General features: G+C 60.8%; 112 protein-coding genes, 5 tRNA genes and 5 pseudogenes (2 of these 122 cut by a window edge). 41 read left to right on the forward strand and 81 right to left on the reverse strand.

Annotated elements, in window-relative coordinates:
* Together ACS4RS_RS19235 and ACS4RS_RS19240 are read left to right on the forward strand one after the other, a co-directional pair.
* A protein-coding gene (locus tag ACS4RS_RS19235) for an MBL fold metallo-hydrolase (RefSeq protein ID WP_439009681.1) crosses the window boundary here: on the forward strand, window positions 1-143 show its end. 766 nt of this gene lie to the left of the window's left edge; only the last 143 of its 909 coding nucleotides appear in the window; its start codon lies off the left edge, out of view; its stop codon occupies window positions 141-143.
* Between the two features lie 176 nt (window positions 144-319).
* Entirely contained in the window at window positions 320-1,282 is a 963-nt protein-coding gene (locus ACS4RS_RS19240; RefSeq protein WP_439009680.1) for an AEC family transporter, read from the forward strand.
* Here ACS4RS_RS19240 and ACS4RS_RS19245 read toward each other — a convergent pair.
* Genes ACS4RS_RS19245 through ACS4RS_RS19270 form a run of 6 tightly spaced genes read right to left on the reverse strand, consistent with a single transcriptional unit; the run spans window position 1,250 to window position 6,740 of the window.
* Window positions 1,250-2,461 carry a UbiH/UbiF family hydroxylase gene (locus ACS4RS_RS19245; RefSeq protein WP_439009679.1) on the reverse strand — a complete coding sequence of 404 codons (1,212 nt, stop codon included), beginning with the start codon at window positions 2,459-2,461 and terminating at the stop codon, window positions 1,250-1,252. The genes ACS4RS_RS19240 and ACS4RS_RS19245 overlap by 33 nt on opposite strands.
* 39 nt (window positions 2,462-2,500) lie before the next feature.
* Window positions 2,501-3,013 (reverse strand): DUF934 domain-containing protein, encoded by a 513-nt coding sequence (locus ACS4RS_RS19250; protein WP_179610914.1) that lies wholly within the window; start codon window positions 3,011-3,013, stop codon window positions 2,501-2,503.
* Window positions 3,014-3,023: 10 nt separating this feature from the next.
* Window positions 3,024-4,694, reverse strand: a complete 1,671-nt coding sequence (locus tag ACS4RS_RS19255; RefSeq protein ID WP_439009678.1) for a nitrite/sulfite reductase — start codon at window positions 4,692-4,694, stop codon at window positions 3,024-3,026.
* An 8-nt stretch (window positions 4,695-4,702) separates the two neighbouring features.
* Window positions 4,703-5,017 (reverse strand): DUF2849 domain-containing protein, encoded by a 315-nt coding sequence (locus ACS4RS_RS19260; protein WP_049735587.1) that lies wholly within the window; start codon window positions 5,015-5,017, stop codon window positions 4,703-4,705.
* 2 nt (window positions 5,018-5,019) lie between these two features.
* Complete coding sequence (gene cysG / locus ACS4RS_RS19265; RefSeq protein WP_439009677.1) at window positions 5,020-6,456, reverse strand: siroheme synthase CysG; 1,437 nt, start codon at window positions 6,454-6,456, stop codon at window positions 5,020-5,022.
* A gap of 2 nt (window positions 6,457-6,458) precedes the next feature.
* On the reverse strand, window positions 6,459-6,740 hold the full coding sequence (locus ACS4RS_RS19270) for a hypothetical protein (RefSeq protein ID WP_449313787.1): 282 nt from the start codon (window positions 6,738-6,740) through the stop codon (window positions 6,459-6,461).
* Between ACS4RS_RS19270 and ACS4RS_RS19275 the strand changes: the two genes are divergently transcribed.
* Entirely contained in the window at window positions 6,724-7,311 is a 588-nt protein-coding gene (locus ACS4RS_RS19275; protein WP_439009676.1) for a deaminase, read from the forward strand. The genes ACS4RS_RS19270 and ACS4RS_RS19275 overlap by 17 nt on opposite strands.
* A 6-nt stretch (window positions 7,312-7,317) precedes the next feature.
* Window positions 7,318-8,164: pseudogene (gene mazG, locus ACS4RS_RS19280) on the forward strand (nucleoside triphosphate pyrophosphohydrolase).
* 416 nt (window positions 8,165-8,580) lie between these two features.
* Here the strand turns inward: mazG and hflX are convergent.
* The 9 genes from hflX to dusB form a co-directional block, all read right to left on the reverse strand.
* Window positions 8,581-9,906 (reverse strand): GTPase HflX, encoded by a 1,326-nt coding sequence (gene hflX, locus ACS4RS_RS19285; RefSeq protein WP_439009675.1) that lies wholly within the window; start codon window positions 9,904-9,906, stop codon window positions 8,581-8,583.
* A gap of 77 nt (window positions 9,907-9,983) precedes the next feature.
* Window positions 9,984-10,226: an RNA chaperone Hfq gene (gene hfq, locus ACS4RS_RS19290; RefSeq protein ID WP_003539403.1), complete on the reverse strand. Its 243-nt coding sequence runs from the start codon at window positions 10,224-10,226 to the stop codon at window positions 9,984-9,986.
* Between the two features lie 112 nt (window positions 10,227-10,338).
* Entirely contained in the window at window positions 10,339-11,202 is an 864-nt protein-coding gene (locus tag ACS4RS_RS19295) for a D-amino-acid transaminase (protein WP_439009674.1), read from the reverse strand.
* Between the two features lie 120 nt (window positions 11,203-11,322).
* Window positions 11,323-12,687, reverse strand: coding sequence for a nitrogen assimilation response regulator NtrX (gene ntrX / locus ACS4RS_RS19300; RefSeq protein ID WP_003573313.1), 1,365 nt, complete (start codon window positions 12,685-12,687; stop codon window positions 11,323-11,325).
* On the reverse strand, window positions 12,677-14,947 hold the full coding sequence (locus ACS4RS_RS19305) for an ATP-binding protein (protein WP_449313788.1): 2,271 nt from the start codon (window positions 14,945-14,947) through the stop codon (window positions 12,677-12,679). Before ACS4RS_RS19305 ends, ntrX begins: the two co-directional genes overlap by 11 nt.
* Window positions 14,948-15,865: 918 nt before the next feature.
* The gene (locus ACS4RS_RS19310; RefSeq protein ID WP_439009673.1) at window positions 15,866-16,855 is read right to left on the reverse strand and encodes a voltage-dependent potassium channel subunit beta; all 990 of its coding nucleotides are present in this window, start codon (window positions 16,853-16,855) and stop codon (window positions 15,866-15,868) included.
* A gap of 538 nt (window positions 16,856-17,393) precedes the next feature.
* Entirely contained in the window at window positions 17,394-18,845 is a 1,452-nt protein-coding gene (ntrC, locus tag ACS4RS_RS19315) for a nitrogen regulation protein NR(I) (RefSeq protein ID WP_449313789.1), read from the reverse strand.
* Complete coding sequence (locus ACS4RS_RS19320; RefSeq protein WP_439009672.1) at window positions 18,842-19,996, reverse strand: ATP-binding protein; 1,155 nt, start codon at window positions 19,994-19,996, stop codon at window positions 18,842-18,844. Before ACS4RS_RS19320 ends, ntrC begins: the two co-directional genes overlap by 4 nt.
* Window positions 19,993-21,009, reverse strand: a complete 1,017-nt coding sequence (gene dusB / locus ACS4RS_RS19325; protein ID WP_439009671.1) for a tRNA dihydrouridine synthase DusB — start codon at window positions 21,007-21,009, stop codon at window positions 19,993-19,995. The genes ACS4RS_RS19320 and dusB overlap by 4 nt, the downstream gene beginning before the upstream one ends.
* Before the next feature lie 145 nt (window positions 21,010-21,154).
* On the opposite strand from dusB, the gene ACS4RS_RS19330 reads away from it, so the two are divergent.
* Complete coding sequence (locus ACS4RS_RS19330) at window positions 21,155-22,375, forward strand: bifunctional 2-C-methyl-D-erythritol 4-phosphate cytidylyltransferase/2-C-methyl-D-erythritol 2,4-cyclodiphosphate synthase (RefSeq protein WP_449313790.1); 1,221 nt, start codon at window positions 21,155-21,157, stop codon at window positions 22,373-22,375.
* Window positions 22,372-22,872, forward strand: coding sequence for a CinA family protein (locus ACS4RS_RS19335; protein ID WP_439009669.1), 501 nt, complete (start codon window positions 22,372-22,374; stop codon window positions 22,870-22,872). Before ACS4RS_RS19330 ends, ACS4RS_RS19335 begins: the two co-directional genes overlap by 4 nt.
* A gap of 21 nt (window positions 22,873-22,893) precedes the next feature.
* Here ACS4RS_RS19335 and ACS4RS_RS19340 read toward each other — a convergent pair whose 3' ends face one another.
* The 15 genes and pseudogenes from ACS4RS_RS19340 to ACS4RS_RS19410 form a co-directional block, all read right to left on the reverse strand.
* Window positions 22,894-23,346: a type II toxin-antitoxin system RatA family toxin gene (locus ACS4RS_RS19340; RefSeq protein ID WP_003586640.1), complete on the reverse strand. Its 453-nt coding sequence runs from the start codon at window positions 23,344-23,346 to the stop codon at window positions 22,894-22,896.
* 14 nt (window positions 23,347-23,360) lie between these two features.
* Window positions 23,361-23,933 (reverse strand): annotated as a pseudogene (locus ACS4RS_RS19345) (AAA family ATPase); the annotation flags it as partial.
* A gap of 282 nt (window positions 23,934-24,215) precedes the next feature.
* The gene (gene lipA / locus ACS4RS_RS19350) at window positions 24,216-25,187 is read right to left on the reverse strand and encodes a lipoyl synthase (protein WP_439009668.1); all 972 of its coding nucleotides are present in this window, start codon (window positions 25,185-25,187) and stop codon (window positions 24,216-24,218) included.
* Window positions 25,188-25,234: 47 nt separating this feature from the next.
* Window positions 25,235-25,483: a GlsB/YeaQ/YmgE family stress response membrane protein gene (locus tag ACS4RS_RS19355; RefSeq protein ID WP_439009667.1), complete on the reverse strand. Its 249-nt coding sequence runs from the start codon at window positions 25,481-25,483 to the stop codon at window positions 25,235-25,237.
* A 14-nt stretch (window positions 25,484-25,497) separates the two neighbouring features.
* Window positions 25,498-25,752: a GlsB/YeaQ/YmgE family stress response membrane protein gene (locus tag ACS4RS_RS19360; protein ID WP_003539329.1), complete on the reverse strand. Its 255-nt coding sequence runs from the start codon at window positions 25,750-25,752 to the stop codon at window positions 25,498-25,500.
* A 99-nt stretch (window positions 25,753-25,851) separates the two neighbouring features.
* Window positions 25,852-27,297 (reverse strand): dihydrolipoyl dehydrogenase, encoded by a 1,446-nt coding sequence (gene lpdA, locus ACS4RS_RS19365; RefSeq protein ID WP_439009666.1) that lies wholly within the window; start codon window positions 27,295-27,297, stop codon window positions 25,852-25,854.
* Between the two features lie 16 nt (window positions 27,298-27,313).
* Window positions 27,314-27,895: a GNAT family N-acetyltransferase gene (locus ACS4RS_RS19370; RefSeq protein WP_439009665.1), complete on the reverse strand. Its 582-nt coding sequence runs from the start codon at window positions 27,893-27,895 to the stop codon at window positions 27,314-27,316.
* A gap of 2 nt (window positions 27,896-27,897) precedes the next feature.
* Window positions 27,898-28,539 (reverse strand): SGNH/GDSL hydrolase family protein, encoded by a 642-nt coding sequence (locus tag ACS4RS_RS19375; protein ID WP_439009664.1) that lies wholly within the window; start codon window positions 28,537-28,539, stop codon window positions 27,898-27,900.
* Window positions 28,540-28,558: 19 nt separating this feature from the next.
* Window positions 28,559-29,897, reverse strand: a pseudogene (locus tag ACS4RS_RS19380) (pyruvate dehydrogenase complex dihydrolipoamide acetyltransferase).
* Between the two features lie 15 nt (window positions 29,898-29,912).
* Complete coding sequence (locus ACS4RS_RS19385) at window positions 29,913-31,298, reverse strand: pyruvate dehydrogenase complex E1 component subunit beta (protein WP_439009662.1); 1,386 nt, start codon at window positions 31,296-31,298, stop codon at window positions 29,913-29,915.
* A 15-nt stretch (window positions 31,299-31,313) separates the two neighbouring features.
* Window positions 31,314-32,360, reverse strand: a complete 1,047-nt coding sequence (gene pdhA / locus ACS4RS_RS19390; protein ID WP_439009661.1) for a pyruvate dehydrogenase (acetyl-transferring) E1 component subunit alpha — start codon at window positions 32,358-32,360, stop codon at window positions 31,314-31,316.
* A 145-nt stretch (window positions 32,361-32,505) separates the two neighbouring features.
* A complete protein-coding gene (locus tag ACS4RS_RS19395; RefSeq protein ID WP_439009660.1) occupies window positions 32,506-32,826 on the reverse strand; it encodes a septum formation initiator family protein in 321 nt (106 codons plus the stop codon).
* Between the two features lie 135 nt (window positions 32,827-32,961).
* The gene (eno, locus tag ACS4RS_RS19400; protein ID WP_449313791.1) at window positions 32,962-34,236 is read right to left on the reverse strand and encodes a phosphopyruvate hydratase; all 1,275 of its coding nucleotides are present in this window, start codon (window positions 34,234-34,236) and stop codon (window positions 32,962-32,964) included.
* Window positions 34,237-34,377: 141 nt separating this feature from the next.
* The gene (gene kdsA, locus ACS4RS_RS19405; RefSeq protein ID WP_439009658.1) at window positions 34,378-35,223 is read right to left on the reverse strand and encodes a 3-deoxy-8-phosphooctulonate synthase; all 846 of its coding nucleotides are present in this window, start codon (window positions 35,221-35,223) and stop codon (window positions 34,378-34,380) included.
* On the reverse strand, window positions 35,220-36,116 hold the full coding sequence (locus tag ACS4RS_RS19410) for a VOC family protein (protein WP_449313792.1): 897 nt from the start codon (window positions 36,114-36,116) through the stop codon (window positions 35,220-35,222). The genes kdsA and ACS4RS_RS19410 overlap by 4 nt, the downstream gene beginning before the upstream one ends.
* 196 nt (window positions 36,117-36,312) lie before the next feature.
* On the opposite strand from ACS4RS_RS19410, the pseudogene lexA reads away from it, so the two are divergent.
* Window positions 36,313-37,031 (forward strand): annotated as a pseudogene (lexA, locus tag ACS4RS_RS19415) (transcriptional repressor LexA).
* Here lexA and ACS4RS_RS19420 read toward each other — a convergent pair.
* Window positions 37,012-39,444, reverse strand: a complete 2,433-nt coding sequence (locus tag ACS4RS_RS19420) for a ComEC/Rec2 family competence protein (RefSeq protein WP_439011802.1) — start codon at window positions 39,442-39,444, stop codon at window positions 37,012-37,014. The pseudogene lexA and the gene ACS4RS_RS19420 overlap by 20 nt on opposite strands.
* A gap of 290 nt (window positions 39,445-39,734) precedes the next feature.
* Here ACS4RS_RS19420 and gltA point away from each other — a divergent pair, with 290 nt between their 5' ends.
* Window positions 39,735-41,024, forward strand: a complete 1,290-nt coding sequence (gene gltA, locus ACS4RS_RS19425) for a citrate synthase (protein ID WP_116273259.1) — start codon at window positions 39,735-39,737, stop codon at window positions 41,022-41,024.
* Window positions 41,025-41,066: 42 nt separating this feature from the next.
* On the opposite strand, the gene lpxB is transcribed toward gltA, so the two are convergent.
* From lpxB to ACS4RS_RS19495, 14 genes are all read right to left on the reverse strand, one after another.
* The gene (lpxB, locus tag ACS4RS_RS19430) at window positions 41,067-42,236 is read right to left on the reverse strand and encodes a lipid-A-disaccharide synthase (protein WP_439009656.1); all 1,170 of its coding nucleotides are present in this window, start codon (window positions 42,234-42,236) and stop codon (window positions 41,067-41,069) included.
* Entirely contained in the window at window positions 42,233-43,114 is an 882-nt protein-coding gene (locus tag ACS4RS_RS19435; RefSeq protein ID WP_439009655.1) for an LpxI family protein, read from the reverse strand. The genes lpxB and ACS4RS_RS19435 overlap by 4 nt, the downstream gene beginning before the upstream one ends.
* A 3-nt stretch (window positions 43,115-43,117) precedes the next feature.
* Window positions 43,118-43,936 (reverse strand): acyl-ACP--UDP-N-acetylglucosamine O-acyltransferase, encoded by an 819-nt coding sequence (gene lpxA / locus ACS4RS_RS19440; protein WP_439009654.1) that lies wholly within the window; start codon window positions 43,934-43,936, stop codon window positions 43,118-43,120.
* On the reverse strand, window positions 43,933-44,400 hold the full coding sequence (fabZ, locus tag ACS4RS_RS19445) for a 3-hydroxyacyl-ACP dehydratase FabZ (protein ID WP_003586669.1): 468 nt from the start codon (window positions 44,398-44,400) through the stop codon (window positions 43,933-43,935). The genes lpxA and fabZ overlap by 4 nt, the downstream gene beginning before the upstream one ends.
* Entirely contained in the window at window positions 44,393-45,457 is a 1,065-nt protein-coding gene (gene lpxD / locus ACS4RS_RS19450) for a UDP-3-O-(3-hydroxymyristoyl)glucosamine N-acyltransferase (protein ID WP_449313793.1), read from the reverse strand. Before lpxD ends, fabZ begins: the two co-directional genes overlap by 8 nt.
* Window positions 45,458-45,507: 50 nt before the next feature.
* On the reverse strand, window positions 45,508-47,847 hold the full coding sequence (gene bamA / locus ACS4RS_RS19455; RefSeq protein WP_439009653.1) for an outer membrane protein assembly factor BamA: 2,340 nt from the start codon (window positions 47,845-47,847) through the stop codon (window positions 45,508-45,510).
* Between the two features lie 202 nt (window positions 47,848-48,049).
* The gene (rseP, locus tag ACS4RS_RS19460; protein WP_439009652.1) at window positions 48,050-49,168 is read right to left on the reverse strand and encodes an RIP metalloprotease RseP; all 1,119 of its coding nucleotides are present in this window, start codon (window positions 49,166-49,168) and stop codon (window positions 48,050-48,052) included.
* A 37-nt stretch (window positions 49,169-49,205) separates the two neighbouring features.
* On the reverse strand, window positions 49,206-50,036 hold the full coding sequence (locus ACS4RS_RS19465; protein ID WP_439009651.1) for a CDP-archaeol synthase: 831 nt from the start codon (window positions 50,034-50,036) through the stop codon (window positions 49,206-49,208).
* A complete protein-coding gene (locus ACS4RS_RS19470) occupies window positions 50,036-50,779 on the reverse strand; it encodes an isoprenyl transferase (RefSeq protein ID WP_003586675.1) in 744 nt (247 codons plus the stop codon). Before ACS4RS_RS19470 ends, ACS4RS_RS19465 begins: the two co-directional genes overlap by 1 nt.
* Before the next feature lie 37 nt (window positions 50,780-50,816).
* On the reverse strand, window positions 50,817-51,377 hold the full coding sequence (gene frr, locus ACS4RS_RS19475) for a ribosome recycling factor (RefSeq protein WP_003586677.1): 561 nt from the start codon (window positions 51,375-51,377) through the stop codon (window positions 50,817-50,819).
* Window positions 51,378-51,439: 62 nt separating this feature from the next.
* Window positions 51,440-52,162 carry a UMP kinase gene (gene pyrH, locus ACS4RS_RS19480; RefSeq protein WP_003573378.1) on the reverse strand — a complete coding sequence of 241 codons (723 nt, stop codon included), beginning with the start codon at window positions 52,160-52,162 and terminating at the stop codon, window positions 51,440-51,442.
* A 96-nt stretch (window positions 52,163-52,258) separates the two neighbouring features.
* Window positions 52,259-53,185: a translation elongation factor Ts gene (gene tsf, locus ACS4RS_RS19485; protein ID WP_439009650.1), complete on the reverse strand. Its 927-nt coding sequence runs from the start codon at window positions 53,183-53,185 to the stop codon at window positions 52,259-52,261.
* 239 nt (window positions 53,186-53,424) lie between these two features.
* Entirely contained in the window at window positions 53,425-54,192 is a 768-nt protein-coding gene (rpsB, locus tag ACS4RS_RS19490; RefSeq protein WP_003573382.1) for a 30S ribosomal protein S2, read from the reverse strand.
* 271 nt (window positions 54,193-54,463) lie between these two features.
* A complete protein-coding gene (locus tag ACS4RS_RS19495; RefSeq protein WP_439009649.1) occupies window positions 54,464-55,300 on the reverse strand; it encodes a cell envelope integrity EipB family protein in 837 nt (278 codons plus the stop codon).
* 136 nt (window positions 55,301-55,436) lie between these two features.
* Here ACS4RS_RS19495 and ACS4RS_RS19500 point away from each other — a divergent pair, with 136 nt between their 5' ends.
* The 4 genes from ACS4RS_RS19500 to ACS4RS_RS19515 all read left to right on the forward strand — a co-directional run bounded on the left by ACS4RS_RS19500 (window position 55,437) and on the right by ACS4RS_RS19515 (window position 58,371).
* Entirely contained in the window at window positions 55,437-55,907 is a 471-nt protein-coding gene (locus tag ACS4RS_RS19500) for a RidA family protein (RefSeq protein WP_439009648.1), read from the forward strand.
* Window positions 55,904-56,623 carry a glycerophosphodiester phosphodiesterase gene (locus tag ACS4RS_RS19505; RefSeq protein WP_439009647.1) on the forward strand — a complete coding sequence of 240 codons (720 nt, stop codon included), beginning with the start codon at window positions 55,904-55,906 and terminating at the stop codon, window positions 56,621-56,623. The genes ACS4RS_RS19500 and ACS4RS_RS19505 overlap by 4 nt, the downstream gene beginning before the upstream one ends.
* 78 nt (window positions 56,624-56,701) lie before the next feature.
* On the forward strand, window positions 56,702-57,892 hold the full coding sequence (locus ACS4RS_RS19510; protein WP_439009646.1) for a GNAT family N-acetyltransferase: 1,191 nt from the start codon (window positions 56,702-56,704) through the stop codon (window positions 57,890-57,892).
* Between the two features lie 53 nt (window positions 57,893-57,945).
* On the forward strand, window positions 57,946-58,371 hold the full coding sequence (locus tag ACS4RS_RS19515) for an HIT domain-containing protein (RefSeq protein WP_439009645.1): 426 nt from the start codon (window positions 57,946-57,948) through the stop codon (window positions 58,369-58,371).
* Window positions 58,372-58,448: 77 nt separating this feature from the next.
* Here the strand turns inward: ACS4RS_RS19515 and clpA are convergent, their stop codons facing one another.
* The 6 genes from clpA to ACS4RS_RS19545 all read right to left on the reverse strand — a co-directional run bounded on the left by clpA (window position 58,449) and on the right by ACS4RS_RS19545 (window position 64,312).
* A complete protein-coding gene (clpA, locus tag ACS4RS_RS19520; RefSeq protein WP_449313794.1) occupies window positions 58,449-60,941 on the reverse strand; it encodes an ATP-dependent Clp protease ATP-binding subunit ClpA in 2,493 nt (830 codons plus the stop codon).
* A gap of 10 nt (window positions 60,942-60,951) precedes the next feature.
* Entirely contained in the window at window positions 60,952-61,302 is a 351-nt protein-coding gene (clpS, locus tag ACS4RS_RS19525; protein ID WP_003586692.1) for an ATP-dependent Clp protease adapter ClpS, read from the reverse strand.
* A gap of 276 nt (window positions 61,303-61,578) precedes the next feature.
* Entirely contained in the window at window positions 61,579-61,950 is a 372-nt protein-coding gene (locus tag ACS4RS_RS19530) for a phasin family protein (RefSeq protein ID WP_439009644.1), read from the reverse strand.
* 272 nt (window positions 61,951-62,222) lie between these two features.
* Complete coding sequence (locus tag ACS4RS_RS19535) at window positions 62,223-62,426, reverse strand: DUF3126 family protein (protein ID WP_012557538.1); 204 nt, start codon at window positions 62,424-62,426, stop codon at window positions 62,223-62,225.
* Between the two features lie 138 nt (window positions 62,427-62,564).
* Complete coding sequence (gene cysE, locus ACS4RS_RS19540; protein ID WP_439009643.1) at window positions 62,565-63,398, reverse strand: serine O-acetyltransferase; 834 nt, start codon at window positions 63,396-63,398, stop codon at window positions 62,565-62,567.
* A 128-nt stretch (window positions 63,399-63,526) separates the two neighbouring features.
* Window positions 63,527-64,312, reverse strand: a complete 786-nt coding sequence (locus ACS4RS_RS19545) for an alpha/beta fold hydrolase (protein WP_439009642.1) — start codon at window positions 64,310-64,312, stop codon at window positions 63,527-63,529.
* A 156-nt stretch (window positions 64,313-64,468) separates the two neighbouring features.
* Between ACS4RS_RS19545 and ACS4RS_RS19550 the strand changes: the two genes are divergently transcribed.
* Together ACS4RS_RS19550 and ACS4RS_RS19555 are read left to right on the forward strand one after the other, a co-directional pair.
* On the forward strand, window positions 64,469-64,714 hold the full coding sequence (locus ACS4RS_RS19550; RefSeq protein WP_003539274.1) for a zinc-finger domain-containing protein: 246 nt from the start codon (window positions 64,469-64,471) through the stop codon (window positions 64,712-64,714).
* A gap of 28 nt (window positions 64,715-64,742) precedes the next feature.
* Window positions 64,743-65,897, forward strand: a complete 1,155-nt coding sequence (locus ACS4RS_RS19555; RefSeq protein WP_439009641.1) for an FAD-dependent monooxygenase — start codon at window positions 64,743-64,745, stop codon at window positions 65,895-65,897.
* Here ACS4RS_RS19555 and ACS4RS_RS19560 read toward each other — a convergent pair.
* Complete coding sequence (locus ACS4RS_RS19560) at window positions 65,894-67,099, reverse strand: cystathionine beta-lyase (protein ID WP_439009640.1); 1,206 nt, start codon at window positions 67,097-67,099, stop codon at window positions 65,894-65,896. The genes ACS4RS_RS19555 and ACS4RS_RS19560 overlap by 4 nt on opposite strands.
* Window positions 67,100-67,458: 359 nt before the next feature.
* Between ACS4RS_RS19560 and ACS4RS_RS19565 the strand changes: the two genes are divergently transcribed.
* The 4 genes and pseudogenes from ACS4RS_RS19565 (at window position 67,459) to ACS4RS_RS19580 (ending at window position 71,738) form a co-directional block, all read left to right on the forward strand.
* Window positions 67,459-68,484, forward strand: coding sequence for a lysine/arginine/ornithine ABC transporter substrate-binding protein (locus tag ACS4RS_RS19565; protein WP_439009639.1), 1,026 nt, complete (start codon window positions 67,459-67,461; stop codon window positions 68,482-68,484).
* Window positions 68,485-68,586: 102 nt separating this feature from the next.
* Window positions 68,587-69,789 carry an ABC transporter permease subunit gene (locus ACS4RS_RS19570; RefSeq protein ID WP_439009638.1) on the forward strand — a complete coding sequence of 401 codons (1,203 nt, stop codon included), beginning with the start codon at window positions 68,587-68,589 and terminating at the stop codon, window positions 69,787-69,789.
* 1 nt (window position 69,790) lies between these two features.
* Window positions 69,791-70,946: pseudogene (locus ACS4RS_RS19575) on the forward strand (amino acid ABC transporter permease).
* An 18-nt stretch (window positions 70,947-70,964) separates the two neighbouring features.
* Window positions 70,965-71,738, forward strand: a complete 774-nt coding sequence (locus tag ACS4RS_RS19580) for an ATP-binding cassette domain-containing protein (RefSeq protein ID WP_439009636.1) — start codon at window positions 70,965-70,967, stop codon at window positions 71,736-71,738.
* A 77-nt stretch (window positions 71,739-71,815) separates the two neighbouring features.
* Here the strand turns inward: ACS4RS_RS19580 and ACS4RS_RS19585 are convergent, their stop codons facing one another.
* Window positions 71,816-72,385, reverse strand: coding sequence for a hypothetical protein (locus ACS4RS_RS19585; RefSeq protein ID WP_439009635.1), 570 nt, complete (start codon window positions 72,383-72,385; stop codon window positions 71,816-71,818).
* A 500-nt stretch (window positions 72,386-72,885) separates the two neighbouring features.
* Here ACS4RS_RS19585 and ACS4RS_RS19590 point away from each other — a divergent pair, with 500 nt between their 5' ends.
* On the forward strand, window positions 72,886-73,326 hold the full coding sequence (locus ACS4RS_RS19590) for a DUF3597 domain-containing protein (RefSeq protein ID WP_439009634.1): 441 nt from the start codon (window positions 72,886-72,888) through the stop codon (window positions 73,324-73,326).
* A gap of 169 nt (window positions 73,327-73,495) precedes the next feature.
* Window positions 73,496-73,807: a hypothetical protein gene (locus tag ACS4RS_RS19595; RefSeq protein ID WP_439009633.1), complete on the forward strand. Its 312-nt coding sequence runs from the start codon at window positions 73,496-73,498 to the stop codon at window positions 73,805-73,807.
* A gap of 147 nt (window positions 73,808-73,954) precedes the next feature.
* Here ACS4RS_RS19595 and ACS4RS_RS19600 read toward each other — a convergent pair whose 3' ends face one another.
* Window positions 73,955-74,104, reverse strand: coding sequence for a hypothetical protein (locus ACS4RS_RS19600; RefSeq protein ID WP_439009632.1), 150 nt, complete (start codon window positions 74,102-74,104; stop codon window positions 73,955-73,957).
* Window positions 74,101-74,250: a hypothetical protein gene (locus ACS4RS_RS19605; protein ID WP_439009631.1), complete on the reverse strand. Its 150-nt coding sequence runs from the start codon at window positions 74,248-74,250 to the stop codon at window positions 74,101-74,103. The genes ACS4RS_RS19600 and ACS4RS_RS19605 overlap by 4 nt, the downstream gene beginning before the upstream one ends.
* Before the next feature lie 320 nt (window positions 74,251-74,570).
* On the opposite strand from ACS4RS_RS19605, the gene ACS4RS_RS19610 reads away from it, so the two are divergent.
* Window positions 74,571-74,903, forward strand: coding sequence for a hypothetical protein (locus ACS4RS_RS19610; RefSeq protein WP_439009630.1), 333 nt, complete (start codon window positions 74,571-74,573; stop codon window positions 74,901-74,903).
* A gap of 68 nt (window positions 74,904-74,971) precedes the next feature.
* Here ACS4RS_RS19610 and ACS4RS_RS19615 read toward each other — a convergent pair whose 3' ends face one another.
* Window positions 74,972-75,196 (reverse strand): hypothetical protein, encoded by a 225-nt coding sequence (locus ACS4RS_RS19615; protein ID WP_439009629.1) that lies wholly within the window; start codon window positions 75,194-75,196, stop codon window positions 74,972-74,974.
* A gap of 475 nt (window positions 75,197-75,671) precedes the next feature.
* On the opposite strand from ACS4RS_RS19615, the gene ACS4RS_RS19620 reads away from it, so the two are divergent.
* On the forward strand, window positions 75,672-77,948 hold the full coding sequence (locus ACS4RS_RS19620) for a choice-of-anchor Q domain-containing protein (RefSeq protein ID WP_439009628.1): 2,277 nt from the start codon (window positions 75,672-75,674) through the stop codon (window positions 77,946-77,948).
* A gap of 278 nt (window positions 77,949-78,226) precedes the next feature.
* Here the strand turns inward: ACS4RS_RS19620 and ACS4RS_RS19625 are convergent.
* Together ACS4RS_RS19625 and ACS4RS_RS19630 are read right to left on the reverse strand one after the other, a co-directional pair.
* Window positions 78,227-78,303: transfer RNA gene (locus ACS4RS_RS19625), tRNA-Pro, on the reverse strand.
* A 157-nt stretch (window positions 78,304-78,460) separates the two neighbouring features.
* Window positions 78,461-78,712, reverse strand: a complete 252-nt coding sequence (locus ACS4RS_RS19630) for a hypothetical protein (protein WP_439011889.1) — start codon at window positions 78,710-78,712, stop codon at window positions 78,461-78,463.
* 186 nt (window positions 78,713-78,898) lie between these two features.
* Here ACS4RS_RS19630 and ACS4RS_RS19635 point away from each other — a divergent pair, with 186 nt between their 5' ends.
* Window positions 78,899-79,204, forward strand: a complete 306-nt coding sequence (locus tag ACS4RS_RS19635; RefSeq protein WP_310805415.1) for an ETC complex I subunit — start codon at window positions 78,899-78,901, stop codon at window positions 79,202-79,204.
* A gap of 57 nt (window positions 79,205-79,261) precedes the next feature.
* Window positions 79,262-79,338: transfer RNA gene (locus tag ACS4RS_RS19640), tRNA-Arg, on the forward strand.
* A gap of 284 nt (window positions 79,339-79,622) precedes the next feature.
* Here the strand turns inward: ACS4RS_RS19640 and ACS4RS_RS19645 are convergent.
* The 3 genes from ACS4RS_RS19645 to ACS4RS_RS19655 all read right to left on the reverse strand — a co-directional run bounded on the left by ACS4RS_RS19645 (window position 79,623) and on the right by ACS4RS_RS19655 (window position 81,199).
* A complete protein-coding gene (locus tag ACS4RS_RS19645; RefSeq protein ID WP_439009627.1) occupies window positions 79,623-79,949 on the reverse strand; it encodes a hypothetical protein in 327 nt (108 codons plus the stop codon).
* 181 nt (window positions 79,950-80,130) lie between these two features.
* Complete coding sequence (locus ACS4RS_RS19650) at window positions 80,131-80,619, reverse strand: DUF192 domain-containing protein (RefSeq protein ID WP_439009626.1); 489 nt, start codon at window positions 80,617-80,619, stop codon at window positions 80,131-80,133.
* Between the two features lies 1 nt (window position 80,620).
* Window positions 80,621-81,199 (reverse strand): cold-shock protein, encoded by a 579-nt coding sequence (locus ACS4RS_RS19655; protein WP_003573434.1) that lies wholly within the window; start codon window positions 81,197-81,199, stop codon window positions 80,621-80,623.
* Window positions 81,200-81,393: 194 nt separating this feature from the next.
* On the opposite strand from ACS4RS_RS19655, the gene gloA reads away from it, so the two are divergent.
* The 5 genes from gloA to ACS4RS_RS19680 all read left to right on the forward strand — a co-directional run bounded on the left by gloA (window position 81,394) and on the right by ACS4RS_RS19680 (window position 83,752).
* A complete protein-coding gene (gene gloA / locus ACS4RS_RS19660) occupies window positions 81,394-81,834 on the forward strand; it encodes a lactoylglutathione lyase (RefSeq protein ID WP_097625338.1) in 441 nt (146 codons plus the stop codon).
* A 165-nt stretch (window positions 81,835-81,999) separates the two neighbouring features.
* Window positions 82,000-83,064, forward strand: coding sequence for a D-Ala-D-Ala carboxypeptidase family metallohydrolase (locus ACS4RS_RS19665; RefSeq protein WP_439009625.1), 1,065 nt, complete (start codon window positions 82,000-82,002; stop codon window positions 83,062-83,064).
* 198 nt (window positions 83,065-83,262) lie between these two features.
* Window positions 83,263-83,337, forward strand: a tRNA-Glu gene (locus ACS4RS_RS19670).
* Window positions 83,338-83,412: 75 nt separating this feature from the next.
* Window positions 83,413-83,487 (forward strand) — tRNA-Glu (locus ACS4RS_RS19675).
* 190 nt (window positions 83,488-83,677) lie between these two features.
* Window positions 83,678-83,752, forward strand: a tRNA-Glu gene (locus tag ACS4RS_RS19680).
* A 48-nt stretch (window positions 83,753-83,800) separates the two neighbouring features.
* On the opposite strand, the gene recJ is transcribed toward ACS4RS_RS19680, so the two are convergent.
* The 5 genes from recJ to ACS4RS_RS19705 all read right to left on the reverse strand — a co-directional run bounded on the left by recJ (window position 83,801) and on the right by ACS4RS_RS19705 (window position 89,344).
* Window positions 83,801-85,603, reverse strand: a complete 1,803-nt coding sequence (gene recJ / locus ACS4RS_RS19685) for a single-stranded-DNA-specific exonuclease RecJ (protein ID WP_439009624.1) — start codon at window positions 85,601-85,603, stop codon at window positions 83,801-83,803.
* Window positions 85,604-85,683: 80 nt separating this feature from the next.
* Window positions 85,684-85,929: a hypothetical protein gene (locus ACS4RS_RS19690; RefSeq protein ID WP_439009623.1), complete on the reverse strand. Its 246-nt coding sequence runs from the start codon at window positions 85,927-85,929 to the stop codon at window positions 85,684-85,686.
* A 176-nt stretch (window positions 85,930-86,105) separates the two neighbouring features.
* The gene (locus tag ACS4RS_RS19695; RefSeq protein WP_439009622.1) at window positions 86,106-87,431 is read right to left on the reverse strand and encodes a homoserine dehydrogenase; all 1,326 of its coding nucleotides are present in this window, start codon (window positions 87,429-87,431) and stop codon (window positions 86,106-86,108) included.
* Window positions 87,432-87,492: 61 nt separating this feature from the next.
* Window positions 87,493-88,710: an LL-diaminopimelate aminotransferase gene (locus ACS4RS_RS19700; protein WP_003586883.1), complete on the reverse strand. Its 1,218-nt coding sequence runs from the start codon at window positions 88,708-88,710 to the stop codon at window positions 87,493-87,495.
* Window positions 88,711-88,930: 220 nt separating this feature from the next.
* Complete coding sequence (locus ACS4RS_RS19705; protein WP_439009621.1) at window positions 88,931-89,344, reverse strand: hypothetical protein; 414 nt, start codon at window positions 89,342-89,344, stop codon at window positions 88,931-88,933.
* Window positions 89,345-89,490: 146 nt separating this feature from the next.
* On the opposite strand from ACS4RS_RS19705, the gene ACS4RS_RS19710 reads away from it, so the two are divergent.
* Entirely contained in the window at window positions 89,491-91,359 is a 1,869-nt protein-coding gene (locus ACS4RS_RS19710) for a class I poly(R)-hydroxyalkanoic acid synthase (RefSeq protein ID WP_439011801.1), read from the forward strand.
* 206 nt (window positions 91,360-91,565) lie between these two features.
* Entirely contained in the window at window positions 91,566-92,906 is a 1,341-nt protein-coding gene (locus ACS4RS_RS19715; RefSeq protein ID WP_439009620.1) for a DUF2778 domain-containing protein, read from the forward strand.
* A 51-nt stretch (window positions 92,907-92,957) separates the two neighbouring features.
* Here the strand turns inward: ACS4RS_RS19715 and ACS4RS_RS19720 are convergent, their stop codons facing one another.
* On the reverse strand, window positions 92,958-93,488 hold the full coding sequence (locus ACS4RS_RS19720; protein WP_439009619.1) for a hypothetical protein: 531 nt from the start codon (window positions 93,486-93,488) through the stop codon (window positions 92,958-92,960).
* A 134-nt stretch (window positions 93,489-93,622) separates the two neighbouring features.
* Window positions 93,623-94,780 carry an aminotransferase class I/II-fold pyridoxal phosphate-dependent enzyme gene (locus ACS4RS_RS19725; protein WP_439009618.1) on the reverse strand — a complete coding sequence of 386 codons (1,158 nt, stop codon included), beginning with the start codon at window positions 94,778-94,780 and terminating at the stop codon, window positions 93,623-93,625.
* A gap of 210 nt (window positions 94,781-94,990) precedes the next feature.
* Between ACS4RS_RS19725 and ACS4RS_RS19730 the strand changes: the two genes are divergently transcribed.
* The 6 genes from ACS4RS_RS19730 to ACS4RS_RS19755 all read left to right on the forward strand — a co-directional run bounded on the left by ACS4RS_RS19730 (window position 94,991) and on the right by ACS4RS_RS19755 (window position 99,829).
* Window positions 94,991-95,749: a DsbA family protein gene (locus tag ACS4RS_RS19730; protein WP_439009617.1), complete on the forward strand. Its 759-nt coding sequence runs from the start codon at window positions 94,991-94,993 to the stop codon at window positions 95,747-95,749.
* A 161-nt stretch (window positions 95,750-95,910) separates the two neighbouring features.
* Window positions 95,911-96,348 carry a type II 3-dehydroquinate dehydratase gene (gene aroQ, locus ACS4RS_RS19735; protein WP_439009616.1) on the forward strand — a complete coding sequence of 146 codons (438 nt, stop codon included), beginning with the start codon at window positions 95,911-95,913 and terminating at the stop codon, window positions 96,346-96,348.
* Between the two features lie 20 nt (window positions 96,349-96,368).
* Window positions 96,369-96,842, forward strand: a complete 474-nt coding sequence (gene accB, locus ACS4RS_RS19740; protein ID WP_439009615.1) for an acetyl-CoA carboxylase biotin carboxyl carrier protein — start codon at window positions 96,369-96,371, stop codon at window positions 96,840-96,842.
* A gap of 4 nt (window positions 96,843-96,846) precedes the next feature.
* Window positions 96,847-98,202: an acetyl-CoA carboxylase biotin carboxylase subunit gene (accC, locus tag ACS4RS_RS19745; protein ID WP_172643239.1), complete on the forward strand. Its 1,356-nt coding sequence runs from the start codon at window positions 96,847-96,849 to the stop codon at window positions 98,200-98,202.
* Between the two features lie 7 nt (window positions 98,203-98,209).
* Complete coding sequence (gene aat, locus ACS4RS_RS19750) at window positions 98,210-98,824, forward strand: leucyl/phenylalanyl-tRNA--protein transferase (RefSeq protein ID WP_439009614.1); 615 nt, start codon at window positions 98,210-98,212, stop codon at window positions 98,822-98,824.
* A gap of 75 nt (window positions 98,825-98,899) precedes the next feature.
* Window positions 98,900-99,829 carry a DUF2167 domain-containing protein gene (locus ACS4RS_RS19755; RefSeq protein WP_439011800.1) on the forward strand — a complete coding sequence of 310 codons (930 nt, stop codon included), beginning with the start codon at window positions 98,900-98,902 and terminating at the stop codon, window positions 99,827-99,829.
* 37 nt (window positions 99,830-99,866) lie between these two features.
* Here the strand turns inward: ACS4RS_RS19755 and ACS4RS_RS19760 are convergent, their stop codons facing one another.
* The 5 genes from ACS4RS_RS19760 to gatB form a co-directional block, all read right to left on the reverse strand.
* The gene (locus ACS4RS_RS19760) at window positions 99,867-100,307 is read right to left on the reverse strand and encodes a DUF2155 domain-containing protein (protein ID WP_439009613.1); all 441 of its coding nucleotides are present in this window, start codon (window positions 100,305-100,307) and stop codon (window positions 99,867-99,869) included.
* Window positions 100,308-100,422: 115 nt separating this feature from the next.
* Window positions 100,423-100,821, reverse strand: coding sequence for an NADH:ubiquinone oxidoreductase subunit NDUFA12 (locus tag ACS4RS_RS19765; RefSeq protein WP_003539071.1), 399 nt, complete (start codon window positions 100,819-100,821; stop codon window positions 100,423-100,425).
* Between the two features lie 103 nt (window positions 100,822-100,924).
* Window positions 100,925-101,398, reverse strand: a complete 474-nt coding sequence (locus tag ACS4RS_RS19770; RefSeq protein WP_439009612.1) for a GNAT family N-acetyltransferase — start codon at window positions 101,396-101,398, stop codon at window positions 100,925-100,927.
* Between the two features lie 3 nt (window positions 101,399-101,401).
* Complete coding sequence (locus ACS4RS_RS19775; protein ID WP_439009611.1) at window positions 101,402-101,905, reverse strand: GNAT family N-acetyltransferase; 504 nt, start codon at window positions 101,903-101,905, stop codon at window positions 101,402-101,404.
* Window positions 101,906-101,908: 3 nt separating this feature from the next.
* Window positions 101,909-103,411, reverse strand: coding sequence for an Asp-tRNA(Asn)/Glu-tRNA(Gln) amidotransferase subunit GatB (gatB, locus tag ACS4RS_RS19780; protein ID WP_439009610.1), 1,503 nt, complete (start codon window positions 103,409-103,411; stop codon window positions 101,909-101,911).
* Window positions 103,412-103,559: 148 nt separating this feature from the next.
* Between gatB and ACS4RS_RS19785 the strand changes: the two genes are divergently transcribed.
* Entirely contained in the window at window positions 103,560-103,871 is a 312-nt protein-coding gene (locus ACS4RS_RS19785) for a DUF1294 domain-containing protein (RefSeq protein ID WP_439009609.1), read from the forward strand.
* 4 nt (window positions 103,872-103,875) lie between these two features.
* Here ACS4RS_RS19785 and ACS4RS_RS19790 read toward each other — a convergent pair whose 3' ends face one another.
* Window positions 103,876-104,385 carry a GNAT family N-acetyltransferase gene (locus tag ACS4RS_RS19790; RefSeq protein ID WP_439009608.1) on the reverse strand — a complete coding sequence of 170 codons (510 nt, stop codon included), beginning with the start codon at window positions 104,383-104,385 and terminating at the stop codon, window positions 103,876-103,878.
* A gap of 298 nt (window positions 104,386-104,683) precedes the next feature.
* Between ACS4RS_RS19790 and ACS4RS_RS19795 the strand changes: the two genes are divergently transcribed.
* Complete coding sequence (locus ACS4RS_RS19795; protein ID WP_439009607.1) at window positions 104,684-104,941, forward strand: YjhX family toxin; 258 nt, start codon at window positions 104,684-104,686, stop codon at window positions 104,939-104,941.
* Between the two features lie 50 nt (window positions 104,942-104,991).
* Here ACS4RS_RS19795 and ACS4RS_RS19800 read toward each other — a convergent pair whose 3' ends face one another.
* The 4 genes from ACS4RS_RS19800 to ACS4RS_RS19815 form a co-directional block, all read right to left on the reverse strand.
* A complete protein-coding gene (locus ACS4RS_RS19800) occupies window positions 104,992-105,267 on the reverse strand; it encodes a hypothetical protein (RefSeq protein ID WP_439009606.1) in 276 nt (91 codons plus the stop codon).
* A 102-nt stretch (window positions 105,268-105,369) separates the two neighbouring features.
* Window positions 105,370-106,851: an Asp-tRNA(Asn)/Glu-tRNA(Gln) amidotransferase subunit GatA gene (gene gatA, locus ACS4RS_RS19805; protein ID WP_439009605.1), complete on the reverse strand. Its 1,482-nt coding sequence runs from the start codon at window positions 106,849-106,851 to the stop codon at window positions 105,370-105,372.
* A 57-nt stretch (window positions 106,852-106,908) separates the two neighbouring features.
* The gene (gene gatC / locus ACS4RS_RS19810) at window positions 106,909-107,196 is read right to left on the reverse strand and encodes an Asp-tRNA(Asn)/Glu-tRNA(Gln) amidotransferase subunit GatC (protein WP_003586910.1); all 288 of its coding nucleotides are present in this window, start codon (window positions 107,194-107,196) and stop codon (window positions 106,909-106,911) included.
* Between the two features lie 69 nt (window positions 107,197-107,265).
* Window positions 107,266-107,970 (reverse strand): metal-dependent hydrolase, encoded by a 705-nt coding sequence (locus ACS4RS_RS19815; RefSeq protein WP_439009604.1) that lies wholly within the window; start codon window positions 107,968-107,970, stop codon window positions 107,266-107,268.
* 227 nt (window positions 107,971-108,197) lie between these two features.
* Here ACS4RS_RS19815 and ruvX point away from each other — a divergent pair, with 227 nt between their 5' ends.
* Window positions 108,198-108,689 carry a Holliday junction resolvase RuvX gene (gene ruvX / locus ACS4RS_RS19820; protein ID WP_012557506.1) on the forward strand — a complete coding sequence of 164 codons (492 nt, stop codon included), beginning with the start codon at window positions 108,198-108,200 and terminating at the stop codon, window positions 108,687-108,689.
* Here ruvX and ACS4RS_RS19825 read toward each other — a convergent pair.
* The 3 genes from ACS4RS_RS19825 to ACS4RS_RS19835 all read right to left on the reverse strand — a co-directional run bounded on the left by ACS4RS_RS19825 (window position 108,629) and on the right by ACS4RS_RS19835 (window position 109,920).
* Window positions 108,629-108,958 (reverse strand): DUF6105 family protein, encoded by a 330-nt coding sequence (locus ACS4RS_RS19825; protein WP_003586915.1) that lies wholly within the window; start codon window positions 108,956-108,958, stop codon window positions 108,629-108,631. The genes ruvX and ACS4RS_RS19825 overlap by 61 nt on opposite strands.
* A complete protein-coding gene (locus ACS4RS_RS19830) occupies window positions 108,955-109,128 on the reverse strand; it encodes a hypothetical protein (protein WP_003586917.1) in 174 nt (57 codons plus the stop codon). Before ACS4RS_RS19830 ends, ACS4RS_RS19825 begins: the two co-directional genes overlap by 4 nt.
* A gap of 132 nt (window positions 109,129-109,260) precedes the next feature.
* Entirely contained in the window at window positions 109,261-109,920 is a 660-nt protein-coding gene (locus ACS4RS_RS19835; protein ID WP_439011799.1) for a TetR family transcriptional regulator, read from the reverse strand.
* A 248-nt stretch (window positions 109,921-110,168) separates the two neighbouring features.
* Here ACS4RS_RS19835 and map point away from each other — a divergent pair, with 248 nt between their 5' ends.
* Window positions 110,169-110,522 carry the 5' portion of a type I methionyl aminopeptidase gene (gene map, locus ACS4RS_RS19840; RefSeq protein ID WP_449313795.1) on the forward strand. 483 nt of this gene lie beyond the right edge of the window, so the window shows 354 of its 837 coding nt (coding positions 1-354); the start codon lies at window positions 110,169-110,171; its stop codon lies off the right edge, out of view.

The following is a 110,522-nucleotide window of genomic DNA, read 5'->3' on the forward strand; positions in this document are numbered from 1 at the left end:
CTCGCGTTCGAGTCCGTCTTTTACGAGAACTGGCGGAAACCGGCGAGCAACTGGTGGCCACACACCTGCCGTTCCCGTCCGTCGGCCGGGTGGCGGTCGACGGCGACGCCTTTCGCTGGGTACCGGCTTTCTGGGACTACTGACCGCTTGTCGGGTTAGGCCTCAATAAAATTAGAGCGTTTCCGTCTTTCTTCGAACGACGAAAACGCTCTATCTCTTTGTTTTCACGCAACTCCAGCAAAACCGCTGTGCACTTTGGCTGGAATTGCTTTAAATCGGATCCCTACCCGCCTGTAATCCCCGTGCACTGGAAGACCTCTTGGCCGATATCGTCAGCCTCCTCCTGCCGTTCTTCGGCCTGATCCTGATCGGTTACGCCGCCGCCAAGGCGACGAAGCAGCCCGCCGAAGCCCTCGGCTGGCTGAACACCTTCATCATCTATGCCGCCCTGCCCGCGCTGTTCTTCAAGCTCGTCTCGCGCACGCCGATCGAAGAACTGACGCGCGTCGATTTCATCGTCACCGATATCGCCGCGACCTATGCGGTCTTCATCCTGCTTCTCGTCATCGGCCGACTCGTGCGCGGCAATTCGTTGGCCGACTGCACGATCCAGTCTCTTGCCGGTGCCTATGGCAATATTGGCTATATGGGGCCGGGCCTGGCGCTCTTAGCGCTTGGCGAAGGTGCGGCCGTGCCGGTGGCGCTGATCATCTGCTTCGAGAACGCGCTGCATTTCATCGTCGCGCCGGCGCTGATGGCGGCGGCCGGCGACGATAAACGTTCGGCCGGGCGGCTTGCCGCCGATATCGCCCGGAAGGTGGCGCTGCATCCCTTCATCCTGTCGACGGCATCAGGCTTTGCCGTCGCCGCCCTGCACATCGATCAGCCGCTGGCGTTCCAGCGCCTCGTCGACTATCTTTCCCAGGCGGCTGCTCCCTGCGCCCTCTTTGCCATGGGCGTGACGCTGGCGCTCCGGCCGCTGAAGCGAATTCCGGCAGAGATCGGCTATATCGTGCCGGCGAAGCTGATCCTGCATCCGATCGCGGTTTTCCTGGCGCTGACTGTTGTCGGTGGTTTCGAGCCGGTGTGGATCCAGGCCGCCGTGCTGCTTGCCTCGCTGCCGACGGCGACCAACGTCTTCGTCATCGGCCAGCAATATGGCGTGTGGCAGGAGCGCGCCTCGGCGACGATCCTGATCACGACGGTGCTTTCGGTGGTCAGCGTTTCGCTCTGGCTGATCGCTATTCGCTCAGGCTTTCTTCCGCTTCAGCTTTTCTCTTAAAGAATCCGGAATATCGCGGAAGCCGCGGCCGGGCTCGATGCCCTCGCGCATGACGATGTTGCGCAGCGGTGGAATAGCCGAGAGGATATGCAGGCCGGCAGCCCGCAGCATCTGCACCGGCAGGAAATCCGAAAGCAGCGAGCGGTTGAGAAGATCGACACTTGCCGTGCGCGTCAATATATCGGCGCGGCGCTTGCGGTCGAAGCTTTCGCCGGCATCTGCCGGCACCGGCAATTCGGCCCGGTCGCAGAGGATATCGGCCAGCGCCATGATATCGCGCAGGCTAAGGTTCAGTCCCTGCGCCCCGATCGGCGGGAAGACATGGGCAGCCTCACCGATCAGCGCGATGCGCCCTTTGCCGAAACGATGCGCCATCATGCCGGACAGCGGCCAGACCTGGACGCCCTCCTCCACATTGACCTTGCCGAGCATGGACTGCATACGCGCCTCGACGAGAAGCCCAAGTTCGGTCAGAGGCAATTTTATACGGCATGCGGCCTCAGCGGGCTCCTGCACCCAGACGAGGCTGGAGCGGCCCTGCGGCAGCGGCACCTGGGTGAAAGGGCCGTGTTTGGTGTGGAATTCCGTCGAGATATTCTGGTGCGGCAGCGAATGGGCGAAATTCAGCACCATCGCCGATTGCGGATAGGACCAGTTGCGAACGCCGATACCGGCCGTCTCGCGCAGCTTCGAGCCGCGGCCATCGGCCCCGACGGCAAAATCGGCGGTCAGCGTCTCACCGCCGGCAAGCGTGATCGACACGGACTCGGCTGATATCGCGATCGATTCGGCCATGTCGGTGAAGCGGGTGATATTGCCCTCGCCGGCGACGGCTGTTTCGAGGACCTCGATCAGCGCCTTGTTGGGGAAATTATAGCCGAAGGCGTCAAGGCCGACCTCGGCCGCGCGGAAGGTGGTCGTCGGCGCGCGCAACAGCCGGTCGGTGCCGTCGACGATGCGCATGCTGGAGAGAGGCGTGGCTGCCGGGCGCAGTTTTTCCCAGAGCGCCAGCCGGTCGAGGAAGCGGATCGACTGATCCATCAGCGCCGTGGTGCGCCGATCTTCCTTTGCGGCAACGGGCGCCACCAGCGCCACGCTGCGGCCGCCGCGGGCGAGCGCGATTGCAGCGATCATGCCGGCGAGACCGCCACCGATCACCCCCACTTCGAATGTCTTCATGCTACCGTTCCGCCATCCTGAAAAGACGGAGCGGTCCGCTTATGCGGCCGGCTTCGCCTGACGGCGCCAACTATAGCCCTTGCCGGCTTCGGCGTCACGCACCGCCGGCTGATAATGATGGGGAATGGCGGGAAGACGATTTTCGGCAAGCCGCTTCAGCGCCGTGGCATTGCTGACGGCAAAACTGTCGATGCCGACGCGCTGCATGAGCGGCACTTGATCGATCAGCACGTCGCCGACGGCGCGCAGTTCGTTGGTGTAGCCCAAGCGCTGGCGCAGCAGCGAGGCATGGCTGAAGGCCCGCCCGTCATTGAAGGCCGGAAAGGCGACGGCAACGATTTCAAGGCGATAGAGATAAGGCTCCAGCCGGCGCACGTCGTCGGCCGGCTTGATCAGCACGCCGAGACCGACATCATTGCTTTCGTCGGCCTTGGCAATCAGTTCGTCGAGGCTGAGCAGCGGCTTCTGCTCGCCTGAAGCCTTCACCTCGTCGGTCTCGATCACCCAGGGATCGTTGTCGACAAAACCGGTTTCTCTCCAGATCTTCGTCATCATCGCCTCCTTATGCCGCTTCCGCAGCAGCGCCGTAGAGCGCAGTCTTGAAGGGCTGCGGCCCCACGCGGCGATAGGCAGCAAGAAAGATCTCCGACGGATCAAGGCGCAGGCCGAGATAGGTGTCGACGATCGTCTCGATCGCGTCCGTCACCCGGTCCGGCTCGAAGCCGCGGCCGATGATTTCGCCGATCGAGGTATGCTCGTCGCCGGAGCCGCCGAGCGTGATCTGATAGAGTTCGGCGCCCTTCTTCTCCACACCGAGCAGGCCGATATGACCGACATGATGGTGGCCGCAGGCATTGATGCAGCCGGAGATCTTGATCTTCAGCTCGCCGATCTCGGCCTGACGTTCGGCGCTGCCGAAGCGGCGGGAGATTTCCTGCGCCAGCGGGATGGAGCGCGCATTGGCGAGCGCGCAGTAGTCGAGCCCGGGACAGGCAATGATATCGGTAATCAGGCCAGCATTGGCTTCCGCCAGATCGATGGCGACGAGGCCACGATAGACGGCTTCGAGATCGGCCAGCGCCACATGCGGCAGGATCAGATTCTGCTCATGGCTGACGCGGATTTCATCGAAGGCATATTCTTCGGCGAGATCGGCGATTGCATCCATCTGCGCGTCGGTGGCGTCGCCCGGAATGCCGCCGATCGGCTTCAGCGAGATCGTCACCATGCCGTAATCGGGGTTCTTGTGTGGCTGCACATTCTGCTGGACCCAGCGGGCGAAAGCCGGATCGGCCTTCTTCCAGCGGGCGAGGTTTTCCCAGCCCTCGGCGCGCTGAGGCAGAGCCGGCGGCGCGAAATAGGCGGCGATCGCCTCGACGTCCGTTTCCGGCAGCTTGAGCTCACTATCCCTAAGCGAGGCGAATTCGGCCTCGACCTGGCGCGTCAGTTCCTCGGCGCCGGTCTCATGGACGAGGATCTTGATGCGGGCCTTGTACTTGTTGTCACGGCGGCCGTGCAGATTGTACACGCGCACGATGGCCGTGGTGTAGGAGAGCAGATCCTCCTCGGGCAGGAAGTCGCGGATCAGCTTGGCGATCATCGGCGTACGGCCCTGGCCGCCGCCGACATAGACGGCAAAGCCGATCTCACCCTTATCGTTCTTCTTCAGATGCAGACCGATATCATGGACCTGGATCGCAGCACGGTCGCGCTCGGCGCCGGTGACGGCGATCTTGAACTTGCGCGGCAGGAAGGAGAATTCCGGGTGGACCGAAGACCACTGGCGCAGGATTTCCGCATAGGGACGCGGATCGGCGATCTCGTCGGCGGCGGCACCGGCAAAATGATCGGCGGTCACGTTTCTGATGCAATTGCCCGACGTCTGCAGGGCATGCATCTCGACGCTTGCGAGATCGGCGAGCGCATCGGGGATTTCCGACAGCTTCGGCCAGTTGAACTGCAGGTTCTGGCGCGTGGTGAAGTGGCCATAACCACGGTCATAGGTACGGGCGATATGAGCGAGCATGCGCATCTGACGAGCGCTGAGCGTCCCGTAGGGAATGGCGATGCGCAGCATATAGGCATGAAGCTGCAGGTAGACGCCATTCATCAGGCGCAGTGGCTTGAACGCATCCTCGGCAAGCTCGCCGGCAAGACGGCGCTGGACCTGGTCGCGGAACTGCTCGACGCGCTCGCTGACAAAGGCATGGTCAAATTCGTCGTAACGGTACATCGTCTTCCTCAGACTGCAATGAATTCGGGATCGGCCGGAGCGTAGCCCGGTGCATATTCCATGGTCGGCCCTTGCGCGCGGATGCGCTCACGCAGGCGAAGCGGCCAGAGAATGCCGTTGGTTTCCTGGACTTCGACGACGGCAACGTCAACCACCTCGTTGTCGGCATAGGATTTCTTGCCGATCGCCTCAAGCGCTTCGACGGCTTCGTTATGGCGGGCGACAAGCGCTTCCTGCAGCGAAGTGGACCACTTCCCGTTCGCATCCAGCCAGACGGCAATGCCATCCGTCAGCCGGTTGGCCGTCAGAACCTTGTCTACCATATTCAGCTCCTTGCAAGTTCCTCGAGCCGGGCGTTCGCACGCACCAGTGGCTCGGACAGTTCGAAATTGGCGCCAGCGACCGCATCGCCGATAATGACCATGACCGGGCCGGTCAACTCGTCGCGGTGCTGCAGATCGGGCAGATCGGCAAGCGTGCCATGCAGCAGGCGGCGCTCCGCGCGGCTGGCATTTTCGATGACGGCGACTGTCGTCTCGGAGGGAATGCCGGCCTGCATCAGCCGCTCGGCGACCGAGGCGGCAACCGTGCGGCCCATATAGACGGCGATCGTCGCGCCGGAGACGGCAAGGCTTGCCCAATCGGGCAGCACGTCGCCGGTGAGATCATGGCCTGTGGTGAAAACAAGCGAGGAGGCGACGCCGCGCAGTGTCAGCGGCAGCTCGAAATCGGCAGCGGCGGCGAAAGCCGAGGTGATGCCGGGCACGACCTCATAGGTGATGCCGGCAGCGCGCAACGCGGCCATCTCTTCCCCTGCCCGGCCATAGACCAACGGATCGCCTGATTTCAGGCGGACGACGCGTTTGCCCTGGCGGCCGAGATCGACCAGGAGGTCGTTGATCTCTTCCTGCGATTTCGAATGGCAGCCTTTGCGCTTGCCGACCGAAAGCCGCTCGGCGTCGCGGCGGCCCATATCGACGATCGCCTGCGGCACGAGCGCGTCATAGACGATGACATCGGCTTCCATCATCACGCGCTGGGCGCGTAGCGTCAACAGATCCTCGGCGCCCGGGCCGGCGCCGACCAGCCAGATATGGCCGGCGACCTTGTCCATCGCCTCCAGCAGCCGGTCGGCGGCGTGGCGGGCCTGCGGCAGGTTGCCGTTGGCGACCGCATCGGCAACCGCGCCTGAGAAGAATCGGCGCCAGAAGACGCGGCGAGAAACGCCACGGGGCACCATCTGCTCGACTGATTTGCGATAGCTCGTCGCCAGGCCGGCAAGCCGCCCGAGCGACGGGGAAAGAAGCTGATCAATCTGCGCGCGGATCATCTGCGCCAGAACCGGCCCTGCCCCTTCAGTGCCGATCGCCACGGCGACGGGGGCGCGATTGACGAGCGCCGGGGTAAAGAAATCGCAGTAATCGGGCTGATCGACGGCATTGGCCGGAATTCGGGCGGCGCGGGCGGCATCGACGATCTCGCGATCATCGGCTTCATCGCCGGTGGCGGCGAAAACCAGTGCCGAACCCGCGACCTGCTCGGCGGAAAAGCCGGCGCGCACGGTCTCGATGCGGTTGGCAATCAGGAAAGCGTGATAATCGGCTTCGGGCCTGTCGGCATAGGCGATGATCCGCGCCCGCGTGTTGAGCAGCAGCCGCACCTTGGCGAAAGCCTCGTCGCCATTGCCGAAGACAGCCGTCTTCTGACCTTCCACGCGAAAGAAGGCTGGAAATACCGAAAGCTGCTCAGTCTTGGAAGACATCATCAATCCACTTCGAAGTTGCCAGAATATGCCCGTGATCGACAAGGGATTGAAGGAACAGAAATTCGAAAGCCCCAGCAAGCGCGTATTCTTTTGCTCGCGTCATCGGCGATTTGAGAAAAGTCAACCGTGCTGACGAAAACCACCTGATCCCATTCTCTTTGTTGCAGCGCAGTATAAAGCTTGTGACAAACGGCGTCCACCGGCGTTTGGCGCATTTCGCTCGCGCCGCCAAGACGATAGACTGAGGAAAAATCGGAGACGCCAATGCCTGACAAGACCATCGCCGCCCGCCTGCTTTCGGTGATCGAGGAGGATATCCTGCCGCTGACCGAGCGCGGCGTTTCCTTGGGCAACAAGGTGTTCGGCGCGGCGATCCTGCGCAAATCCGATCTTTCGCTCGTCGTCGCCGAGACCAATAACGAGCTGGAGAATCCGCTCTGGCACGGTGAGGTGCATACGCTGAAGCGCTTCTACGAACTTGGCGAGAAGCCGGGGACCAAGGATCTGATCTTCCTTTCGACGCACGAACCCTGCACCATGTGCATGTCGGCGATCACCTGGGCGGGCTTCGACAATTTCTACTATTTCTTCAGCCATGAGGATTCCCGCGACGCCTTCGCCATTCCGCACGACCTGAAGATCCTCAAGGAGGTCTTCGGGCTTGAACCCGGCGGCTATCGCAGGCAAAACGCCTTCTGGAACAGTTTTGCCATCGCCGATCTCGTTGGGACAGAAGAGGCTCAGCAAAAGACCGCGCTCACGGCGCAGACCGCCCGCATCAAGGCCCGCTACGACGCGCTGTCTTCCACCTACCAGTCGTCGAAGGGCGCCAACGATATTCCCCTTAACTGAGGCACCATGGAACCTTCCAAAGATATTTCCCGGCTGATCGAGATCATGGCGGCGCTGCGCCACCCCGAAACCGGCTGCCCTTGGGACATCGAGCAGAGCTTCGAGACGATCAAGCCCTATACGATCGAGGAGGCCTATGAGGTCTCCGACGCGATCGAGCGCGGCGATATGGATGACCTTTGCGACGAACTCGGCGACCTGCTGCTGCAGGTGGTCTTCCATGCCCGCATGGCCGAGGAGGCCGGCGAGTTCTCCTTCGGCGACGTGGTCAACGCCATCACCACCAAGATGATCCGCCGCCACCCGCACGTCTTTGCCCGCTCGGAGGCCGACACGCCCGACGCGGTGAAGATCCAGTGGGACGAGATCAAGCAGGCCGAAAAACGCGAGCGCGCCGAGCGCCGGGCAAGGCGGCGGGATCACCGAGGATTTCAAGGGCGGGTTCCTCGGCTCGGTGCAGCGCAGTTTCCCGGCCTTGACGGAAGCGCTGAAACTGCAGGAACGTGCCGCCAAGGTCGGCTTCGACTGGTCTGCCCTGGAACCGATCCTCGACAAGATCGAGGAGGAGATCGACGAATTGCGGGTGGCATTACGCGAAGGCGACCGGGGGAAGGTCAGCGACGAGCTGGGGGATCTGATCTTTGCGGTCGTCAATATTGGCCGGCATGTGAAGACCGATCCGGAACAGGCGCTGCGCGGGACGAATACGAAGTTTCGGCGTCGTTTCAGTCACATCGAGCAGGTTCTTGATCAAGAAGGCGAGACGCTGGAAGCGGCGACGCTGGAGCGTATGGAGGAAATCTGGCAGGCGGCGAAGGCAATTGAGCGGGCGGTGACGGCTGGAGCTGAGTGAGTTGGCGTGGGGTTCAGCCGCACCCTCCGTCATGCTCGGCCATGAGCCGAGCATCCACACGACACCCACCAGCAGCCGCGGCACGGATCCTCGGCTCAAGGCCGAGGATGACGGAGGATGGGGCTAAAGTTGTCGGAGATACCCCGTCGGAGACTGAATGCGTCTGCTCCCAATCCTCGCGCGGCGGCTTTGACCCGTTGCCGATGCGGCTGGGTAGATCGGCCGAGTTTGGCGAGAAGCCAACCCCACTCTCCGTCGTCCTCGGCCTTGAGCCGAGGACCCATGCCACGACTGTCGGTGGATGCGGCGTGGATGCTCGGCTCAAGGCCGAGGACGACGGAGGGTGGGTTAAAGTCGCCGGAGATAGCTCATCCTGAGCGCAAGCGAAGGGCAGAATGAAGGGCGTGCCGAGTGCTTTACCGCTCCCAATCTTCCTTCGAAGACTTCGGGCCGTTGCCGATGCGGCGTTCGAGTTCGGTGGCTTCGGTTTCGGAAAGGCGCAGATCGAGCGTGATCGATCCGTCTTCATTGTCCTCGCGGCCGTCGACGATCGCGTGGTCGTAGAGCCAGGGCAGTAGCGCCAGCTTGTCGACGGGAAGGCGGACGGTCGTTTCGGTCATTACGCCGGAAAGCCTGCGGCTGATCTCGTCCATCAGCGTATCGACGCCCTCGCCGCTGACGGCTGAGACGGCGACGACGTTGCTGACGCCGGCCGACTTCTGCACCATGGTGTCGTGCACCTCGGGCTCCAGCCGGTCGATCTTGTTCCAGACCTCGATCAGCCGCTTCGCGGCTTCAGCCTCGTCGATGCCGAGATCACCAAGGATGCGCATCACATCGGAGCTTTGGGCCTGGTTGTCGGGATCAGACATATCCCGGACATGCAGGATCAGATCGGCTTCCAAAACCTCTTCCAGCGTCGCCCGGAAAGCGGCGACCAGATGGGTCGGCAGATCGGAGATGAAGCCGACGGTGTCGGACAGGATAACGGTGCGGCCGTGCGGCAGCTTCATGCGGCGCAGCGTCGGGTCGAGCGTGGCAAAGAGCATGTCTTCGGCCAGCACGCCGGCGCCGGTGATGCGGTTGAACAGCGTCGATTTGCCGGCATTGGTATAGCCGACCAGCGCCACGATCGGGTGCGGCACCTTGCGGCGCTTGGCGCGGTGGAGCTGGCGGGTGCGCACGACCTGCTCCAGCTCGCGTTCGAGCTTGATGATGCGGTCCTGCAGCAGCCGCCGGTCGGCTTCGATCTGGGTTTCGCCCGGGCCGCCCATGAAACCGCCGCCGCCCCGCTGGCGTTCAAGGTGGGTCCAGCTTCTGACCAGCCGGCCCTTCTGATAGTTCAGATGGGCGAGATCGACCTGCAGCGTGCCTTCCTTGGTGGAGGCGCGGCGGCCGAAGATTTCGAGGATGAGGCCCGTCCGGTCGATGACCTTGGCGTTCCATTCCTTTTCGAGATTGCGCTGCTGCACCGGGGTCAGTGGATGATCGACGATGACGAGACCGGAATCGCGTTCATCGAGCAACGCCTTGATCTCCTCAATCTTGCCGGTGCCGAGCAATGTCGCCGGTCTCGGATCGTTGACCGGGACGATCGAGCCGCTGACGACGTCGAGGTCAATCGCCTGGGCAAGGCCCGTCGCCTCTTCCAGACGGCTTTCCGGCGTGCGGGTCGAGGCCGATCTGCTCTGGCCGCCGCGGCTGCGCGATTTCAAAACCGGCACGACGACGGTCGCGCGCATATCGTCCCTGTGCTTGGCGGCCTCAGGGATGATCGAATCGTTCTTGGTATCGCGTGTCGAAATGACGGCTGATCCTGTTAGGACGCTGCTTCTTCGCTCTCGAACATCTGCATGGGCTGGCCCGGCATGATCGTCGAGATCGCATGCTTATACACGAGCTGCGAATGGCCGTCACGGCGAAGAAGAACACAGAAATTGTCAAAAGACGTAACAACGCCCGTGAGTTTCACGCCGTTGATCAAAAAGATTGTCAGGGAAATCTTTTGCTTGCGAACAGTATTAAGAAATAGATCCTGAAGATTCTGAGAACGTTCCGCCATCGCGCCGCTTCTTTCTTTATTGCCGACCTGAGCTGGCCGGTGGAGTATCAATCAACCTCACCATGCAAAGACCGGTGGCACCCTCATTCCACCCGTCCAGCAAATCTTGGTATCAAATCGCAATCTTTTCCGCAACGTCGAAAAAGGCTTCGCGGACTTTCTGCGAAACGCTGCCTGGATGAGCGTTGGCGATCGTCTGGCCATCGACGGAAACGACCGGAAAACAAATACTTGTGGCTGCGGTGAGGAAGACCTCGCGGGCTGCGAGCATCTCGGAAACCGAGAAATTCCGCTCGGCAATCTGCAAACCCAGCTTGGCTGCGACATCCATCAAGGTGGTGCGGGTAATGCCGCGCAGGATGCCGTGTTCGGCCGGCCGAGTCACCAGCATTCCATCGCGATCGACAATCCAGACATTGGTCGCCGCCCCTTCCTTCACCATGCCGTCGCCGTCGACATAGATCGCCTCCTGGGCGCCGGCCTCCTTGGCCTGCTGGCGGGCCATGGCATTCGGCAGCAGGCCAACGGATTTGATGTCGACGCGGTCCCAGCGATTGTCGACCACGGTGATCGCCCTGATGCCATTGGCATTCTTGGCGGCGATGATTTTGGGATCGGTGCTCTTGGCGGTGATGACCAGCGATGGCGGCGTTCCCTCGGCCGGAAAGACATGATCGCGCCGGGCGACGCCGCGTGTTACCTGCATATAGAAAAGCCCGTTGCGGACATGGTTGCGCCGCAGCGTCTCGCGGATCACCTGCGTCAGCGCGGCGCGGCCCATCGGCCAGGCAATGCGCAGCTCACCGAGTGAACGATCGAGACGGTTCAGATGGCGGGTGAGATCGACGATATAGCCGTGACGCACCTCGCAGACCTCATAAACGCCGTCGGCGAACTGGTAACCGCGGTCTTCGATATGCACGCTGGCATCGGAATGCTTGACGTAGCGGCCATTCACATAGGCAATTCTCGGCATGGGAAACTGGTCTTCCGGAAGGCGATAAGAGAATGCGGCGCGGTTATCGCCGCGCCTGCTAGATCAAAAAGTGGAGCATGATGTTGCCCGAAAACCGCTGTCACGTTTCGGCATCATGCTCTAGACGCCGAGCGACTTCAGCTTGCGGTGCAGCGCCGAACGCTCCATACCGACGAATTCGGCGGTGCGCGAGATATTGCCGCCGAAGCGGTTGATCTGGGCGATCAGATAATCCTTCTCGAACATCTCGCGGGCTTCGCGCAGCGGCAGCGTCATGATGTGATAGTCGTTCTTGGCGGAAACTTTCGGCAGCATGTCGCCGAGATCGGTCGGCAGCATATCCGCGGTGATCGGCGCATCCGGCCCGTCGGTGCGGGCAAGGATCATCAGCCGCTCGATATTGTTGCGCAGCTGGCGGATATTGCCCGGCCAATCATGCGCCTGCAGCACCGCCATGGCGTCGTCGCCGATGCGGCGCGGACGAATGCCGGCCTGCTCGGAAATCTGGCGCATCAGCTGATCGACGAGGAAGGGAATATCCTCGCGCCGTTCGGCGAGCGCCGGCACACGTACCGGCACGACGGCGAGGCGATGGTAGAGATCCTCGCGGAACCATCCCTCGGTGATCCGGCTTTCGAGATTATAGGCTGTGGAGGAGATGATGCGGACGTCGACCTTGACGCGCTTGGAGCCGCCGACGCGCTCGAATTGCTGATCGACCAGCACGCGCAGGATCTTGTTCTGCGTCTCGCGCGGCATCTCGCCGACTTCGTCGAGATAGAGGATGCCGCGATGGGCTTCCTCGAGCGCGCCGATCTTGCGCGCCTGGCCGGGCGTGCCCTCGGTGCCGAACAGCGCCACCTCCATGCGATCGGGCGTGATGTTGGCAGCGTTGATCGCCACGAAGGGACCGTTGGCGCGGGCCGACTTCTTGTGGATCATCCGCGCCACCAGCTCCTTGCCGGAGCCGGATGCGCCAAGGATCATGATGCGGCTGTTGGTCGGCGAGACCTTCTCGATCGTCTGGCGCAGCTGCGACACGGCAACCGAGGTGCCAATCAGCTCCAGAGCATCGCCGGTGCGGCGCTTCAGCTCGGAGACCTCGCGCTTCAGCTTGGAATTCTCCAGCGCCCGTTCGGCGATCAGGATCAGCCGGTCGGCCTTGAAAGGCTTTTCGATGAAATCGAAGGCGCCGCGCTTGATGGCCGAGACGGCGGTCTCGATATTGCCGTGGCCCGAGATCATCACGACGGGCAGATCCGGATGGCGGGTCTTGATCTCGTCGAGCAGCGACAGACCATCGAGTTTGCTGCCCTGCATCCAGATATCGAGGAAGATCAGCCGCGGCACACGATCTGATATCGCCGCCAGCGCGCTGTCGCTGTCATGGGCCGTGCGCGTTTCGTGTCCCTCGTCGGAGAGAATGCCGGAAACGATCTCGCGAATATCGTGCTCGTCGTCGACGACGAGAATATCAGAGGCCATAAACGCTTTCCTTGTCATTGGCTGCGGGAGAGGCGGGCGTCGAATCCCGGCGTGGCAGATGCACGCGGATCATGGCCCCTCTTCCCCGGTCAAAATCGGCTGGCGCATCATGCAGCTCGAGCTGCCCGCCATGTTCTTCGATGATCTTCTTGACGATGGCGAGACCGAGGCCGGTGCCCTTCTCGCGCATCGTCATATAGGGTTCCAGAATACTGTGGCGGTTCTCCACCGGCAGGCCGCGGCCATTGTCGATGACATCGACGGTGAAGCGGTCACGGGCGGCATCGAGGGCGGCGCGAACGAGAATCTTGCGTTCATCCCGTTCGTCGCTAGGAACGGCCTCGATCGCCTCCACGGCATTCTTGATCAGATTTCCAAAAGCCTGACCGAGCATGCGGCTGTCGAACAGGCCCTCCAGCGGCTGGTCGCCGAAATCCTGCTCGAAGGTGACGTGACTGTTGCCCATCTCGCGCAGGAAGATCGCGTCGCGCAGGATCTCGCGCAGGTCGCTCGGCTCCTTGGTCGGCTTCGGCATACGGGCGAAGGCGGAGAATTCGTCGACCATGCGGCCGATATCGCCGACCTGGCGGATGATCGTATCCGTGCACTGGTCGAAGACGGTCCGGTCGCCTGGGTCGATCTGTTTGCCGTAGCGGCGCTGGATGCGCTCGGCGGAAAGCTGGATCGGGGTCAGCGGGTTCTTGATTTCATGGGCGATGCGCCGTGCGACGTCGCCCCAGGCGGTCGAGCGTTGGGCGATGACGAGGTCGGTGATGTCGTCGAGCGTGATCACGTAGGATCTGCTCATATCGCGCACCTCCTCGCGGGTGACCTGCACGCTCAGCGTCCGCACGGTGCCGCCGCGCACGAGCGCGATCTGCTTGCGGAAATCGCCGCGATGACGCGACGCCGCCTCGGTCAGCACGTGATCGACCTCCGGCGCGATGTCGGCCAGCTGCTTGCCGAGCATTTTATCGGCCGGCAGCGACATCAGCGTCTCGGCCGAACTGTTGACGATGGCGATGCGGCGGTCATGCTCGACGCCCATGACGGCGGCGGTGACGCCCGACAGCACCGCTTCGATGAAGCGGCGCCGGTCGTCGACCTCGTCCTTGGCTTCGAGAATCTCGTCGCGCTGGGTGCGGATTTCCGAGATCATCTTGTTGAAGGTGCGCGAAAGATTGGCGACGTCGCCATCGACGGCGTGCACCGGCACGACGATATCCATATTGCCCGATGCGACGCTGTCGGCCGCGGTGATCAAGAGCCGGATCGGCCGGACGATGCGGTCGGCTACCGCTATCGCCGTCCAGATCGCCGCGAGCAACACGATCAGCGCGAAGCCGATATAGAGCACGGCGAAGGCGATCTGCAGCGAGAAGCGATTGGCTTCCATCGACCGATATTCGGTGGCGTTCTCCTCCATCATGCGCATGGCGCCCATGACCTTGGGATCGACGGCGCGCACCGTATAGAGGAAGGTGCCCGGGATGGCATCGAGCTTGATGATGGCGCCGACAAGGTTGGTGACGCCTGGCGGAATGAGCGTCGGCTGGCCGGCCGCGGCCTTCTCCAGCGCGTCTTGCGGGATTGCCGGCAACGGCTTTTCGGTGGTGATGTCGGCCTGGACGATGACCGAGCCGTCGCGTTCGACGAGGAAGGAGCCGAGCAGGCCGCGGCCCCTCGCCTGACGCGTCATCAAGTCGGCAAAGCCCGTCCTGTCGAGGTTGTAGAGCGCGCGGTTGCGCTCCAGATCGTTGGCCATGGAAACCGTCTGCCCCTGCAGGTAGCTGGCGTTTTCCATCATATAGGCCTGGCCGATATTGCGCGACGAGCTGACGATCGACTGGGTGCGCAGCGCAAACCAGCGGTCGAGGCCGGCATTCAGCGTGATGCTGGCAAAGATGGCGACGAGGATCGCCGGCGTGATCGCGACGATCGAGAAGAGCACGACGATGCGGATGTGCAGGCGTGCGGCCGCCCGGCCGCGGGTGCGCGCCTTGAGCAGCCTTGCCACCTCGCGGGCGATCAGCGCCAGCAGCGTCAGGACGAAGAAGGAGTTGACGATGACCGAGGTGATGACGACATGCGACGTCGGCGCGATCGGTGTGAAGCCGAGCAGAACGAAAAGCGTCGCCGTGGCGCAGAGAAGCGCGCCGCCGGCAAGCACTAGGCCGGGCACGGCGAAAAGGGCGCGGCGATCGGTCACCGTGGTCACCGCCTCGCCCGCCGCCGCCGGCGATACCCCATCCTGCGTCATTCGGCCTCTCTTCAGACGGCACCCGCCGCCCGCGCCATCCGATCGAAACCAAAGAACGCCGGCTCAAAAAAGCCAGCGCTGGAACGACTCGATCGGGAGCGAATGTCCAAAACCCTGCGTGACCTTTAAGCAACGCATTGTGGCGAAAATGCAACGCACTCCGTGACATTGTCAAGCCGTCTTAACCCTTGCCGTCGCCCACGACGATTGGTCGAGTTGGCCTCCGTTGTCGACGTCTGTGGTTGTCACGCCGCCATTTTACGCCCTAATCGAGTTGATTTGCGCACGGATCGAGCTTCACATAGTGGGACGTGAGCCTCCCGACGTATGCTCCGTTAGAAATATCCTCCTTCATGAAGTTTATTTTTACGACCTTCGCAAACGTCCTCGTCATGTACTGCTCGAACGTCTCAGGAGCAAAGTAATCGTTTGGGAATCCGCGATAAATACTGCAGCAATCCGGGTGCTTCATAAGGAATTCTGCTGCAAACCTGTAGTTAGACGTCATCCGCGATGACTGGAGAAAGTAAGGTGAATTTTCAGATGCTCGAATGGATTGACCTACAGCGGCGGTTATGAACTCGCTGTCGCTGATCGACCCACGGTTTCCGCAATCGTGCGAGACCTCCCAGACGTGGCCTGCCGTTTTGAACCTGATGAACGTCCATGCACTGGTAAAGAGCACGATTGCTGCCAGCAAAATCAAGAAAATTCTCAATATCTCGATCTCTCAAAATGTCTCAACGGGCCGTCTCGACAAAAGACGGCATTGAGAACTTTTGGCCCAGACGCTCGCCGTATCCTGCGACCAGGAGAATACCACTTGGCCCGCTGCGCGTGCCATCGCGCTGGAACGGCTGGCTAGCGGCTTTCCCTCGACGGGGCCTTAATTCGACCGTCGAGGGAGGTCTGCTTCCTCTAGAAGCGACGCGGGCCTTCCGGCTTGTTTCCAACGATCGTGTCGATCCGGTGCATCACGTCAGGCGTCATCTTCTGCCTGTGCGAAAGAGCCGCGAGATTGTCCTGCAGCTGGCTGGCGCGCGATGCGCCGAGAATGACGGTGGAGACGTTGCGATTGGCGAGGCACCACAACAAAGCGAGATGGGTGATCGACAGGCCGATCTCGTCCGCGAGCTTTGCGAGCTCACCCACCTGCTTGAGCTGGGCGCGGCCGGCGTCGCTGGACCATTTCTCCTTCAGCCATTCGTAGCCCGGCAGGTTCATACGGCTGTCAGCCGGCACACCGTTATTATATTTGCCGGTCAAGACGCCCGATGCGAGCGGCGACCAGATGGTGGTGCCGAGGCCGATCAGGTCGTAGAGCGGGAGATAGTCGGATTCGACCTTCTGGCGTTCGAAGATGTTGTACTGGGGCTGCTCCATGGTCGGTGGCGTGATGCGCAGGTCGCGCGCCACGGCGTAGGCTTCCGTCAATTGCTGCGCGGACCATTCCGACGTCCCCCAGTAGAGCACCTTGCCCTGGGCAACGAGATCGTGCATCGCCCGGACCGTTTCCTCGATCGGCGTGTCGATATCCGGCCGGTGGCAGAAATAGAGGTCGAGGTAGTCGATCTGGAGTCTCTTCAGCGCGGCATGGCAAGCATCGGTCACGTGCTTGCGCGACAGGCCGCGCTGCGTCGGCTTCTGGCCGCCCCAGAAGACCTTGCTCGAGACGACGAAGCTGTCGCGGCTCCAGCCAAGCGACTTCAGCGCTTCGCCCATGACGATCTCGGACTTGCCGCTTTCGTATCCTTCGGCATTGTCGAAGAAGTTCACCCCGTTGTCATAGGCAAGTTTCATGAGGTCGACGGCGTCGCCACCATTGACCTGCTTGCCGAATGTCACCCATGAGCCGAACGAAAACTCGCTCACTTGCAGACCCGACTTTCCCAGACGACGATATTCCATCATGCAGCTCCTGAAAAATGTGCCGGCCGGTCACCGGCGTTGCGCGATCGATCGACGACCGACTCGCGTAATCTATGGCATGCACGACGATATGCGAGGAGCGGAAAGAAAAAGGGCGCTCCACGACATCAGCCGGAGCGCCCGTAGCATGCAATCGACGACGTTTGCGGCGGAGGTCGACAGCAGCAAAGGCAGATGACGAGATTCGGAACGGATTGGCAACATGCAAGTGGAGTTGCGGACGTTATCGCCCGCCGATAGCCCGGGTCATCCACCTGTTATCCACAGCCTATCCACAGGCACGGCGGCTACGACCGCAGCAACTTCAATGACATTCGCCCGGCGGCAAACCGCACGTCGCAAATGCTCTGTGACCGTTGAATGACACTGGGCTTTTGTTTGTCCGCTCGGATATAAACCCCGACCCAGCTCGGCTAGAGTCAAGTCTCTTCCCGACCGTGGCGGCGGACGCCGGGACGAAGTGGGCGGTGGGCAACATGAGGGCCCGCCGCCCTCTTTTCGTTCAGCCAGTTTTCATTCAGGCAGTGCGTGAGCTTCTATAGACCGAGACACCGAGCTCCCTGATCTTCTTGCGCAGAGTGTTGCGGTTGAGGCCGAGCAGATCGGCTGCCTTGATCTGATTGCCGCGTGTCGCTGTGAGCGCAGCTAGGATCAGCGGATATTCCATTTCCGTCAGCACGCGGTCATAGAGGCCGGGCGGCGGCAGGTTTTCGCCGAAGCCCGAGAAATAGGTGCGCATGTTCTCCTCGACGGCCTGGGCGATCGTCATCGAGCCGCTGCGCATCGGACCCTTGTCGATCGGGCTGTCAGGCACGTCGGAGCGAAGTTCCGCGTCGATGATTTCGCGGGTGATGATATCCTGCGGATAAAGCGCCATCAGGCGGCGGATGAGGTTTTCCAGCTCTCGGACGTTGCCCGGCCAGGCATAGGCCTTCATCAGTTCCAGGGCTTCCTGATCGAAGCGCTTGGAGCCGAGGCCTTCCTTCTCCGCCTGCTGGATGAAATGGCGCACGAGATCGGGAATGTCCTCGGCACGGTCGCGCAGCGGCGGCAGCCGCAGCGGCACGACATTGAGGCGATAATAGAGATCCTCGCGGAAGAGGCCCTGGTTGATCGCCTGTTTCAGATCCTTGTTGGTGGCGGCGACGATGCGCACGTCGGTGCGGATCGGCGTGCGGCCGCCAACGGTGGTGTATTCACCCTGCTGCAGCACGCGCAGAAGCCGGGTCTGGGCATCCATCGGCATGTCGCCGATCTCGTCGAGGAACAGCGTGCCGCCTTCGGCCTGCTCGAAGCGGCCGGTCGAGCGGGTCTGCGCGCCGGTGAAGGCGCCTTTCTCATGGCCGAAGAGTTCCGATTCGATCAGGTCGCGCGGGATCGCCGCCATGTTGATCGCCACGAAGGGGCCGTTGCGGCGCTTGCCGTAATCATGCAGCGCGCGGGCGACAAGCTCCTTGCCCGTGCCGGATTCGCCGGTGATCATCAGCGTCAGGTCCGTCTGCATCAGCCGGGCGAGCACACGATAGATTTCCTGCATCGCCGCCGACCGGCCGACGAGCGGCATGCCGTCCTGCATGTCCTCTTCGAGTTTGGCCGGCTTGCGCTTCGGTTCGGCGAGCGCGCGGCCGATGATGCCGATCAGCTCGGTGAGATCGAAGGGTTTCGGCAGATAGTCGTAGGCGCCCTTCTCCGAGGCCTTGATGGCGGTCATGAAGGTGTTCTGCGCGCTCATGACGAGGACGGGCAGGTCGGGACGCGCCTTCTTGATGCGCGGCAGCAGATCGAAGGCGTTTTCGTCAGGCATCACCACGTCGGTAACGACCAGATCGCCCTCACCCGCCGAAATCCAACGCCAGAGGGTAGCGGCGTTGGAGGTGATGCGAACCTCATAGCCGGCGCGGCTCAAAGCCTGGTTGAGCACGGTGCGGATGGCCGCATCATCATCTGCAACGAGGATCGTAGCTGTCATCGAGAAGGTCCTGTCGAGCTTGCGGAAGAGGCGTCTTCGAGCGAGGCGTCCTTCGACGCCGGCATGAGGACGCGGAATGTCGTGCGGCTGTTCTGGCTGTCGCATTCGATGATGCCGCCGTGATCGCCGATGATCTTGGCGACCAGCGCCAGGCCGAGGCCGCTGCCGTTGGTCTTGGTGGTGATGAACGGATCGAAAAGATGCGGCAGCAGATCGGCGGGAACGCCGGGGCCATTGTCATGGACGCAGAATTCGAGCGGCAGCGAGATTTTCTCGCGCGTGCCGGCGACCGAGAGACGGATGCCGGGGCGATAGGCCGTCGTCAGCAGGATCTCGCCATCCGGCCGATCGCCGACCGCTTCGGCAGCATTTTTCACCAGATTGAGGAAGACCTGCACGAGCTGGTCGCGATTGGCATAGACGGCCGGCAGCGACGGGTCGTAACTCTCGGTCACGCGGATGTTGCGGGCAAAACCCGCCCTGGCGACGGCCTTCACGTGATCGAGCACGGAATGAATGTTGACGGGCATGCGGTCGACCGGGCGTTCGTCAGAAAAAACTTCCATGCGGTCGACCAGCGAGACGATACGGTCGGTTTCGTCGCAGATCAGCCGTGTCAGCGCCCGGTCATCATCGACCGCGGATTGTTCGAGCAGCTGGGCGGCGCCGCGGATGCCGGAGAGCGGGTTCTTGATCTCGTGGGCCAGCATCGAAGCGAGACCGGTCACTGAGCGGGCGGCGGCGCGATGCGTCAGCTGCCGGTCGATCTTGTCGGCCATCGAACGCTCCTGGAAGACGATGACGACGGCGCCGGGTTCGCTGAGCACCGGGGCGACGTAGAGATCAACGAGCTTGTCCTGGCCGAGACGCGGCGAACTCAGGTCGACACGGTATTCGTTGACCGGGGCCTTACGCTCACGCACCTGGTCGATCAGGGCGAGCAGCGGGCTGCCGAAGGGAATGAAGGTCGAGATGCGGTAGCGCGCCAGATGCGAGGCGCTGGCGCCGAAGAAGGCTTCCGCCTCCCAATTGGCGAAAACGACGAAGCCGGATTCGTCGACCATGACGACTGGGTTCTGGATGGCGTTGAGCACGGCCATGGCGACGGTTCCGCCGGCCTGATCGGGCGGAGAAGTCATATCCTTCGTCATGCCGCCTCCCGGCTGTCGATAACACCCGATGCCAATGCCTCATAAAGGCGCGCGGCCACCTCTCGCGGATCGCGCGAGGTCATGATTGCAGCCTTGTCGCCGCCAGCGAGATCAGGCGCGAAACGCTCGATATACCAGCCGAGATGCTTGCGGGCGTGGCGGATCGCCACCGCTTCACCGTAGAAATCGAGCATCATGCGGTAATGTTCGACGGCAATATCGGCAATGTCTTCGCGTCGCGGCTCAGCTGCACCGGCGAGCACCCCGGCATGCCACGGCCTGCCCTGGCAGCCTCGCCCAATCATGACGGCATCAGCGCCGGAGCGGCGCAATATTTCCTGCGCATCCACGGCGTTTTCGACATCGCCATTGGCAATCAGCGGAATCGAGATTGCCTCGCGGACGGGACCGATCGCGTCCCAATCGGCGCGGCCTTCATAGAATTGCATGCGGGTGCGCCCGTGAATGGTCACGAGCTGGATACCGGCCGCCTCGGCGCGGCGCGCGATCTCAGGCGCGTTGATGGAATTCTCATCCCAGCCGAGGCGCATCTTCAGCGTCACAGGAATATCGACGGCCTTGACCGTCGCCTCGATGAGGCCGAGCGCATGATCGGGATCACGCATTAGCGCCGAGCCGGAATAACCGCCGATCACCTTCTTTGCCGGGCAGCCCATATTGATGTCGATGATATCGGCGCCGTGATCGGCAGCGATCTTCGCCGCCTCCGCCATCCAGTGCGCCTCCCGGCCGGCGAGCTGCACCATGTGCGGCCGGAAGCCCGCCGCCCTGAGCCGCGACCAGGATTCGGTCGTGTCGTTGACCAGTTCGCGGCTCGCCACCATTTCGGTAACGACGAGGCCGGCGCCGAAGCGCCAGGCAAGCTCGCGGAAGGGCATGTCGGTGACGCCGGACATCGGCGCCAGCACAACGCGGTTCCGCACCGATACGGGTCCTATTCGGAAAGGCGCTGCGAGGTCCTTGGAAATCAAATGATTATCTTTCGGGCACACTGTGGAAGTGCATGATTTTTAGCCATTGTTCCTCGGCTTGCCAAGGGGGCTCTGATCGAAATCGATATTTTTTGGGCAGATGCTGGAAAAGGCCAAAGCAAGACGTTAGAGCACTCGGGTCAATTCCGCATATTTTAGGGGATTTATGCTGCAAATGCCTTCCAAGCAACCGATATCGGCTGGAATTGTCATCGTTGCCGCCGGCCGCGGTGAACGTGCAGGCTCCTCCAAGGAAGGCCCCAAGCAGTATCGCATGATCGGCGGCAAGCCGGTTATCGTGCATACGCTTGAAAACTTCATGACATGGGAGCCGGCAACTGAGATCGTCGTCGTCATTCATCCCGATGACGAGGCGCTGTTTGCGAGAGCATTGCGCCATATCATCTCGGCAACGCCGATCGAAATGGTGCATGGCGGGCCGACCCGACAGCAATCGGTGCTGGCCGGCCTTAGGCACCTAAAGGACAAGCGTATCAGCCATGTGCTGATCCACGACGCTGTGCGGCCGTTCTTCGACCATGTGCTTCTCGACCGCATTGCCGAAAGCCTCGACAATGGCGCGCAGGCGGTGCTGCCGGCGATCCCGGTCACCGACACGCTGAAACGCGCCGACAGCGCCGGCACCGTGCTGACGACGGTTTCGCGCGAGCATCTCTATGCGGCGCAGACACCGCAATCCTTCGCTTTCGAATCGATCCTCGATGCGCACGAGAAGGCGGCGGCAAGCGGGCGAAGCGATTTCACCGACGACGCTTCGATCGCCGAATGGCTGGGCATTCCGGTGACGATCGTCGCGGGCACGCCTGATAACGTCAAGCTGACGGTCAAGAAGGACATCGCCATGGCTGACGACAAGCTATCGGCCTCGCAGCTTCCGGACGTGCGCACCGGCAACGGTTACGACGTGCATCAGCTCGAAGCAGGCAATGGCGTCACACTCTGCGGCGTGTTCATTCCGCACGACCAGAAGCTCAAAGGCCATTCGGATGCCGACGTCGCGCTACACGCGCTGACGGACGCGCTGCTTGCCACCTGCGGCGCCGGCGATATCGGCGATCATTTCCCGCCCTCCGACCCGCAATGGAAGGGGGCGGCCTCGCGCATCTTCATCGAGCACGCCGCCCGGATCGTGCGCGAGCACGGCGGCACGATCATGAATGCCGATGTCTCGCTGATCGCCGAGGCGCCGAAGGTCGGGCCGCATCGCCAGAGCATGCGGGCGAAATTGTCGGAGTATCTCGGCATCGATATCGAGCGCTGCTCGGTCAAGGCGACGACCAACGAGACCATCGGCTTCGTCGGCCGGCGCGAAGGCATCGCGGCGATCGCCACGGCGACGGTCGTTTATCGCGGGGGGAAACGGTGAGCCTTTTTCCCGAGGATATCCTTTCGGCGGCGCAGACGGTCATCCGTGACTTCACGGCCGCCGGGCTGATGATCTCGAGCGCCGAATCCTGCACCGGCGGGCTGATCGCCGGCGCGCTGACGGAGATATCCGGCTCATCGGCCGTCGTCGACCGCGGCTTCGTCACCTACACGAATACGGCAAAGATCGAGCTGCTTGGCGTGCAAGCGGCAACGCTGTTGCGCTTCGGGGCGGTCTCCGAGGAAACGGCGCGGCAGATGGTGCATGGCGCCCTCTTCCGCTCGCGCGCCGACATCGCCGTCGCCGTCACCGGCATTGCCGGCCCCGGCGGCGGATCGGCGGAGAAACCGGTCGGCCTCGTGCATCTCGCCGCCAAGTCACGCAGCGGCATACTCATTCACCAAAAGATGTTTTACGGCGATATCGGCCGCAGCGAGGTTCGGCTGGCAACGATCCGGACGGCGCTGGAGATGGTGCGTTCGCTCCTCGCCGGCTGACCGACGCCGGCAATCGCCGCGTTAGGCCGGCGCGTAGATCCTGCTTGCCCTGGTCTCGAAGGCTTCCGTGAACATGCGGAAGGCGCGGTCGAACATCGAGCCCATCAATGCCCCGAGAATGCGGCTCTTGAACTCGTAGTCGATGAAGAAATCGACGGTGCAGCCGCCGGTCGGCGTCTCGGCGAAATGCCAGCGATTGTCGAGGTATCTGAACGGGCCGTCGATATATTTGACCTCGATGACGTGCTCGGCGCGGTTCAGCAGCACCTGGGTCGTAAAGGTCTCGCGGATCGCCTTGTAACCGACCGTCATATCGGCGACGAGCAGGATCTTGCCGTCGCGCTCCTTGCGGCTCCTGATGGCAAGGGCTTCGCAGAGCGGCAGGAATTCCGGATAGCGCTCGACGTCGGCAACGAGGTCGAACATCTGGTCGGGCGTGTGCGGGACGGGACGATGGGTTTCGAATTGCGGCATAGGCGGCAATTAAGCGGGCCGGGGAGAAGATCAAGAAGCTCATGCATCTGACGGCGGGATTTTAGCTGGAGAATTGGCACGTCGTCGCCGTGTTGGGCGATCCCGGCGGCATAGTCCCGGAGTGCCGCCTCGATCAAGGGGACGGCGTCCCGCTCGAAATTCCAGATATCGGCAAACGCTTCCTGGGAGAGGCGTTCAGGGCAACCGACAGGCAGTTCGGGACGGTTGCGACCGAAATAGCGGAAGGCTCGCGAGATCGCACCGTACAGGCACACATATCTTGGCGGACGAAGCCAAATGACGACGTCAGCCCGTGGCAGGCGCAGATGGAAGGAACTGAGGCCGGTCCCATCCATGATCCAGCGCTCTCCCGCCACGGCCTTGGCGACAAGGCGGTCGATCTCATCGCGCGGCCTCTTTCTCCAGCCCGGCAGCCAGTAGAAGTCGCGGTCCATGGAGATGTGGCGAAGGTCCAGCGATCGCGACAGCTGTTTTGCGAGCGTGCTCTTGCCGCTGCCGGGGCAGCCGATCACCAGGATACGATCGGCTTCGGCCAGCATCGCTTTCAAACTGGATGTGCCTTTCATCGGCTCCCTCAAATGCGACACCTCGGTCATGGAGATTGCCGCGGTTGCCCCTCATCTGCCTGCCGGCACCTTCTCCCCGCTTGCGGGGCGAAGAGGATATGCCGCAACCTTTCGGTTCCCATTCTACCTCTTGCAGGGCATGTCCCCTCTCCCCGTTTTTACGGGGAGAGGGTTAGGGTGAGGGGCGGCCATCGGCGCGAACCGGCCAGCGGTGGGAAGAGCCCGAGCAGCCGAAAGCGTGGTTGGCCGTTCTAACAACGGGCTGATAAAAGGCGCGAAACCTTACTCAGCCGCCATCAGCAGCTTCTTTTCGCGGGCCGCTCTCAGCCGGGCGAAGTCGTCGCCGGCATGGTGGGAGGAGCGGGTCAGCGGGCTGGAGGCGACCATCAGGAAGCCCTTGCTGTAGGCGACCGTCTCGTAGGACTTGAACTCGTCCGGCGTGACGAAGCTTTCGACCTTGTGATGCTTGCGGGTCGGCTGCAGGTACTGGCCGATCGTCAGGAAGTCGACATCGGCGGTCCGCAGATCGTCCATCAGCTGCAGCACCTCGTTGCGCTCCTCGCCAAGGCCGACCATGATGCCCGATTTGGTGAACATGGTGGGATCGAGTTCCTTCACCCGCTGCAGCAGCCGGATGGAATGGAAATAGCGGGCACCGGGGCGGACCGTCAGGTAGTTGCCGGGAACCGTTTCCATATTGTGGTTGAAAACGTCGGGCTTGGCGGCGACGACGCGCTCCAAAGCGCCCGGCTTCTTCAGGAAGTCGGGCGTCAGGATTTCGATCGTCGTTGCCGGCGAAGCCGCGCGGATCGCCCAGATCACCTTTTCGAAGTGTTCGGCGCCGCCGTCCTCCAGGTCGTCGCGGTCGACCGAAGTGATGACGACGTGGGATAGGCCCATCTCCTTGACCGCCTTGGCGACGTTTTCCGGCTCGGCCATATCGAGCGCGTTCGGCTTGCCGGTGGCGACGTTGCAGAAGGCGCAGGCGCGCGTACAGACCTCGCCCATGATCATGAAGGTGGCGTGCTTCTTGTCCCAGCACTCGCCGATATTCGGGCAGCCCGCCTCCTCGCAGACGGTGACGAGCTTGTGCTCCTTCACGATCGCCCGGGTCTCGGCATAACCCTTGGAGGTCGGCGCCTTGACGCGGATCCAGTCCGGCTTGCGCATGACCTCGGTATCAGGCCGATGCGCCTTCTCGGGATGGCGCACGCGCTTGGCGTCGGGATTGATCGTATCGAGAATGGTCACCATTGCAGTATCAGCCTTCCGCCGCCCCTAAGCGGCATCATCTCTTGGATCTAGCGCCGCACCAGCCGCGCCAGGAATATCAGCAGGCAGGCGCCGAGGAAACCCGTCACGAAATAACCGAGCCGTCCGCCGGCGAGCTGGACATGGAACTCAGCGAGGATGGCGGTGGCAACGATCGAGCCGACAATGCCGAGCACAATGTTCAGGAAAATCCCGTACCGCGCCTCCATCAGCTTGCCGGCCAGCCAGCCTGCAAGCCCGCCGATGATGATTGCCGAAATCCAGCCCATGCCTTCCATACCTGCCCTTACCCTTAAGCGACCGCCCTGGCGATCAGCACCACGATGATGGCGCCGACGGTGGCGTGGATGATCTGCACGACCAGCGCGTTTTCAATGCCCAGCGATATGCCGAGCGCGCTGAACAGATAACCGCCGACGAAGGCGCCGATGATGCCGCTCAGCAGGCATCTGATCAAGCCGCCACCACCGACGACCAGACTTGCGAGGAAGCCTGCAACCAGGCCGATCAGCAAAAACACCAACAACGCCTGCGTCTCCATAGACATGATGATTTCCTTTCGTTTTTTCCAGCCCCCGAGGGATGGCCTGGGCCATCCCGGAGGATGGCTTCGCCGCCTCGGGATAGAGGGCAGCTTTGGAAATTATCAAGCGTTCAGCACGCGGCCATAGGCATCGAGCACCGCTTCCTTCATCGTTTCGGAGACTGTGGGATGCGGGAAGATGGTGTGCATCAGTTCTTCCTCGGTCGTCTCGAGGTTCATTGCGACGACGAAGCCCTGGATGAGCTCGGTGACTTCGGCGCCGACCATGTGGGCACCGAGCAGTTCGCCGGTCTTCTTGTCGAAGATCACCTTGACCATGCCCTGGTCTTCGCCGAGCGCGATCGCCTTGCCGTTTGCCGCGAAGGAGAAGCGGCCGACGCGGATGTCGCGGCCGAGCTCTTTGGCCTTGGCTTCGGTAAGGCCGACGGAGGCGACTTGCGGATTGCAATAGGTGCAGCCCGGAACCTTGCCCTTGTCGGTGGGGTGAACATTCGGCAGGCCAGCAATTTTCTCGACGCAGACGACCCCTTCATGCTCAGCCTTGTGCGCCAGCATCGGCGGGCCGGCAACATCGCCGATCGCATAGATGCCCGAAACATTGGTCTTGCCGTAACCGTCGGCGACGACGCAGCCGCGATCGGTCTTGATGCCAAGCGCCTCGAGGCCGAGATTTTCGATGTTGCCCTGAACGCCGACGGCTGAAATCATCCGGTCAGCGGTGATCTGCTGCACCTTGCCGTCTGACGTCTCGACATGGGCGGTGATGCTGCTCGCGCCCTTCTCGACCTTCGTCACCTTAGCGCTGGTGAAGATCTTGAGGCCGCGCTTTTCAAGCTGCTTGCGGGCGATAGCGGTGATTTCGGCATCCTCGACCGGCATGATGGTCGGCATGACTTCCACAACCGTCACGTCGACGCCCATCGAGCGGTAGAAGCTTGCGAATTCGATGCCGATCGCGCCCGACCCCATGACGATCAGCGACTTCGGCAGCGCTTCCGGCTTCAACGCTTCGAAATAGGTCCAGATCAGCTTACCGTCGGGCTCGATGCCGGGCAGCGCACGCGGGCGGGCGCCGGTGGCGATGATGATGTGCTTGGCGGTGTAGGTGCCCTCGCCCTTGACGTTCTTCGGCAGCGGGTGCTGCGGCTCGACCACGGGCTTCGACGACTTGCCGACGACGATCTCGCCTGGTTTGGTGATCTTTCCCTCGCCCCAGATGATGTCGATCTTGTTCTTCTTCATCAGGAAGCCGACGCCGGCATTGAGACGGGCGGAGACGGCGCGCGAGCGGCCAACGACGGCCTTGGCATCCGGCTTGACCGTGCCTTCGAGAACAAGGCCGTAATCCTTGAAGTGATTGGCGTGATCCAGCACCTCGGCCGAGCGCAGCAGCGCCTTGGTCGGGATGCAGCCCCAGTTCAGGCAGATCCCGCCCATATGCTCGCGCTCGACGATCGCGGTCTTGAGGCCGAGCTGAGCGGCGCGGATGGCGGCGACATAGCCGCCGGGACCGGAGCCGATGATGATGATGTCGTAGGATTCAGCCATGTGTTTCCTGCCCTTGTTATGCTGCGCTGCGGGTCATGAGCACCCACGCGTGGCTCTTGCTGTTTTCGAAGAGCGGCACGGCATCGGCGCGCGCAGCCTCCAGGAATCCGTTTCTTCCATAAAGCGACAAAGCCGCCTCGTTATCACTTGCGGTAATGAGACTGATGAGGCGTCGATCGGCCCTGTCGATCTGATCTTCCAGCAGCCTGCTTCCGATGCCGATGCCGCGCAGGTGGCGATAGACGCCGAGACTGCCGATGAACCAGCTTCCCACAACCGTTTTCTGCAAGGCGAGTATCGGCTCGGTCGCCGGGATTGTCGCCTCGATATCACCTATGCCGTCCTCCAGCGCATGGCCGATCGCTACACCTGCGACCTCGCCATAGGCCTCGGCGATGACGGAATCCCGCCAGCCGCCGACAGCTTCTTCCTCGCTCATCTTCAGCCTGCCACGCTCCAGCGGCGTGTCGCTGACGCCATTCGCCACATCGGCGCACCAGAGCCAGGAAGCAAAACCATGCGAAGCAATATCCGCCAGGATCGCCAGCTCCGAGGCATCCCGCCGTGAGGCCTGCCGCAGCGCGATGAAGGCGGTCATGCTCAGATCCCCAGCATCATCCGCACGATCGATTCCAGCCCGCGCCCGAGCGCCCGTGTATTCTCCGCATCGAGATGGATGCCATCGATCGGCGTGGTCCTGGCGACGGAATTGCCGTCGAAAAAGCCGCAGCCGAGTTCGTCGGCGAGATCACGATAAAGCGTTGCAAGCTTTGCCGATTCGTCGATGCCGCCGGGAAAGGATGCGGCGAAGGGCACGTTGCCCGTCGCGCAGATCGCCGGCGGCGCTACGATCAGGATCTCCGGCCCATCGAATTCGAAGGGCCAGGCATGGTTGCGGATCAGCCGCACGAGACGGCTGATGCCCTGGCAGGCAGCAAAGGCCGAACCAGCCACGACCGGCTTCATATCGTTGGTGCCGAGCAGGAGGATGACGAGATCGAGCGGCGCATGCGTCTGCAGGATGGTCGGCAGGACGCGTGCGCCGTTGCGGTCGCAATCGGCGAGATGGTCGTCGAAAGCGGTCGTGCGACCGTTGAGCCCTTCGGCGATCACACGCGCCTCGCTGCCGAGTGCGGCCTGAAGCACGCTCGGCCAGCGGTTTTTGTACTCATGACGGCCGATCGTCTCAGCGTCATAACCCCAGGTCAGCGAGTCGCCATAGCAAAGAACGGTCTTGGTCATTTCCGCCTCCGCCCAGCTATCAGACAAGCATGCCCATCGGGTTCTCGATGTAGCCCTTGAAGGCCTGGAGCAGCTCGGCGCCGAGCGCGCCGTCGACGCAGCGATGGTCGGTCGACAGCGTGACCGACATCACGGTGGCGATGGCCATTTCGCCGCTCTTGACGACGACCCGCTGTTCGCCAGCGCCGACCGCGAGGATCGTCGCATGCGGCGGGTTGACGACGGCGGCGAAGTTCTTGACGCCCATCATTCCCATGTTCGAAACCGAGCTGGTGCCGCCCTGATATTCCTCAGGCTTCAGCTTGCGGTCCTTGGCCCGCTTGCCGAGATCGCGCATCTCGTTGGAGATGACAGACAGCGTCTTCTGCTCGGCCTTGCGGATGATCGGGGTGATCAGGCCGCCCGGGATCGAGACGGCGACGCCGACATCGGCGTGCTTGTGCTTGACCATGTTGTTGTCGGTCCAGGAAACGTTGGCATCCGGAACGTCGCGCAACGCCAGCGCCATGGCCTTGATGACCATGTCGTTGACCGAGAGCTTGTAGGCCGGAGCGTTGTCCTTGCGGGGTGCAGCATCGTTCAGCTGGGCGCGCAACGCCATCAGCGCATCGAGTTCGCAATCGACGCTGACGTAGAAATGCGGGATCGTCTGCTTGGATTCGACCAGGCGCCGGGCGATCGTCTTGCGCATGCCGTCATGCGGCACGAGCTCGTAGGAGCCCGGCTCGAAAAGCTTGAGCACGGCGTCCTCGGAAGCGCCCCTCGGTGCTGCGGCCGGAGCCGGAGCGGCAGCGGCCTGCGGCGCTGCGGTGGTCGGCGCTGCTGCAGCCTTGGCGCCACCACCGGCAGCGGCGGCTTCGACATCGCTCTTGACGACGCGGCCATGCGGGCCGGAGCCGGCGACAGCCGACAAGTCGATACCGGCTTCCTTAGCGAGCCTGCGAGCAAGCGGCGAAGAGAAGGTGCGGTTGCCGTTTGATGAAACCGCCACTGGTGCGGCGGCAGGCGCCCTCGCTGCAGCCGGAGCAGGCAGCCTCGGCCTTCGGTGCGGGGGTGGCCTCGGCCTTTGCCGGAGCGGCAGAGCCCGCGCCGCTTGCGGCGGCGGCGACATCCTCGCCATCGGCGGCGAGAACGGCGATCAGCGCGTTGACCTTGACACCTTCCGTGCCGGCGGCAACGACGAGCTTGGCGACCGTGCCTTCATCGACGGCTTCGACTTCCATCGTCGCCTTGTCGGTCTCGATCTCGGCGATCACATCGCCAGACTTGACCGTGTCGCCTTCCTTGACCAGCCATTTGGAAAGATTGCCTTCCTCCATGGTCGGAGAGAGGGCGGGCATCGTGATATTGATCGGCATCGAGATACCCTCCCCTTATTTGTAGCAAACAGCCTTCACCGCATCGACGACTTCGCCGACGTTCGGAAGCGCCAGTTTTTCGAGATTGGCGGCGTAGGGCATCGGCACGTCCTTGCCCGCGATCGTCAGGATCGGCGCATCGAGATAGTCGAAGGCCTGCTGCATGACGCGGGTAGCGATTTCGGTGCCGACGGAGGATTGCGGATAACCTTCCTCGACGGTGACGAGGCGGCCGGTCTTCTTGACCGATTCGATCACGGTCGGGAGATCCATCGGGCGGATGGTGCGAAGGTCGATCAGTTCGACGTCGATGCCGATCTTCTCGAGTTCGGCAACCGCCTTCGTCGCATAGGTCATGCCGATGCCGAAGGAGACGACGGTGACGTCATTGCCCGGACGATGGATGCGGGCCTTGCCGATCGGCAGGACAAAATTGTCGAGCTTCGGCACGTCGAAGTGCTGGCCGTAGAGAATCTCGTTCTCAAGGAAGATGACCGGGTTCGGATCGCGGATCGCCGCCTTCAACAGGCCCTTTGCGTCGGCTGCCGTGTAGGGCATGACGACCTTCAGGCCGGGGATGGCGCTGTACCAGGCGGCATAGTCCTGGCTGTGCTGGGCGCCGACGCGGGCTGCTGCACCGTTCGGGCCGCGGAAGACGATCGGAGCGCCCATCTGGCCGCCGGACATATAGAGCGTCTTGGCGGCCGAGTTGATGATGTGGTCGATCGCCTGCATGGCGAAGTTGAAAGTCATGAATTCGACGATCGGGCGAAGGCCTGCCATGGCGGCGCCGACGCCGACGCCGGCAAAGCCGTGCTCGGTAATCGGCGTATCGATGACGCGGCGGGGGCCGAATTCCTGCAGCAGGCCCTGGGTGACCTTGTAGGCGCCCTGATATTCGGCGACTTCCTCGCCCATGACGAAGACGTCGTCGCTGGCGCGCATTTCCTCGGCCATGGCGTCGCGGAGCGCTTCGCGCACCGTCATTGACACCATTTCGGTGCCGGCGGGGATTTCCGGGTCGTTCGGAACGACGGCCTTCGGCTCGGCCGGAAGCGGCGCGGAAGCCGAGCCGCTATTCGTCGGCTTTTCTTCCTGGGCAACCTGAGGTGCTGCAGCGGCGGCCGGCTTGGCGGCGGAAATATCCGCGGCGGATTCGCCATCCTGCAGCAGCACGGCGATCTTGGTGTTGACCTTGACGCCTTCGGTGCCGGCGTCGACGAGCAGCTTGCCGATGACGCCTTCGTCGACGGCTTCGACTTCCATCGTTGCCTTGTCGGTTTCGATTTCGGCAATCACGTCGCCTGAAGTGACCTTGTCACCTTCCTGCTTCAGCCATTTGGACAGGGTGCCTTCTTCCATCGTCGGAGAGAGGGCGGGCATGAGGATATCGATAGGCATGGGTTCCCTCCCCGATTAGAGCAGAATGTCGGTGTAGAGCTCGGATGCATCCGGCTCCGGATCGGCCTGGGCGAAGTCGGCGCTGTCGGCGACAATGTCGCGAACATCCTTGTCGATCGCCTTCAGATCGTCTTCGGAAGCCCAGCCCCTTTCGACGAGGCGTGCTTTCACCTGCTCGATCGGGTCATGCTCGGAGCGCATCTTCTGCACTTCGTCCTTGGAGCGATATTTCGCCGGGTCGGACATCGAGTGCCCGCGATAACGATAGGTCAGCATTTCGAGAATGATCGGGCCTTTGCCGGAGCGGCAATGTTCGAGCGCCTCGTCGGCGGCCGCCTTGACGGCGCGAACGTCCATGCCATCGACCTGAATGCCGGGGATGCCGAAGCCGGAGCCGCGCAGCGAGTAGTTCGACTGGGCGGTGGCGCGCGCCGTGGAGGTGCCCATGGCGTAGCGATTGTTCTCGACGATATAGACGATCGGCAGCTTCCAGAGCGCCGCCATGTTGAAGCTCTCGTAGACCTGGCCCTGGTTGGCGGCGCCATCGCCGAAATAGGCGATCGAGACATTGCCGTTGCCGCGGTAATGGTTTGCAAAGGCAAGACCGGTTCCGAGCGATACCTGGGCGCCGACGATGCCGTGGCCGCCGTAGAAATGCTTCTCTTTCGAGAACATGTGCATCGAGCCGCCCTTCCCGTGGGAATAGCCGCTGCGGCGGCCGGTCAATTCCGCCATGACGCCGCGCGCTTCCATGCCGGTTGCCAGCATGTGGCCGTGATCGCGATATGCGGTGATGACCTGGTCGCCTTCCTTCTGCGCCATCTGCATGCCGACGACGACAGCTTCCTGACCGATGTAGAGGTGGCAAAAGCCGCCGATGAAGCCCATGCCGTAAAGCTGGCCGGCCTTCTCCTCGAAGCGGCGGATCAGCAGCATCTCGCGATAGGCCTTGAGCTCCTCATCGCGATCGAAGTCGGCTACCGGGCCTCCATTCGATGCCTTGGCTGCCGGTTTTGCTGCAGTTTTGCGGCTGGAAACGGTCGCGGTCTTTCGCGGCGCCATTCAACCCTCCCTATGGGTTTGTCGTTTCTCGGTGGCGCGTACCATAGGGAAGAAATAAGACCACAGCAATGCCATAATTGCATGGCTCATATTCGGCGCTAAATTATTGGAAATACGACGAAATATCCAATTAACCGAATTCCGGTTAATTGGAATAATGGTTGAATATGACGATCTCGTCCGCGCGCGACATATTGAGCTGATAGCGCGCCTTTTCGTCCAGCATATCCTTGTCGAGCGAGCCATCACTCAGCAGCGCCACCTGATTTTCCAGATGTTCGCGCTTTGCCTTCAAGATCGCAAGCTCTTTTTCACGCGCGACACGCTGATGCTCGAACGCTTCCGTCGCTCGCAAGCCGTAATCGCCGTGAATGCAATGATAACCGAAGTAGGAAAGGAAGGCGACCGTCATCGCCGGAATGACGAAGCGGCCGATCTTTCTCTTCTTATGATGCTTTGTCCACATACACGCATGCTCTTGAACGCATTACCAATTCGTTCAGCATAACGCCCAGAGATTAACCGTTCGTTGACCGTAAAAACGGGCAACAAAAAACCCGCGCCGAGGAGGCGCGGGGCACGTGGTTGAAAGCAGATTCGATCAGCCGCGGATGATCGAGCGGCCGGCATACTGAGCCTGGGGGCCAAGGCCTTCCTCGATGCGGATCAGCTGGTTGTACTTGGCGAGGCGGTCGGAACGCGACAGCGAGCCGGTCTTGATCTGGCCGCAGTTGGTGGCGACTGCGAGGTCGGCGATGGTCAGATCTTCGGTTTCGCCGGAGCGGTGCGACATGACGGCGGTATAGGCTGCCTTGTGCGCCGTGTTGACGGCGTCGAGCGTTTCCGTCAGCGAGCCGATCTGGTTGACCTTGACGAGGATCGAGTTGGCGACGCCCATGCGGATGCCGTCGCGAAGACGGGCGGAGTTGGTGACGAAGAGATCGTCACCGACGAGCTGGGTCTTCTTGCCGGTCAGGTCGGTCAGTGTCTTCCAGCCGTCCCAGTCGTCTTCGGCCATGCCGTCCTCGATCGAGATGATCGGGTACTTGGCGGCAAGTTCGGCCAGATATTCGGCCATGGCGCCCGATTCGAGCGTGCGGCCTTCGCCTTCGAGGACATATTTGCCGTCCTTGAAGAACTCAGTCGAGGCGCAATCGAGGCCGAGGCACATGTCGTCGCCCGGCTTGTAGCCGGCTTTCTCGATCGACCTCATGATGAAGTCGAGGGCTTCGGGCGCGCTCTTCAGGCCCGGAGCAAAACCGCCTTCGTCGCCGACATTGGTGTTGTGGCCCTGGGCGGCGAGTTCCTTGCGAAGCGTATGGAAGACTTCCGAACCCATGCGCACGGCTTCGGCAATCGTATCGGCGCCGACCGGCAGGATCATGAACTCCTGGAAATCAATCGGATTGTCGGCATGGGCGCCGCCGTTGATGATGTTCATCATCGGCACCGGAAGCAGGCTTGCGGAAGCGCCGCCGACGTAACGGTAGAGCGGCAGGCCGGAGGCCTGGGCGGCAGCCTTGGCGACGGCGAGCGACACGCCGAGGATGGCGTTGGCGCCGAGGCGCGACTTGTTCGGCGTGCCGTCGAGTTCGATCATGATGTTGTCGATCTGGATCTGGTTTTCGGCATCGATGCCGCCGATCGCGTCGAAGATCTCGGTATTGGCCGCATCGACCGCCTTCTGCACGCCCTTGCCGAGGTAGCGCTTGCCGCCGTCGCGCAGCTCGACCGCCTCATGCGCGCCGGTCGAAGCGCCCGAGGGAACGGCCGCGCGGCCCATGCTGCCGTCTTCGAGATAGACATCGACTTCGACGGTGGGGTTGCCACGGCTATCGAGAATCTCGCGGGCGATGATATCGGTGATTGCAGTCATGGGTTCTTCCTGCTCGGTGGGTGATCAATCGTTCGAAGCCTGTCATAATCGAAGGCGTGCAAATTACAATGGCGCATTGCGACACCTTCGATCTGCATGTCTGATCGTCGCTACAGCACGAACATGTCAGGCTTTTGACCGTCAGCCCTTGGCGACAGCATCGAAGGCCAGCAGCTTTTCCAGCAGCCGCGGCATGTCCTTGAGATAGACCATGTTCGGGCCGTCGGACGGTGCGTTGTCCGGGTCCTGGTGGGTTTCGACGAAAACGCCGGCAATACCAGTCGCCACCGCTGCGCGCGCCAGCGTTTCCACGAACTCCCGCTGACCGCCGGAGGAATCGCCCTGCCCGCCCGGCTGCGCCACGGAATGGGTCGCATCGAAAACGACGGGGGCGCCCATCGACGCCATGATCGGCAGCGAGCGCATGTCGGAAACCAATGTATTGTAGCCGAAGGAGGCGCCGCGTTCGCAGAGCAGCACGTTCGGATTGCCGCTGGCGTTGAGCTTCTTCAGCACGTTCTTCATGTCCCAGGGGGCGAGGAACTGGCCCTTCTTGACATTGACGGCACGGCCAGTCTCGGCGGCGGCGATCAGAAGGTCGGTCTGACGGCAAAGGAAGGCCGGAATCTGCAGGACATCGACCACCTTTGCCACTTCGGCGCATTGCTCGGCGGTGTGAACGTCGGTGAGGACGGGAAAGCCGAACTCCTTCTTGAGATCGGCAAAGACCTGCATGCCCTTTTCAAGCCCGATGCCGCGCTCAGCCGACAGCGAGGTGCGGTTGGCCTTGTCGAAGGAGCTCTTGTAGACGAGGCCGATGCCGAGCTTGGCGCAGAGCTCATTGAGCGTGCCGGCAACCATGAAAGCGTGGTCCCGGCTCTCCATTTGACAGGGGCCGGCAATCAGCGACAGGCGGCCGGTGTTGGAGAAGGTCACCTGACCTGCGCCCTCGCCGATCCTGACTTCAGAATTCGTATCAGTGCTCATCGTGTTTCCTCGAAGGCGAAGAGCGTGCCCTGCCCGGGCGCCGGCTTCACCAGAATGCGATTGTTCTTGCGCGTGTAGGTCACTCCGTTAGCAGCCAAATGCGCTTCTGTCACGGCAAGATCGGCGACGGTGAAGAGGATAGCCCGGCCGCGCAGGCCGCGGTCGGCAGATGTGACGGCAATCTCGAAATAGGCATCCAGCCCTTCCGGTGTCATCAGGCTGATTTTCGCGTTCGGCGCCGCGATATTGACGCCGAAACTGGTCTTTTCGACGGCCGACTGCGCAGCGGCAAGGCCGACGAAGGCCGCGAAAGCGGCGGGTTCCGGCGCGCAAAGCGCAATCTCCGCAATGCCGATCACGCCATTGGCATGCATCTCCAGCGCGCCGCGGTCAGACGGCAGCGGATTGATGCGCTCGACGCTGAAGAGGAAGAAATCCGGCGCGCGCAAGTCGGCAGCAAAAGCCAGCTTGAAGCCGGCGATAGTCTCGGAACCATCAGGCATTTTCATCGGCCGGCTGAACTGCAGCATCTCGCCGGCGCTCGATCCGCTGCCGGCAAAGTTGCGATGATCGCGGCCGGCATCGCTGGTGGCAAACGCCACCGCCGAAAGCCCCTCCTCGCCGCAACGGAAGCGGAAGGCGCGGTTGCGGGCGGTGAAGACATTGCCTTGCCGCGCCGACGCCTCGCTCTCTTCGACGCTCGCGATACCAAGCGGCTCCAGATAGGTCTTGTCGGCAAAGAAGGCGCAGGCATTCTCCGTGCCGAAGGGATGGCGGGCATCGGCGGCAACAGTGAAGCCGAGCTTGCCGAGCCGTTCGCGGGCCAGATCGATATTGACGACGGGCAACACGACATGATCCAGCGGGTGCGGTTTGGCGGAACGCTCATTCATGATATCCCTCGCTCAAACGACAAGAGATGTGCGACAGCGCCACCACCAATGCAAGACATGTGTGCCAATCCGGCGAATGAAAATAAAAATCTCAACGCGTTGGCGGCAAGTTTTACGGAAATTTAGCTACTTGCGGAACACATATGGAACATATAGTGTCTGTTCTGGATTTGTTTCAATCAGGGGTCACACGCCGATGCTCACGCGCAAACAACAGGAGCTTCTCCTTTTCATTCATGAGCGCATGAAGGAATCCGGCGTTCCGCCGTCTTTCGACGAGATGAAGGATGCCCTGGATCTGGCTTCGAAATCCGGCATTCATCGCCTGATTACGGCGCTCGAAGAACGCGGTTTCATTCGCCGCCTACCGAACCGCGCCAGGGCGCTCGAGGTCATAAAGCTTCCCGAGGCCTATAGCCCCAGCATCCAGCCCCGGCGCGGCTTTTCGCCGAGCGTCATCGAGGGCAGCCTCGGCAAGCCCCAGCCGGTTGCTTCCCCGCTCCTGCAAAACCCGTCGCCGATAACGGCAACTCGGTCTCGGTGCCGGTCATGGGCCGAATCGCTGCCGGCGTTCCGATTTCGGCAATCCAGAACAACACTCACGACATCGTCGTTCCTGCCGACATGCTTGGCTCCGGTGAACATTATGCGCTGGAGGTCAAGGGCGATTCGATGATCGACGCCGGCATCTTCGACGGCGACACGGTGATCATCCGCAACGGCAGCACCGCAAGCCCCGGCGACATTGTCGTTGCCCTCGTCGACGACGAGGAAGCGACGCTGAAGCGGTTCCGCCGCAAGGGTGCCTCGATCGCGCTGGAGGCGGCCAACCCGGCTTACGAGACCCGGATCTTCGGACCGGACCGCGTCAAGGTGCAGGGCAAGCTAGTCGGCCTCATTCGTCGCTATCACTGATACTGGACAGGCCGGATTCGGTAAAACTGTTGCTGCGCCAGTCATAAGCGCGCTGGCGTATCCACGGCCGCGACAGGGTTTCGAATGCGGTTGCGACCTCCAGGCCGGTATCCGCGAAGCGCAGCTCGACGGAACCGGTCCTGCGCAGCGTCTCACTGGTGAAGAGCGTCGCGCCTGAGCGGCAACTGTTGAAACGCAGACGGACCGGCGTCACGACGATATCGGCCGCATCGCAGGCCGGGCCGAGATAAGCGGCATTGTCGATGATGGTTACCACACGGCCATTGCCAAGCCTCGATGTGCACCAGGCCTTTTTGACGCAGGAAAAGCGGTTTGTTTCACTGCCCGCGGCCGCCGCCCGCATCGCTGTCCTCGCTTCGTTCTGCTGCTCGCGGGAAAGCCTGACGCGGCGGTCTTCTCCCTCCGGCGGGATAGCAGGGCCATTCAGCATCTTCGGCGGGTGATGCGTCGGCAGGACCAGCGCCCTTTTCCACTGGTCGAAGATGAAATCCGGCGGGTTTTCCCGATTGGATGCCATTGCCGAGGGCTCGACGAGCGCCACCAGACTACCGTCCTCCGAAATCACCAGATCTGGCGGCTGGGGAACCGGCAGAATCAGCACAATGAGCGTCGAGACGGCAAGGATCGATGTGCCGGCATGGCGCAGCCGGGTGCGCAGCAGCGTCAGCAGCAGGAAGCCTGCCACCGCCACGGCAAAATACCAGCCGGGCAAGCGACCGACGCCGATATCGCCACCCCAACCGGACACCGTCTTGGCGACCGCAATCACCAGATCGAGGCCGAAGCCGACCACCTTCCAAAGCGGAGCGTCCAGACCGAAGGGCATGAGCAACATCGCTAGCAGCCCGGCCGGCATGACGATGAAGGAGATGATCGGCATCGTCGCGAGGTTTGCCGGCAGGCCGTAGGCGGTCAGGCGATGAAAATGCTCGATCGAAAACAGCGCCGTGGAGAAACCGCCGATCAGCGAAGTCAGGAAAACGCCGCCGAAGAAGCCGGCGACCGCAACGACCGGCCGGAAGACCGGCAGCTTCAGCAAAGCGTTTTCGCGGATGCGCCGGTCCTTCCACAGCTGGTAGCCCGATACCAGCGCCAATGTCGCGGCAAAGGACATCTGGAAGCTCGGGCCCAGGACTTCGGAGGGCGAAATGGCAATGATGACGAGGGCCGAGAGCACGACATTGCGCAGGCTGATCGACGGCCGATCGAAGAAGACGGCGATCAGCATGATGGCCATCATGATAAAGGCGCGTTCAGCCGAGACCCCGAAGCCGGAGATCAGGTAGTAGGCGGTGACGGCGATGAGCGCGCCCGCGGCGGCGATCTTTTTGGTCGGATAGGCCTGGGCAACACCTGGAAAGAGGCTGAGCAGCATCCGGAAGCCGACGAAGAAGATGCCGGCTGACAGCGCCATGTTGAGGCCCGAGATCGCAACGATATGTGCAAGGCCGGACTGGCGCAGCGCCTCCGTCGTCGCATTCGAGATGGCACGCCGCTCGTCGGTCACCAGGGCAGCGGCAAAAGCGCCCGTATCGCCGGGCAGGATCGATCGAATGCGGTCGCCGATGCGGCTGCGCAGTTGATAAAGCCATTCGAGCAGAGCTTCCGACGTCGCTCTCGCCGCCTGCGGGCCGGCCTGCGGATCGGCTTTCTCCGGCGCGCCATAGAAGAAGCCGTTGGCGCCGATGCCATCGAAATAGGCACTGAAGGAGAAATCGTTGAGTTCGGGCAGCGCTGGGCCTGCCGGCGGCGTCAGCCGTGCCCTGCCGGTGATGATGTCACCAATCTCGAATGGCGCATCGGCGCCGCGGACGATCGCGGTGATGCGCCCCGGCCGCCGCTTCAGCTCCGGTGCCTCCGTGCCGGTGACGGCAAGGATGTAGCGCCAGCGCCCACGGCCATTGCCTTCCCGCCGTTCGACACGGCCGGTCACCGTGGTCGTCACGGATGAATCGAGGATCACGGTCGAAGCCCGCCAGCTCTCGAATTGTGCCGAGAGCATGCCGCAGGCGAAAAGCGCCAGCGCCAGGAAGCTGGCCCGCAATACCGGCCGGCTGGGGCCGGCGACAAGAACCGCAACCGTCGGCATCAACAGGCAGAGCAGCAACGTGACGAGAGGAAAATCCGATGTCGCGAGAAACCAGAAGGCCGCCCCGGCACCGAGGAGGACCGGCGAGAACAGCAGCAGTCGGCCATGGTCGGCCTCCTCGCCAAGCATGCGGATTCCGGCACGCAGCGATTGCGAGGCCGCGGCCGGCAGCCGGTGACGCAGCGGCATCGCGGACTGTGTCCTTGCCGGCCGCCGCCCCATCGCAGGCGCGGAAAAAACCGGTGAATCGGCCAGGCCGGCGCCCGCTTCCGGCCGCAATTCGACTGTCGTCAATCCCTCCATGCCCCGCCCAAGATCACCCGCACCTGCAGCCACAATGCAACCTTCAATCAAAACGAGCAAGAATAATCGATTGAAATATGAGGGAAAATCGCCACCGCCAAAAGAGCAGTCGAATCATTGGCTTCCGGTATGCGCGCGGCTCATCGCTGCAGTGCCTAAAAGGTGATACCGCAATGCACAAAATGCCGTCACGGTAACTTGGCATTAGCTTCGCGATCATATAGCTATCGGTGAGGACGCTTAACCCCTATGGCGCTTTTATGGCGCCACCGCCATTTCGGAGGATCAGCATGACGGATCAAAGCGCTACAATAAAAATCGGTGACAAATCTGTCGACCTAGCCGTCAAGAGCGGCACGATCGGCCCGAGCGTCATCGATATCGGTGCCCTCTACAAGAACACGGCTTCCTTCACCTACGATCCGGGTTTCACCTCGACCGCATCATGTGAATCGAAAATCACCTATATCGATGGCGACGAAGGTGTGCTGCTGCACCGCGGCTATCCGATCGAGCAGTTGGCCGAGCATGGCGACTTCCTCGAAGTCTGCTACCTGCTGCTCTACGGTGAACTGCCGACCACCGCGCAGAAGAAGGATTTCGATTATCGCGTCACGCACCACACCATGGTGCACGAGCAGATGAGCCGCTTCTTCACCGGCTTCCGCCGCGATGCGCATCCGATGGCGGTCATGTGCGGCTGCGTCGGCGCACTTTCGGCTTTCTATCACGACTCCACCGATATCACCGATCCGCACCAGCGCATGGTCGCCAGCCTGCGTATGATCGCCAAAATGCCGACGCTTGCCGCCATGGCCTACAAGTACCATATCGGCCAGCCATTCGTTTATCCGAAGAACGATCTCGACTACGCCTCGAACTTCCTGCGCATGTGCTTTGCCGTGCCTTGCGAAGAATACGTGGTCAATCCGGTGCTTGCCCGCGCCATGGACCGCATCTTCATCCTGCATGCCGATCACGAGCAGAACGCCTCGACCTCGACCGTCCGTCTTGCCGGTTCGTCAGGCGCCAACCCGTTCGCCTGCATCGCAGCCGGCATCGCCTGCCTCTGGGGTCCTGCCCATGGCGGCGCCAACGAAGCAGCGCTCAACATGCTGCATGAGATCGGCTCGGTCGATCACATTCCGGAATATATCGCCCGCGCCAAGGACAAGAACGATCCGTTCCGCCTCATGGGCTTCGGTCACCGCGTCTACAAGAACTACGATCCGCGGGCCAAGATCATGCAGAAGACGACGCATGAAGTCCTCGGCGAGCTCGGCATCAAGGATGATCCGTTGCTCGAAGTGGCGATGGAGCTGGAGCGCATCGCGCTCACCGACGAATATTTCATCGAAAAGAAGCTCTATCCGAACATCGATTTCTATTCCGGCATCACGCTGAAGGCGCTGGGCTTCCCCACGACCATGTTCACCGTGCTCTTCGCGCTTGCCCGCACGGTCGGCTGGATCGCGCAGTGGAACGAGATGATCGAGGATCCGGAACAGCGCATCGGCCGTCCGCGCCAGCTCTATGTCGGCGAACCGAAGCGCGACTACATCCCCGTTTCGAAGCGCTAATCGCTTCGGCCAATATATCGGCCCGAAAAGAAGAAGACCCGGTCAGAGACGACCGGGTTTTTTCTTGTTCAGCACGTCGAGCAGGATTTCGGCGGCATGTTCGCCTGGTGGCTTTTCCGTCTGCATGCGCTGCCAGATGAGATCATAGCCTTCCTTCATCGCCTTGAGCTGGTACGTATCGGCCGACAGCCTTTCCATCCAGCGGGCGAGGCTTGCGCCGCGAACGACGTCGTTCAGATATTCCGGCACGACGGCGTAATCGGCAATCAGGTTCGGCAGTGCGCCAGTCCAAGTCTTGATGCTTGACGTCAGCAGACGCATGATCCAGTCGACCTTATAGGCGGAGACGACAGGAACATCGGCAAGCGCCAGTTCAAGAATGACGGTTCCGGATGCCGCCATGGCCGCATCGGCGTCAGCGAAGGCCTTCCATTTTGCTTCAGCGCCGACAACGATCTCCGGCTTCACCGCCCATCCCGCCGTCAGCTGGTGGACAAGCGCTTGCCTGTGCGTCACCGTCGGCAGAATAAAGCGCATCGGCCCATTGCGGGCGACAAGTTCGCTTGCCGCCACCTCGAAATGCGGCAGGAGCTTCTGAATTTCGGATGAACGTGAGCCTGGTAGAAGCAGGAACGGGCCGTTGCCGGGCTGCCTGCCGGCGCGCCGGTGCCGGGTCTCCACGAGAGCGGGGTCGGCGGTCAGGCGATGGCCGACATAGGTGGTTGCCGGCCCGCCAAGGCGCTGCATCGCCGCCGGCTCAAAGGGGAGGACGGCGAGCACATGATCGACATAGGCAAGCATGCGCGTGGCGCGATATTCCTTCCAGGCCCAGACGCTCGGACACACGTAATTGACGACAGGCAGATCGGGCAGCGCGGTGCGGACGCGCTTTGCGACGCGATGGGTGAAATCCGGGCTGTCGATAATGAGGAGAATGTCAGGCCTGGCAGCGACGATGGCAGCGGTCGTCCGGCGGATCAGGCTATACAGCTTTGGCAGCCGGCTCAGCACCTGGGTGATGCCCATGATCGACAGCTCGGAGAAATCGAACAGGGATCGCAAGCCCTCGGCCTGCAGCCCCTCGCCGCCGACGCCGACAAGTTCCACCGGTCCGGTGTGGACCCGCTTCAGCGCGGCTATCAGATCGGCACCGAGCAGATCACCCGATACCTCGCCGGCAATGACGGCGATCTTCAGCGGCGCCGCGTTCATTCGAGCCCCCATGCCGGCAGGCCGCGATCGATGCCGCAGACGAATAGCCCCGCCTCATCGGCTGCCTTGATGACGGCGGCGCGATCGAGCACCAGCGAGCGGCCGGCCTCCACGGCGATCCCGCCGAGACCGGCTTTTTTTGCGTTCAAGATGGTGGAAACGCCGATCGCCGGCAGGTCAGCGCGGATATCCTGCTGCGGCTTGCAGAGCTTGACGAGCGCGCCCCGGCGCCGCGGCGAGATGCGCCCGGCGGCTCGGAGACCCGCGACGCGGTCCAGCATCTCGTCCGTGCCCTCAAGACCCTCCAGCGCGACGACACGCCCGCCGATGCTGATAGCGCCCTGCCCGACATCCAGCCGGCCGAGCATGTCCGCGGCTTCGGCGGCGCGGCGGATATCGCGCCGGTCCTCCTCACTGGGCGTTGTCGCGCCAAGCGGGCCGACAGAGGCAAGCAGATCGGGGGCAATTTCATGAGCGCCGACCACCCGGCGGCCGTTTCCCTCGATCAGCCGAATAACCATCTGCAGAACCGTGTCATCGCCGCCGGAGAGCAGTGTGCGGATGGCGGCCGGCACTTTCATCAGAATGCGCAGTGTCGGGCGCACCTCGCGCCATTCCGGCCGGCGGGCGACGCTGCCAGACATCACGACACGGCCGACACCATAACGGCTGAGCACCCCATCAAGAGCTGCGAAATCGCCGATGCCGATGACGGCGTGGTCATAGTCTTCCCAGCGTCGGTCGCTTTCGTCCTTCAGGACGACGATGACGGGATTTTCACCCGCCGCACGCGCGGCTTCGGCGACATAGGAAGGCAGAAGACCGCCGCCGGCAATGATCGCCAGCCGGCCCGCAGCGGTGTCGCCTGATAAAGCCACGGATCAGCCCTTCTGCCCCCGGGTCGGCGAAGACAGAGCGCGGTCGCTGTCGGCGGCGATGAAATCGAGGATCTGGACCGCCTGCTCGCAATCGGCATATTCATCGCGAATGGCGGCGGCGTTTTCGCGGACCGAGCCCGGCCCTTCGAAGATCGCCTTATAGGCGCGGCGCACCCTGTGGATGACGGCGCGGTCGACGCCGGCGCGGGTCATGCCGACGACATTCAGGCCGCTCAGCAGACCGGGATTGCCGTTCAGCATGCCGTAGGGAATGACGTCGTAACTCACGGCCGAGAGCCCGCCGACGAATGCCTGACGGCCGACTCGGGTGAACTGGTGAACGGCCGAGCCGCCGCCCAGAATGACGCGATCCTCGATGACGACATGGCCGGCGAGCATGACGTTGTTCGACATGATCACGTGATTGCCGACCTTGCAGTCATGCGCGACGTGGGAATTGGCAAGGAAGAGGTTGTTGTCGCCGACGACTGTCTGGCCGCCGAAATCGGCCGTGCCGGTGTTCATCGTCACGCCTTCACGCATCGTGCAGTTGGCGCCAACCGAAAGCGTCGTCTCCTCGCCGCCGTGATGCACGCTCTGCGGATCGCCACCGATAACGGCCATCGGAAAGATGCGCGTGCCCTTGCCGATCACGGTGCGGCCGGTGACGACCGCATGCGACAAGAGCTCGACATTTTCATGCAGGACGACATGCGGCCCGACATGGCAGAAGGGACCGATCTTGACGCCCTCACCGATCACAGCCCCGTCTTCGACGACAGCCATAGGATGAATGTGGGCGCTTTCGGCAATCGTGCTCATGCCTGTTCCTTACGAACGATCATAGCGCCGATATCGGCTTCGGCGACAAGGGCGCCGTCGACCTTGGCGTCGCAATGGAATTTCCAGATATTGCCGCGCTGCTTGTGCTTGGCGACATGGAATTCGACGCGGTCGCCGGGAACGACAGGCTTGCGGAAGCGCGCATTCTCGATGGTCATGAAGTAGACGAGGTTGCCGGGCTGGCCTTCCTTCTTGGCACAGATCGCACCCGCAGTCTGCGCCATGCCCTCGATCAGGAGAACGCCCGGCATAATCGGAGCCTCCGGAAAATGGCCGGTGAAATGCGGTTCGTTCACCGTGACATTCTTGATGCCGATCGCCGAGTTGTCGCCGTCGATCTCGATGATCTTGTCGACCATGAGGAAGGGGTAACGATGCGGCAGCAGCTTCATGATCTCGATGATGTCCGCCGAAGAAAGCGTTGTCGTGGCTTCTTCAGTCATTTTCCTTGCCTCCAGGGTTCCGACCGCGCAACTTGGACTTCGACACTTGTTGTGCGGCCTCTCTCAGATAGTCTTTTAGCGGGCGGGCCGGTACACCGCCATATTGCCCGCCGGCGGCAAGATCGGTCATGATACCGCTTTTGGCAGCGATCTGCACGCCGTCACCGATCGTCACATGTCCCTTGATGCCGACCTGACCGCCGATCTGCACGCCATTGCCGATCTTCGTGCTGCCGGCAATACCGACCTGCGCGACGATGGCGCAATGGCGGCCCATCTGGACGTTGTGGCCGATCTGCACCTGATTGTCGATCTTGGTACCCTCGCCGATCACCGTATCGTCCATGGCGCCGCGGTCGATCGTCGTATTGGCGCCGATTTCGACATTATCCTGGATGATCACCCGGCCGATCTGAACGATCTTGATCATGCCGCGGGGACCCGGCGCATAACCGAAACCATCCTGACCGATGCGGACGCCGTTATGGACGATGACGCCGTTGCCGATCAGGGCACAGAGAACGCTGGCGCCGGCCGCGATCGAACAATGCCGGCCGATCTTGACGTTAGGGCCGATGACGCTGTTCGCCCCGATCCGTGTTCCTTCGCCGATCTCGGCATGCGCACCAATGACGGCTAACGGCTCGACGATCACGCCCTTTTCAAGCTTGGCGCTCGGATCGATCACCGCGCTTGGCGCGATCCCGCTTTCACCCGAAATGGCGACCGGACGTAATGCGGCAGGGTAAAACAGGCCGCCTGCCATCGCGAAGGCGGCGTGCGGATTGGACGACAGGACGACCGGGATATGCGGGGGGACGAGATCGGCGAGCGCCTTGTCGCAGATCACTGCCGAGGCTTCGCATGTCGCCAGTTCATCGCGGTTGCGACGCGACAGGATATAACAGACATCACCCGCCCGTGCCCGGTTGATCGGGGCCACGGATCGGACGACGATATCGGCATGGTCGGAATTGGCGAGTTCCGCCCCAAGAAACTCTGCCAGCTCAGCGAGCTTCAGACCTTCATGGGGCAGAAAGAAAACGTTTTGCTCCATCGGCAATGCTCCAGAACGGAATTGAGTCTTACAGTTCCGGACTGCCGATATCAGAATTGATTGTTGATGCCAAACTTGAAGTTCTGCGTCTTGTCGAAGTCTTCCTTGAGAACCGGGATCGCGTAATCCAGGCGCAACGAACCGAAGGGAGACTGCCAGACGACACCCACGCCGACGGAAGCACGCAGAGAGGCGTCTTCGCCTTCAATGCCGTCGCCCCTCAGGTCAACATCGTTGCCGAACAGGGTGCCGGCATCGGCAAAAACCGCGCCGCGCAGGTTGAAGTCACGCGGGAAGCCCGGCATCGGGAAGGTGGCTTCGGCCGATGCGGTGAAATACGTCGTACCGCCCAGCGGATCGTCGTTGGTGCCGGAAACGCGCGGGCCGATGCCCTTGTTTTCAAAGCCACGAATATCGCCGTTGGTCAGGGTGAACTGATCGAAGACATTCAGATGGTCCCCGAAGCCGACGACATAACCCGCCGAAGCAGAAACCGAGCCGATGATATCGGCGTCGTCAGCCAGCAGACGGTAGTAACGGGCCTTGCCGTAGATCTTGTAGAATTGCGAATCGCCGCCGAGGCCGGCAAGCTCCTGCGTCGCCGTCGCATAGATGCCTTCACGCGGCAGGACGGTGTCATCAAGCGTGTTATAGGTCAGCGTCTGCGAGATCGAAGAGCGCGTCCACGGGCTGTCCTCAACGAGGTGCTGATATGGAGCTGACAGATCGGAAAGATCGTTGTTATCCGCATCATACTTCATCTGCTTGTAGTTATAGCGGAAAGTCGTCGCCAGGTCTTCCGTGATCGGCGCGGTGACGCGCAGGACGACGCTGGTTTCCTGATAATCGTAGTTGTCGTTGCTCGACGTCTCGCTGTGGTTGACGTCGAAGCCTGCGGCCAGACGATAACCGAGGAAATAAGGCTCGGTGAAGCTGACGCCGTAGGCGCGCGAGCCTTCCTGACCGCCGCCGGCCGAAATGCGGATGTACTGACCGCGGCCGAGGAAGTTCTTTTCCTCGATGGATGCTTCAAGCAGCAGACCGTCGCCGCCAGCGGCATAACCCGCGCCGACACCGAACGAACCGGTGGACTGATCCTGCACGTCGACGACCACCACGACGCGATCAGGCGAGCTGCCCGGCTGGGTGGAGATATTGACGGAGGAGAAGTAACCGAGCGCTTCGAGGCGGCGCTTGGCCTTGGTGATCATCTGCTGGTTGAAGGCGTCGCCTTCGCTCATATCGAATTCGCGGCGGATGACGTAGTCGCGCGTGCGACTGTTGCCACGGATTTCGATACGCTCGACATAGGCGCGCTCGCCCTGGTCGACCAGATATTCGACACCGATCGTATTATTGTTGAGGTCGCGGTTGCCGCGCGGCGTGACGCGCGCAAAAGGATAACCGGCAGATGCGACCTGATCGGAGATCGCCTCGATCGACTTCTGCACTTCCTTGGCGTTGTAGACATGACCTTCGTGGGTGCGCACGAGCGGCTGCAGCTGCTCGGAACCGACGCCTTCGACGGTCGACTGGACGGTCACCGGCCCGAAGTCGTAACGCTGGCCTTCCTCGATATTGAAGGTGAGCGTGTATTTGTTGGTCGCGTCGTCGAAGGTGGCATCGGAAGAGACGATGCGCATGTCGGCGTAGCCGCGATTGTAATAGAACTGGCGAAGCGCTTCCTCGTCGGCGTGAAGCTTGTCTTCGTTATAGACGTCCTTGCGGGTCAGGAACGACAGGAAGTTCGAACGCTTGGTAGCGATGACGGCGGCCAGGCGGCCGGCGCTGTAGGCATTGTTGCCGACAAAGTTGATCGAATCGATCTTCGTGCGGTCGCCTTCGTTGATGACGAAGGCAAGGTTGACGCGGCCTTCGCCGAGCGGCACGACCTGCGTCGTAACTTCAACTTCGCTGCGGCCGGTGGCGGCGTAGGCTTCCTTGATCGACTGGATGTCGGACTGGATCTGGGTGTCGCTGTAGGGGCCGGCAGCATGGGTCTGGACGATGGTCGCGAGCTTGTCGTCCTTGATCTTGCGATTGCCGTTGAAGACGACCTGGTTGACGAGCTGGGCTTCCTGGACATTGACGACCAGCGTGCTTCCGGAGACCGAAATCTTGACGTCGGAGAAGTAACCCGTCCCGTAGAGCTGCTTGACCGATTCATCGATATCGGTGTTCGAAAAACTCTTTCCGGGAGCGATGGTGAGGTTCGACCGGACCGCTTCCGCGCCGACGCGGCTTGCGCCGCGCACATCGATGCGCTGGATGACCGCGGCCTCGGCGGCGGTAGCGGAAACGAACGTCAAAGCACCTGCGCCCGAAGCAACAACACTAGCAGACAGCGCAACCGCCGATACTGCGTTCAAAAACTTTGAACCAGCCTTCATTTCACCTATTACCTTTTTTCCCTCGTCCCCGGTTCCGGGAGAGCCCGATTCCGGTCACGTGTGTCGTTTTACCCGCTTTTGACATACAAGCAAGGGAGGTCGTTAATTTCTGTTTACTTCATTTCGAAGCGTGACCCATTCGCCACTACAGCCTTGAAACATCGTAAATAAATAGTAATTCCCCTGCTTTGCGCGTTTACCCTTAGCTCGCGCCAATGTCGTTCCAGGTCGTGAAAACCATCAATGTCAGTATCATGGCCAAGCCAATGCGAAATGCGATTTCCTGGGTCTTGGCGCCCAGCGGTTTTCCTCTGACCGCTTCCACCGCATAGAACATCAGGTGGCCGCCATCAAGTACCGGAACCGGCATCAGGTTAAGCAATCCTATCGAAACTGAAAGCATGGCGGCAAGCTGCAACACTGCCCCTATTCCAAGCTTCGCCATCTGGCCCGAAGCTTGCGCCACGCGGATCGGGCCGCCTAGTTGATCGGCCCGCATCGTTCCGCGGAAAATATTGCCGATATATTTGAAGGTGCCGGTGACGATATCCCGGGTCTCGATCACACTTTCCCGCAACGCCTGAAGCGGCGTATAGGTCTGCAGGCGGAAATTGCCGACCTCCTTGCTGGTGACGATGCCGATCTGGCCGACCTCGATCTTGTTGCCGAACTGGTCGGTCATGTCGACGCGTTGCGGCACCATCGGCAAGTCCAGCTTCTGGCCGCCGCGCTCGATGGTGACGACGATCTCCTGGCTCGGGCGGATGGCAACATAGCGGCGCACATCGTCGAAGGTCTCGACCTTGCCGCCGTCGATGGCGACCAGGAGATCGCCGGGAAGGATGCCGGCTGCAGCCGCCACGCCATCCGGCTTGACTTCGGAAACGACGGGATCGGCGACCGAACGGCCGTAGATCGAAAACAGAAGGGTAAAGATGGCGATTGCCAGCAGGAAATTGGCAATCGGCCCGGCCGCGACCGTCGCGGCGCGCTTCCACAGCTTTGCGCCGGCGAAGGAACGCGCCCTGTCCTCCTCGGACATGGCGGCGATCTTGTCGGTGTCTGGCTTGCTGGACGCGTCCTCGTCGCCGAAGAAGCGGACGTAACCGCCAAGCGGGATTACCGAGATCTTCCAGCGCGTTCCGTGGCGGTCGGTGAATCCGAATATCTCGGGACCGAAACCGACGGAGAAGGCAAGGATGCGAATGCCGCTCCAGCGCCCGACGAGGTAGTGGCCCATCTCGTGCACGAAGACGAGCAGCGAGAGCACGAGGATGAAGGTGACGATATTCCCCATCAGGAATGTGTATATATCGGCCATCACTTCTATCAGTTCCTTCCGTCAGGCTGCCGCGTCATCAAAGGCCGAACAAGGCCGCGCCGAGCGACGTCATCGCAGTCCCCTTTATCAGGGAAAATAATCCAGCAAGCAACAACGCCGAAAAACAGGCGAAAATCAGTCCGTCGACACGGTCCATGACTCCGCCATGACCAGGAATGAGACGGCTTGAATCCTTGACGCCGAATTTCCGCTTGATGAACGATTCAAACAGATCTCCCGACTGGCTGCAAACCGAGAGAACGAGCGCTGCAACGGCAGCGATGATTTCAGTGCCTGGAAGGAGAAAGTGGATGAGTACGACGCCGGCTACGACCGCCGAAACGGCGCCGCCGATTGCGCCCGACCATGTTTTTCCCGGCGAGATCGAAGGGGCAAGCTTCGGTCCGCCAAGCGCCCTGCCGACGAAATAAGCAAGGATGTCGGTTGCCCAGACGACGGCAAAGACGAAGAGCATGGCATAAAGGCCGGGCCGGTCATCGCTTCTGATCGCCGCGAGCGCCAGGCCCGTGGCACCGGCGTAAAATAGGCCTACGGGCAACCAGCGGCTGGTGCCGTGCAGGATGATCAGCGCTATGCCGACGGCGGTGACGCCGGCCAGCATGCCGGCGGCGAATTCGAAATTGCCGACAAGCACGAGGAAGGCAATCGCCGCCTGACCGATCCAGCCGACGGCATTGGCGACCCAATCACGCGCGACGCCGGTTATTGTCGACCATTCATAATAGATCAGCAGGCCGATCACGGCCGCCAGGATGCGGAAGGCAAATCCGCCGTACCAGGTGGCAGCAAGAACGATCACCGCAAGAATCAGGCCTGAAACGATGCGGAGTTTCAATTCCTGCTGCATCAGGTGCCGACCGCGGCTGCCTGCGACGACAGACCGCCGAAGCGCCGGTCGCGGGAGGCGAATTTCTCCAGCGCCGAGCGGAAGATTTCGGGGCTGAAATCCGGCCAATATTCCGGAACGAAGATGAATTCCGAATAGGCGGCCTGCCAGAGGAGGAAATTGGAAAGCCGCTCCTCGCCGCTGGTGCGGATGATGAGGTCCGGATCGGGAATACCGGCCGTATCGAGACGCGCATTGATCAGCGATGGCGTGATATCCTGCGCCCTCAGGCGCCCGGCCTCGACATCCCGCGCCAGGCTCACCACAGCCCGCGAGATCTCGTCGCGCGAGCCATAATTGAAAGCGATGACCAGCGTCAGCGCCGTATTGTCCTTGGTCGTTTCCTCCGCCTCGAGCAGCAGCCCGAGAATGTCGTTGCGCAGGCTGTGGCGGTCGCCGATCACCTTGATCCGCACATTCTGGCGATGAAGCTCGGCAAGGTCACGCCGGATGAAAGCCTTGAGCAGGCCAAGCAGGTCGGAGACCTCGGCCTCAGGCCTGCGCCAGTTCTCCGAGGAGAAGGCAAAGAGGGTCAGATATTTTATGCCGGCCGCGCCGGCGGCGCGCACTGTCTCGCGGACCGCCTCGACGCCCTTGCGATGGCCCATCGTGCGCGGCAGGCCGCGCTGCTTGGCCCAACGGCCATTGCCGTCCATGATGATGGCAACATGCTCTGGCACAGTCACAAATACAGATTCCGACATTTCCCGTCCGGTCTTTCCAGGCAAAGGCACAGATCCACTAGACCTGCATGATTTCCTTTTCCTTCTCGCCAAGCAAGCGGTCGATTTCGGAAATCGTCTCGTCGGTCATCTTCTGTACACGTTCCGACTGCGCCCTGCCCTCGTCCTGGCCGATTACGCCGTCCTTTTCGGCCTTCTTAAGGCCGTCCATACCGTCACGGCGAACATGGCGAATCGCGACCTTGCTCTTTTCGGCATAATCATGAGCCACCTTGACGAGCGACTTGCGGCGCTCCTCGTTCAGCTCGGGCAGCGGAATGCGCAGGCTCTGGCCGTCGACGATCGGGTTGAGGCCGAGATTGGATTCGCGAATGCCGCGCTCGACGGCGCTGACCATCGACTTGTCCCAGACGGAAACCGACAGCATCCGCGGCTCGGGCACGGTGATGTTGGCGACCTGGTTCAGCGGCATGCGCGAACCATAGGCCTCGATCGTGACCGGATCGAGGATGTTGGCCGAAGCGCGGCCGGTGCGCAGCGATGCGATGTCGCTCTTGAATGCGGAAACCGCGCCGTCCATGCGGCGCTTCAGTTCCTTGATGTCGATACCTTCACTCATTTCGATGCTCCCGTATAAAGCGCGTCGCGATGGCTGCGCCCGATAAAGCGGCGCAGTCTATATCAATTGTCGGAGACGATGGTCTTGAGGCCACCGCCCGTCAGGATTTCAGCAAAACCGCCTTTCTCGTGGATCGAGAAGACGATGATCGGAATGGAATTCTCCCGGGCGAGCGCCACGGCGGCAACGTCCATCACCGCAAGCCCCCTGTCCAGCACTTCCTGGTGCGTCAGGCGGTCGAGACGGGTCGCATCGGGATATTTCTTCGGGTCGGCGGTGTAGATGCCGTCCACCTGCGTGCCCTTGAAGATCGCTTGCGCGCCCATTTCGGCGGCGCGCAGCGCTGCGGCCGAATCGGTGGTGAAGAAGGGGTTGCCGGTGCCGCCGGCAAAGATCACCACACGCCCCATCGACAGGTGATAGAGGGTCGCGCGCTGCGAAAAGCTCTCGCAGATCTCAGGCATGGAGATGGCCGAAAGCACCACCGTATCGATATTCAGCTTGCGCAGCGAAGTGGCCAGCGCCAGCGCATTGATGATGGTGCCTAGCATGCCCATGTGGTCGCCGGTGACCCTGTCACCGCCCTTGGACGCGACCGCGACACCGCGGAAAATATTGCCGCCACCGACGACGACGCCGACTTCCACGCCCATATGCCTTGCTTCGGCGATATCGGATGCAATGCGGTCCGCCACCGCAACATCGATCCCGAAACCCTGGCTACCCATGAGCGCTTCGCCGGAAGCCTTGAGTAGAACGCGTTTATAGACAGGCTCTAAAGACATCTTGGCTCCTCGTAAATTGCCGTGAATGCCCGATACACGAAGGGCACCGCGTTGTCACGCGATGCCCCTGTTGTTTTCCCAATTATGGCTGGAAGATCAACCCTTGGCCGCAGCCGCGACTTCGGCTGCGAAATCGGTCTCTTCCTTCTCGACGCCTTCGCCGAGCAGAAGGCGGGCCATGCCGGCGACTTCGATCGGCGCGCCGACGGCCTTTTCAGCTTCCTTGACGGCGGCTGCGACAGTCAGATCCGGATTGATGACGAAAGCCTGCGAAAGAAGTGCGACTTCTTCGAAGAACTTGCGCATGCGGCCATCGACCATCTTCTCGATGATGTTGTCCGGCTTGCCGGAAGCGCGCGACTGCTCGATGAAGACGTTGCGCTCGCGCTCGGCGACGGCGGCATCGACTTCCTCGGGGCGGATCGCCAGCGGTGCGGTCGCAGCGATATGCATGGCGACCTGGCGGCCGATTGCGTTCAGGGCTTCCTTGTCGCCGGTCGACTTCAGCGCGACGAGAACGCCGAGCTTGCCGAGTCCGTCGGAAACAGCATTGTGGATATAGGTGGCGACGACGCCGTCCTCGACGGAGAGAGCGACGGAGCGGCGCAGGTTCATGTTCTCGCCGATCGTTGCGATCGCGTCCTTGATCGTGTCGGAAACGGACTTGCCGGATGCCGGATAGGTCGCAGCCGCAACGGCGTCGACGGCGCCGTTTGTGGAGACGGCAACCTTGGCAATGCCGCGGACGAGATCCTGGAAGGCATCGTTACGGGCGACGAAGTCGGTTTCGGAATTGACTTCGACGACAACGGCCTTGGTGCCCTGGCTCGAAACGCCAATGAGGCCTTCGGCAGCGGTGCGGCCCGACTTCTTGTCGGCCTTGGCGATGCCCTTGGCGCGCAGCCAGTCGATCGCCGCTTCCATGTCGCCGCCGGTTTCAGCAAGGGCCTTTTTGCAGTCCATCATGCCTGCGCCGGTCTTTTCGCGCAGTTCCTTCACCATTGCAGCCGTAATCTCGCTCATTAGCTTCCTCTTGTCGGTTCATACGGTGGGCCGCAAAGCGCGGCGCGGCACCGGATTGAGGCACGAAATGTACCTGTATGTATGACAGCGTGATGAAGACGCGTCATAACGAAACTTCTCTGGCAAAGAGCCTGATGCCCTCGCCCTGAAACAGGCAAGGCCGCCGAACTTCGATGAGTCGCGAGCGGCCTTTCCCAGTCATGCAAGCTTTGGCGGACCTTTCGATCCGCCGGCTTTCATCAGCCTTCGGCTGCTTCTTCGAGAGCCGGCTCGACCGGAACTTCGGAGGATGCGCCGAGATCACGGCCGGAAGAGCTCTGCTGACGCGCGATGCCGTCGATGGCCGCGCGGGAGATCAGCTCGCAGTAAAGAGCGATGGCGCGCGATGCGTCGTCGTTGCCCGGGATCGGATAGTCGATCAGGTCCGGGTCGCAGTTCGAGTCGATGATGGCAACGACCGGGATACCGAGGCGCTTGGCTTCGTCGATCGCGATCTTTTCCTTGTTGGTGTCGATGATGAACATCAGGTCCGGGGTGCCGCCCATATCGCGAATACCGCCGAGAGCCTTGTCGAGCTTTTCACGCTCGCGCTCGAGGTTCAGGCGTTCCTTCTTGGTGAAGCCCTGGGCTTCGCCATTGAGGATCTCATCGAGCTTGCGCAGGCGCTGGATCGAGTTGGAGATCGTCTTCCAGTTCGTCATCATACCGCCGAGCCAGCGCGAGTTGACGTAGTACTGGGCCGAACGCTTGGCGCTGTCGGCGATGATCTCGGACGCCTGGCGCTTGGTGCCGACGAAGAGAACGCGGCCGCCGCGGGCAACGGTGTCGCTGACGACCTGCAGGGCACGCGACAGCATCGGAACGGTCTGAGCCAGGTCGATGATGTGGATGTTGTTACGATCGCCGAAGATGTACGGCTTCATCTTCGGGTTCCAGCGGTGCGTCTGGTGGCCGAAGTGGACGCCTGCTTCGAGAAGCTGGCGCATAGAGAAATCGGGCAATGCCATGCCTTTGTACTCCTTTTCCGGTTGAACCTCCGCAAGGCGAACAGCATCCTCTTCGAGAATGCCACCGGGCGGAACGATCCGGATTTCTCCCGGACAATCCCATGCCTTACGTGTGGAATGCGGTGCCCATACATTCGATTTGGCGCAAAAGCAAGGCTTACCCTAAAAAATCCCGAAATCGCCTGGCACCTCAGGATAGGGGATAACGAAGACCTGAATGGTTGGCTGGCGAATGCCGCGCTCAGTCATCGAAGTGCGAGTCGCAGCTTGCCTACTTGCAGACCTCGGCCTTGCGGTCGAGCAGTTCCAGCTTGGCAAGTTTTCCGGTCAGAACGAAATCGCCGTAATCCATTGTCAGGTCGCGGGTGATGCCGTTCTCGTAGAGCTTGAACGACATACGGTAGACCGGCAAAGCGTCCGATTTTGCATTCTCGTTGAAATAGGCAATCGTCACCGGCCAGAAGGCCGTCTTGGAGAAGGCGCCGGCATTGCCGGAATCGGCCTCCTCAGCAACCGGCGTCTCCTGTTTGCCGACGATCGTCGTCGTCACCAGCGACTTGTCGCCGTCATCGGAGCCGTCGAAGACGCGGGCCTCGAAGAAGCGCTTGCCGTCCTTGGCGTTCTGGATCACGTCGAGCATATGTTCGGTTGGGAACCGGCTTTCGGCAAGCTGCAGTTCGCGGCTCGACGGCTGCTTGAGATCGACCTTGACGCCATCCGGCTGATCCTGAGCCGCACCGTTGACCTCCTTGTCGAGTTGTTGGTCGGTGAAGGATTTAGTGTCGAAGGTGAACTTGCCGTCCTTGAGATTCTCGAAGGTCTTCGTCTGCTGGTCGCTGACGCGGACGCTGTCGCCGGTGTCGATCTGCGTCACGAAGCGGAAGTTGGTGGTGAAACCCTGGCAATAGCTGCCGTCGAACTCATAGACCATGCGACCGTACATGCCGGCAATGCCGGAGCGGTCCGAGGCGTCCTTCAGTTCCAGATCGTAGACCGCGCGATGTGCGACGAGGCCGGTCGCGATCGCAGCGCTTACCGCGGGCGCAGCCGCCCATGCATTGGCGGAAACGCTGGCGAGAAGCAGAGCGACAACACTCGATCGGAACATTCATTAACTCCTGTTGGACTCGGTCGCGATGTTATAAGAACGCTTTCGGCCAAATCGAGGCTCGAACCTGTCATATTAAAGATTCTAGTCTTGATGCATAATTTTTGAAGAATTGACAACAAAAGCGGAGACGAAAATGTCGGATGAAATTGCAAAGCGCCTGACTGAGATGGGGATAACCCTGCCCGAAGCCGCAGCGCCTGCTGCAAATTACGTTCCTTACGTCATCAGCGGCAATCTTCTCTACATCTCCGGCCAGCTGCCGCTCGAAAGTGGCAAGATCGCCGTCTCCGGCCATCTCGGCAAGACCGTCGACGTTGCGAGCGGCCAGCGCGGCGCCGAACTCTGCGCCATCAACATCCTTGCCCAGGCGAAGGCGGCGCTTGGCGGCGATCTCGGCCGCATCCGGCGCGTCATCAAGCTGAACGGCTTCGTCGCCTCGGCGCCCGACTTCGTCGAGCAGCATCTCGTCATCAACGGCGCTTCGAACCTTATTGCCGGCGTGCTCGGCGAAGCCGGCAAACATGCGCGTGCCGCCGTCGGCATGGCCGCCCTGCCGCTCAACGCCGCCGTCGAGATCGATGCTATCATGGAAATCGCGGAATGACCAATGCGGCCTGGATCCGGGACGTGCCGGTCGCCCATCGCGGCTATCACGACCTCAATAAACTCGTCTGGGAAAACACGCTTTCGGCCTTTTCGCGCGCCGTCGAAGCGGGCTTTGCGATCGAATGCGACCTGCATTACGCCTCCGACGGCGTGCCGGTCGTCTTTCACGACGAGGACCTGCAGCGGCTCTGCAATCTTCCGGGCGACATTCGCGAGCGCACCTCCCGTGAGCTCGGACTGATCGCCGTCGGCGGCACTGGAGACAAGGTGCCGACGCTCCGCCAGCTTCTCGATCTTGTCCAGGGCAAGGTGCCGCTGGTGCTGGAGCTGAAGGGCCGCGAGGCCGATGACGAAGGTTTCGCTGAAGCCGTGCTCGAAGTGCTTCAGGATTATCAGGGCAAGGTGGCGCTGATGAGCTTCGACCACTGGTTGCTGCGCGATCTGAAGGCGCTTGACGCGCCCTACCCGCTTGGTCTTACCGCCAACGGCAACACGCCGGAGGAGTTTGCGACGCATGCCAAGGCGATGGAGATCGGTCTCGATTTCATCTCCTATTATTATGACGACCTGCCGAACGCCTTCATCTCAGGCGAACGTGAAAAGGGCATCCCCGTCATCACCTGGACGGTGCGCGACGAAAAAGCGCGCCGGCACACCTTCGCCAACGCGGACCAGATGACCTTCGAAGGCTTCGACCCGCGTGTGGCGGTTTGACGCTCGCTTTTTGGCCAAGATCATGCGCAGACTGAGGCAGAGCCGAGATCATCCTACCACAGGCTTCGCATCCGCCCCATGACCGATGAACTATCCATTCGCGTAGAACGCTCCTTCACCGCGATTTCCCCGGAGAGCTGGTCCAGGCTTTCCGGGGCATCGAAGACTTGCCCGACGCTTGCCTATAACCCCTTCGTTTCACACGCCTTTTTGTCGTCGCTGGAAGAGTCCGATTCGGCCAGCGCCGAGACCGGCTGGCTCGGCCACCACCTGCTGCTCGAGACAGAGCGTGGCGAACTGATCGGCGCCCTGCCCGGCTACCTCAAGAGCCACAGCCAGGGCGAATATGTCTTCGACCACGGCTGGGCCGACGCCTTCGAACGGGCCGGCGGACGTTATTATCCCAAACTTCAATGCTCGATCCCGTTCACCCCGGCGACGGGCCCGCGTCTTCTCGTCGCCGAGGGACTGCAGAGGCTGCCGATCCAGAGCGCGATCGCCGAAAGCCTGAAGGAGGTCGTGCGCCGGCTCGGCATCTCGTCTGCCCATGTCACCTTCGTGCCTGATGAGGAGATCGGCGTCTTCGAGATGGACGGTTATCTGCACCGCACCGACCAGCAGTTCCATTTCATCAATGACGGCTATACCAATCACGAGGAGTTTCTCGAAACGCTTGCGTCGCGCAAACGCAAGGCGTTGCGCAAGGAGCGGCGCGCCGCGCTCGAAAACGGCATCAGCATCGACTGGCTGACCGGCCGCGACCTGACGGAACGCATCTGGGATCAGTTCTTCAAGTTCTACATGGATACCGGCGGGCGCAAATGGGGCCGGCCCTACCTCACCCGCAAGTTCTACTCGCTGATCGGCGAGCGCATGGCCGACGACATCCTGCTGGTCATGGCCAAGCGCGACGGGCGCTATATCGCCGGCGCCATCAACTTCATCGGCGGCGATACGCTCTATGGCCGTCACTGGGGCTGCGTCGAGGATCATCCCTTCCTGCATTTCGAGGTCTGTTATCACCAGGCGATCGACTTCGCCCTATCGAAAGGGCTGAAACGGGTCGAGGCCGGCGCCCAGGGCGAACACAAGCTCGCCCGTGGCTACCTGCCTGTGACGACGCATTCGGCCCATTATGTCGCCCATGCCGGGCTTCGCCGGGCGATCGGCGACTATCTCGCCCGTGAGCGCGCCGATGTCGAACAGATGAGCGAGCTGCTGAGCGAGCACAGCCCGTTCCGCAAGGGCGAGCGCCAGCAGGAGGATTGACGCCGCCCCGTCGGCGGCGTTACCCGATCAAGATGAAATGAGGAGATTTCGCGATGACCAGCGCCTATGACGACAACAACATCTTCGCCAAGATCCTGCGCGGCGAAATTCCCTCGCACCGCATCTACGAGGACCAGCATACCGTCGCCTTCATGGATGTGATGCCGCAGGCGCCGGGCCATGTGCTCGTCGTGCCGAAGGCGGCGTCGCGCAATATTCTCGATGCCGATCCAGCCACCCTCACACATGCGATTACTGTCGTCCAGAAGATTGCCAATGCAGTCAAGGACGCCTTCGACGCCGACGGCGTGTTCGTCGCCCAGTTCAACGAACCGGCCGCCGGGCAGACGGTCTTTCATTTGCATTTCCACGTCATCCCGCGCCGCGAGGGCACGGCACTCAAGCCGCACTCCGGCAAAATGGAAGATGGTGCCGTGCTTGCCGCCCATGCAGAAAAGATCCGGGCGGCTTTGGCGTAAGGTCAATTATCGCCTAACAAGCACGCGAAAACGAAAAGGCCGCAGTGACGCGGCCTTTTCCAATTCAGTGACAAATTTTACTTCTTGCGCGGAACCTTCGGAACCGTGCTTCCCTTCTTCGGGGCGTCGCGGACCTCGGGCTCGGCCTGCGGGACCGTCTTGGCGCGGGACTTGGGCGCCGCCTTGGTCTTCAGTTCGCCGTCGCCCTGGTCGTCGGCGTCGGGATGGACGACTTCGGCTTCCGGCTTCGGCTTGATCGGCGCCGTATCCGGGATGGCCTCCAGCACGATGCCGGGCTTTCCGTCTTCCTTCGGGCCGACCGTGACATTGACGACGCCGCCCTTCTTCAGCTTGCCGAAGAGGATTTCGTTGGCAAGCGGCTTCTTGATGGTGTCCTGGATCACGCGGGCAAGCGGGCGCGCGCCCATCTTCTCGTCGTAACCCTTTTCCGACAGCCAGGCGATCGCATCCTCATGCAGGTCGAAGGTAACGTTCCTTTCGGAAAGCTGGGCCTCCAGTTGCATGATGAACTTCTGCACGACCTTGTGAATGACAGCCGTCGGCAGTGCCGCGAAAGGAATGATCGCGTCGAGACGGTTGCGGAACTCCGGCGTGAACAGGCGGGTCAGCGCCTCCTCGTCTTCGCCGGTGCGCTTGGACGAGCCGAAGCCGATCGCCGCCTTGGCCATTTCGGACGCACCCGCATTCGTCGTCATGATCAGGATGACGTTGCGGAAGTCAATCTTCTTGCCGTTATGGTCGGTCAGCGTGCCATGGTCCATAACCTGCAGCAGGATATTGTAGATGTCGGGATGCGCCTTCTCGATTTCGTCGAGCAGGACCACGCAATGCGGGTGCTGGTCGACGCCATCGGTGAGAAGACCGCCCTGGTCGAAACCGACATAGCCGGGAGGTGCGCCGAGCAGGCGCGACACCGTGTGCCGCTCCATATATTCCGACATGTCGAAGCGCAGCAGTTCGACGCCGAGCGACGATGCCAGCTGCTTTGCCACCTCGGTCTTGCCGACGCCGGTCGGACCGGAGAAGACATAGGCACCGATCGGCTTGTTCGGCTCGCGAAGGCCGGCGCGCGCCAGCTTGATCGAGGTCGACAGGGCTTCGATGGCAATATCCTGGCCATAGACGACCGAGCGCAGTTCCTGCTCGAGATTGGCAAGTACCGCTTCGTCATCCTTGGAGACGGTCTTCGGCGGAATACGCGCCATCGTGGCGACCGTCGCCTCGATCTCCTTTTCGGTGATCAGCTTGCGGCGCTTCGAGGGCGGCAGCAGCATCTGGGCCGCACCGGTCTCGTCGATCACGTCGATCGCCTTGTCCGGCAGCTTGCGGTCGGAGATGTAGCGGGCCGAAAGTTCGACGGCCGACTTGATGGCATCGTTGGAATAACGCAGGTGGTGATATTCTTCGAAATAGGGCTTCAGGCCCTTCATGATCTCGATCGCGTCATCAATCGAAGGCTCGCTGACGTCGATCTTCTGGAATCGGCGAACCAGCGCCCGGTCCTTTTCGAAGAACTGGCGATATTCCTTGTAGGTGGTAGACCCGATGCAGCGGATCGCGCCCGACGACAGGGCCGGCTTCAAGAGGTTCGATGCATCCATCGCGCCGCCCGAGGTGGCGCCGGCGCCGATCACCGTGTGGATCTCGTCGATGAACAGCACCGCACCAGGATATTCCTCCAGTTCCTTGACGACCTGCTTCAGGCGCTCCTCGAAATCGCCGCGGTAGCGCGTGCCGGCAAGCAGCGTGCCCATGTCGAGCGAGAAGATCGTCGCATCGGCGAGCGCTTCGGGAACCTTGCCTTCGACTATGCGCTTGGCCAGGCCTTCCGCGATCGCCGTCTTGCCGACGCCGGGATCACCGACATAGAGCGGATTGTTCTTCGAGCGGCGGCACAGGATCTGGATGGTGCGGCTCACCTCGGCGTGACGGCCAATCAGCGGGTCGATCTTGCCGCCCTTGGCCTTCTCGTTGAGATTGACGCAATAGGCCTTAAGCGCATCCTGTTGCTTCTTGGGGCCGCTCTCTTCCTCGCCGCCGCGCGCCGTCGGCTTGCTGCTCTCGGCTTCCTCCTCGGCGCCGCGCGGGGGACGCGCTTCCGAAGCCCCCGGGCGCTTGCCGATGCCGTGGGAGATATAGTTGACGGCGTCATAGCGGGTCATCTCCTGCTCCTGCAGGAAATAGGCGGCATGGCTCTCGCGCTCAGCGAAGATCGCGACGAGCACGTTGGCGCCGGTCACTTCCTCGCGGCCGGACGATTGCACGTGGATGACGGCGCGCTGGATGACGCGCTGGAAGCCGGAGGTCGGCTTCGAATCCTCGTCATATCCGGTGATCAGATTGGAGAGTTCGTTATCGACATATTCGACGAGCGTCTTGCGCAGCGCGTCGAGATCGACATTGCAGGCACCCATGACCGCGGCCGCATCGGCATCGTCGATCAGGGCGAGCAGCAGATGCTCGAGCGTCGCATATTCGTGATGCCGCTCGTTGGCAAAGGTCAGTGCCTGATGGAGCGCCTTCTCTAAACTAGGCGAAAATGTTGGCACGTTCAGATCCTCACTTCTTTTCCATGACGCATTGCAGCGGATGCTGGTGCTGCCGGGCGAAGTCCATCACCTGGCTGACCTTCGTTTCCGCCACCTCGTATGTGAATATTCCGCATTCGCCGACGCCGTGGTTATGGACATGGAGCATGATGCGGGTGGCACTTTCACGATCCTTTTGAAAAAAACGCTCCAGAATATGGATGACGAATTCCATGGGCGTGTAGTCGTCATTCAAAAGCAGCACGCGGTAGAGATTGGGCTTCTTGGTCTTCGGCTTGGTGCGTGTGATGACCGAGGTTCGATTTCCGTTCTCGCCGTTCCTATCGCTGTCGTTCTGCATCCGGATCGGCTTTGCGATCATTGTCATTCATTCCTCAAGCGATCCGGCGGAGCATGGGAGGGTGCTTTTCCCGCCGAATATCTGAAACACTAACTTAGTTCATAATAGGCCGATTTTAAGCCCCCTGTCAGTCACTGCAATCAAGAAATGGCCGGCATGCACGGGAAAGACCAAAAAAGTCCCCGGCCGATCCCACGGAAGTGCTGCAGCGAAAGTGGAAACAAAAAGACCGGCTACAGATGCGTAGCCGGTCCATAATTTTCAATATGTAGCGCAGGTTGCGCCGTCGCAATCAATTCATGCAGCGGCGGGGGTGGCCGGCGGCGCCTGCCGGGTGGTCTTGGCGACGGCAGCAGCGATCGGCGCCTCATAGGGCTTGTAAGCGGATTTGGCGAGATCGGCATACATCTCGCCGAGCTTCGTCGTCTCTGAGACGAGGCCTTCGAAATAGGTCTTGACGTAGTTGGTCTGCAGTTCGAAAGCGGCCTCGAAGCTCTTTACGCCGGCCAGCGTTTCGAAATGCGTCACCGCGTCCTGAAAGGACTTCTTCGAATAGTCCGCAGCTTCGGCAGCGATCGCCTGGAAGCCCCTTGTCGTATCCGAATAGGTTCTCAGCGCCGTATCGACGGCTTCCTTGCTCTTCTTGTTTGCGTCGTCAAAGTTGAACATGACCGTCCTCCGTTGGGCTGTGGGATGGCGGCAGGGTAGCTGCAACGCACAAATAGTCAAGTAGTCTTGTGCGTTGCAAAACAGCCATGGGTTGTGCTACGATAATAAAACAAAGGATGCGCGCCGGGGCACGTACGTCTTTAACTGTTTTTGCTAATATATATCAGATTAGCGCAACCTGAAGCTTCAAATAAATTTTGACCCCAAGGCCAGAAAACAAAAAAGACCGAACGGATCGCGCCGTTCGGTCCCTTTGAAAGCGTTCGAGCGGATCAGAGATCGACGTCGAGGATCGCCATCGAAAAGTTGTAGGAGCGGTCGCCGTCCTCGTCGTCGATATAGACGACGCCCAGAAATTCTTCGCCGAGATAAACTTCCGCAGAATCATTCTTGCGCGGACGCGCCTTGACGACGATCTGCGGGTTGAGCGTGCGCTTGAAATAGGCGTCGAGCTTCTTGATTTCTTCTGGCTTCACTCTGTCATCTCCGTAAACGGTCTTGATTGGCCGCTTCTTGCACAGGAAAAGCAGCGGTGTAAAGGCAAGGTTGCCACTTGGCAATTTCCGTCCCCGCCTGAGGCCGCCGACTTCTCCCAATCCGTTTCCGGCAGCCGATCAGATATCGGCGCCGATCACTTGGTCCATGTTGCGCGACGGCTCGGAACAACCGGCTTCGCCGACGACCTTGGCCGGAACGCCGGCGACCGTCTTCTTCGGCGGCACAGCCTTCAAGACAACGGAGCCGGCGGCGATGCGTGAGCAGTAGCCGATCTCGATATTGCCGAGGATCTTTGCGCCGGCGCCGATCATGACGCCGCTGCCGATCTTCGGATGGCGGTCGGCGCCCTCTTTGCCGGTACCGCCGAGCGTGACGTTATGCAGGATCGAGACATTGTCGCCGATCACAGCCGTCTCGCCGACCACGAGGCCGGTGGCGTGATCGAGGAAGATGCCTTTGCCGATCCGGGCGGCCGGATTGATGTCGGTCTGGAAGACGCTGGAAGAGCGGCTCTGCAGATAGAGCGCAAAATCTCGCCGGCCGCGGTTCAGCAGCCAATGGGCGAGACGATGCGTCTGCAGCGCGTGGAAGCCCTTGAAGTAGAGCACGGCTTCCATGAAACGCAGGCAAGCGGGATCGCGATCGTAGATGGCCTGGATGTCGACGCGCAGAATGGCGCTCCATTCCGGCCAATCGAGCAGCATTTCCTCGAAGGTCTGGCGAAGCAGGTTCGCCTGCATGTCGGGGTGATCGAGACGTTCGCAGATGCGGTGGATGACGCATTCCTCGAGCGAATGATAGTTGATCACTGTCGAGTAGAGGAAGGCGGCGAGAACCGGGTCCCGTTCGGCGGCGAGCCGGGCTTCCTCGCGCAGGCTGTCCCAGATGGGATCCATCACCTTCAGCGGATGGCCTGTCTCAAAAGCACGAATATCAGTCTTGGCGACCATTGCCGCTCTCCTCGTTGCCAACAGGAATGCCGTTTTCGGAATGCCAATATATAGTGGAAAACGCCAATAACATAAATGGGTGCCGTCGCCATGGTTTTTTAGAATGGGTTCTCGGCATCACGATGATGTCACTCGCTGGCGACTTTAGCGTAGAAGGCCAGCACCGCCTGCTTGAAAACCTTGTCGCCGACGGCGAGCATATGATCGCGGCCCGGAATATCGAGCGCTTCGGCATCGGGCATCAGCGCCGCCAACTCTTGGGGCGAGCCGGCGATATCGTCTTTCGTGCCGACGCCGATCAGCGTCGGCACGTCGAGCTTTCCCATATCCGCGCGGGCAACGAGATCGCGCGAGCCGCGGATGCAGAGGGCAAGGGCGACGCGATCGCTCTTGGTCTGTTCTGCGAAGGCACGAAACATGCGGCCCCGGTCATGCGTGACGTCCTCGAGCGAGGGAGCAAGCAGCGCATCGGCGATCGGATCCCAGTCGCCGACGCCGTCGGTCATGCCAATGCCGAGACCGCCGAGCACCAGCGAGCGGACCCGATGCGGATTGACAAGGGCGGCAAAGACCGAAATGCGCGCGCCCATCGAATAGCCCATGACATTGGCTTCCGGGATGCCGAGGTGATCCAGAAGAGCGATCGCGTCGCCGGCCATCACCCACGGACGATAGGCTTCGGCATCGTGCGGCTTGTCGCTTGCGCCATGGCCGCGATTGTCGAGGGCGATCACCCGGTAGCCGGCATCGCCCAGCGTCTTCAGCCAGCCCGGATGCACCCAGTTGACGTTTGCGGTCGAGGCAAATCCGTGGATCAACAAGACGGGCACACCGGCCGGATCGCCCTCATCGAAGAAGAAGAGCTGCAATCCGTCATGGGTGAAGCTTGAAAATGCGGGCGTGTTCAGGTTCATCGGGCCTTCCTTTTGGCGCGACCATAATCGAGCCGCCATTCATCGTGAAGCCAAAAACTGTGGCTAAAAACTGTGCCTGGCGCGGCTCTTTGGCTCTACACATTTGCGGCGAAGGCTTATAAGGTCCGCGCAGATTTCAAGCATTCGGAGAGCGACATGGCCGGCCACAACATTCCCCACTTCCAGAACGACGGCGGTCACCGGGTTATCGAAGTCGGCGTCAAGGAATTCATGTGCACCGGCGCTTCGGCGCCGTTCGACCATCCGCATATCTTTATCGACATGGGCGATGACAACGAGAAGGTCTGTTCCTACTGCTCGACGCTCTATCGCTTCAATTCCGCGCTCAAACCGAGCCAGACCAACCCGGCCGGCTGCGTTTTTCACGTGAAGGCGGCCTAACCCGTCCAGATTTCGGATCGGACTGATAATGCCGGTCGAACATGCCGCCATCATCGGCGCCGGGATATCGGGGCTGACCGCCGCGCTTGCGCTTTCGCGCCGGGGCATCAGCTCCGAGATCTTCGAGCAGGCAGGCGAACTCACCGACGTCGGTGCCGGCCTGCAGGTTTCGCCCAACGCCTCGCGCATCCTTGCCGAACTCGGTATCCTTGACGGGCTGTCAAAGGTCTGGCTCGAGCCGGAAACGATCCGGCTGATCTCGGGCAGTTCGCTGCGCCAACTGGCGGCCGTGCCTGCAGGCACATTCGCACGGCAGCGCTGGGGCGCTCCCTATGGCGTCCTGCATCGCAGCACATTGCAGAAAGCCCTTTTGGCCGCGGTCGATGCCGATCCTCTTTGCCGCCTTCGCCTTGGCGTCAAGATGGAATCGGCGCTGCCGGATTTCGAGCGGGACGCCGATGTCGTCATCGGCGCCGACGGCGTCTGGTCGAAGCTGCGGCAATTGGTTCCGGGCAGCCCCTCGCCGCGTTTTTCCGGCAATATCGCCTACCGCTTCACCATTGCCGAAACCGAGGCGCCCGGCTTCCTCGACCGGCAAAGCGTTTGCGCCTTCCTCGGCGGGTCGGCGCATCTCGTCTGCTACCCGTTGAGGGAGACCGGCAGCTTCAACATGGTGGCGATCACCGCCGGCAATATCGCGCCACAGGCCTGGCAAAGCGAACCGACGGCCAAGCAGCGCGCAGAGCTCAGGACACGCTTTTCCGGCTGGAACGCGACGATCATCTCGCTGTTCGAACAATACAGGAATCTGACGTTCTGGCCGCTGTTCGAAACCTCCGCCGGCGCGTGGCAGGACGGCCGCAAGACGGTTCTGATCGGCGATGCCGCGCATGCGATGATGCCCTTTGCCGCACAGGGCGCGGCCATGGCGATCGAAGACGCCTACGAACTTGCCGTGTTTCTTTCCAATCGTCCGGCGGCGGAAGCTCTAAAGCTCTTTGAAAGCCATCGCGCGCCACGCATCGCGAAACTTCGCCAGCGCGGCGCCTTCAACCGGTTCGCCTATCATGCGAAGGGGCCGATCCGGATCGGCCGCGATCTCGTGCTCGGCCTCAAGCCGCCGCAGAGTCTCGCGGCGGACCTCGACTGGATCTACGGCTACCGGGCTTTACGTCTGCCCTAAAGCGCAGCGTGTCCGACGGCGCTTGCGGCGGCAAAACCCCGTTCGATATCGGCCTTGAGGTCAACCACATCCTCGATGCCGATCTGCAGGCGGATGACAGCACCATCTGTCGGGGCCTTGGCGACGGTGCGGTCGTTGAGATAGGCCTGCAATGCGAGGCTTTCAAACCCACCCCAGGAATAGCCGAGACCGAAAATCCGGAGCGCGTCGAGAAAGGCGTGCGCCTTTGCCCTGGATTTTTCCGGGCCATCCGCGGCCAGTACGAAGGAAAAGATGCCGCTGGCGCCTTTGAAATCGCGCTTCCAGAGATGGTGAGACGGGAAACTCGGCAGGGCCGGATGCAGCACTCGGGCGACGTCCTCCCTGCCCTCCAGCCATTGCGCGATACCAAGCGCGCTTTCATAATGCCGCTCGAGGCGCAGGCCCATGGTGCGCAATCCGCGCAGGATCTGGTAAGCGTCATCGGGTGCGCCGCAGATGCCGAGCACACCGTTTGCTTCCTTCAGCCGCTCCCAATGCTCGGCATTGGCCGACACCGTTCCAAGCAGGATATCGGAATGGCCGGACGGATATTTCGTCGATGCGTGGATCGAGATGTCGACGCCGTGATCGAGCGGTTTGAAATAGAGCGGTGTCGCCCAGGTATTGTCCATCATGACGACGGCGCCGTGGCGGTGCGCCACCGCCGAGATCGCCGGGATATCCTGCATCTCGAAGGTGTTGGAGCCGGGAGCCTCGGTGTGGACGAGCCTGGTGTTCGGCCGGAACAACGTCTCTATTCCGGCGCCGATCGACGGGTCGTAATATTCGACCTCGACGCCAAGCCGCTTCAACATCGTGTTGCAGAAATGGCGCGTCGGCCCATAGACCGAATCAACGACGAGCGCATGGTCGCCGGCGGCGACGAAACCCAGGAACGGAATGGTAACGGCCGCAAGGCCCGACGGGACGAGGATCGTGCCGGCCGAGCCTTCGAGTGCGTCGATTGCCTCGCAGAGCGCATCCGTCGTCGGCGTGCCGCGTGTTCCATAGGTATATTTCTGCGAGCGCGTCTCCATCGTGAGCGCGTTCGGAAACAGTACCGTCGAGGCATGCACGACCGGCGGATTAACGAAGCCGTGATAATCGAAAGGGTCGTTGCCGATATGCGTCAGGCGGGTGTTGATGCCGGCATTCTGCAGCAAGCTGTCTTTTTCTTTCATGTCGGAAATAGCCTTTGGCGAGGAGCGCGAAATCAGACTTTTGGACGCCGCGCCGTTTCCGGTCAACCCCTTGACGAGGGGTTGCCGGCAACGGTTAGAAAGGATGGAATTTCCGAATTTCGCGTTATTTTTCCGCAACCGGGCGCCTATTTCATAGCCAACCGCCCTGGAATGCGGCGCAATCAACCAAAATTCTAAATTTTGCCGCAATTATTGATGGTGACACTTGACCATGGTGACATTTGAGACTGTGATAGGGTACTCGCGCCGGGAGGGTGTCGAGACATTGGGGGCGGCAGGTTTTTCCGCCGGAACTTCCCCACAAGAAAATATAAGACAACGGAAAAGGTTGGGAAAAAATGAAGAACAAGCTCCTGTCCGCCGCTATCGGCGCAGCAGTTTTCGCTCTTGGCACCTCGGCTGCCTCGGCCACCACTCTCGGAGACGTCAAAGCGAAGGGTTTCGTGCAATGCGGCGTCAATACCGGCCTCACCGGCTTTGCCGCACCTGACGCTTCCGGCAATTGGGCTGGCTTCGACGTCGACTTCTGCAAGGCCGTCGCTTCGGCCGTCTTCGGCGACCCGACCAAGGTCAAGTACACGCCGACAAATGCCAAGGAACGCTTCACTGCACTACAGTCCGGCGAAATCGACCTTCTCTCGCGCAATACGACCTGGACGATCAATCGCGACACGGCGCTGGGCTTCAATTTCCGTCCTGTGACCTATTATGATGGTCAGGGCTTCATGGTACGCAAGAGCCTTAACGTGAAGTCGGCCCTTGAGCTCTCCGGCGCCGCAATCTGCGTGCAGTCGGGCACGACCACGGAACTGAACCTCGCCGATTACTTCAAGACGAACAACCTGCAGTACAATCCGGTCGTCTTCGAAAATCTTCCTGAGGTCAACGCGGCTTACGACGCCGGTCGTTGCGACGTTTACACGACCGACCAATCCGGTCTCTATTCGTTGCGTTTGACGCTGAAGAACCCCGACGAACATGTCATTCTTCCTGAGATCATCTCGAAGGAGCCACTTGGTCCGGCCGTCCGTCAGGGTGACGACCAGTGGTTCGATATCGTTTCCTGGACGGCTTATGCGCTGATCAATGCCGAAGAGTTCGGCATCACCCAGGCAAATGTCGACGAGATGAAGAACTCGCCGAACCCTGACATCAAGCGCTTCCTTGGCAGCGAGACCGATACCAAGATCGGCACCGATCTCGGCCTGACCAATGAGTGGGCCTACAACGTTATCAAGGGCGTCGGCAACTATGGCGAAATCTTCGAGCGTAACATCGGCCAGGGTAGCCCGCTCAAGATCGCCCGCGGTTTGAATGCTCTCTGGAACAAGGGCGGCATTCAGTACGCACCGCCGGTTCGTTAATCAGAATCCGGCATGAAATCCGGAAGGGCGGCCAAGCCGCCCTCCCATCTTCCAAAAACTAAAAAGAAAGCCCGAAAACGGGCACAAGGGGATTGGCGCGGCATGACGCATGGGGCTGTGGATTCGACACCTTTGCATGACACCGGCTGGACTTTCCGGTCGGCAATGTACGACCCGAAATACCGGAGCATATTTTTCCAGATTCTAACAATCGTTGTTCTCGTGGCGTTTGTGTGGTGGGTGGCCCACAACACGGCCGCGAACCTTGCCCGGAGCAATACGGCATCGGGTTTCGGCTTTCTTCGCGGTCGCGCCGGTTTCGAAATCGGCCAGTCGCTGATCAGCTTTTCAAGCGACTCGACTTATGCGCGCGCGCTTTTGGTTGGAATCCTGAATACCTTGCTGGTGGCGGTGACCGGTATATTCACGGCGACCATCATCGGCTTCCTGATCGGGATCGGCCGGCTGTCGGGCAACTGGCTTATTGCCAAGCTCTGCACGGTCTATGTCGAAATCTTCCGCAATATTCCGCCGCTGCTCGTCATCTTTTTCTGGTATCTCGGCGTTCTCTCCGTCTTGCCACAACCGCGCGAGTCGGTGGGGCTGCCATTCAGTATGTTCCTCAACAACAGAGGACTAGCCTTCCCGAAGCCGATCTTCGAGACCGGCATGATAGCGGTCGGTATCGCCCTGGTGATCGGGATTGTTGCCGCCATTGTCATGGCACGCTGGGCCCATAAGCGCCAGGCTGCAACCGGCCAGCCGTTCCACACGGTGTGGGCGTCCATCGCGCTGATCGTCGGCTTGCCTTTGCTGGTCTTCGTTGTCTCGGGCTTTCCGCTAACTTTCGACGTTCCCGTCGCCGGAAAGTTCAACCTGACGGGCGGCTCCGTCGTTGGCCCCGAATTCATGTCGCTGTTTCTCGCTCTGTCCTTTTATACCGCCTCGTTCATCGCCGAGATCGTTCGCGGCGGCATTCGCGGCGTTCCGAAGGGACAATCCGAGGCAGCCGGCGCGCTGGGACTGCATCCATCGAGCGTGACGAGACTTGTCGTGGTGCCACAGGCGCTGCGCATAATCATCCCGCCGCTGACCAGCCAGTATTTGAACCTGACCAAGAACTCCTCACTCGCCATCGCGATCGGCTTTTCTGATCTCGTTGCCGTCGGCGGCACGATCCTCAACCAGAGCGGTCAAGCGATCGAGATCGTTTGCATCTGGGGTATCGTCTATCTCAGCTTGAGCATTCTCACGTCGCTGTTCATGAATTGGTTCAATGCCAAAATGGCGCTGGTGGAGAGATAAAATGTCCATCACCGATAAACCCTTCGTCAGAACGTCAATCCTAACCGCCGAGCCGCCTCCGCGCGGAGAAAGGGGGCGCCGGCGCCTGGATACGCCGTAATCTCCTTGCTACCCCGAAGGACGTGATCCTAACGATCCTCGCTCTTGCGCTGATCGCATGGGCTGTACCACATCTCGTCAACTGGCTCTTCATCCAAGCCGTATGGTTCGGGCCGGATCGCACATTCTGCGCGACGACGGTCCAGGGCGGCATCCAGCCTGACGGCTGGAGTGGCGCATGCTGGGCCTTCATCAGCGCCAAGTACGATCAGTTCATCTTCGGCCGCTATCCGCTCAGTGAGCGTTGGAGGCCGGCGATCGTCGGGATCCTGTTCATTCTGCTTCTGGTTCCGATGCTTATCCCGTCGGCCCCGCGCAAGGGTCTGAACGCCATTCTTCTGTTCGGCGCCCTGCCAATCATCGCCTTCTGGCTTCTTCACGGGGGGTACGGCCTCGAAGTGGTGGAGACACCGCTCTGGGGCGGGTTGATGGTGACGCTCGTCCTGTCGTTTGTCGGTATTGCCGTGTCCTTGCCCTGCGGTATCCTGCTTGCGCTGGGGCGCCGTTCGAAGATGCCGGTTATCCGCATGCTCTGCGTTACTTTCATCGAAGTCATTCGAGGCGTTCCGCTGATCACCGTTCTGTTCATGGCAAGCGTGATGTTGCCGCTTTTCCTTCCCACAGGCTGGAACGTGGACAAACTCCTGCGGGCGCTGATCGGTGTCTCAATCTTCACGTCGGCCTATATGGCGGAAGTCATCCGCGGCGGCCTTCAGGCGATCCCGAAGGGGCAGTTCGAAGGCGCAGATTTGCTTGGCCTCGGCTATTGGCAGAAGACCCGGCTGATCATTATGCCTCAGGCCATCAAACTGGTGATCCCAAGCATCGTGAACACCTTCATCGGAACGTTCAAGGACACCTCGCTGGTCACCATTATCGGCATGTTCGATCTGCTCGGTATTGTGAAGCTGAACTTCTCCGATGCCAACTGGGCAAGCGCCGTCACGCCGATCACGGGTTTGATCTTCGCAGGCTTTATCTTCTGGCTGTTCTGCTTTGGCATGTCGCGCTATTCAGGCTTCATGGAACGCCATCTCGATACCGGCCACAAACGATAAGAATGAGGGAAAATAGTCATGGCTGAAGCTCCAGCTAAAAAGCTCACCGTTTCCGCAACGGAGGTGGCGGTCGACATCATCAACATGAACAAGTGGTACGGCGATTTTCACGTGCTGCGCGACATCAATCTCAAGGTCATGCGCGGCGAGCGCATCGTCATCGCCGGCCCGTCGGGGTCCGGCAAGTCGACGATGATCCGCTGCATCAACCGCCTGGAAGAGCATCAGAAGGGCCGCATTATCGTCGACGGCACCGAACTCACCAACGACCTGAAAAAGATCGACGAGGTGCGGCGCGAAGTCGGCATGGTGTTCCAGCACTTCAACCTCTTCCCGCACCTGACGATCCTCGAAAACTGCACTTTAGCGCCGATCTGGGTGCGAAAAATGCCGAAGAAGCAGGCGGAAGAAGTCGCCATGCACTTTCTGAAGCGCGTCAAGATCCCCGAGCAGGCCAACAAATATCCAGGACAGCTTTCCGGCGGTCAGCAGCAGCGCGTGGCAATCGCCCGGTCGTTGTGCATGAACCCTAAGATCATGCTGTTCGACGAGCCGACCTCGGCGCTCGATCCCGAGATGATCAAGGAAGTGCTCGACACGATGGTGGGTCTTGCCGAGGAAGGCATGACCATGCTCTGCGTCACCCATGAAATGGGCTTTGCCCGCCAGGTCGCCAACCGCGTCATCTTCATGGACCAGGGTCAGATCGTCGAGCAGAATTCGCCGGCCGAGTTCTTCGACAAACCGCAGCACGAACGCACCAAGCTGTTCCTCAGCCAGATCCTGCATTAGGCCAGATCCTGCATGGGCTGGAGGGTTGAAGCTATTTGAGACCCGCCGTGCCTTACGGTTCGGCGGGTCTTTCACGTTCAGTGCGAGGCTGACGCCTGCAGCAGGCTGCAGAGACCGGCAAGCCCGGAATCGGAACCGCCTGAGGCCGAGCCGTCAGGCGATGAGATATCAGCGCAACGGACGAGCATCTTGCGTTGCTCATTGACCGGTCTCGACCGGAAGTCGTCGAGGACGCGGGCCTGCGATGCGCTGAGGTTACCGTCAGCCGCGGATTTGTTGCTGCCGCCTGCCCCGCCGATGGCGAGATTGGCATCGACGCCGCTGCCGCGTCTGACCGAGGCCGTGGCGTCGGTATCAAGCCCACTGGAGCCGCCGAGGCGTGCATTGATGTCCGCATTGACGCCGCGCCCGCCGCCGGCATTGGCGGTGGCATCGGCGTTGACGCCGCTCGAACCGCCGACGGAAGCATTGGCATCGGCGCTGACACCACTGCCGCCGCCAAGCGATGCACCGAGATCGGCGCTGACGGCATTGCCAGCAACCGATACGCCGACATCGATGGCGTGCACATCGCTTGCCGGCAAGGCAAGCAGGGCGCAGGCGGATGCAAGCAAGGCCAGGGATAGTCTATTGTAATTACGGGTCATGTTTTCCTCCGTTTCCATTCGCCGGGCGATCTGCCCGGCAATCGAAAATCGAGGAACGCGCGTGCCTTCGATCGTCTGGACGCCTGCAACCTGCAGGACATCCATCGCAAGGCAACGTGAAGGGATGACGAATGTTTCACAACATTGCGCGGCAAGTCGGCTCCGTGGCGTGCAATGATCTTTCACGGTTATTGAAATACGAATTGCCGACCCGACTGTGCCGAAAGCGAGCATGTCCTGCCGTGACTGGAACGCCGGCCGAGTATTTCCTTCCGAGCTGCGTCGGGGATCTTCAGTGCCGCAAGCAAAACGCAATTGTCAATGCGATTGACGGCGATTGATCTCTTGCAGCCGTTTTGCAGATCGCCCGCACATTGGATTGGAACTGGTTTTTCCATCACTGACTGCGATGCGCAAAAACAAACCCCTGCATCTGGATATATCAGGCAGGAAGTCCATGTTTCAGCATGTTCTCATCTAATGGAATTGGAGGTTCAAAAATGGGCATTTTCGACAAGATCAAACATGCAATCTTCGGGGAAGCGAAAGCAGCCGAACCCGTTGCATCAGGCGCGCCGAAGGCGCAGGCCGCCCCGGCTGCGGTCTCGCCCTCGGCGGCGCCCAGTCCGGCACCTGCCGCCTCTCCCGCTCCAAGCAAGCCGGCCGCGACCCCGGCCGCAGCAAATGTCGATATCGTCCCGATCCTCGACACGGCCGTGAAAAAGAGCGGCCAGAAACTCGATTGGCGCCACTCGATCGTGGATTTGATGAAAGCGGTCGGAATGGATGCGAGCATGGCCGAGCGCAAGGAACTTGCCACTGAACTCGGCTATACCGGCGACACCGGTGATTCCGCCAAAATGAATATGTGGCTGCACAAGGCGCTGATGAAACGCCTGTCGGAAAATGGCGGCAAAGTACCGGCCGATCTCCTGGATTGATCGAAGAGCGCCGGCGGTTCGCGATAGAGGCTCATCTGTCACGGGGCGTCGGCAATCCAGGACATGCACCGTTCGGACCGCAGGCCACACGTCCCCTTGCCCACAGGCACTGAAACCAATAACGTTCCGCTCGATTACTTCGATAATCGATCACGGGGGAAGAAATCCAATGAGATTGATAGCAGTCGTTGGCGTTGCGCTTAGCTTGGGCTGTATTTCGGCCGCGGAATCTCCTTTAAACTATCAATCCTACAGCGGCATCCGGGTCGATACCGACCCGATCCTCCTGGCTCGATACGACAAAGCGCTCCGATGGTGTGTGCCGGAGGCAAGCTCCTGGCGACGCGGCTCACCGGATCCGCAAACCCTGCATTACAACGCGGCGCTCAGAAGCTGCCTCCACAGACACGGCTTCGTCGATAGAGGCGTCTACGCATACCCGATCCCTGAGATCTACTTCGAGCATTTCCTCGATCGCTGAGAAGATCCGAGCAGCGCAGATCCGTCATGGACCTCCAAGGTAAAAACATCGGCCCCGCTGTTGGCGGGCCGTGCCCACTGCGACCGCCATATGTCAGCAAGTTTCTCAAATCGAGCCGCGGCTGCAAGCAGCAGATTGCTGCTAGCGTCAGCCGACCGTCGAGACCGCATGAACTTTCATATCATCGCCAACCTCGTAGAACTTGTTGCCGTCGATATCGATCGAATGGCAGCTCGGTTTTTCGCCCTTACCATTGGAGCAAGCTTTATCGCCCTTGGATGTGAGTTTGGTTTTCACGTCGATCGTTTTGCCGCCGACATCATCCTTACCGGTGATTGTGCCTTCTTCCAATTCCACACAAGATCGGCGGTCATGGGCTTTTCCAGATCGACAATCTCGACCTTCACATGCCCGCCGTCAGTAAATGCTTTCAACTCTTCCATCGTGACCTTCTTGGCCCCAGGCGGAAGATCGACGGCATAGGTGTCACAGTCGACAGCATGAAGCCCGCAGCGTCAACGCTGGATAGGATGGTTCTCATGTTCCGCTTCCTCAGGATTGGCGGCAAAATTACAACCCGCCGGATGAAACAACACCCCACCTATTGTGATTAGAGCAATATACTGCATGGTTGAACCGTCAAAATGCAGCAATTTTTCTTTTGGGCGACATCGCAATTTTTGCGCGTGGTCTTTCCTGCATCACACGAATCGAAATAAACACCAGAAATCGACCATCGGATATTTAAAGGAATAGGATAACAATGCCTACTCGCACCATAATAGTATTGATTGCCATGGCACTGCTCGCTGCCTGCGTACCGACTCGCCAGGAATATGATTCCTTCGTTACTTTGACGCAGGGGAGTGCAAGAGCGAGAAATGAGGCTGTCAATATTTGCGTGAAGAGCTTCGATGCAAATGCGCGCCGCAACGCTGGCATTGTGACAAACGCTTCGGACAAAGACGCTCCGCGCGTTGCCTGCAATCGGCTTCTCGCAGCGATGATTTCCGGTCGCGCCACCTATGACGATTTCGTTGACATCAAAAGCCACAGGTTTACGCCCAAGCTGATCAAGATTTTCCAAGGGCGTTGAACTGGATCAAATGACGGTTTGCGCTCTCGACCTTGCAAGCCGTCAACGGCCCGCTCAAAACGCGGTCGTCATTCAAGCCTTAGGCATGTTTCATTACCGTTGTAGGTCGTATCGACGACAGCCTTGGCAAAGCCGATGTTTCTCAGTGCGGCTGACGTTGCAACAGCTATCGGAGCAAGCTCGATGTCATAGAGCGGGACTTCGCCGGAGCGGCAGGCGCGCTTCTTGCGGCATGCCTGCGACGGCGTTCCCTGCGCCTGAATCGCTGCATCGGGATCAGAAAACGAGAGCATTGCCTGATCGCCGATCCGTTTGATCAGGGGCTTATTGTGAAGTCCGGAGCGCAGGCGATTCGACGGTCTTGCCTCCCCTCACCATCTCGGCCATCCCCAATTATTAAGGCGATTCCGCTCAAAAATTGCTAAATTCAGAAAAAAATGTCGATTCCGCCTTTGGCGAGAGGAATTCAGTCACGCCATCAGGTTTTTCTAACGTTTTCAATGGATGCATTTCGCTATAGTTGCAGAAAGAATAATTCGCGAAATGCGAGACATTTATACTGCCTCAATTTGGGCGACTCGAAATTCTACAAATATTTCAAAACGTAACATCGAAGTGATTGGGATATTGTGGCAGCAATATGGCTATGATTCTCAAGTACTTACCGCCGCGTTGCTGTTGCACCCTCCAAAATGTCGCCCTATAACCCCCCGCCGTAAGACATGATTAACCTAAAATATTAACGGGCAGGGGTTGAGGAACAAGACAATGACAACATACTACGTAGCGACGACTGGCAGCAGCAGCGGTACCGGCAGTGCCTCCTCTCCTTTCCGCACGATCGGTGACGCAATGGCGTCGAACCTTAAGCCCGGCGACGACGTTGTGGTGCGCGCCGGCGTCTATAATGAGTCGGTGAACATGTACAAAGATGGTTCCGCCGCCGGCTACATTACCTTGCGGTCGGAGGTACCGGGTGGAGCGGTGATACACTCAGCATCGGGCGGCGCAAATGGTATCAACATCACTGCTAACTATGTGGCGGTCGAGGGCTTCGAGGTCTACGGGAGCGATTCGCACGGCATTGTTGGTGATGGCGTCCACCATGTGAGGATTTCCAATAACGTTTCCCACGACAACGGTGCGTCCGGCATCGCCTTCGCCGGATCCGACTTCATCACGATCGAAGGGAACGAGACTTACAAAAATGCGAGTTCCGGCTGGTTTTCAGGCATCTCTCTCTACCAGAACCGGAATATCACCGGGGCGCCGGACGATGGCAGCTTCCGCAACATCATCCGGAACAACATCTCGCACGACAACGTCACGAAGTCGGGTGCGCACACCGATGGCAACGGCATCATCATCGACGATTTCCAGAGCACGCAGACGAGCGGTCATCCGAACTACACGTTCAAGACCCTGGTCGACAACAACCTCGTCTATGAGAACGGCAGCAAAGGCATCCAAGTTACCTGGAGCGACTCCGTCACGGTGAAAAACAACACCGCATACCACAACAATCAGGACCTGCTAAACGACGGCACCTGGCGCGGCGAGCTCAGCAACGCGCAGTCGAGCAACAACACCTGGGTCAACAACGTCGCCGTAGCGGACCCGTCGGTGAACAAGAACAACACTGCAGTCGATAACACGTCATACGGCGGCTACAGCAACAAAAACGTCGTCTGGGCCAATAACGTTACCTACAACGGCACGGCCGGCCAGGCCTCGGTCAAGACCGACGGCGGCAACGCGATGCCGAGCGCGGCGGACGGTAACAAGCTCGGCGTCGACCCGAAATTCGTAGGCGCAGCAAGCGACAACTTCCACCTCGGGTCCGGCTCTTCGGCGATCGACGGCGGAACCAGCAAGTACGGCGTCGCATCGGTCGATCTGGACGGCCACGCTCGCGTCGTTGGAACTGTCGATATGGGTGCCTACGAATCGGGCTCCACCTCGACACCGACAACGCCAACCACGCCGACCACGCCGACCACGCCGACCGAACCAGGTTCGGGAACGCCGACCACGCCAACTCAACCGACAACGCCAACCTCGCCGACGAAGGAAATCGTGGGCACTAGCGGCAACGACATACTGCCGCACACCGGTCAGTCGAACGGCGGCAACGAAACCTTCAAGGGTCTCGGTGGTAGTGACGTGTTGAAGGGCGGGGCCGGCGCGGACGTGCTCGACGGCGGTACCGGCAACGACACCGCCAGCTACGCGGGCTCCGGCGCCGTCAGCGTCAACTTGGCGACTAAGGCGGCATCGGGCGGTCAGGCCGCCGGTGACAAGATCGTCAGCATCGAAAACTTGACTGGCTCAAGCTACAACGACGTCCTGACCGGCGGCAATAACGGCAGCAACGTTCTCCATGGCGGGGCTGGCGCGGATAAGCTCGACGGCGGCGCCGGCGGGGACCTGCTCGACGGCGGTAGTGATAACGACACGGCCATCTATGCGGCATCCAGCGGGGTCAACGTCAACTTGGCGACGGGGGCCGCATCGGGCGGGTATGCCACCGGTGACAAGTTCGTCAGCATCGAAAACTTGACTGGCTCAAGCTACAACGACGTGCTGACCGGCAATAGCGGCAGCAACGTTCTCCAGGGCGGGGCTGGCGCCGACAAGCTGAACGGCGGCGGCGGCGCGGACGTCCTCATTGGTGGCGCCGGAAAAGACATCATGACCGGTGGCGCCAGCTCGGATACGTTTGCATTCAAGACGCCAGCAGAAATCGGGTCCGGCTCGAGCCGCGACGTCATCACCGACTTCCAGAAAGGCTTCGATAAGATCGACTTCTCGGCGATCGATGCGAATGGCTCTGCGCAGGGCGATGGAAGCTTCCATTTCCTGGCGCAGGAGAACGCCGCTTTCGACCATAAGGCTGGCGCGCTCACTTGGCACTATGAAGACAAGGCTGGATCCACGAGCGATGCTACGGTTATCCAGGGCGACCTGAACGGCGACGGCGTTCAGGACTTCCAGGTACAGCTGAAGGGCCTCGTCCACCTGGGGGCAGGCGATTTTCTCCTGTAACGATATCCGTTGTGGCGGTCGCCCGATCGTCACAACAATCGTGCTGACAGTCCGAGCGCCGGTCAGGCGTTCGGACACCAAGGTCTCCGTCATCGTCGACGGAAGGCTGCTGGTGATCAACGTGGCACTCATGCATAAAACAAAGCTAAAGCGCGTCGCATCAATCGAGTTTGATGCGACGCGCTTTATCTGTCTGTCATCCGTTTCCGGAAGCAGTTGGCCGGCAGCACGCGGGCCACGATGCGGCTGTCAAAGATGCAAGATATCGGGATATTGAATGGTCGGAGTGGAGAGATTCGAACTCCCGACCCTCTGGTCCCAAACCAGATGCGCTACCAGACTGCGCTACACTCCGTGCCGTGGCGGGGAGATACACGGTTCACTTCGCCGTCGCAACCCATAAATCCAGCTCCAGCCGAAGAATCCCGCCTGATATGTCGATGTCGGTAGAAAAAGCTGCATGGCTCGCGTCTGCGCCGCCGGACGCAACTGGACGTCAGGAGAGCGCTGCTTCAGCCGCGTTCGAGCAGACCAATATATTGAGCGTAGCTAATGGCAACGTAGAAGAAAGCCGTAATGCCGGCCCCGATCACAATGGCATTGAACTCCGCCGAACGTCTCATCATGCGTGCAATCCACTGAAATTGACTGAGCCGTAAATAGTCCCGCGGGCTGGCCGCGGCAATCAGGTTGTGATCACAACATGAGACGATCGGTAATATTGCGCAACCGGCCTGTCTGCCGGTGTCTTGCTTCCGCAGCATCGCCCTATCATCGCGATGGTACCGGCAACGCGTCATACGCCGCCTTTTTTCTTGAAAAGGCGGGGATCCGCGGATAAGCAAAATTCATCTCTTCGCGCTATCTCTCAAGATGAAGCAAGAGCCTCGGCAACGAGAATTGAGACCATTAAAGGCGGGTGTTGCCCGCATAGTCGGAGACGCGCAGTCATGTCTGCCAAGATCTATCGTCCAGCCAAGACCGCCATGCAGTCCGGCAAGGCCAAGAGCCATCTCTGGGTGCTTGAATTCGATCAGGAGTCGCCGCGCAAGATCGATCCGATCATGGGTTACACCTCCTCCGGCGATACGCGCCAGCAGGTGAAACTCACCTTCGAAACACAGGAGCTGGCCGAAGCCTATGCCCAGCGCAACGGCATCGAATACCGGGTCATCGCGCCGAAGGATCCGGTTCGGCAGGTTGTCGCCTATCCGGATAATTTCCGCTATACCCGCACGCAGCCCTGGACGCATTGAGATTTCTCGTCCAGAACTGCCGCATCCGGTCGCGCTCCCTGAACGCGATCGCCAGACGGCCCCTTAGCTCAGCTGGATAGAGCACCTGCCTTCTAAGCAGGTTGTCGCAGGTTCGATTCCTGCAGGGGTCGCCACAAATTTCGAGCTTCACAACCAGCCGGAATAGCTTCAATCGATCCGGAACCATGGCTCACACCGATCCGGAACATGGTCAGACGATGCGGAATCAAAGCCCGCGAAAAATGAAGCACCGAAGACGCTGGAGCGACCCCGGTTTATAGGATTCGGGGGCGGTTCTGGTTTGGTGGTAAAGCGCTCGCAGTCCGTGGTATGACAAATCCACTGCGGCAGGGACGAGATCGCCTCGTAAGATTCTGACTAGAACTTCACCTTCCGAGATGCCTCGCCCGTGTTCACTTCAGATTCCCCGCTCCTCGAAGTGATTTGACATGATTTGTAGATACTCACGGCATTTATTGAGGTCTGGGTAAAAATCGGCGGTAGTTCTTACCTCACCACCGTCACTAATCACGATGGCGCATTTTTTCATACTAGCTTCTGGCGGTATCAAAATCTCAGGATTTCTGAAAAACATCCAGGCTCGCTGAACATTGAGGCATTCATCTAGCAGCGCCGCTTGTCCAACTCTAAGAAAATACTGCCACTCCCTGCGAGCGGCCTCCTCAGCTAGACCTCTAATCTCCTCATAAGAAATTTTAGCCAATATATCTTTTTGATAAACCATGGATAGATTTTTGTATTCCTGATGGATGTGAAGCTGAGGCGGAATATTCCATAGCGATAAGAAGCCTATTCCTCTCGCAAATCATATGCGACATATCTTTTGTTGTAAATTCAATGAACGCGGTTCCGTTTCGTATTCAAGCGGTATAACAAATTCAATGACCTGAAGCCGCCCGGTTCCGTCACTTCGACTTCTTGGTCGTCGTGGCGCTGACGATTCTGTCACCAGGTTTGATTCCCAGTTTGGCGACGATGCCGGCATTGAGTTCGACGACGTATTTCACCGGGCTCATCGAATCGATGATATCGCGCGAATAAGGCGTTGCGTTTTCCTTGATGTGGCGGATCGTGCCGGTGTCGTCGGCAAAAAGCATGTCGAGCGGCAGGATGGTGTTTTCCATCCACATGGTGACGCGCCTAGGCTCGTCGAAATCGAAGATCATCCCGGCATCATCGGCCATCGTCTTGCGAAACATCAGCCCGTAGGCGCGCTGATCCGGGGTCGAGGCGATCTCGACGGTAAAATGCAGCACCTTGCCCGCAGCCGTCTGGATGAGCAGCGGCTCCTTGTCAAAGCGGACCTGCTCCTCGGCGAAAGCCGGCAGCGCGACCATGAAAAAAAGCGCCAGGATGGCGCTTTTGATCGCATGAAGAAGGACGATGTCACGCATATCAATGCGACCGGCTGGCCGGGCTCGGAATGTCGGGATGGATCTCCGCGGCCATCAGGCCCTTTTCGCCATCGCCGAAGCGGACGAGCACCACCTGGCCGGGGCGCAGTTCCGTCAGGCCGAAGCGGCGGAGCGTTTCCATGTGCACGAAGATGTCTTCCGTGCCCTCGCCGCGCGTCAGGAAGCCGAAGCCCTTGGTGCGGTTGAACCATTTGACCAGCGCACGCTCGAGGCCGCTGGTCGCGGTGACCTGCACATGTGTGCGCACCGGCGGCAGCTGCGAGGGATGAACCGCAGTCGACTGATCCATCGAAAGGATCTTGAAAGCCTGGTAGCCACGTTCGCGACGCTGGATGAGGGCGACGATACGCGTTCCCTCGAGGATCGTCTGGTAACCGTCGCGACGCAGGCAGGTCACGTGCAGGAGAACATCCTGCATACCGTTGTCGGGCACGATGAAGCCGAAACCCTTAGCGACGTCGAACCACTTGACGACGCCGGTGATTTCAACAAGATCGACCGCCTCTGCCGATAGCTCGTCAAGGTCGGAGTATTCGTTCGATGAAATCCTGTCAGCCATTGTCGCCAGCCCCTCGAATACGCGTCACACTGTTACGGTTAACTGATTCTTGAAATCAAGATTAACATCTTGGTAACGGATAAGCGCAAGTCCTAGTTTTCGGTTATTCCCAACTGCACATTTTATATCGATGACTTGCCCGAAGCTGACCTCAGCTCGCCGAAAAAGCCAGACCCAATAAAGGAGTAGATAGAATGCGGTATCTCCATACAATGGTTCGCGTCAAAGACCTGGACGCCTCACTCGCCTTTTACACCACGCTGTTCGGGCTGGAGGAGATTCGCCGCCACGAAAACGAAAAGGGCCGCTTCACCCTGGTTTTCCTGGCCGCTCGCGACGATCTCGACCGTGCGCGTAGCGAAAAGGCTCCCTGCCTCGAGCTTACCTATAACTGGGACACGGAAGATTATAGCGGAGGACGCAATTTCGGCCACCTCGCCTATGAGGTCGACGACATTTACGCAACCTGCCAGAAGCTGATGGACAACGGCATCACCATCAACCGGCCGCCTCGCGATGGGAACATGGCCTTCGTGCGCTCGCCCGACGGCATCTCGATCGAAATCCTGCAGAAGGGCAGCCCGCTTGCCGCCGCCGAACCCTGGGCCTCGATGGGCAATACCGGCGCCTGGTAAGGCTTTTCGCCGCAAGGCTTTTGCGAGGCTTGCGGCTTTTGCGATTTCGGGTCCGGCCGGCGCCTTGACGCTTGCCGCGATCCGGCCCCGCAGGCAATCTCCTGACGACTCGACGCGGAAGATGGCGGTTTTCGGCCATTTTCCGCATCAACTGGAGACTGTCGCTTGCGTAACATTGAGATGCGGATGCCCCTTGCGGGCGCTTTGCTGATCGCCACTTCGGTGCTGGCGCTGTCCGGTTGCGCGTCGGACAAGAAGGCACTCGATTCCGCTGCAGCCGTTCCGGCACCGCAGGCAGCCGCACCGCAGCTTGCCGCGGCAGCACCCGCAAGCCCTGCCCCACGTTCGGTCTACACGGATCCCCGGCTCGTCAATGTCTCCGGCGCTCAAGCCGCCCCGCAGGCCGTGGCAGCGGATCCGAATGCGCCCGTCCCGCCCGCCGATCCGGCGTCGGCAGCGCCTGCCAATATCGGCGGGCTGGTGCTGCAGTCGACCCGGATCAACGCACAGGCGATGAGCATCTTCTCCGACCACCAGCCGGCGCCGCAGAACAACAGCACGTCGACGGTCATTCAGCCGCAGGCCTATGCGCCGATGGGGGCAGCACCCGCCAGAAGCAGCGTCTACAGCCAGCAACCCGTAACAGAACAGCCTGCGGAGCCGGTGCTGCCGCAGCGATCTTCGCAAAATGGCAGCACACAGCTTGCGCCCGTCCAAACGGCGTCGCTGGCGGCAGACGGCAATCCGGCCCCGACGATGAATGCGCTCTACAGCGCGCCGAAGCAGAACCTGCTCGGCAGCCTCTCCGGCCTGTTGCAGAAAGCGTCCCTGCCCGGCATGACGCGGATCGCGCCGAACGGGCTGCATGTCCAGAACGACAAGGTCGAGGTTGGCTGCTTCAAGCCCGAGCTGCTGAACGTGATCAAAACGGTCGAAACCCATTTCGGCCGGCCTGTTATCGTCACGTCAGGCTATCGGGACGAAGAGCATAACCGCCTGGTCGGCGGCGCCGACGAATCGATGCACAAAAGCTGCGAGGCGGCTGACATCCAGATCGACGGCGTCACGAAATGGGATATCGCCGCCTATATCCGTTCGCTGCCGAACCGCGGCGGCGTCGGCACCTATTGCCACACGGATTCGGTCCATCTCGACACCGGCAAAAGTCGCGACTGGAACTGGGGCTGCGGTGGCAAACGCGCGCCTATGGCGACCGCAAGAGCGATCTGACCGCGGCGTGGTTTTTCACATGACGTTACGGAAGTCCCGTCTCGTCTTGTTAAAGAGATAGCCGGCAGCATCTTGATTCAGCTTCGATAATCAGCTTTTCGAACGCATTCGGATTTCCTGTCATTTTTTTGAAAGAAACCGAAATTGCCGCTTGCGGGATTCATAACGCCTGACTATAAGGGCGCCACCACGAAGGAAGCGCCCTTCGTCTATCGGTTAGGACACCAGATTTTCATTCTGGGAAGAGGGGTTCGACTCCCCTAGGGCGTGCCACTTTCTCTCCATATAGAAGCCATCGCATCCGCTTGCAGAAGTCTGCGCGCGCTCCTATTTTAACCGGGCTGGCCTGCGCCCTTCGTCTATCGGTTAGGACGACAGATTCTCATTCTGTAAAGAGGGGTTCGACTCCCCTAGGTCGTACCAATTTTATCCAAATCAACTGCCGGCACGGCACCGGATCAATAGCCTGTCGGGCAGACCGCGGCGTCCCCGCAGGCCATGGCGCCACGTTTCTGCACAGGCGCAAATAAATCGGCGAAAACGATGATTTTTTCGCGTCTTGGCGCTTGCGGCTTTTGAAGGTGCTGACTATAAGGGCGCCACCACGAAGGAAGCGCCCTTCGTCTATCGGTTAGGACACCAGATTTTCATTCTGGGAAGAGGGGTTCGACTCCCCTAGGGCGTGCCACTTTCTTCTCTCTCAATTCCTCAGCATCGCTCTTTTTGCGCGGCTATTCTATTTTACCGGCGCAGCATCGCAGACGCGCAGCTGGATGCGGCGGGCGCCCTGGTAATGCTCGGCACTGAGCGACCCCGCGACATGCAGGCTGGCGCCGCGTGAATTGATGAGAAGATTGCCGAGGGCCGTATCGGCGGCGCGGAAGGCGATGCCGTCGAGCCGCGATCCGTCCATTGCCTCCATCGTCACCTTCACATGTTTCTCGCCAACCAGGCGTGCATCGCGCACACGATGCGCCGGCACGGCAAAAAGCGGCTGCGCATGGCCGGAGCCATAGGGGCCGGCGGCCTCCAGGCGGTCGATGAGTTCGAGCGTGGCGCCGCTGGCGCCGATCGCGCCGTCGATCTTCAGCGTCTCATTTGCAACGAGGTTCGCCACGGTTCTTGCCGACCTCTCGGTGAAGAAGGTCCTCAGCCTGCCGAGATCGGCGCGCTCGACCGTCAGCCCCGCGGCCATGGCGTGACCGCCGCCCTTGACGAGAAGCCCCTCGTCGACCGCGGCCCGCACCATCCTGCCCATGTCGAAGCCGTTGATGGAGCGGCCCGAGCCGGTGCCGCGGCCGGAGGGATCGAAGGCGATCGCAAAGGCCGGCCGTTTGAACTTCTCCTTCAGCCGCGCCGCGATCAGTCCGACGATGCCGGGATGCCATTTCTCATGGGCGGTAACGATGACGGAGGTACCCTCGCCGTCGCCATATTCGGCGAGCGCTTCGGCCTCCGCCTCCTGCAGCATGATTGCCTCCATCGCCTGTCGCTCGCGGTTGAGCTCATCCAGGCGCTGCGCGATCACTTCAGCCTCCCCGGTGTCATCGAGCGTCAGCAGGCGGCTTCCGAGCGCGGCATCGCCGATCCGACCGCCGGCATTGATGCGCGGGCCGATCAGGAAGCCGAAATGATAGGGTGTGACCGGGCCGGCGAGCCCGGCCTTGCGGAAGAGCGCTGCAAGCCCGGCATTGCTCTGGTGGCGGGCGGCGACCAGCCCCTTCACTACATAGGCGCGGTTGAGGCCCTTCAGCGGCACGACATCGCAGACCGTCGCCAGTGCGACGATATCCAGCCATTGCAAGAGGTCGAGCGCCAGGATGCCCTTGTTGCCTCCCGCCCGCAGCAGCCTGAGGGTGGCGACCAGCACCATGAAGACCACGCCGGCCGCGCAAAGATGCCCCTGCCCCGAGAGGTCGTCCTCGCGGTTCGGATTGACGAGCGCATGGCAGGGCGGCAGCTCATGTGTCACCTGGTGGTGATCGATGACGACGACATCGATATTGCGGGCAGCGGCGGCTGCCAGCGCTTCGTGACTGGTCGAGCCGCAATCGACGGTGACGATCAGTCGGGCGCCGTTGTCGATCAGCTGGTTGATTGCCGCCGGATTGGGGCCGTAACCCTCGAAGACGCGGTCGGGAATATAGATGTTCGCCTTGACGCCGAAATGACTGAGGAAACGAAACATCAGCGCCGAGGAAGCCGCACCGTCGACATCGTAGTCGCCGAAGATCGCGACATTCTCGCCGCGCTCGATGGCGCTCACCAGGCGGGTGGCGGCTTTTTCGCAATCAGTCAAAACATGGGGATCGGGCATCAGCCCGCGGATCGTCGGATCGAGGAATTCAATTGCCTCGTCCGCCGTCACGCCACGCGCGGCCAGCACGCGGGCGATCAGATCCGGCATGCCGTGGATCTGCGACATGGCCAGCGCCCGGTTCTGCCCGGCCTGGTCGAGCCGCGCCACCCAGCGATTGTCGAGCGCCGATTTCTCCACGCCGAGAAACGCGCGCTGTACCGGATCGACGAGATCTGCCATGCCATACTCCGCTGACTTCATCTGCTTTTTCTACAGGAGCAGCGGAGATAACATAGCGATGGATTTGCAGACACGGATTTTTACCAGAATACTGCCCAGATGATCGCGGCGACGCCGGCAAGCTGCACGAGCAGGAAGGAAAACAGCGTCAGCAGAATAGCCCAGTTGCGGCCTTCCGTGTACTCATCGCCGTCAGCCTCGTCAGGGACCTCTTCGCGAGCGTCACGGTAGGCCGGCTTGAGAATTTCCCCAAGCATATCAGGACGGTCCGGCGGCACCTCGCTCGGGCGGCCATACCCCTTGCCGGCGTGGCTGTCCTTGCTCATGAAATTCTCCACGCCGACGACTCACCATCTATGGTTTTATTTATATCAATATTTCGGTATTTGTTAATATAGACTTCCGTAAGGGGAGCCCGGACGATCAACAAAAAAGCCGCCCTGTCTTCTTTAACTGCCAGTTCAAGAAGACAGGGCGGCTGATATTCGCCGGCTGGAAAGGCTTAAGCTTCTTCTTTCGGCCGCTCGATGCGAATCACCTGCGGTTCGCCGAAGAGATAGCCTTCCGATTTGATCGAGGCGACCGCCTTGCGCACCGACTCTTCCATCGTCGCATGGGTGACGAGAATGATCGTCTGGTGGTGCGACGGCGCCAGATGCTGCTTGGAGCGCTGAACGATCGATTCCAGCGAGATGTTGTTTTCCGCCATGCGGGTTGCAACGCTGGCAAAGACACCGGTGCGGTCGAGCACGGTCAGGCGGATAAAGTAGCCGCCCTCGTGGCTCTGCATCTGCGCCTTGCGGTAGGGTTCCAGCGCCTTTGCGGGATGGCCGAGCACCGGCACGCGCTGTGCGCCCGGCTGGCTTTTAGCGATATCGGCGATATCACCAAGTACGGACGAGGCCGTCGCGTTGCCGCCGGCGCCGGGGCCGACCATCAGCAGTTCACCGAGCACGTCGGATTCGATAGCCACCGCATTGGTGACGCCGTCGACCTGGGCAATGACCGAATCGACCGGCACCATGGTCGGATGCACGCGCTGCTCGATGCCGGTGTCGGTGCGCTGGGCAACGCCCAGGAGCTTGATGCGATAACCGAGCTCGGCGGCGGCGTGGATATCCTCGATCGAGATGTTGGTGATGCCTTCGAGATAAATGTCATCGGCCGCGATGCGATTGCCGAAGGCGAGCGTCGTCAGGATGGAAAGCTTATGCGCCGTGTCGTTGCCCTCGATATCAAAGGCGGGATCGGCCTCGGCATAACCCAGCCGCTGCGCTTCCTTCAGGCAGTCGGCGAAGGAAAGCCCCTCCTTTTCCATCTTGGTCAGGATGTAATTGCAGGTGCCGTTCATGATGCCATAGATGCGGGAGACGGCATTGCCGGTCAGCGATTCGCGCAGCGCCTTGATGACCGGGATGCCGCCGGCGACAGCGGCCTCGAAGTTTAGAAGCGCGCCCTTCTCCTCGGCGATCGTCGCAAGCTCGACGCCGTGATAGGCAAGCAGCGCCTTGTTGGCTGTCACCACATGGAGACCACGTTGAAGTGCGGCGCGTACGGAGGTGTTGGCAGCCCCTTCGGCGCCGCCCATCAGCTCGACGAAGACGTCGATATCGCCCTTTTCGGCAAGATCTTCCGGCCGGTCGAACCAGGTGACAGCGGAAAGATCGATGCCGCGGTCTCTCGTTTTGTCACGCGCGGAGACCGCCGTGATGGTGATCGGACGCCCGCAGGTGACGGCAAGCTCGTTGCTCTTCTGCTGAATGATGCGGACTAGCGAGGCGCCAACGGTGCCCAAGCCCGCAATGCCAATTTTGAGGGCATCTGCCATGGATCGATCCTGAATGTCTGGGTGACGGCAGCCGCGGAACGCGGCTGCCTTGAGAGTTGGATTAGCGGTGTGCGTTCAGCGAAATGACGTTGTGCATCGTTTCGTCTGCCGTCGACATGAACTTCTTGATGTTGCGCGCAGCCTGGCGGATGCGGTGTTCGTTCTCGACCAGCGCCAGACGAACGTAGTCGTCGCCCTGTTCGCCGAAGCCGATGCCGGGGGCAACGGCGACGTCGGCCTTCTCGACCAGCAGCTTGGAAAACTCAAGCGAACCGAGATGACGGAACTTTTCCGGGATCTTCGCCCAGGCGAACATGGTGGCAGCCGGCGGCGGCACGTCGAAACCGGCCTTGCCGAAGCTTTCGACCATGACGTCGCGGCGGCGCTTGTAGACGTTGCGGACTTCCGCAATGTCGGAGCCGTCGCCGTTCAGCGCATGCGTCGCCGCCACCTGGATCGGCGTGAAGGCGCCGTAGTCGAGGTAGGACTTGACGCGGGTGAGTGCCGCAATCAGTCGCTCGTTGCCGACGGCAAAGCCCATGCGCCAGCCGGGCATGGAGAACGTCTTCGACATCGAGGTGAACTCGACCGTCACATCGATTGCACCCGGCACTTCGAGAACCGACGGCGGCGGAGCGCCGTCGAAATAGATCTCCGAATAGGCAAGGTCGGAAAGCACGATGATGTCATGCTTCTTGGCGAAGGCGATGACGTCCTTGTAGAAATCGAGTGTCGCGACGAGGGCCGTGGGATTCGAGGGGTAATTGAGGATCAGCGCCAGGGGCTTCGGGATCGAATGCCGGACCGCGCGCTCAAGCGGCGGGAAAAAGCTCTCATCCGGCTCCACCGACATGGAGCGGATCACGCCGCCCGCCATCAGGAAGCCGAAGGCGTGGATCGGATAGGTCGGGTTCGGGCAGAGGATGACGTCGCCGGGCGCGGTGATCGCCTGCGCCATGTTGGCGAAGCCTTCCTTGGAGCCCAAGGTGGCGACCACCTGGGTATCCGGGTTGAGCTTGACGCCGAAACGGCGGGCATAATAGGCGGCCTGGGCGCGGCGCAGCCCCGGAATGCCCTTGGAGGACGAGTAACGGTGGGTGCGCGGATCCTGCACGACCTCGCAAAGCTTGTCGACGATCGACTGGGGAGTGGGAAGGTCGGGGTTTCCCATGCCGAGATCGATGATATCGGCGCCGCCCGCTCGCGCGCTTGCCTTCAAACGGTTTACCTGTTCGAAAACATAAGGCGGCAAACGCCGGACTTTGTGAAACTCTTCCATTTCATTCCCCATGGAAAGGCGGCTTTCGCGCCGCAGTCGAAGTTCGTTCCGTCTCCCGGCGGCTGCGACACGAACTTCAGAATCGCAACGCCGTATTCATCAGACCCAAGACACGCGGCAAATCTTTGACGGAAAAGCCGCGTAAAGCGCATTATCGGGAAAATCTTGTCTTCCGATCCATCCGGAAGGCTTTGCGTCCAAATTGCCTGAAAGGCAAGGTCTATTTGGAGATTTCGGAGAGCGTATCAGCGCCGTGCTCGGCGGCGAGGCGGCGCATTTCAGCGGCCTTGGCCTGATATTCGGCTTCCGAGATCGTGCCGGCCTTGCGCCGGGCGGCAAGTGCGGTCAGTTGATGCTGCAGTTCGGCTGCCTGCTCGTCGCTCATCTGGACGTTGGCGGCCGTCAGCGGCGCGCCAAAATTCGGATAGCCGTCCGGCGACTTCGCCAGGCCGCCTTCGACCGCATCGCCCTTGGTGGCCGGCATGACGACGGCGGTCGGCGCCGCTCGCTTGGCGGCGGCTGCGGCCTTCTCCTCGGCCGTCAGATTGCATCCGGCCAGGGTCATCGCCACCGCGGCGCAGATCAATGCGGTGCGGTTGAAGGTTGCGATGTGCCGAATGCCGTTCTTCGTCATGCCTCAAAATCCAGTTCTGACTGCGTCGACTGTTAAATTTGTCGCAGCGACAAAGCAATAGCATGAGCCTGCGCGGGTGGAACTTGTTTTCTCGTTCAATCACGATGTACAACGATTGGATAAAAAGAGTGCTGCCGCCGGAGGAAATGGTGACCGACAGCAAGCAGGAGAATGGCGGCCAGAAGAATGGCGGCAAGGCCGGTTTCGACGCAACCGATCTCGATCCCTATCTGTTGAAGGATCCCGAGGCGATGGCGATGAATTTCGCCCGGGCGCTCGAAAATCTCGGCCAGGCGGCCTCGGCCTGGCTTGCGCCGCGCGAACGCGGCGAGATCAGCGAAACGGTCGTCGACCCGATGACCGACATGGTCAAGACGCTTTCCAAGGTCACCGAATACTGGATTGCCGATCCCCGCCGCACCTTCGAGGCGCAGACGCAGCTGATGTCCTCGTTCTTCGGCATCTGGATGCGCTCGATGCAGCGCATGCAAGGCACGCGCGGCATGCAGGGCGAGCCCTCGCCTCCGGAACCGGACACCCGGAAGGACAAGCGCTTCTCCGACGAAGACTGGCAGAAGAACCCTTTCTTCGATTTTCTCCGCCAGGTCTATTTCGTCACCACCGACTGGGCTGAGAAGCTGGTGTCGGAGACCGACGGCCTCGACGAGCACACCAAGCACAAGGCCGGCTTCTATGTGAAGCAGATCACGGCAGCACTTTCGCCGAGCAATTTTGTCGCCACCAATCCGCAACTCTACCGCGAGACGATCGCCACCAGCGGCGAAAACCTGGTGCGCGGGATGAAGATGCTGGCCGAGGATATCGCTGCCGGAAAGGGCGATCTTCGCCTTCGCCAGACCGACATGACGAAATTCGCCGTCGGCCGCGACATGGCGCTGACGCCGGGCAAGGTGATCGCCCAGAACGACATCTGCCAGATCATCCAATATGAGGCTTCGACCGAAACCGTGCTGAAGCGGCCGCTGCTGATCTGCCCGCCCTGGATCAACAAATTCTATATTCTCGACCTCAACCCGCAGAAATCCTTCATAAAATGGTGCGTCGATCAAGGTCAGACCGTCTTCGTCATTTCCTGGGTCAACCCGGATGCGCGCCATGCCGAGAAGGACTGGGCGGCCTATGCCCGCGAGGGCATCGATTTCGCGCTCGAGACGATCGAGAAGGCGACCGGCGAAAAGGACGTCAATGCCGTCGGCTACTGCGTCGGCGGTACACTCTTGGCGGCAACGCTGGCGCTGCACGCCAAGGAGAAGAACAAGCGCATCAAAACAGCGACACTCTTCACCACCCAGGTCGATTTCACCCATGCCGGCGATCTCAAGGTCTTCGTCGACGAGGAGCAGCTTGCAGCGCTCGAAGAGCATATGCAGGCAACCGGCTATCTCGACGGCTCGAAGATGTCGATGGCCTTCAACATGCTGCGCGCTTCCGAGCTGATCTGGCCTTATTTCGTCAACAGCTACCTCAAGGGCCAGGATCCCTTGCCCTTCGACCTGTTGTTCTGGAACGCCGATTCGACCCGCATGGCGGCGGCAAACCATGCCTTCTACCTGCGCAACTGCTATCTGAGGAACGCGCTGACGCGCAACGAGATGATCCTCGACGGCAAGCCGGTGTCGCTGAAGGACGTGAAAATTCCGATCTATAATCTCGCCACCCGCGAGGACCACATCGCCCCTGCCAAATCCGTCTTCGTCGGCAGCCAGTTTTTCGGCGGCAAGGTCGAATTCGTTGTCACCGGCTCGGGACATATCGCCGGCGTGGTCAACCCGCCAGACAAGAAGAAGTATCAATTCTGGACGGGCGGCCCGGCCAAGGGCGAATATGAAACCTGGATCGAGCAGGCGACCGAGACGCCGGGATCATGGTGGCCGCATTGGCGGGCCTGGATCGAGACCCATGATGGCAGGCGCGTTGCGGCGCGCAAACCGGGCGGCGATGCGCTGAACGCGATCGAGGAAGCGCCGGGAAGTTATGTGATGGAACGCGTCTGAAAGATCCCACGCATCTCTTTTTGAGACGTCGTCAGAAAGCGCAACGCCGCGTAAATAAATTAGAAACCATAATTCGTCATCCTTGCGAAACAGTCGGATGTCGCGGGTGGTCTAAATTCGGCCCATTTGCGCCATTACCGGCCCCGGCGAAGTGTAGTCAGTCAGTGCCGCCGGCCTGCGTAGCGAGTTTGAAAGACGAGTTCAGTATGGCGTTTGCGGTCGGGACGTTCGATGACGTCACCCCTCTTGGCAGATCTGCTTTTCGTTTGCGCAGATCTCGTGGCTTTCTTTACGGCGTCGTCGGCGCCGGATTTCTGACCTCCACATGGCTGATCGCGACCTTGGCGACGATGCATTCGATCGGATCGCCCATTTCTCCGCCCGACAGATTCACGCAGGTCGCAGCGGCGCCGAAGCCCAGGCCGGCGATGCATGAGCGACTGATCCATGTCGGCAAAGCCGATCGGCTGGCGGCCTTCGACGCCAAGCCCTTCGTCGCCCTAACGCCCGACCTCGTCCAATCGCATGCGCAGAAGACCAATGCTGCCGCAACGGCAGTGGCGGCGCTTACAAAATACAATCGGCTTGTCATGGCTGCCGAGCAGCCTGTGGTTGCCGCGATTTCCGACAGCGCCAAATTCCGCAAGGATGATGTGGTCACGCCGCCGGCCGTCGAGGTTGCCTCGGCGGAGAGTGTAGAAGAAGACGACGGCGACCGGATCATCGTTCCCTCGAAGGAGGCCGTTGCCGCAGCCGAACTCCCTGCCCTGTTGGCGCTTGCCGACGCCGGACCGCAGCAGATTGCGCCGGCCCCGGTCGAGCCGCCCGCGCCCGCCCTCAAGACGGCGTCACTGCCGCAGGAAAAATCTGCGCCGGTAGAAATTGCCGCGGCCGAAGACCAACAGCCTTTCGATCTCGTTCTGGCGCCGGATGCCGGTTCCGTACCGCTGCCGATGGCGCGTCCCGACGGCCTTATCGGCAAGCCGGCGCCGGCCGCCAAGGGTTCGCAACGCGCCGGCGAGCCTGCCCTTGCCTATGCCCAGCCCAACTCGCCGATCGAGGACGACCAGGACGATGCAATACCGCGCTATGACAAGCCGGTCTTCTCGCCGAAGCTGCGCGCTGGCGTCGCCATCTACGACATCCAAAACAGCACGGTCTATCTGCCGAACGGCGAGAGGCTGGAAGCTCATTCCGGTCTCGGCAAGATGCGCGACAACCCGCGTTATGTCGACAAGAAGATGCGCGGGCCGACGCCGCCGCACACTTATGCCCTCACCATGCGCGAAAGCCTTTTCCACGGTGTCGAGGCGTTGCGCCTGACGCCGCTCGAGGGCTCGGACGCCATCTATGACCGTGTCGGCCTGCTTGCCCACACCTACATGCTCGGCAAGAACGGCGATTCTAACGGCTGCGTCTCCTTCAAGGACTACAAGCGCTTCCTCGCGGCCTACAAGCGCGGCGACATCAGGCAGCTCGTGGTCGTGCCGCGGCTGAACAACAAGCCGTCTTCGACGCTTGCTTCGCTGTTTTCATCCCGCAGCTAGGCGATGACGCCTGTCAGCCCAATCGCCCAGGATTAGCTTCCTGGCTGTAATTTAGGGGTTATAAAAATATCCCACGGCTGCCAGAAACATTGGATTGTCTTGCAATTCAGAGGCCTGCAATAGGATCAAAGCCTTTCCATTGGTCGAATAGTAATTGCCCGCCTTCTGCGCGTTAGCGCGCCACTCCTTCTCCCAAGTGCCATGGCTGCAATTCAGTCCAACTGGAGGAGGAGCGGTGTTCAAAATATACCGCTCGAATATATCTTTGGGCACTGGCGTATTTGCCCAGTCCCCATACTTCAATCCGTCGGGCCCTTGCAGACCGGCGGGAAGTGCTGCGATGCCATTACGTCGGATTTCTTGAGTTTGCCCCCAAGACAACTGATAAATCACTGCGCCGCGGGTTCCGGCACCATTTGGCAGCCCCGTCGAACCGTAGGCCTGCCGCTGATTTATTTTATATTGCGAGGGCAATGCTGAAGTCCATTGACGTCCTCTCGCTGTGGGCAGCGAGGCCAGAATGACGATCACAAAGAAGGAAACAACGGACCAAGAGATCAAGGTGTAGGGTCGCACGCTCAATCGCTGCCTCTTAAGCTCAAACACTGGCACGGGCACAATACCTGAGACGATGAGAAAACTCCCCAGTGTGTTTTAGATCTTACGATCCAAGACAAGGAGCAAAGTAGATGAGCCTTCGCTGGCAGCCGCGCGCCCTATTTCAACCAGCCAGCGATTCGCTCCACCGCCTCGGCGATCTCCGCTTGCGAGCCTGCATAAGATAGGCGGAGGGTTCGGTGTCCCTCCAGCGGATCGAAGTCCATGCCGGGGGTTGCGGCGACGTTGATTTCGGCGAGCATGCGTTTGGCAAAACCCATGCTGTCATTGGTGAAGCGCGAGACATCGACATATGCGTAAAAGGCGCCGTCCATCGGCGAAGCCGGCGCAAGGCCTATCTTGGGCAGGCGGTCTAGCAGCAGGTCACGGTTGGCGGCATAACTCGCTTTGACTTTGTCAAGCTCTTCGGCTGCACCGAGCGCGGCTACCGCGGCGATCTGGGAGAGTTCGGGCGGGGAGATATAGAGGCTCTGCGCCACCCGCTCGATCGGCCGCACCAGCCGTTCGGGCAGCACCATCCAGCCGATTCGCCAGCCGGTCATGCAATAATATTTGGAGAAGGAGTTGATGACGATCGCCTCGTCGGTCAGCTCCAGCGCGCTCGCCTCCTCGCCGGCGAAGGTGAGCCCGTGGTAGATTTCGTCGGAGATGAAGGCGATGGAATGGGCCGCGCAATACTCTGCAAGCGCCTTCAGCCCATCGCGGCCGGTCACCGTGCCGGTCGGGTTGGCGGGGCTTGCCAGCAGCACGCCCTTCAGCCTCACGCCGCTTTGCTTCTGCACTGCCTCGAGGCTCTCAGGGGTGAGTGTGAAATGGGTCTCGGCGGTTACCGGCACCTCGGCGACCTGCAGACCCAGCGCACCGAGGATATTGCGATAGGCGGGATAACCAGGTCTTGCGATCGCCACCGCATCGCCGGCATCGAAGAGCGACAGGAAGGCGAGATTGAAGCCGGCCGAGGAACCGGTGGTGATGGCGATCCGCATGGGATCGATTTCCAGGCCGTGGCGATCCCGGTAATGCTGGGCAAGTGCCGATTTCAACCGCGCCGTCCCCAGTGCATCGGTATAACCGATCCGGCCCTCGGCAAGGGCTGCGCGCGCTGCTTCCAGGGCTGCCTGGGGAGCCGGATGCGAGGGCTGACCGACCGCCATCGAAATCACGGGATGGCCGGCTGCGCGCCGTTTCGTCGCCTCCGCCAGCACGTCCATGGCATGGAAAGGCTCGACTTCGCTGCGTTTCGATATGGAAAACAAGATCGCTTCTCGCTCGGCTTCTGCAATGATGGCCCGACAATTGCCGCATTAATCGGCTCATCACAATCCCGCGAGGGCCGCGCGGGCGTGAAAATTCCTGTTTGAGCGGAACGCAACGCGCCGTACCTTGACGCGACGCATTCAAGTCCATTAACCCGGCGACGGTCTTCTCGCTCAGGAGACGACCCCATCGCCGTTGACGAGGATATCATGGCCTTTCTTCCGAAAACCTTCACCGCACTGGCGCTTGCCGCATCGATCGCCCTTCCCTTTCCGGCGGCAGCGCTCGACGACCAGCAGAAGAAGGAGTTCGGTGAATTCATCAAGCAATATCTGATCGAAAATCCCGAGATCATGCTCGATGTCCAGGATGCGCTGCAGAAGAAGCAGGAAGCCCAGCGGCTGGTGAAGGCCAATATGGCGATCGAAGAGAACACCACCGACATCTTCGATTCGAAGAACGACGTCACGCTCGGCAATCCCAAGGGCGATGTCACCGTCGTCGAATTCTTCGATTACAATTGCAGCTACTGCCGTCACGCGCTTCCCGACATGCAGGCAATGCTGAAGAAGGACAAGAACGTCCGCTTCGTGCTCAAGGAGTTTCCGATTCTCGGGCCGGATTCGGTCGCCGCCCACAAGGTGGCCGACGCCTTCCGCAAGCTGGCGCCTGAAAAATATGCCGATTTCCATGTCGCCCTGCTCGGCAGCGAAGGCCGCGCTTCGGACGAAACGGCGATCGCCGTTGCCGCTTCGCTCGGCGTCAGCGAGGACAAGATCCGCACCGAGATGGCAAAGAACCCGAATGACGGCATCGTCCAGGCGACCTACCAGCTCGCCTCCAGTCTCGGCATCAGCGGCACGCCCTCCTATGTGATCGGCACCGAACTGGTGCCGGGCGCCGTTGGGCTCAACGATCTCGAAGCCAAGGTCAAGAACATGCGCAGTTGCGGCAAGACCGCCTGCTGAGCACGTCAGCCGCCGGACGGCTGCCCATCAAATCGCCAAAATCGAAGCGTTTCAACCATGTGGACAAATGTGGCGCGATTCCTGCTGGCCAATCCGTAAGGGCTTTCATTCAGCCTTCGCGGAGTCTATAGGTTGCCGTCGTACATTTTACGGAACATTCGATGACGCAAACGATTTTTGTCCTGAACGGCCCCAACCTGAACATGCTGGGCAAACGAGAGCCCGGCATTTACGGCGGCAAGACGCTGAAGGACATTGAGGCGGACTGCAGAGCCGCCGGCCGCGAACTGGGCTTCGACATCGATTTCCGCCAGAGCAACCACGAAGGTACGCTCGTCGACTGGTTCCATGAGGCCGACGAGAAAGCCGCCGGCGTTGCCATCAATGCGGGCGCCTATACGCATACATCGGTTGCGCTGCATGATGCGATCCGCGCTATTTCCATTCCCGTCATCGAGCTCCACATATCCAATGTCCATGCACGGGAAGAATTCCGCCACAAATCGATGATCGCGCCGGCATGCAAGGGCGTGATCTGCGGTTTCGGGCCTTACAGCTACATCCTGGCGCTCCAGGCGCTGAAGAACATCACGGCATAAGAAAAAGACAGGGCAACACCATGGTTGAAAAGAAATCGGGTATCGATCAGGCACTGATCCGCGATCTCGCCAATATCCTCAACGAGACCGATCTGACCGAGATCGAGGTCGAGCAGGACGATCTGCGCATCCGCGTTTCGCGCGCCGGCACCCCGCAATATGTCCAGGCGCCGATCGCGGCGCCTGCCTATGCCGCACCCGCAGCCGCCGCTCCGGCAGCAGCAGGCGCTGCACCGGCTGCAGCGCCCGCCCGCAACCCCGCCAATACAGTCAGCGCACCGATGGTCGGCACCGTCTACATGGCTCCGGCACCGGGCGCGCGCCCGTTCATCGAAGTCGGCGCCACCGTCAAGGAAGGCCAGACGCTGATCATCATCGAAGCGATGAAGACGATGAACCAGATCCCTTCGCCGAAGTCCGGCAAGGTGACCGAGATCCTCGTCGATGACGGACATCCCGTCGAATACGGCCAAGCCCTCGTCGTCATCGAATAGGCCCATGCCCATGATTTCGAAAATCCTCATCGCCAATCGCGGGGAAATCGCCCTTCGCGTGCTCCGGGCCTGCAAGGAACTCGGCATCGCCTGCGTCGTGGTTCATTCCACCGCCGACGCCGATGCCATGCATGTGCGCCTTGCCGACGAAAGTGTGTGCATCGGCCCGCCCTCCTCGCGCGAGAGCTATCTCAATATCCACCAGATTGTCGCCGCCTGTGAGATCACCGGCGCCGATGCGGTGCATCCTGGCTACGGCTTTCTGTCGGAGAATGCCAAGTTCGCCGATATTCTCGAAGCCCACGGGATCACCTTTATCGGGCCGACGGCGGACCATATCCGCATCATGGGTGACAAGATCACCGCCAAGACGACGGCGCTGGAACTCGGCATTCCCGTCGTTCCGGGCTCGGACGGCGAAGTAAAGACCGAAGAGGACGCGCTGAAGACGGCCGCCGAAATCGGCTATCCCGTGCTGATCAAGGCGACGGCCGGAGGCGGCGGACGCGGCATGAAGGTCGCCAAGAGCGAGGCTGACCTGATCGAGGCCTGGTCGACGGCGCGCACCGAAGCGGCAGCTGCCTTCGGCAACGATGCCGTCTATATGGAAAAATATCTCGGCAAGCCGCGCCACATCGAAATTCAGGTGTTCGGCGACGGCGAAGGCAATGCCATCCATCTCGGCGAGCGCGACTGCTCGCTGCAGCGCCGCCACCAGAAGGTCTGGGAAGAGGCGAATTCGCCGGCGCTCAACGTCGAGCAGCGCATGAAGATCGGCCAGGTCTGCGCCGACGCCATGAAGAAACTGAAATATCGCGGCGCCGGCACGATCGAATTCCTCTACGAAAACGGCGAGTTCTATTTCATCGAAATGAACACCCGCCTGCAGGTGGAGCATCCAATCACGGAAGCTATCACTGGCATCGACCTGGTGCACGAGCAGATCCGCGTCGCCTCCGGCGGCGGTCTCTCGGTGACGCAGGATGAAGTGCATTTTTCCGGTCATGCCATCGAATGCCGCATCAATGCCGAGCACCCGCGCACTTTCGTGCCCTCGCCCGGCACGATCACGCATTTCCACGCGCCGGGTGGTCTCGGCGTGCGCATCGATTCCGGCGCCTATCAGGGCTACAAGATCCCGCCCTATTACGACAGCCTCATCGGCAAGCTGATCGTGCACGGCCGTACCCGCGTCGAATGCATGATGCGGCTGCGCCGGGCGCTCGACGAATTCGTCGTCGACGGCATCAATACGACGCTGCCGCTGTTCCAGGATCTCGTCTCCAACCAGGATATCGCCAACGGCGACTATGACATCCACTGGCTGGAACACTACCTCGCCAACGAACCGGCGGCATAGGGCAGGAATGGCAGGATCGCGCAGGAAGTCACCAGGCATTACCCCTGAAATTCTCCTGCGCGCCTACTCCATCGGCCTTTTCCCGATGGCTGAATCCGCCGACGACCCGGAGATTTTCTGGGTCGAGCCGGAATTGCGCGGCGTGCTGCCGCTCGACCATTTCCACCTGTCGAAGAGCCTTGCCAAGACGGTGCGCAGGAAACCCTTCGAGATCCGTTTCGATCACGCTTTCGATCAGGTGATCGCGGCCTGCGCGGAGGAGACATCCGGTCGCCCGAGCACCTGGATCAACAAGACGATCAGGTCCCTTTACGCGACGCTCTTCGACATGGGCCATGCCCATACCGTCGAAGCCTGGGACGGTGACAAACTCGTCGGCGGTCTCTACGGCGTCTCGCTCGGTTCGGCCTTCTTCGGCGAAAGCATGTTTTCACGCCGGACGGACGCCTCGAAGATCTGCCTCGTGCATCTGGTCGAGCGACTGCGGGAAAGAGGCTTCACGCTGCTCGATACACAGTTCACCACCGAACACCTGAAGACGTTCGGCGCAATCGATGTTGCGAAGGCCGATTATGGCGTGCTGCTTGAAGCCGCGATGGAATCGCCACACCTGAAGTTTTAAGCGAGCGTTTCATCCCTGCGTTGATTTTCCAGCCAATTTGAATAGGTTTCGGAGAATGCAATGGGGGATAGAATTCTGAGACGATATTTTGCGGCGGCGATTCTTCTCGCCTTGTTAACAGGTCAGGCCGAGGCACGCCCCTATCAGGACATGTTCCCTGGCAGAACCGATTTTTCCGACGCGGAAAAACCATTACTGGAGAAGCTCGATTTTCAGCAAGGTGTGATCAAGCTGCCCGACGCCAAGGCGACGCTGAATGTGCCCGCTGACTTCTACTATCTCAGCCCGGCCGACACTAAGACCGTGCTTGTCGATATCTGGGGAAACCCTCCAGCGGCGGCTGATGGAATGCTGGGGATGATCTTCCCGGCGAAATATGCGCCGACCGACCCGGACTCCTGGGGATCAATCGTGGAATACAGCGCGGACGGCTATGTTTCAGACAGCGATGCCGCCACGACGAATTACGACGAACTGCTGCAAAACATCAAAGATTCGATCAGGGACAAGAATCCCGAGCGCGAAAAGCAAGGTTTCCCGAAGATCACCCTTGTCGGCTGGGCGTCGGCGCCGCGTTATGACAAGCCTGCGCATGCAATGCACTGGGCGCGCGATCTGGTATTCGGCAACGACACGCAAGCTGAGCACACGCTGAATTATTCCGTGCGCGTGTTCGGTCGCGAGGGTGTCTTTCAATTGGACTTCGTTGCCGGACTCGGACAGTTGAAGGAGATCGAGGAGGTCATTCCGACGGTCACGAAGCTCGTGCAGTTCGACAAGGGAATGGCCTATACCGACTATGTCGAAGGCGACAAAATCGCGGCCTATGGGATGGCGGGAATGATCGCCGCAGGCGCCGGCGCCAAGATTGCCGCGAAAGTCGGTTTGCTGGCGCTTGCCCTTGCCTTCTTCAAAAAGGCCGGCATCCTTGTCGTCGTCGTGGCCGGCGCCGTGCTCCGCTTCGCCAAAGGTCTTTTCAACAGGAACAAGACGCCCACGGCATAGGCGCCGCTAGGGCTAAGATCACCGCCGGCGACACGCGTCAGCGCGCCGTCGCCTTGGCGTTGTCAGGCGCCGGGACATCCGAGCGTGCCTTGCAGTCCTTCAGCCAGACGTCGTAGATCGGGTGCTCGACGGCGTTGAGGCCTGGGCTGGCGGCGAACATCCAGCCGGTGAAGATGCGGCGGATCTTGCGGTCGAGTGTGATCTCGTCGACCTCGACGAAACCGTCGATTTTCTGCGCTTCGGCCTGGTCGCGCGAGTAACAGGCCTTCGGCGTCACCTGCAGCGCGCCGAACTGGACGGTCTCGTTGACGTAGACGTCGAAGGTGGTGATGCGGCCGGTGATCTTGTCGAGGCCGGAGAAGACGGCTACCGGGTTTTCAATGCGTGCGGCATGTGCCGCAACCGGCGGAAGCAGGGCCGAGAGCGCCAGCAGCGATCCGGCGGCACGCAGGACCATGTTCCGCGTGAAGAGCTTCATATGTACCCGTCTCCAGACATTTTCAGTTCAAGGCCGCGGTCAAGCGCGGTCAACCTGCGGGTAAAGGTCAATTGTGGCCAAAAGCCGGGTCTTGGGATCGCCCGGTCGAGCCGTCTCAGTTGCCCGGCGTCCAGGCGTCGTAATCGCCGGTGACGCGCGGACGTTCGCCCGGAACGGCGATAGAGCCCGGCGGACGATAGGCCTGCGGCGAACCGGTATGGTTGGGCCGGTGCGGCTTCTGCCAATCCTTGGCGACGTAGTTTTCCTTGGACGGGGGAACATCGGTGCGATGATGCATCCAGCCATGCCAACCCGGCGGAATGGCGGAGGCTTCGGCATAGCCCTTGTAGATCACCCAACGCTTCGGCAGACCGTAGGAGGACATGCCGCCTTCGTAGTAGACGTTGCCGAATTCATCCTCGCCGACGCGCTTGCCAAAACGCCAGGTCGCGAAACGCGTGCCCATCGTCTGACCGTTCCACCAGGTAAAGGTCTGAACCAGAAGATTCCACATGTCTTTTCCTTGTGCCCGCCAGATGCGAGCCAAACCAGAATTCGTTTCCTCGCTTATGCCGTCGCCAAGCCGAATTGTCCAGCGATTCCACCACAGCTACGGGTCATTTCAAAGCCATCTTGAAGCCGAGATGCGAGGGCTTGAAGCCCAGTCTTTCATAGAAACGATGCGCATCCTTGCGGATCGCATTCGAGGTCAAAGCTACCCGCTTGATCCCGCGGCCTTTTGCCTCGGCAATGGCGAACTCGATCATCCCGGCGCCGATACCCTGCCCGCGCATGTCGGCCCGCGTCTGCACCGCCTCGATGATCATCGCCGAGGAACCGCGGCCGGTCAGCGTGGTCGTGACCATCGTCTGAAACGTGCCGACGACTTCGCCGCCGCTCTCCGCGACATAAAGCACCTGGTCGGGCGAAGCCTCGATCGCTGCGAAGGCCCTGAAATAATCGGCAAAGGCCACTGGATCGGTCGTGTCGCCATGACCGCCGACGGCGTCGGCGGCAAATATTGACACGAGGGCGGGCAAATCCTCCCTGCGCGCCTGGCGAATGCGAATGGCGGGCAATTCGACGTCCACGCCTCAATGCCCTTCGAGCGGTTTTTCGAGGATCAACGCCGGAATGCCGGATTGCCCGGGGGCGCTATTTTCGTTGCGGCCGACTTCGATGAAGCCATGCGCCTGATAAAAGGCGATTGCCGCTGCATTCTGCGGCTCGACTTCGAGGCGCATGATCTCCGCATCGGGAAAGCAGGTTTCGAGCTCGGCGAAGAGATCGCGGCCGATGCCCTGGCGCTGCAGCGCCGGAGCGACATAGAGGAGATGCAGCATGACCGTCTTCGTCAGCTCCTGCGACATCGCCGCATACCCCATGCCGCCGATCTTGCGGCCGTCGTCGGCAACGAGGAATTCGGCATCCTTGCGCACGAGGCGCGTTTTCAGCGCTGCCGGCGAAAACAGCTGGGCAGTGAGCTCATCCACCCTGGCTTTGCCATGGAGGCTGTCATAGGTGGCGTGAAAACTTTCCACCAGCAGGGCGCGGACCTGCTCCAGGTCGCGCTCGCCGGCGGTGCGGACGAAATACACCGCTTATTCCTCGATGCCGAGCTTCGCCTTGACGAGCGCCTGGACGGTCTGCGGATTGGCCTTGCCGCCGGTCGCCTTCATCACCTGGCCGACGAACCATGCCGCCATGGTCGGCTTCGCCTTGACCTTTTCCACCTGATCGGGATTGGCGGCGATGATCTCGTCCACGGCCTTCTCGATGGCGCCGGTATCGGTCACCTGCTTCATGCCGCGCGCTTCGACGATCTCGGCGGGATCGCCGCCCTCGGTCAGCACAATCTCGAAAAGATCCTTGGCGATCTTGCCGGAGATGGTGCCAGCCTTGATCAGATCGATGATGGCGCCGAGCTGGGCGGGCGAAACCGGCGTCTGCTCGATATCCTTGCCGGTGCGGTTCAGCGCGCCGAGCAGGTCGTTGATCACCCAGTTTGCCGCCGTCTTGCCGTCGCGGCCCGCGGCCACGGCCTCGAAATAATCGGCGATCGCCTTTTCGGAGACGAGCACCGAGGCGTCGTAGATCGACAGGCCGAGTTCGCGCACGAAGCGCTCCTTCTTGTCGTCAGGCAGTTCCGGCAGATCGACTGCGAGCGCCTGGACGAAGGCATCGTCGAATTCGAGCGGCAGCAGGTCCGGATCGGGGAAATAACGATAGTCGTGCGCATCCTCCTTGGAGCGCATCGAACGCGTCTCGCCCTTGTTCGGGTCGAACAACCGCGTCTCCTGCTCGATCGTGCCGCCATCTTCCAGAATGCCGATCTGGCGGCGGGCTTCATATTCGATCGCCTGACCGATGAAGCGGATGGAGTTGACGTTCTTGATCTCGCAGCGGGTACCGAAACCTTCGCCCGGACGGCGGACGGAGACATTGACGTCGGCGCGCATCGAGCCTTCGTCCATGTTGCCGTCGCAGGTGCCGAGATAGCGCACGATCGAACGCAGCTTGGTCATATAGGCCTTGGCTTCGTCGGACGAGCGCATGTCGGGCTTGGAGACGATCTCCATCAGCGCGACGCCGGAGCGGTTCAGATCGACATAGGACATGGTGGCATGCTGGTCATGCAGCGACTTGCCGGCATCCTGCTCCAGGTGCAGGCGCTCGATGCCGATCTCGATGTCCTCGAACTGGCCCTGGCGGTCCGGCCCCAGCGAAATGACGATCTTGCCCTCGCCGACGATCGGATCCTTGTACTGCGAGATCTGATAGCCCTGCGGCAGGTCGGGATAGAAATAGTTCTTGCGGTCGAAGACCGAGCGCTTGTTGATCTGAGCCTTGAGGCCGAGACCGGTGCGCACGGCCTGCCTGACGCATTCCTCGTTGATAACCGGCAGCATGCCGGGCATGGCGGCATCGACCAGCGAGACGTTCGAATTCTGCGGCTTTCCGAATTCTGTAGAGGCGCCGGAGAAGAGCTTCGAATTGGACAGCACCTGGGCATGGACTTCCATGCCGACGATGACTTCCCAGTCGCCGGTGGCGCCGGGGATGAAGCGTTTCGGATCAGGCGTGCGGACGTCGACAAGGGTCATCTGATACTCTTTGCAGGCTGTTCTTTTCCACTGGTGAGGTAAAGGAAATGGCGTGCCGGTGCAAGGCTTTCGCCATGGCGTGCAGCGCGGTTTGACGGCCGGCGGCGACATTTGCCATGGGTTAACCGAGGCACGATAGAGTTGTCGCATGACGATAATCGATATCACCAAATGGGCCGCACCGTTTCTGGCGCTGAACCTCCTCGTCTTCTCGATTTATTTCCTCGACAAGCAGGCGGCGCGCGATGGCAGATGGCGGATCAGCGAGCGCACGCTCCTGACGCTTGCGCTCATCGGCGGCAGCCTCGGCGCGATGGCGGCACAGCAATTGCTGCGGCACAAGACGAGAAAGGAGCCGTTCCGGTCAATCCTGGCGGCGATCCTGATCCTGCACGGCGCATTGGCCGCGGTGCTGATCTTCGTGCCGGAATGGCGCGTTTTTCTTCTCCAGGATCTTTGAAGCGTCAGAATTCCTGCCAGTATCCACCCTGCCCGTCCGAAACCAGCGATTTCGTCAGCCCGACTGAGGGCACGTCGCGGTCGAGCTTCGGATTATAGGCAACAGAGAGCCAGTGGATGCTGTAGCCGTGCTTGCGGAAGAAGCCGATCGCCTCGTTGTTGCCGGAATGGGTCTGCATCGCCGCCTTCTCGAAGCCTCGGTCTGCGATCTCCTTTTCGATGCGCTCAAGAAGGGCCGAACCCAGGCCCTGGCGGATGAAGGCGGGATCGATCCAGAAATCCGAGATGGTTTCATCCAACCCCTCGCGCGCCGCCCAGCCTGCGACCTGGCCGTTCTGCTCGACGACGGTGATGGTCAGCCAGTCGTTTTCCACGAAGTTGCGAAAGGCGTTCCGGGCTGCATCGATCATCGCGTCCGATTCGCCGATCGACGCCATCGCCTTTTGCCAGGCCCTCAGCCCGATCTCGCTCAACAGCTCCGCTTCGTCATCGCGGGCATTGCGAATGTGGATCAACGACACCTCCGCGTTACCCCGCAACTAGACCATTGAGTCGGGGAATTTACCAGTGCCCCCAGCAGGATGATGGCTGGAAACTGCGGTTTTCGACCGGTTTGATCGGCAAGCACGGTCTTGACCGCCTTTTCCGCGCGAAATAAAAAGCTCTTTATGTTGAGCCTGTCACAGACCCGGTAAAGGCCCTGCCAGCAAGTCCGCTTGCGCGCATGGGCCCGAAAAAACGAAGCCCTGACGTTCGAAAGAGCGCCAGAACGTTTTTGTGCGCCCTATCGGGCGCGATACCGGATCTCAACACATGGACATTTCCCGCACGGAGCAGCGCATCCTGCACCTCATGGCCCAAGGCGGCCGCATCGAAATTTCCCGCGCCGACGATAGGAAGATCGAGGCAGTCAGCTGCTTCACCCGCGACGGCTGGCTCTATCCCGGCGTCGACCTTGATCTCTTCCGCAGGCTGAAGCGGCTGAGAGCCATCAAGTCCTCCAGCGGCCAGCCCTATCGGATCACCGAAAGAGGGCTGAAGCTGGTCAGGTCGCAGCTGAACAACAGGTAATTCTCAACCATCCTGATCGCGTCTCGAACCGGCGCGGTCAGGGCTCAGCCTCAAGCCTTTGAAGAAAGTTGCGTCCGCATCGCCGACCATTCCTCGGCCATCGTGCCCTTGCCGCGCCTCTTACCTGCGCGGCGATACCAATATTCGGCATTCCAGTCGTCGCCCTCGATGCGATGGCAGAGAGCGTGACCCCAGTCGAACGGCTGTTCGCCTTCATGACGCTGGCAGATTTCATGGACCTCCTGCCACTCCGCGCCCATGACAAAGCCGCCAACGGCAAGGCGATCGGCGGCTTCGATCAATCGCACAAGATCATTGCTTGCCATAAGCCCCTCCTGATTCCCGTTACTGATCAGCCAACCGCTTCTTAAGATGCACCTTTTCGCATTCGGCACTCATGCTCTAGAAGAGCCGGATCGTTGGGTCCGTTACCACCACTTGGCCGGCGTGAACCGGCCGGCTGCCTGCTCGATGACGTGAGCGGTCTTGAAGAGGGTTTCTTCGTCGAAGGGCTTGCCGATCAGCTGCAGGCCAAGCGGCAGGCCCTTCTGGTCGAGGCCGGCGGGCACGGCGATGCCCGGAAGGCCCGCCATGTTGACCGTGACGGTGAAGATGTCGTTCAGATACATCTTCACTGGGTCGGAAGCGAGGTTCTCATCGGCGACGCCGAAGGCGGACGACGGGGTCGCCGGCGTCAGGATGGCGTCGACGCCGGCGTCGAAGGCTATCTCGAAATCGCGCTTGATCAGCGTGCGCACCTTCTGGGCGCGGATGTAATAGGCATCGTAGTAACCGGCGGACAGCACATATGTGCCGATCATGATGCGGCGTTTGACTTCCTTGCCGAAGCCGGCGGCGCGCGTCTTCTCGTACATGTCGACGATATCCTTGCCGTCGACGCGCAGGCCGTAGCGCACGCCGTCGTAACGCGCCAGATTCGAGGATGCCTCGGCCGGAGCGACGATGTAATAGGCCGGAAGCGCGTATTTGGTGTGCGGCAGCGAGATGTCGACGATTTCGGCGCCGGCATCCTTCAGCCAGGCGATGCCCTGGCGCCAGAGGGTCTCGATCTCCTCAGGCATGCCGTCGACACGGTATTCGCTGGGAATGCCGATCTTCATGCCCTTCAGCGACTGGCCAAGCGCTGCCTCATAATCCGGCACGGGCAGATCGACCGAGGTCGTGTCCTTGGCGTCGACGCTGGCCATCGACTTCAGAAGGATTGCGGCATCGCGCACGTCGCGGGCGATCGGGCCTGCCTGGTCGAGCGAGGAGGCGAAGGCGACGGTACCCCAGCGCGAGCAGCGTCCATAGGTCGGCTTGATGCCGACGGTGCCGGTGAAGGCGGCCGGCTGGCGGATCGAGCCGCCGGTATCGGTTGCGGTGGCGCCGGCGCAAAGATGCGCGGCGACGGCCGCGGCCGAGCCGCCGGAGGAGCCGCCGGGAACGAGCTGCTGGTTGGACCCTGCAGCACGCCAGGGATTGATCACCGCGCCATAATGCGAGGTCTCGTTGGACGAGCCCATGGCGAATTCATCCATGTTCAGCTTGCCGAGCATGACGGCGCCGTCGTCCCAGAGGTTCTGCGTGACTGTCGATTCATAACGCGGCTCGAAACCATCGAGGATGTGGCTGCAGGCCTGGGTATGCACGCCGACGGTGGCAAAAAGGTCCTTGATGCCGAGCGGAATGCCTTCGAGATCACCGGCCTTGCCGGCAGCGATGCGATCGTCGGAGTTCTTCGCCATCAGGCGGGCGAGATCCGGCGTCACCTTTATATAGGCATTCAGATGACCATTGGCGGCATCAATCGCCGAGATATAGGCCTCGGTCAGTTCGAGTGCGGTGATTTCCTTGGCGCGCAGCTTTCGGCGGGCTTCGGCAATGGTCAGGCTGGTGAGTTCGTTCATGATGTTTTCGCTTCAGATCTGAAAATGGCAACAGGGGTCGGAAAGAGGCTTGAAGCGCTATTCGACGACTTTCGGCACCAGGAAGAAATTGTGATCGGTGATGGGCGCATTGGCGACGATATCGGCGGCCTTGCTGCCGTCGGTCACTTCATCCGTCCGCTTCTTCATCGCCATCGGCGTGACGGATGTCATCGCTTCGACGCCATCGACATTGACTTCGGAGAGCTGCTCGACAAAGCCCAAGATGCCGTTCAGCTCGCCGACCATGCGATTTGCCTCGTCTTCGGAGACGGCAATACGGGCAAGGTGGGCGACGCGCTTCACGGTGGCAAGATCGACGGACATGGCATTCTCCGGATGGGATTTTTCCTACCCGCTATAAAGGCCATGCCCGCCCGGTGCAACGGGATTTCGTCAGATCGACAGGCTCGCAGCGGGCTTCAGCGCCTTCACATCAGTCTTCGATCCTTCCATGCCGGCAACGAATTTATCGGCCGTCTGCTCGATGATCGGGAAGGTGCCGTAATGGCAGGGGATCGCGGTCTTGAAGTTGAAATAGCGCCGGCAGGCAAGGGCCGCCACGGCGCCGCCCATGGTGAAGCGGTCGCCGATCGGCACGAGGCCGATATCGGGCTGGTGCAATTCATTGATCAGCGCCATGTCGGCGAAGATGTCGGTATCGCCCATGGCGAGGATCGAGGCCTCATCCTCGAAATGCAGCATCAGGCCGTTGGCATTGCCGAGCGCATGCGAGACGCCGTCTTCGGTGATCTGGGCAGACGAGTGCAGCGCATTGGTGAAGGTCGCCGAGAAACTGTCGAGCGCGATCGTCCCGCCGGTATTGCCCATCTCGAGCCTGTCGAGACCCTTGGAGCCGAGCCAGGCGGCAAGATCGGCATTGGCGAGAACGACGGCGCCGGTTTCCTTGGCAAGCGCCACGGTATCGCCGACATGGTCGCCATGGCCATGCGTCAGCAGGATATGGGTGACGCCTGACGAGACATCCTTGATATCCTGGCCGGAGAAGGAAGCGTTGTGACTGAGGAACGGATCGAGCAGGATCGTCGCCTTTCCGGTCTCGATGCGGAAGGCGGAATGGCCAAGCCAGGTGATCTTCATGAAATCTCTCCTTTATTACGTGATGCAAAAGCCCGTTCGGGAAGATCCGGATGATTTCAGGCCGGATCCGCCTAAAATCTGAATCCGCATCTCAATCAAACAATTGGAGCATGATGTCGTCCGAAAACCGCTCACACTTTTCGGCATCATGCTCTATGGACATATCTCATGCGGCCGCAAAGAAAAGCGGCGGCGACTTCAATTTCTTTTGACGGGATGAAATGGCGATGACGGTGCTGACGATCGAGGAAATGGCCGAGACGCTTGCCCCGCGGCAGGCCATTGCCGGCCTCGATCTCGGCACCAAGACGATCGGGCTTTCGATGTCCGATCTCGGTCGGCGTTTCGCTACGCCCCGCCCGGTGATCCGGCGCGTCAAGTTCACCATCGATGCGCAGGCGCTCATGGATTTTGCGACAGCGGAAAAGGTCGCGGGCTTCGTCATCGGCCTGCCGATGAACATGGACGGATCGGCGGGTCCGCGGGTGCAGGCGACGCGCGCCTTCGTGCGCAACATGGAGCAGAAGACGGCGCTGCCCTTTGTCTACTGGGACGAGCGGTTATCGACGGTTGCGGCTGAACGGACGCTGCTCGAAATGGACGTCTCGCGCGCCAAGCGGGCCGAACGGATCGATTCGGCCGCGGCAAGCTTCATCCTTCAGGGCGCGCTCGACAGACTTTCCTTGCTGGCGAGATCCGATGGAGACGAATTCAGCTGACGCGCCCTCCACCAGGCGACGATCGACCTGCGTTTCCGGAAGCCGAGGATAGCGAAGACGACGAGACTGTCGACCGCGATCGCACGGGCAACGAGCGGCGGAATGGTTTCCGGCGGAATGCCAAGCGCCTCGCCATACAGCTGGAACGTCAGGTCATGGACCTGCCGCGACAGCATGAAGATGCCGAAATTCATGTCGTAATAGGAGAGCCAGTACCATCCGCCCAGAAAGACGATGGGGCCGGCCCAGAAGATCAGAAACCACTTCATGCGGCCTCTCCTCCATGCTTGCGCGCGACGGGCAGATCGAGGGAAACCAACCGGGTCGACAATGCCATGATGCAAAGCACCAGCGTCGGAATTGCGATATCCAGCGCCAGGACGGCGAAAAACATCATCGCAGTTACGAGAAAGGCGGCTTTGGCGATCCTGGTTCCCATTGATGTCAACTCGGGGGCTCTTACTCATTCCATCTCTGCTCCCCTTCACACTGTCGGGTTAACCGAGGCCAGGCAACGTAAACCATTCATTAAGGTTAACGCGGCAACCGCTCCCTGTGGATGAATGAGCTGTCAGCCGTAGACGCCGCGCACGATGCGCTTCAGCGCCGTCGCCGCCTTCTCCCAGTCCTTCGGCGTTTTCAACGACAGGCCGGCGCACTGCCCGCCGCTTGCTGCGGCAAGCACGAGATGCTGGATCGCGGCGATGATGACGGCATTGACGGCTGCGGCATCAACACCCTTCGGCGGCGCCAGCGAGCCGCGCATGCGCTCCAGCCAGAGAGCGAGCGCCTTCGAACGCGCTTCGGAAAGCCGCCTCACCTGCTCGGTGTTCTCAGATATCTCCCAGGCAAGGATGCGGCGCATCAGCGGATCGTTCCTCAAGGCGTCAAGCAGGAGAAGCGACAGCCGCTCCATCAGGTCGCCATAGGTGAGCAGGAACATGCCGCCGGCGTCTTCCGGAATGCGATCCCTGACCCATGTGCCGAGATCGGCGCCGATCGCCTCGACCAATCCGTTAAGACCGCCGTAATAACGATAGATCAGCTGCTTGTCGCAACCGGCACGGCGGGCGACTGCATTGATGCCGAAATTCTGGAAGCCTTCCTCGGCCAGCAATCCCTTGGCAGCGGCAAGGATGGCGCGCTCGGTGGCGCCGCGATCCCGCACACGCCGTTCCGGCTCGCCGCCGACCTCAGGCAAATTTTCAAGTTTTACCGCTTCATCAAGCACGAACGACCCTTCCCCGCTGTCACCAATCGGTGAGTAGCGGGGAGGTTTCATGCAATCAATCCTATCCTTTTGAGAAGATTGTGGATATTCCATCCTGTCCGATGATTTGCCGGTGAGCCGATGCGGGAGGCTGCCCGCAATGCAGTTAGGATCTGCTGAGAAATCTCGCCCCGACGGTTGATCGCGATGGACGAACCCGGCATAGCTACATTATGAACAATTCTAATATTCTCCGCTAAGGCCCTGCAATGGTGAACTATATCGAAGCCTCTTCCGCGCCCTCGAAGAATACGGGCGCCATCCGGCTTTACGACGCGCAAGCGTTCGAAGGCATGCGCAGGGCATGCCAGCTGACGGCGCGCTGCCTCGATGCGCTGGCCGACATCGTCAAGCCGGGGCTGGTGACCGACGACATCGACCGGTTCGTCTTCGATTTCGGCATGGATCACGGTGCCCATCCGGCGACGCTGAACTACCGCGGCTACACCAAATCGACCTGCACCTCGATCAACCACGTGGTCTGCCACGGCATCCCGAACGACAAGCCGCTGCGTGAAGGCGATATCGTCAATATCGACGTCACCTTCGTGCTCGACGGCTGG

This window comes from Rhizobium sp. F40D2 (genome assembly GCF_051810745.2).
Taxonomy (GTDB): Bacteria; Pseudomonadota; Alphaproteobacteria; order Rhizobiales; family Rhizobiaceae; genus Rhizobium.

What these genes read in the sequence shown, in the direction of transcription:
- ACS4RS_RS19270 (WP_449313787.1), bottom strand. Translation starts at nt 6,740, where the DNA reads ATGGTCTTGTCAGGCATTGGCGTCTCCGATTTTTCCTCAGTCTATCGT.
- ACS4RS_RS19385 (WP_439009662.1), bottom strand. Translation starts at nt 31,298, where the DNA reads ATGCCTATCGATATCCTCATGCCCGCCCTCTCTCCGACGATGGAAGAA.
- frr (WP_003586677.1), bottom strand. Translation starts at nt 51,377, where the DNA reads ATGAGTGAAGGTATCGACATCAAGGAACTGAAGCGCCGCATGGACGGC.
- bamA (WP_439009653.1), bottom strand. Translation starts at nt 47,847, where the DNA reads ATGAAGGCTGGTTCAAAGTTTTTGAACGCAGTATCGGCGGTTGCGCTG.
- ACS4RS_RS19420 (WP_439011802.1), bottom strand. Translation starts at nt 39,444, where the DNA reads ATGGAGGGATTGACGACAGTCGAATTGCGGCCGGAAGCGGGCGCCGGC.
- ACS4RS_RS19530 (WP_439009644.1), bottom strand. Translation starts at nt 61,950, where the DNA reads ATGTTCAACTTTGACGACGCAAACAAGAAGAGCAAGGAAGCCGTCGAT.
- ACS4RS_RS19555 (WP_439009641.1), top strand. Translation starts at nt 64,743, where the DNA reads ATGCCGGTCGAACATGCCGCCATCATCGGCGCCGGGATATCGGGGCTG.
- lpdA (WP_439009666.1), bottom strand. Translation starts at nt 27,297, where the DNA reads ATGGCTGAATCCTACGACATCATCATCATCGGCTCCGGTCCCGGCGGC.
- accC (WP_172643239.1), top strand. Translation starts at nt 96,847, where the DNA reads ATGCCCATGATTTCGAAAATCCTCATCGCCAATCGCGGGGAAATCGCC.
- ACS4RS_RS19645 (WP_439009627.1), bottom strand. Translation starts at nt 79,949, where the DNA reads ATGGTTTATCAAAAAGATATATTGGCTAAAATTTCTTATGAGGAGATT.
- gatC (WP_003586910.1), bottom strand. Translation starts at nt 107,196, where the DNA reads ATGTCCGTCGATCTTGCCACCGTGAAGCGCGTCGCCCACCTTGCCCGT.
- ACS4RS_RS19360 (WP_003539329.1), bottom strand. Translation starts at nt 25,752, where the DNA reads ATGTCTATGGAGACGCAGGCGTTGTTGGTGTTTTTGCTGATCGGCCTG.
- gltA (WP_116273259.1), top strand. Translation starts at nt 39,735, where the DNA reads ATGACGGATCAAAGCGCTACAATAAAAATCGGTGACAAATCTGTCGAC.
- gatA (WP_439009605.1), bottom strand. Translation starts at nt 106,851, where the DNA reads ATGAACGAACTCACCAGCCTGACCATTGCCGAAGCCCGCCGAAAGCTG.
- ACS4RS_RS19580 (WP_439009636.1), top strand. Translation starts at nt 70,965, where the DNA reads ATGGCTGAAGCTCCAGCTAAAAAGCTCACCGTTTCCGCAACGGAGGTG.
- ACS4RS_RS19395 (WP_439009660.1), bottom strand. Translation starts at nt 32,826, where the DNA reads ATGTGGACAAAGCATCATAAGAAGAGAAAGATCGGCCGCTTCGTCATT.
- ACS4RS_RS19570 (WP_439009638.1), top strand. Translation starts at nt 68,587, where the DNA reads ATGACGCATGGGGCTGTGGATTCGACACCTTTGCATGACACCGGCTGG.
- ACS4RS_RS19695 (WP_439009622.1), bottom strand. Translation starts at nt 87,431, where the DNA reads ATGGCAGATGCCCTCAAAATTGGCATTGCGGGCTTGGGCACCGTTGGC.
- ACS4RS_RS19375 (WP_439009664.1), bottom strand. Translation starts at nt 28,539, where the DNA reads ATGACCAAGACCGTTCTTTGCTATGGCGACTCGCTGACCTGGGGTTAT.
- ACS4RS_RS19800 (WP_439009606.1), bottom strand. Translation starts at nt 105,267, where the DNA reads ATGGCAAGCAATGATCTTGTGCGATTGATCGAAGCCGCCGATCGCCTT.
- ACS4RS_RS19465 (WP_439009651.1), bottom strand. Translation starts at nt 50,036, where the DNA reads ATGCAGCAGGAATTGAAACTCCGCATCGTTTCAGGCCTGATTCTTGCG.
- ACS4RS_RS19605 (WP_439009631.1), bottom strand. Translation starts at nt 74,250, where the DNA reads ATGGAAGAGTTGAAAGCATTTACTGACGGCGGGCATGTGAAGGTCGAG.
- ACS4RS_RS19330 (WP_449313790.1), top strand. Translation starts at nt 21,155, where the DNA reads ATGCTGCAAATGCCTTCCAAGCAACCGATATCGGCTGGAATTGTCATC.
- gatB (WP_439009610.1), bottom strand. Translation starts at nt 103,411, where the DNA reads ATGACCCTTGTCGACGTCCGCACGCCTGATCCGAAACGCTTCATCCCC.
- ACS4RS_RS19260 (WP_049735587.1), bottom strand. Translation starts at nt 5,017, where the DNA reads ATGGTAGACAAGGTTCTGACGGCCAACCGGCTGACGGATGGCATTGCC.
- pyrH (WP_003573378.1), bottom strand. Translation starts at nt 52,162, where the DNA reads ATGTCTTTAGAGCCTGTCTATAAACGCGTTCTACTCAAGGCTTCCGGC.
- hfq (WP_003539403.1), bottom strand. Translation starts at nt 10,226, where the DNA reads ATGGCGGAACGTTCTCAGAATCTTCAGGATCTATTTCTTAATACTGTT.
- ACS4RS_RS19765 (WP_003539071.1), bottom strand. Translation starts at nt 100,821, where the DNA reads ATGTGGAATCTTCTGGTTCAGACCTTTACCTGGTGGAACGGTCAGACG.
- ACS4RS_RS19595 (WP_439009633.1), top strand. Translation starts at nt 73,496, where the DNA reads ATGAGATTGATAGCAGTCGTTGGCGTTGCGCTTAGCTTGGGCTGTATT.
- ACS4RS_RS19690 (WP_439009623.1), bottom strand. Translation starts at nt 85,929, where the DNA reads ATGAGCAAGGACAGCCACGCCGGCAAGGGGTATGGCCGCCCGAGCGAG.
- ACS4RS_RS19710 (WP_439011801.1), top strand. Translation starts at nt 89,491, where the DNA reads ATGGTGACCGACAGCAAGCAGGAGAATGGCGGCCAGAAGAATGGCGGC.
- ACS4RS_RS19495 (WP_439009649.1), bottom strand. Translation starts at nt 55,300, where the DNA reads ATGTTCCGATCGAGTGTTGTCGCTCTGCTTCTCGCCAGCGTTTCCGCC.
- ACS4RS_RS19545 (WP_439009642.1), bottom strand. Translation starts at nt 64,312, where the DNA reads ATGAACCTGAACACGCCCGCATTTTCAAGCTTCACCCATGACGGATTG.
- ntrX (WP_003573313.1), bottom strand. Translation starts at nt 12,687, where the DNA reads ATGGCCTCTGATATTCTCGTCGTCGACGACGAGCACGATATTCGCGAG.
- ACS4RS_RS19825 (WP_003586915.1), bottom strand. Translation starts at nt 108,958, where the DNA reads ATGAAGTGGTTTCTGATCTTCTGGGCCGGCCCCATCGTCTTTCTGGGC.
- clpS (WP_003586692.1), bottom strand. Translation starts at nt 61,302, where the DNA reads ATGATCGCAAAGCCGATCCGGATGCAGAACGACAGCGATAGGAACGGC.
- ACS4RS_RS19620 (WP_439009628.1), top strand. Translation starts at nt 75,672, where the DNA reads ATGACAACATACTACGTAGCGACGACTGGCAGCAGCAGCGGTACCGGC.
- ACS4RS_RS19410 (WP_449313792.1), bottom strand. Translation starts at nt 36,116, where the DNA reads ATGAATGAGCGTTCCGCCAAACCGCACCCGCTGGATCATGTCGTGTTG.
- ACS4RS_RS19730 (WP_439009617.1), top strand. Translation starts at nt 94,991, where the DNA reads ATGGCCTTTCTTCCGAAAACCTTCACCGCACTGGCGCTTGCCGCATCG.
- ACS4RS_RS19585 (WP_439009635.1), bottom strand. Translation starts at nt 72,385, where the DNA reads ATGACCCGTAATTACAATAGACTATCCCTGGCCTTGCTTGCATCCGCC.
- aroQ (WP_439009616.1), top strand. Translation starts at nt 95,911, where the DNA reads ATGACGCAAACGATTTTTGTCCTGAACGGCCCCAACCTGAACATGCTG.
- ACS4RS_RS19505 (WP_439009647.1), top strand. Translation starts at nt 55,904, where the DNA reads ATGACCAATGCGGCCTGGATCCGGGACGTGCCGGTCGCCCATCGCGGC.
- aat (WP_439009614.1), top strand. Translation starts at nt 98,210, where the DNA reads ATGGCAGGATCGCGCAGGAAGTCACCAGGCATTACCCCTGAAATTCTC.
- ACS4RS_RS19590 (WP_439009634.1), top strand. Translation starts at nt 72,886, where the DNA reads ATGGGCATTTTCGACAAGATCAAACATGCAATCTTCGGGGAAGCGAAA.
- ACS4RS_RS19785 (WP_439009609.1), top strand. Translation starts at nt 103,560, where the DNA reads ATGACGATAATCGATATCACCAAATGGGCCGCACCGTTTCTGGCGCTG.
- ACS4RS_RS19700 (WP_003586883.1), bottom strand. Translation starts at nt 88,710, where the DNA reads ATGGAAGAGTTTCACAAAGTCCGGCGTTTGCCGCCTTATGTTTTCGAA.
- fabZ (WP_003586669.1), bottom strand. Translation starts at nt 44,400, where the DNA reads ATGACTGAAGAAGCCACGACAACGCTTTCTTCGGCGGACATCATCGAG.
- ACS4RS_RS19635 (WP_310805415.1), top strand. Translation starts at nt 78,899, where the DNA reads ATGTCTGCCAAGATCTATCGTCCAGCCAAGACCGCCATGCAGTCCGGC.
- accB (WP_439009615.1), top strand. Translation starts at nt 96,369, where the DNA reads ATGGTTGAAAAGAAATCGGGTATCGATCAGGCACTGATCCGCGATCTC.
- ACS4RS_RS19815 (WP_439009604.1), bottom strand. Translation starts at nt 107,970, where the DNA reads ATGAAGATCACCTGGCTTGGCCATTCCGCCTTCCGCATCGAGACCGGA.
- ACS4RS_RS19310 (WP_439009673.1), bottom strand. Translation starts at nt 16,855, where the DNA reads ATGGAATATCGTCGTCTGGGAAAGTCGGGTCTGCAAGTGAGCGAGTTT.
- lipA (WP_439009668.1), bottom strand. Translation starts at nt 25,187, where the DNA reads ATGGTGACCATTCTCGATACGATCAATCCCGACGCCAAGCGCGTGCGC.
- ACS4RS_RS19295 (WP_439009674.1), bottom strand. Translation starts at nt 11,202, where the DNA reads ATGCCGAGAATTGCCTATGTGAATGGCCGCTACGTCAAGCATTCCGAT.
- eno (WP_449313791.1), bottom strand. Translation starts at nt 34,236, where the DNA reads ATGACTGCAATCACCGATATCATCGCCCGCGAGATTCTCGATAGCCGT.
- ACS4RS_RS19715 (WP_439009620.1), top strand. Translation starts at nt 91,566, where the DNA reads ATGGCGTTTGCGGTCGGGACGTTCGATGACGTCACCCCTCTTGGCAGA.
- ACS4RS_RS19500 (WP_439009648.1), top strand. Translation starts at nt 55,437, where the DNA reads ATGTCGGATGAAATTGCAAAGCGCCTGACTGAGATGGGGATAACCCTG.
- ACS4RS_RS19705 (WP_439009621.1), bottom strand. Translation starts at nt 89,344, where the DNA reads ATGACGAAGAACGGCATTCGGCACATCGCAACCTTCAACCGCACCGCA.
- kdsA (WP_439009658.1), bottom strand. Translation starts at nt 35,223, where the DNA reads ATGAGCACTGATACGAATTCTGAAGTCAGGATCGGCGAGGGCGCAGGT.
- ACS4RS_RS19560 (WP_439009640.1), bottom strand. Translation starts at nt 67,099, where the DNA reads ATGAAAGAAAAAGACAGCTTGCTGCAGAATGCCGGCATCAACACCCGC.
- ACS4RS_RS19760 (WP_439009613.1), bottom strand. Translation starts at nt 100,307, where the DNA reads ATGAAGCTCTTCACGCGGAACATGGTCCTGCGTGCCGCCGGATCGCTG.
- lpxB (WP_439009656.1), bottom strand. Translation starts at nt 42,236, where the DNA reads ATGAACGCGGCGCCGCTGAAGATCGCCGTCATTGCCGGCGAGGTATCG.
- ntrC (WP_449313789.1), bottom strand. Translation starts at nt 18,845, where the DNA reads ATGACAGCTACGATCCTCGTTGCAGATGATGATGCGGCCATCCGCACC.
- ACS4RS_RS19320 (WP_439009672.1), bottom strand. Translation starts at nt 19,996, where the DNA reads ATGACGAAGGATATGACTTCTCCGCCCGATCAGGCCGGCGGAACCGTC.
- ACS4RS_RS19630 (WP_439011889.1), bottom strand. Translation starts at nt 78,712, where the DNA reads ATGCTGCGGAAGCAAGACACCGGCAGACAGGCCGGTTGCGCAATATTA.
- ACS4RS_RS19795 (WP_439009607.1), top strand. Translation starts at nt 104,684, where the DNA reads ATGGACATTTCCCGCACGGAGCAGCGCATCCTGCACCTCATGGCCCAA.
- pdhA (WP_439009661.1), bottom strand. Translation starts at nt 32,360, where the DNA reads ATGGCGCCGCGAAAGACCGCGACCGTTTCCAGCCGCAAAACTGCAGCA.
- rseP (WP_439009652.1), bottom strand. Translation starts at nt 49,168, where the DNA reads ATGGCCGATATATACACATTCCTGATGGGGAATATCGTCACCTTCATC.
- ACS4RS_RS19610 (WP_439009630.1), top strand. Translation starts at nt 74,571, where the DNA reads ATGCCTACTCGCACCATAATAGTATTGATTGCCATGGCACTGCTCGCT.
- ACS4RS_RS19510 (WP_439009646.1), top strand. Translation starts at nt 56,702, where the DNA reads ATGACCGATGAACTATCCATTCGCGTAGAACGCTCCTTCACCGCGATT.
- hflX (WP_439009675.1), bottom strand. Translation starts at nt 9,906, where the DNA reads ATGCGCGCGACCGTCGTCGTGCCGGTTTTGAAATCGCGCAGCCGCGGC.
- ACS4RS_RS19355 (WP_439009667.1), bottom strand. Translation starts at nt 25,483, where the DNA reads ATGGAAGGCATGGGCTGGATTTCGGCAATCATCATCGGCGGGCTTGCA.
- ACS4RS_RS19515 (WP_439009645.1), top strand. Translation starts at nt 57,946, where the DNA reads ATGACCAGCGCCTATGACGACAACAACATCTTCGCCAAGATCCTGCGC.
- ACS4RS_RS19550 (WP_003539274.1), top strand. Translation starts at nt 64,469, where the DNA reads ATGGCCGGCCACAACATTCCCCACTTCCAGAACGACGGCGGTCACCGG.
- ACS4RS_RS19245 (WP_439009679.1), bottom strand. Translation starts at nt 2,461, where the DNA reads ATGAAGACATTCGAAGTGGGGGTGATCGGTGGCGGTCTCGCCGGCATG.
- ACS4RS_RS19830 (WP_003586917.1), bottom strand. Translation starts at nt 109,128, where the DNA reads ATGGGAACCAGGATCGCCAAAGCCGCCTTTCTCGTAACTGCGATGATG.
- ACS4RS_RS19305 (WP_449313788.1), bottom strand. Translation starts at nt 14,947, where the DNA reads ATGACGCAGGATGGGGTATCGCCGGCGGCGGCGGGCGAGGCGGTGACC.
- gloA (WP_097625338.1), top strand. Translation starts at nt 81,394, where the DNA reads ATGCGGTATCTCCATACAATGGTTCGCGTCAAAGACCTGGACGCCTCA.
- ACS4RS_RS19340 (WP_003586640.1), bottom strand. Translation starts at nt 23,346, where the DNA reads ATGCCGCAATTCGAAACCCATCGTCCCGTCCCGCACACGCCCGACCAG.
- tsf (WP_439009650.1), bottom strand. Translation starts at nt 53,185, where the DNA reads ATGAGCGAGATTACGGCTGCAATGGTGAAGGAACTGCGCGAAAAGACC.
- ACS4RS_RS19275 (WP_439009676.1), top strand. Translation starts at nt 6,724, where the DNA reads ATGCCTGACAAGACCATCGCCGCCCGCCTGCTTTCGGTGATCGAGGAG.
- ACS4RS_RS19655 (WP_003573434.1), bottom strand. Translation starts at nt 81,199, where the DNA reads ATGGCTGACAGGATTTCATCGAACGAATACTCCGACCTTGACGAGCTA.
- recJ (WP_439009624.1), bottom strand. Translation starts at nt 85,603, where the DNA reads ATGGCAGATCTCGTCGATCCGGTACAGCGCGCGTTTCTCGGCGTGGAG.
- rpsB (WP_003573382.1), bottom strand. Translation starts at nt 54,192, where the DNA reads ATGGCATTGCCCGATTTCTCTATGCGCCAGCTTCTCGAAGCAGGCGTC.
- ACS4RS_RS19650 (WP_439009626.1), bottom strand. Translation starts at nt 80,619, where the DNA reads ATGCGTGACATCGTCCTTCTTCATGCGATCAAAAGCGCCATCCTGGCG.
- cysG (WP_439009677.1), bottom strand. Translation starts at nt 6,456, where the DNA reads ATGTCTTCCAAGACTGAGCAGCTTTCGGTATTTCCAGCCTTCTTTCGC.
- ACS4RS_RS19370 (WP_439009665.1), bottom strand. Translation starts at nt 27,895, where the DNA reads ATGACCGCCTTCATCGCGCTGCGGCAGGCCTCACGGCGGGATGCCTCG.
- lpxD (WP_449313793.1), bottom strand. Translation starts at nt 45,457, where the DNA reads ATGGAGCAAAACGTTTTCTTTCTGCCCCATGAAGGTCTGAAGCTCGCT.
- ACS4RS_RS19615 (WP_439009629.1), bottom strand. Translation starts at nt 75,196, where the DNA reads ATGCTCTCGTTTTCTGATCCCGATGCAGCGATTCAGGCGCAGGGAACG.
- ruvX (WP_012557506.1), top strand. Translation starts at nt 108,198, where the DNA reads ATGACGGTGCTGACGATCGAGGAAATGGCCGAGACGCTTGCCCCGCGG.
- cysE (WP_439009643.1), bottom strand. Translation starts at nt 63,398, where the DNA reads ATGGTCGCCAAGACTGATATTCGTGCTTTTGAGACAGGCCATCCGCTG.
- ACS4RS_RS19565 (WP_439009639.1), top strand. Translation starts at nt 67,459, where the DNA reads ATGAAGAACAAGCTCCTGTCCGCCGCTATCGGCGCAGCAGTTTTCGCT.
- ACS4RS_RS19470 (WP_003586675.1), bottom strand. Translation starts at nt 50,779, where the DNA reads ATGTCGGAATCTGTATTTGTGACTGTGCCAGAGCATGTTGCCATCATC.
- ACS4RS_RS19255 (WP_439009678.1), bottom strand. Translation starts at nt 4,694, where the DNA reads ATGTACCGTTACGACGAATTTGACCATGCCTTTGTCAGCGAGCGCGTC.
- lpxA (WP_439009654.1), bottom strand. Translation starts at nt 43,936, where the DNA reads ATGAGCACGATTGCCGAAAGCGCCCACATTCATCCTATGGCTGTCGTC.
- ACS4RS_RS19250 (WP_179610914.1), bottom strand. Translation starts at nt 3,013, where the DNA reads ATGACGAAGATCTGGAGAGAAACCGGTTTTGTCGACAACGATCCCTGG.